At 73.0% G+C, this 115343-nt stretch carries 78 protein-coding genes and 2 pseudogenes (2 of these 80 cut by a window edge); 34 read left to right on the forward strand and 46 right to left on the reverse strand.

The features are described 5' to 3' along the window. Positions 1 to 235, forward strand: partial view of a carbohydrate ABC transporter permease gene (locus ACZ4EF_RS08695; protein WP_467503496.1) — the final stretch only. It extends 686 nt beyond the left edge of the window; the window shows 235 of its 921 coding nt (coding positions 687–921); its start codon lies off the left edge, out of view; the stop codon is at positions 233 to 235. Positions 236 to 328: 93 nt separating this feature from the next. On the opposite strand, the gene ACZ4EF_RS08700 is transcribed toward ACZ4EF_RS08695, so the two are convergent. Continuing rightward, positions 329 to 1951 carry a serine/threonine-protein kinase gene (locus ACZ4EF_RS08700; protein WP_467503498.1) on the reverse strand — a complete coding sequence of 541 codons (1623 nt, stop codon included), beginning with the start codon at positions 1949 to 1951 and terminating at the stop codon, positions 329 to 331. Between the two features lie 264 nt (positions 1952 to 2215). On the opposite strand from ACZ4EF_RS08700, the gene ACZ4EF_RS08705 reads away from it, so the two are divergent. The 4 genes from ACZ4EF_RS08705 (at position 2216) to ACZ4EF_RS08720 (ending at position 9144) form a co-directional block, all read left to right on the forward strand. Beyond that, positions 2216 to 3451: a hypothetical protein gene (locus tag ACZ4EF_RS08705; protein ID WP_391045830.1), complete on the forward strand. Its 1236-nt coding sequence runs from the start codon at positions 2216 to 2218 to the stop codon at positions 3449 to 3451. A gap of 108 nt (positions 3452 to 3559) precedes the next feature. Continuing rightward, the gene (locus ACZ4EF_RS08710; RefSeq protein WP_467503500.1) at positions 3560 to 4459 is read left to right on the forward strand and encodes an acyl-ACP desaturase; all 900 of its coding nucleotides are present in this window, start codon (positions 3560 to 3562) and stop codon (positions 4457 to 4459) included. After that, positions 4456 to 5307, forward strand: a complete 852-nt coding sequence (locus ACZ4EF_RS08715) for an alpha/beta fold hydrolase (protein ID WP_401856528.1) — start codon at positions 4456 to 4458, stop codon at positions 5305 to 5307. The genes ACZ4EF_RS08710 and ACZ4EF_RS08715 overlap by 4 nt, the downstream gene beginning before the upstream one ends. 279 nt (positions 5308 to 5586) lie before the next feature. Further along, positions 5587 to 9144 (forward strand): discoidin domain-containing protein, encoded by a 3558-nt coding sequence (locus ACZ4EF_RS08720; protein ID WP_467503502.1) that lies wholly within the window; start codon positions 5587 to 5589, stop codon positions 9142 to 9144. Between the two features lie 65 nt (positions 9145 to 9209). Here the strand turns inward: ACZ4EF_RS08720 and ACZ4EF_RS08725 are convergent, their stop codons facing one another. Then, positions 9210 to 10664, reverse strand: a complete 1455-nt coding sequence (locus ACZ4EF_RS08725; RefSeq protein WP_401308339.1) for an ATP-binding SpoIIE family protein phosphatase — start codon at positions 10662 to 10664, stop codon at positions 9210 to 9212. A gap of 281 nt (positions 10665 to 10945) precedes the next feature. Here ACZ4EF_RS08725 and ACZ4EF_RS08730 point away from each other — a divergent pair, with 281 nt between their 5' ends. Next, positions 10946 to 12145 carry a cytochrome P450 family protein gene (locus tag ACZ4EF_RS08730; RefSeq protein ID WP_467503504.1) on the forward strand — a complete coding sequence of 400 codons (1200 nt, stop codon included), beginning with the start codon at positions 10946 to 10948 and terminating at the stop codon, positions 12143 to 12145. A gap of 34 nt (positions 12146 to 12179) precedes the next feature. Here the strand turns inward: ACZ4EF_RS08730 and ACZ4EF_RS08735 are convergent, their stop codons facing one another. The 4 genes from ACZ4EF_RS08735 to ACZ4EF_RS08750 all read right to left on the reverse strand — a co-directional run bounded on the left by ACZ4EF_RS08735 (position 12180) and on the right by ACZ4EF_RS08750 (position 17505). Continuing rightward, positions 12180 to 14063 (reverse strand): ABC transporter ATP-binding protein, encoded by a 1884-nt coding sequence (locus tag ACZ4EF_RS08735; RefSeq protein ID WP_467503506.1) that lies wholly within the window; start codon positions 14061 to 14063, stop codon positions 12180 to 12182. Further along, the gene (locus tag ACZ4EF_RS08740; protein ID WP_391163166.1) at positions 14060 to 15775 is read right to left on the reverse strand and encodes an ABC transporter transmembrane domain-containing protein; all 1716 of its coding nucleotides are present in this window, start codon (positions 15773 to 15775) and stop codon (positions 14060 to 14062) included. Before ACZ4EF_RS08740 ends, ACZ4EF_RS08735 begins: the two co-directional genes overlap by 4 nt. Positions 15776 to 15815: 40 nt before the next feature. Continuing rightward, positions 15816 to 16715, reverse strand: coding sequence for a response regulator (locus ACZ4EF_RS08745; RefSeq protein ID WP_355341680.1), 900 nt, complete (start codon positions 16713 to 16715; stop codon positions 15816 to 15818). 130 nt (positions 16716 to 16845) lie between these two features. Further along, a complete protein-coding gene (locus tag ACZ4EF_RS08750; protein ID WP_391045843.1) occupies positions 16846 to 17505 on the reverse strand; it encodes a TOPRIM nucleotidyl transferase/hydrolase domain-containing protein in 660 nt (219 codons plus the stop codon). 328 nt (positions 17506 to 17833) lie between these two features. Between ACZ4EF_RS08750 and ACZ4EF_RS08755 the strand changes: the two genes are divergently transcribed. Next, the gene (locus ACZ4EF_RS08755) at positions 17834 to 18781 is read left to right on the forward strand and encodes a glycosylasparaginase (protein WP_391045845.1); all 948 of its coding nucleotides are present in this window, start codon (positions 17834 to 17836) and stop codon (positions 18779 to 18781) included. Next, positions 18778 to 19608 carry a M55 family metallopeptidase gene (locus tag ACZ4EF_RS08760; protein ID WP_467503509.1) on the forward strand — a complete coding sequence of 277 codons (831 nt, stop codon included), beginning with the start codon at positions 18778 to 18780 and terminating at the stop codon, positions 19606 to 19608. Before ACZ4EF_RS08755 ends, ACZ4EF_RS08760 begins: the two co-directional genes overlap by 4 nt. A 169-nt stretch (positions 19609 to 19777) precedes the next feature. Here ACZ4EF_RS08760 and ACZ4EF_RS08765 read toward each other — a convergent pair whose 3' ends face one another. From ACZ4EF_RS08765 to ACZ4EF_RS08785, 5 genes and pseudogenes are all read right to left on the reverse strand, one after another. Beyond that, a complete protein-coding gene (locus tag ACZ4EF_RS08765; RefSeq protein WP_467503511.1) occupies positions 19778 to 21595 on the reverse strand; it encodes a hypothetical protein in 1818 nt (605 codons plus the stop codon). 270 nt (positions 21596 to 21865) lie between these two features. Further along, positions 21866 to 22156 carry a hypothetical protein gene (locus ACZ4EF_RS08770; protein ID WP_467503513.1) on the reverse strand — a complete coding sequence of 97 codons (291 nt, stop codon included), beginning with the start codon at positions 22154 to 22156 and terminating at the stop codon, positions 21866 to 21868. A gap of 115 nt (positions 22157 to 22271) precedes the next feature. Further along, positions 22272 to 23807, reverse strand: coding sequence for a carotenoid oxygenase family protein (locus ACZ4EF_RS08775; protein WP_467503515.1), 1536 nt, complete (start codon positions 23805 to 23807; stop codon positions 22272 to 22274). A gap of 238 nt (positions 23808 to 24045) precedes the next feature. Beyond that, positions 24046 to 27957 carry a GH92 family glycosyl hydrolase gene (locus ACZ4EF_RS08780; protein WP_467346088.1) on the reverse strand — a complete coding sequence of 1304 codons (3912 nt, stop codon included), beginning with the start codon at positions 27955 to 27957 and terminating at the stop codon, positions 24046 to 24048. Between the two features lie 1091 nt (positions 27958 to 29048). Then, a pseudogene (locus ACZ4EF_RS08785) lies at positions 29049 to 31382 on the reverse strand (GH92 family glycosyl hydrolase); the annotation flags it as partial. 485 nt (positions 31383 to 31867) lie between these two features. Between ACZ4EF_RS08785 and ACZ4EF_RS08790 the strand changes: the two are divergent. Continuing rightward, the gene (locus tag ACZ4EF_RS08790; protein WP_391045855.1) at positions 31868 to 32416 is read left to right on the forward strand and encodes a DUF1062 domain-containing protein; all 549 of its coding nucleotides are present in this window, start codon (positions 31868 to 31870) and stop codon (positions 32414 to 32416) included. Between the two features lie 95 nt (positions 32417 to 32511). Here ACZ4EF_RS08790 and ACZ4EF_RS08795 read toward each other — a convergent pair whose 3' ends face one another. Beyond that, the gene (locus ACZ4EF_RS08795) at positions 32512 to 33426 is read right to left on the reverse strand and encodes an EamA family transporter (protein ID WP_467503690.1); all 915 of its coding nucleotides are present in this window, start codon (positions 33424 to 33426) and stop codon (positions 32512 to 32514) included. Positions 33427 to 33523: 97 nt separating this feature from the next. Here ACZ4EF_RS08795 and ACZ4EF_RS08800 point away from each other — a divergent pair, with 97 nt between their 5' ends. From ACZ4EF_RS08800 to ACZ4EF_RS08810, 3 genes are all read left to right on the forward strand, one after another. Beyond that, on the forward strand, positions 33524 to 33712 hold the full coding sequence (locus ACZ4EF_RS08800; protein ID WP_355341781.1) for a ribbon-helix-helix protein, CopG family: 189 nt from the start codon (positions 33524 to 33526) through the stop codon (positions 33710 to 33712). A gap of 1 nt (position 33713) precedes the next feature. Continuing rightward, positions 33714 to 34061, forward strand: coding sequence for a VOC family protein (locus ACZ4EF_RS08805; RefSeq protein WP_402711432.1), 348 nt, complete (start codon positions 33714 to 33716; stop codon positions 34059 to 34061). Positions 34062 to 34123: 62 nt separating this feature from the next. Then, complete coding sequence (locus ACZ4EF_RS08810; protein ID WP_467503518.1) at positions 34124 to 35026, forward strand: class I SAM-dependent methyltransferase; 903 nt, start codon at positions 34124 to 34126, stop codon at positions 35024 to 35026. A gap of 9 nt (positions 35027 to 35035) precedes the next feature. Here the strand turns inward: ACZ4EF_RS08810 and ACZ4EF_RS08815 are convergent, their stop codons facing one another. Further along, positions 35036 to 35200 (reverse strand): hypothetical protein, encoded by a 165-nt coding sequence (locus ACZ4EF_RS08815; protein ID WP_467503520.1) that lies wholly within the window; start codon positions 35198 to 35200, stop codon positions 35036 to 35038. Between the two features lie 257 nt (positions 35201 to 35457). Here ACZ4EF_RS08815 and ACZ4EF_RS08820 point away from each other — a divergent pair, with 257 nt between their 5' ends. After that, positions 35458 to 37665 (forward strand): alpha-L-rhamnosidase-related protein, encoded by a 2208-nt coding sequence (locus tag ACZ4EF_RS08820; protein WP_467503522.1) that lies wholly within the window; start codon positions 35458 to 35460, stop codon positions 37663 to 37665. Positions 37666 to 37745: 80 nt separating this feature from the next. Next, positions 37746 to 40001 carry an alpha-L-rhamnosidase C-terminal domain-containing protein gene (locus ACZ4EF_RS08825; protein ID WP_467503524.1) on the forward strand — a complete coding sequence of 752 codons (2256 nt, stop codon included), beginning with the start codon at positions 37746 to 37748 and terminating at the stop codon, positions 39999 to 40001. Positions 40002 to 40109: 108 nt separating this feature from the next. Here ACZ4EF_RS08825 and acs read toward each other — a convergent pair whose 3' ends face one another. The 6 genes from acs to ACZ4EF_RS08855 all read right to left on the reverse strand — a co-directional run bounded on the left by acs (position 40110) and on the right by ACZ4EF_RS08855 (position 47269). Next, positions 40110 to 42101 (reverse strand): acetate--CoA ligase, encoded by a 1992-nt coding sequence (gene acs, locus ACZ4EF_RS08830; RefSeq protein WP_467503525.1) that lies wholly within the window; start codon positions 42099 to 42101, stop codon positions 40110 to 40112. After that, positions 42098 to 42745, reverse strand: coding sequence for an acetate uptake transporter (locus ACZ4EF_RS08835; RefSeq protein ID WP_401718792.1), 648 nt, complete (start codon positions 42743 to 42745; stop codon positions 42098 to 42100). The genes acs and ACZ4EF_RS08835 overlap by 4 nt, the downstream gene beginning before the upstream one ends. Before the next feature lie 183 nt (positions 42746 to 42928). Further along, positions 42929 to 44776, reverse strand: coding sequence for a sodium/solute symporter (locus ACZ4EF_RS08840; RefSeq protein ID WP_391163147.1), 1848 nt, complete (start codon positions 44774 to 44776; stop codon positions 42929 to 42931). Further along, the gene (locus ACZ4EF_RS08845) at positions 44773 to 45330 is read right to left on the reverse strand and encodes a DUF485 domain-containing protein (protein WP_467503528.1); all 558 of its coding nucleotides are present in this window, start codon (positions 45328 to 45330) and stop codon (positions 44773 to 44775) included. Before ACZ4EF_RS08845 ends, ACZ4EF_RS08840 begins: the two co-directional genes overlap by 4 nt. After that, complete coding sequence (locus ACZ4EF_RS08850) at positions 45327 to 46082, reverse strand: LytR/AlgR family response regulator transcription factor (RefSeq protein ID WP_355341632.1); 756 nt, start codon at positions 46080 to 46082, stop codon at positions 45327 to 45329. Before ACZ4EF_RS08850 ends, ACZ4EF_RS08845 begins: the two co-directional genes overlap by 4 nt. Then, complete coding sequence (locus ACZ4EF_RS08855; RefSeq protein WP_223187657.1) at positions 46079 to 47269, reverse strand: sensor histidine kinase; 1191 nt, start codon at positions 47267 to 47269, stop codon at positions 46079 to 46081. The genes ACZ4EF_RS08850 and ACZ4EF_RS08855 overlap by 4 nt, the downstream gene beginning before the upstream one ends. 123 nt (positions 47270 to 47392) lie before the next feature. Here ACZ4EF_RS08855 and ACZ4EF_RS08860 point away from each other — a divergent pair, with 123 nt between their 5' ends. Together ACZ4EF_RS08860 and ACZ4EF_RS08865 are read left to right on the forward strand one after the other, a co-directional pair. Beyond that, positions 47393 to 47770, forward strand: coding sequence for a VOC family protein (locus ACZ4EF_RS08860; protein WP_188284292.1), 378 nt, complete (start codon positions 47393 to 47395; stop codon positions 47768 to 47770). 357 nt (positions 47771 to 48127) lie between these two features. After that, on the forward strand, positions 48128 to 49117 hold the full coding sequence (locus ACZ4EF_RS08865) for a L,D-transpeptidase (protein ID WP_355341629.1): 990 nt from the start codon (positions 48128 to 48130) through the stop codon (positions 49115 to 49117). A 115-nt stretch (positions 49118 to 49232) separates the two neighbouring features. Here ACZ4EF_RS08865 and ACZ4EF_RS08870 read toward each other — a convergent pair whose 3' ends face one another. Then, positions 49233 to 49970: an SDR family oxidoreductase gene (locus tag ACZ4EF_RS08870; protein ID WP_467503531.1), complete on the reverse strand. Its 738-nt coding sequence runs from the start codon at positions 49968 to 49970 to the stop codon at positions 49233 to 49235. A 130-nt stretch (positions 49971 to 50100) separates the two neighbouring features. Between ACZ4EF_RS08870 and ACZ4EF_RS08875 the strand changes: the two genes are divergently transcribed. Further along, positions 50101 to 50769 (forward strand): TetR/AcrR family transcriptional regulator, encoded by a 669-nt coding sequence (locus ACZ4EF_RS08875; protein ID WP_401308396.1) that lies wholly within the window; start codon positions 50101 to 50103, stop codon positions 50767 to 50769. 335 nt (positions 50770 to 51104) lie between these two features. Then, positions 51105 to 51248, forward strand: coding sequence for a hypothetical protein (locus tag ACZ4EF_RS08880; RefSeq protein WP_391045879.1), 144 nt, complete (start codon positions 51105 to 51107; stop codon positions 51246 to 51248). A 74-nt stretch (positions 51249 to 51322) separates the two neighbouring features. Here the strand turns inward: ACZ4EF_RS08880 and ACZ4EF_RS08885 are convergent, their stop codons facing one another. Both ACZ4EF_RS08885 and ACZ4EF_RS08890 read right to left on the reverse strand, forming a co-directional pair. After that, positions 51323 to 51610 carry a hypothetical protein gene (locus ACZ4EF_RS08885; protein WP_467503534.1) on the reverse strand — a complete coding sequence of 96 codons (288 nt, stop codon included), beginning with the start codon at positions 51608 to 51610 and terminating at the stop codon, positions 51323 to 51325. Positions 51611 to 52169: 559 nt separating this feature from the next. Further along, positions 52170 to 55316 carry a glycoside hydrolase family 2 TIM barrel-domain containing protein gene (locus ACZ4EF_RS08890; RefSeq protein ID WP_467503535.1) on the reverse strand — a complete coding sequence of 1049 codons (3147 nt, stop codon included), beginning with the start codon at positions 55314 to 55316 and terminating at the stop codon, positions 52170 to 52172. A 267-nt stretch (positions 55317 to 55583) separates the two neighbouring features. Here ACZ4EF_RS08890 and ACZ4EF_RS08895 point away from each other — a divergent pair, with 267 nt between their 5' ends. Both ACZ4EF_RS08895 and ACZ4EF_RS08900 read left to right on the forward strand, forming a co-directional pair. After that, positions 55584 to 59594: a family 78 glycoside hydrolase catalytic domain gene (locus ACZ4EF_RS08895; RefSeq protein WP_467503536.1), complete on the forward strand. Its 4011-nt coding sequence runs from the start codon at positions 55584 to 55586 to the stop codon at positions 59592 to 59594. Positions 59595 to 59754: 160 nt separating this feature from the next. Continuing rightward, positions 59755 to 60639 carry an LLM class F420-dependent oxidoreductase gene (locus tag ACZ4EF_RS08900; RefSeq protein WP_467503538.1) on the forward strand — a complete coding sequence of 295 codons (885 nt, stop codon included), beginning with the start codon at positions 59755 to 59757 and terminating at the stop codon, positions 60637 to 60639. Between the two features lie 73 nt (positions 60640 to 60712). On the opposite strand, the gene ACZ4EF_RS08905 is transcribed toward ACZ4EF_RS08900, so the two are convergent. From ACZ4EF_RS08905 to ACZ4EF_RS08915, 3 genes are all read right to left on the reverse strand, one after another. After that, entirely contained in the window at positions 60713 to 61780 is a 1068-nt protein-coding gene (locus ACZ4EF_RS08905) for a chitinase (RefSeq protein ID WP_355341605.1), read from the reverse strand. Between the two features lie 135 nt (positions 61781 to 61915). Then, positions 61916 to 62761, reverse strand: a complete 846-nt coding sequence (locus ACZ4EF_RS08910) for a hypothetical protein (protein ID WP_467503540.1) — start codon at positions 62759 to 62761, stop codon at positions 61916 to 61918. Positions 62762 to 62984: 223 nt separating this feature from the next. Then, positions 62985 to 66302, reverse strand: a complete 3318-nt coding sequence (locus ACZ4EF_RS08915) for a GH92 family glycosyl hydrolase (RefSeq protein WP_467503541.1) — start codon at positions 66300 to 66302, stop codon at positions 62985 to 62987. A 469-nt stretch (positions 66303 to 66771) separates the two neighbouring features. On the opposite strand from ACZ4EF_RS08915, the gene ACZ4EF_RS08920 reads away from it, so the two are divergent. Further along, on the forward strand, positions 66772 to 67944 hold the full coding sequence (locus ACZ4EF_RS08920; protein ID WP_355341596.1) for an ROK family transcriptional regulator: 1173 nt from the start codon (positions 66772 to 66774) through the stop codon (positions 67942 to 67944). A gap of 33 nt (positions 67945 to 67977) precedes the next feature. Here the strand turns inward: ACZ4EF_RS08920 and ACZ4EF_RS08925 are convergent, their stop codons facing one another. After that, complete coding sequence (locus ACZ4EF_RS08925; RefSeq protein ID WP_355341593.1) at positions 67978 to 68871, reverse strand: NADP-dependent oxidoreductase; 894 nt, start codon at positions 68869 to 68871, stop codon at positions 67978 to 67980. A gap of 70 nt (positions 68872 to 68941) precedes the next feature. On the opposite strand from ACZ4EF_RS08925, the gene ACZ4EF_RS08930 reads away from it, so the two are divergent. After that, on the forward strand, positions 68942 to 69529 hold the full coding sequence (locus ACZ4EF_RS08930) for a TetR/AcrR family transcriptional regulator (RefSeq protein ID WP_391045894.1): 588 nt from the start codon (positions 68942 to 68944) through the stop codon (positions 69527 to 69529). A 106-nt stretch (positions 69530 to 69635) separates the two neighbouring features. Here the strand turns inward: ACZ4EF_RS08930 and ACZ4EF_RS08935 are convergent, their stop codons facing one another. The 3 genes from ACZ4EF_RS08935 to ACZ4EF_RS08945 form a co-directional block, all read right to left on the reverse strand. Continuing rightward, a complete protein-coding gene (locus tag ACZ4EF_RS08935; RefSeq protein WP_467503543.1) occupies positions 69636 to 70223 on the reverse strand; it encodes a short chain dehydrogenase in 588 nt (195 codons plus the stop codon). Positions 70224 to 70278: 55 nt separating this feature from the next. Continuing rightward, positions 70279 to 71748 (reverse strand): aldehyde dehydrogenase family protein, encoded by a 1470-nt coding sequence (locus ACZ4EF_RS08940; protein WP_467503544.1) that lies wholly within the window; start codon positions 71746 to 71748, stop codon positions 70279 to 70281. A gap of 251 nt (positions 71749 to 71999) precedes the next feature. Further along, entirely contained in the window at positions 72000 to 73214 is a 1215-nt protein-coding gene (locus ACZ4EF_RS08945; protein ID WP_391045897.1) for an MFS transporter, read from the reverse strand. Between the two features lie 99 nt (positions 73215 to 73313). On the opposite strand from ACZ4EF_RS08945, the gene ACZ4EF_RS08950 reads away from it, so the two are divergent. Beyond that, the gene (locus tag ACZ4EF_RS08950; protein WP_391119019.1) at positions 73314 to 74399 is read left to right on the forward strand and encodes a DUF5937 family protein; all 1086 of its coding nucleotides are present in this window, start codon (positions 73314 to 73316) and stop codon (positions 74397 to 74399) included. A gap of 91 nt (positions 74400 to 74490) precedes the next feature. Here the strand turns inward: ACZ4EF_RS08950 and ACZ4EF_RS08955 are convergent, their stop codons facing one another. Then, positions 74491 to 75540, reverse strand: coding sequence for a threonine/serine dehydratase (locus ACZ4EF_RS08955; RefSeq protein WP_467503547.1), 1050 nt, complete (start codon positions 75538 to 75540; stop codon positions 74491 to 74493). 236 nt (positions 75541 to 75776) lie between these two features. Between ACZ4EF_RS08955 and ACZ4EF_RS08960 the strand changes: the two genes are divergently transcribed. Further along, the gene (locus ACZ4EF_RS08960) at positions 75777 to 76259 is read left to right on the forward strand and encodes an NUDIX hydrolase (protein ID WP_467503549.1); all 483 of its coding nucleotides are present in this window, start codon (positions 75777 to 75779) and stop codon (positions 76257 to 76259) included. 31 nt (positions 76260 to 76290) lie between these two features. Here the strand turns inward: ACZ4EF_RS08960 and ACZ4EF_RS08965 are convergent, their stop codons facing one another. After that, positions 76291 to 77592: an RNA polymerase sigma factor gene (locus tag ACZ4EF_RS08965; RefSeq protein ID WP_467503551.1), complete on the reverse strand. Its 1302-nt coding sequence runs from the start codon at positions 77590 to 77592 to the stop codon at positions 76291 to 76293. Positions 77593 to 77599: 7 nt separating this feature from the next. Then, the gene (locus tag ACZ4EF_RS08970) at positions 77600 to 77956 is read right to left on the reverse strand and encodes a YciI family protein (protein WP_391045906.1); all 357 of its coding nucleotides are present in this window, start codon (positions 77954 to 77956) and stop codon (positions 77600 to 77602) included. A 203-nt stretch (positions 77957 to 78159) separates the two neighbouring features. Between ACZ4EF_RS08970 and ACZ4EF_RS08975 the strand changes: the two genes are divergently transcribed. Beyond that, positions 78160 to 79461, forward strand: coding sequence for an MFS transporter (locus ACZ4EF_RS08975; protein ID WP_467503553.1), 1302 nt, complete (start codon positions 78160 to 78162; stop codon positions 79459 to 79461). Positions 79462 to 79519: 58 nt separating this feature from the next. Here the strand turns inward: ACZ4EF_RS08975 and ACZ4EF_RS08980 are convergent, their stop codons facing one another. The 4 genes from ACZ4EF_RS08980 to ACZ4EF_RS08995 form a co-directional block, all read right to left on the reverse strand. Continuing rightward, positions 79520 to 80281 carry an SDR family oxidoreductase gene (locus ACZ4EF_RS08980; protein ID WP_467503555.1) on the reverse strand — a complete coding sequence of 254 codons (762 nt, stop codon included), beginning with the start codon at positions 80279 to 80281 and terminating at the stop codon, positions 79520 to 79522. Positions 80282 to 80397: 116 nt separating this feature from the next. Continuing rightward, positions 80398 to 81141 carry an SDR family NAD(P)-dependent oxidoreductase gene (locus ACZ4EF_RS08985; protein WP_401856555.1) on the reverse strand — a complete coding sequence of 248 codons (744 nt, stop codon included), beginning with the start codon at positions 81139 to 81141 and terminating at the stop codon, positions 80398 to 80400. A 105-nt stretch (positions 81142 to 81246) separates the two neighbouring features. Next, on the reverse strand, positions 81247 to 82335 hold the full coding sequence (locus tag ACZ4EF_RS08990) for a M56 family metallopeptidase (protein ID WP_467503558.1): 1089 nt from the start codon (positions 82333 to 82335) through the stop codon (positions 81247 to 81249). 280 nt (positions 82336 to 82615) lie between these two features. Next, positions 82616 to 83053: a BlaI/MecI/CopY family transcriptional regulator gene (locus ACZ4EF_RS08995; RefSeq protein ID WP_467503560.1), complete on the reverse strand. Its 438-nt coding sequence runs from the start codon at positions 83051 to 83053 to the stop codon at positions 82616 to 82618. 168 nt (positions 83054 to 83221) lie between these two features. Here ACZ4EF_RS08995 and ACZ4EF_RS09000 point away from each other — a divergent pair, with 168 nt between their 5' ends. The 3 genes and pseudogenes from ACZ4EF_RS09000 to ACZ4EF_RS09010 all read left to right on the forward strand — a co-directional run. Next, positions 83222 to 84835: a glycosyltransferase family 2 protein gene (locus ACZ4EF_RS09000; protein WP_467503562.1), complete on the forward strand. Its 1614-nt coding sequence runs from the start codon at positions 83222 to 83224 to the stop codon at positions 84833 to 84835. A gap of 115 nt (positions 84836 to 84950) precedes the next feature. Next, a complete protein-coding gene (locus tag ACZ4EF_RS09005) occupies positions 84951 to 87647 on the forward strand; it encodes a YfhO family protein (RefSeq protein WP_467503564.1) in 2697 nt (898 codons plus the stop codon). A 113-nt stretch (positions 87648 to 87760) separates the two neighbouring features. Further along, positions 87761 to 88009: pseudogene (locus ACZ4EF_RS09010) on the forward strand (hypothetical protein); the annotation flags it as partial. A 90-nt stretch (positions 88010 to 88099) separates the two neighbouring features. Here the strand turns inward: ACZ4EF_RS09010 and ACZ4EF_RS09015 are convergent. The 3 genes from ACZ4EF_RS09015 to ACZ4EF_RS09025 all read right to left on the reverse strand — a co-directional run bounded on the left by ACZ4EF_RS09015 (position 88100) and on the right by ACZ4EF_RS09025 (position 99653). Continuing rightward, positions 88100 to 89032, reverse strand: coding sequence for an RICIN domain-containing protein (locus ACZ4EF_RS09015; RefSeq protein WP_467503566.1), 933 nt, complete (start codon positions 89030 to 89032; stop codon positions 88100 to 88102). An 89-nt stretch (positions 89033 to 89121) separates the two neighbouring features. Beyond that, a complete protein-coding gene (locus ACZ4EF_RS09020; protein ID WP_467503568.1) occupies positions 89122 to 91812 on the reverse strand; it encodes a right-handed parallel beta-helix repeat-containing protein in 2691 nt (896 codons plus the stop codon). Continuing rightward, positions 91809 to 99653, reverse strand: a complete 7845-nt coding sequence (locus ACZ4EF_RS09025; protein ID WP_467503570.1) for a putative T7SS-secreted protein — start codon at positions 99651 to 99653, stop codon at positions 91809 to 91811. The genes ACZ4EF_RS09020 and ACZ4EF_RS09025 overlap by 4 nt, the downstream gene beginning before the upstream one ends. Positions 99654 to 99862: 209 nt before the next feature. On the opposite strand from ACZ4EF_RS09025, the gene ACZ4EF_RS09030 reads away from it, so the two are divergent. Beyond that, complete coding sequence (locus ACZ4EF_RS09030) at positions 99863 to 100765, forward strand: hypothetical protein (protein ID WP_391045924.1); 903 nt, start codon at positions 99863 to 99865, stop codon at positions 100763 to 100765. 68 nt (positions 100766 to 100833) lie between these two features. Continuing rightward, entirely contained in the window at positions 100834 to 101142 is a 309-nt protein-coding gene (locus tag ACZ4EF_RS09035; RefSeq protein ID WP_188282265.1) for a WXG100 family type VII secretion target, read from the forward strand. Between the two features lie 61 nt (positions 101143 to 101203). Here ACZ4EF_RS09035 and ACZ4EF_RS09040 read toward each other — a convergent pair whose 3' ends face one another. The 4 genes from ACZ4EF_RS09040 to ACZ4EF_RS09055 form a co-directional block, all read right to left on the reverse strand. After that, a complete protein-coding gene (locus ACZ4EF_RS09040; RefSeq protein ID WP_467503573.1) occupies positions 101204 to 105991 on the reverse strand; it encodes an FtsK/SpoIIIE domain-containing protein in 4788 nt (1595 codons plus the stop codon). 58 nt (positions 105992 to 106049) lie between these two features. Then, complete coding sequence (locus tag ACZ4EF_RS09045; protein WP_467503575.1) at positions 106050 to 107474, reverse strand: hypothetical protein; 1425 nt, start codon at positions 107472 to 107474, stop codon at positions 106050 to 106052. Continuing rightward, positions 107471 to 108070, reverse strand: coding sequence for a sigma-70 family RNA polymerase sigma factor (locus tag ACZ4EF_RS09050; RefSeq protein WP_401308476.1), 600 nt, complete (start codon positions 108068 to 108070; stop codon positions 107471 to 107473). The genes ACZ4EF_RS09045 and ACZ4EF_RS09050 overlap by 4 nt, the downstream gene beginning before the upstream one ends. Before the next feature lie 302 nt (positions 108071 to 108372). Continuing rightward, on the reverse strand, positions 108373 to 109218 hold the full coding sequence (locus ACZ4EF_RS09055) for a helix-turn-helix transcriptional regulator (protein ID WP_355341518.1): 846 nt from the start codon (positions 109216 to 109218) through the stop codon (positions 108373 to 108375). Positions 109219 to 109411: 193 nt separating this feature from the next. Here ACZ4EF_RS09055 and ACZ4EF_RS09060 point away from each other — a divergent pair, with 193 nt between their 5' ends. After that, complete coding sequence (locus tag ACZ4EF_RS09060; RefSeq protein WP_467503578.1) at positions 109412 to 110167, forward strand: SDR family oxidoreductase; 756 nt, start codon at positions 109412 to 109414, stop codon at positions 110165 to 110167. 115 nt (positions 110168 to 110282) lie between these two features. Here ACZ4EF_RS09060 and ACZ4EF_RS09065 read toward each other — a convergent pair whose 3' ends face one another. Both ACZ4EF_RS09065 and ACZ4EF_RS09070 read right to left on the reverse strand, forming a co-directional pair. Further along, complete coding sequence (locus ACZ4EF_RS09065; protein WP_467503693.1) at positions 110283 to 110444, reverse strand: hypothetical protein; 162 nt, start codon at positions 110442 to 110444, stop codon at positions 110283 to 110285. Positions 110445 to 110670: 226 nt separating this feature from the next. Then, the gene (locus ACZ4EF_RS09070; protein ID WP_467503580.1) at positions 110671 to 112236 is read right to left on the reverse strand and encodes a PP2C family protein-serine/threonine phosphatase; all 1566 of its coding nucleotides are present in this window, start codon (positions 112234 to 112236) and stop codon (positions 110671 to 110673) included. Between the two features lie 159 nt (positions 112237 to 112395). Here ACZ4EF_RS09070 and ACZ4EF_RS09075 point away from each other — a divergent pair, with 159 nt between their 5' ends. The 3 genes from ACZ4EF_RS09075 to ACZ4EF_RS09085 all read left to right on the forward strand — a co-directional run bounded on the left by ACZ4EF_RS09075 (position 112396) and on the right by ACZ4EF_RS09085 (position 114273). Next, entirely contained in the window at positions 112396 to 113136 is a 741-nt protein-coding gene (locus ACZ4EF_RS09075; RefSeq protein ID WP_467503695.1) for an SAM-dependent methyltransferase, read from the forward strand. A 121-nt stretch (positions 113137 to 113257) separates the two neighbouring features. Beyond that, positions 113258 to 113785 carry an NUDIX hydrolase family protein gene (locus ACZ4EF_RS09080; RefSeq protein ID WP_355341772.1) on the forward strand — a complete coding sequence of 176 codons (528 nt, stop codon included), beginning with the start codon at positions 113258 to 113260 and terminating at the stop codon, positions 113783 to 113785. 116 nt (positions 113786 to 113901) lie between these two features. Next, positions 113902 to 114273: a hypothetical protein gene (locus tag ACZ4EF_RS09085; RefSeq protein ID WP_366823789.1), complete on the forward strand. Its 372-nt coding sequence runs from the start codon at positions 113902 to 113904 to the stop codon at positions 114271 to 114273. Positions 114274 to 114679: 406 nt separating this feature from the next. Here the strand turns inward: ACZ4EF_RS09085 and ACZ4EF_RS09090 are convergent, their stop codons facing one another. Next, positions 114680 to 115343: the 3' portion of an aminoglycoside adenylyltransferase domain-containing protein gene (locus ACZ4EF_RS09090; RefSeq protein WP_467503583.1), read on the reverse strand. 197 nt of this gene lie beyond the right edge of the window; 664 of the gene's 861 nt are visible here — the last part of the coding sequence; its start codon lies off the right edge, out of view; its stop codon occupies positions 114680 to 114682.

The raw sequence follows: 115343 nt of genomic DNA on the forward strand, positions 1-115343 counted from the left end.
GACGCTGCTGACGACCTGGATCTACAACGACTTCTTCTGGGCCATCACCTTGATGTCGTCGGGCGACAAACGCCCGGTCACCTCGGCACTGGCCAATCTCCAGGGGCAGTTCGTCTCCAACCAGAATCTCATCGCCGCCGCCGCGATGATCGCGGCGGTGCCGACGCTGGTGGTCTACATCCTGCTCCAGAAGCAGTTCATCGCCGGTCTGTCGCTGGGCTCCAGCAAGGGCTGAGCACACGGGCAGGGGCCACGCTTCCGCTCCCGTCCCCCAACGGCCGCCTCCGGGAACCCCGTTCCCGGCGGCGGCCGTCCGTCGCGGCGGCGGTCACGCCCGCTTCGCGGCGCCGCCGGCCCTGACCCGCGACGGCAGCCGCAGCCACCAGGACGCCGCGGCGCGGGTCTTGGAGGGGATGCGCAGGTCGCCGGAGACCCGCCGCAGGAGATCGGTCTCGCCGCTGATGCCGAGCCCGTAGACGGCGGCGGAGGCCGCGCGCCCACCGGCCGGGCGGGAGGCGCCGCCGGCGGCGGGGGTCAGCGCCAGCGCGTTCTCCCAGAAGGACCGCGGGCTGACCCCGCCCATGTGCGCGAGCGCCGACGTGGCGGCCCTGACCACCGCCTCCGGCAGGGTGGGAGCGAGCGCCAGCCGCTGGACCAGCGGCCGTTCCGCCGTACCCCCGACGATCCGCAGGGCTTCGAGCAGCCGCCCGGCGAGCGTGACATCGCGAGCGACGGCCAGCCGGGACAGCTCGTACGACATCGCGGCGGCCACCGGCGCCCGGTAGGGGGTGGCCGCGACCATCATGGCCGCGTACAGGCGCATGTCGAAGACCGGGTGCAGCAGCATCTCGCGGACCAGCAGGGGCAGCAGCGGGTCCGTGAAGCGCGGGATCTCGCGGGAGACGGCCGACAGGGCGGAGGCGGTGACGCGGGCGGCGATGTCGGAGCCGTACCGCTCCCCGGCACCGGTACGGGTACGGGCCGGGAGCGACGGCGGCGCGCCGTCCAGCATGCGCGACACGACCGCGGCGAGCGCGCGTTCCTCCGCCTGGCGCCCGTCGGCGTCGTACGCCACCTGCTTGACCAGCCGGGCGAGCACGGCCGACTGCGGCCGGTCGAAGTGCTGGAGCCGGACCTTGCGGACGCAGGCCAGCAGCGCGCCGAGGAAGGCGCTGTCGTTGGTGGGCCTGGCCAGTTGGGCGAGCACGCCAGAGGCCGCGTCCGGGTGCGCGCTGGAGTCCAGGAGGCAGACCGGTTCGAGGAAGACCTGGTTGTGGGCGTCCGCCGCCCAGGCGATGCACGCCGAGACCGCCGCCACCTGACCCGAGGGGTGGCCGAGCACCCGGTTCAGCGCCTCGTGCCGCTGCTGCCAGGCCAGGCCGTCGGAGACCAGCGACTCGGTGAGCAGGCGTTCGGCCAGGGCCGTCCAGTCCCGTGAGCGCAGCCGCAGTTGGGGGTGGAGGACGAGCAGCACGGTCAACTCGTCCCAATCGGCGCCGGTGACCGGCGCGTCGTCCAGGGCGCGGTCCAGGAGGGTGTCGACCCGCCGTTCCGCCGCGCCGAGATCGCCCGGCGCGCGGGCCAGCAGCGGTACGGCTCCGGCGGACGGGGCCGCGTACCGGTGGAGGATGTCGGTGGTGGCGGTCAACTGGCCCGGCGGCAGGCCGAGTAACTGCTCGTAGCGGCGGACCGCGGAATGGCCGACCCTCGTCACGCCGGTCTCCCAGCGGGAGATGGAGCTGACGCTCACCTGCGCGGGCCAGGAGCCGCCGTGGAAGGAGCGGGCGAAGGAGTCGCCCTTCGCCCAGCGCGGTTCGCGGCCGTAGAGCCGGTTGACCCGCAGCAGCCACGCGGCGCGGTCCTGGGTCGTCGGCAGCGGGGCACGCGCGGGGACGGCCGACCGCCGCCGTCCGACCGATCCGTACGGCCGCCCACGCGTGCTGTTCGCCATCGCCACCCCGGTGATCCCTACGCGTCGCGTATTTATTGCAGTGCCCCCCGGCCCGCGCAACGCGCAGTCACATTAGACCCGGCCGACCGTACTGTCGCCATAATCCGGCCAGTCGCGGGAGGGCGAGCCGGATCGCCGGGGCGCACAAAGGGGGCGCGCGCCCGGAACACGCTGTGCGCACAGCGCCTCACCCGACAATTCGGCACGGAATTTCGCACAGGAACACGCAACAAGCGCCACGCACCACCCGAGACAGGGACGCCCATGGCTACCAGCCTGGCTCTTGCCGGAAAGACATTCGACATCTTCACCGCGGAACCCATTCTGCTGTCACGGATCAACGCGAGCCCTCGCCGATGGCTCTGGCTCTGCGGAATTCCCGTCGTGACCATCGTCCTGCTCTTCGAGTTCTCCGGTCTGTACGGCGCGGTGACCATGCCGCACCTGGGCGGGCAGCTCTGTTCCGACCTGGCCCAATTCCTCAGGTTCGACCGGCCGGACTGCCGACGGCACGCGTCGGCGGGAAATCGGTTTCCGCTCCTGCGCGACCTGCTCTCGCTGAGCGCGATCGTCATCCTGCTGATCACCCCGGCCCTCGTCCAGCGGCAGTGGTCCGCCTTTGAGAACCTGCTGCCGGGAATGGAACGCGACGGATCGCTCACCGTCCCGGCGAACGCCGCCGCGCGGGCGCGGATCCACGCCGAGATCGACCGGACCAATCTGCGATTTCGCCGAATAAGGAATCTGGCGCCGATCATGATCGTCGGTTCGTTCGTCTGCGTCTTCGTCATCTCGCTCAGCGAGAAACGCCTGGGCATCTACTACGCGCTGGCGCCCGCCGGACAGGCGCACGCCTGGGGCAGGGCCGCGTACGCCAACTGGTGGGCGAGCTGGCAGACCTCGCCGGTCGGCGCCATCGTCTACCTCACGGTGGGCACCGCGGGCGTCTACTGGATCGCGGTCATGAACTGCGCGGGCAGCCGCGTACTGCTGTGCCTGTGGCGGCTCCGCGGCGACCTGCACTACGGCGTCGACCCGGCCAACGCCGACGGCAGTTTCGGCTGGGGCCGCGCCCGCGCCGTCCTGGTGCCGACCTACACCTCGATGGCCCTGCACGGCTTCGCCCTGATCGCGGTGGGCATCTCGCTGCCGTTCCCGTGCAGCGTCGTGGTGCTGATCCCGGTGGTCGGCCAGTGGCTGCTCGCGCTGCCCGTCTACACCGGGCTGCCGCTGCTGCTCACCCGGCGCTGGGTCCGGGGATTCAAGCGGCGCGAGGAGGCCCGGCTGCGGATCGCGCTGCGGCGGCTGGAGGCCGACCGCGCCGCTCTGCTGGCGGCGGGCCGCTACTTCACCGAGTGCGAGGCGCTGAGCGGGCGCCTGGCCCGCGTCCGCGACATCCGGTCCTTTCCCTTCAACCGGCCGCGCGACATCGTGCTGGCCGCCGCGAATCTCCTCGCCACCGCCGGTGGCGTCTACTCCCTTTTCCTCGTCTGGTACTGACCAGCCGTCACTTCTCGTCGGCCCGCCATCACTTGGCGCCGGCCCGACGTCACTTCGCACGGACTCGGTCGCACCGAACAGCCCGCTCCACATCCGTCTGGGGGATTCATGCGCAAAGACCAGGAAAACCAGCTCCAGGAAGTCTTCGACGCCTACGCGCTCACCTGGGGACCGGTGCAATGGCGCTCGCGAGTCGCGGCCGTCCGCCGTACCGGGAACGACACCTTCGCCTCGATGCTGTACGCGCTCGCGGCCGTCGAGACCGATTCCGCGCTGATGCGCAGAAAGGTGCACGCGATCCGGGGCGACCGGGCGAACGCGCTCGCGCAGTTCAACATCCTGTGGCTGGCGGAGGAGGCCGAGCACGGTTACGCGCTGCGCGCCGCCGCTTCGGCGCTCGGCACTCCGAGGAAACCGTCGGCGGTGCGTCGCAACACCCGTCACATCCGCGCACTGGTGACCTGGCCGACGCTGTACGCGGCCGGTCTGCTCATGCCGCACATCCAGGCGATGTACTGCGTTCTGGGCGCGATGCAGGAGTACATCGCGCTGACGACCTACCGGCGGATCGGCGAATTGGTGGGAGATCCGGCACTCGACGATCTGCTGAAGGCGATCGCGCGCCAGGAGTCGCACCACATGAAGTTCTACCGCAAGTGTGCGCTGATCCTGCTGGAGGAGCCGGGCGCGCGCGGGACCGCGCGGCTGACGATGCCCACGCTGTGGCGTCCGCCGGGCATCGACCTGCTCGGCCTCGGCCAGTGGCTCGACGTGTTCGGCCCGCTGCTGCGCGACCCGGTGTACGCCGACCGGCTCGCGCGGGCCGACGCCGTGCTCGGGGACCTGATCGAGGACAACTCGGTGACGCCGATGACCTCCTTCCTCGCCAAGGCCGGACCCCGGCTGCACGCGGCGGCGGACACCGCCCCTGCGCCCGCCGGGAGCACCGCGGTCCGCCTGCCCCTCGTCGGGGCCGCCGACCGGTCCGTCGGCGGGCGGCGCCGATGAGGTCGTTCCGCTCCGGCGGCTGGGAGTTCCCGGTCGGCGACGCGGGGCCGCGCGACGGCGAGCCCGTGGTGCTGCTGCACGGCTTCCCCGCGGGCCCGGCGTGCTGGACGCGGGTCGCGCGGGCGCTGGGCGCGGCGGGTGTACGGACGCTCGCCCCGCTCCAGCGCGGGTACGCCCCCGGCGCCCGCCCGCGCCGGGCGCGCGACTACCGGCTGCCGCTGCTGGTCGAGGACGTCCTCGGCCTGCTGGACGCGGCGGGCCTGGAGCGCGCGCATGTCGTCGGGCACGACTGGGGAGGCAGTGTGGCCTGGGCGCTCGCCGAGCGGGCGCCGGACCGGGTCGCGTCACTGACCGCCGTGTCGATGCCGCACCCGGCCGCCCTGGGCCGGTCGCTGCTGACCAGCCGTCAGGCCCTGCTCTCCTGGTATCTGCTCTTCTTCCAACTCCCCTGGCTGCCCGAGGCGGTGATCACCCACGACCGCGGGCACACCGGGGCGCGCTGGCTGCGCCGGCTCGGCCTGGAGGAGGCGACGGCCCTCGGGTACGCGCGGCGGTTCGTGACCGACCGGGCCGCGCTGACCGGCGCGCTCGGCTGGTACCGGGCGCTCCCCCGCGAGGCGGCCCGCGGGCTGCGGGCCGCGCCGGTGTCGGTTCCCACGCTGTTCGTGTGGGGAACGGCGGACGCCGTGATCAGCGCGCGGTCGGCGTGGCTGACCGAACGCTGGGCGGCGGGACCTTACGCCTTCCACCCGCTCGTCGGCGGCACGCACTGGCTGCCGGAGCAACGTCCCGACCTGCTGGCCGAGTTGATCCTCGGACAGCTCGCGAACCACCCCGCCGTCCGCTGAACCGGACCCGCCGCGATCCGGAAAACAGGCCGACTCCGACCCCAAAAACCGTTATCCATACGGGCGTTGGCTCCGGCGCTGTCACGGGGATTGACACTGTTCAGGCGTTGCAAGAGACTCCCACGGAGAGCGCTCTCCGCCGTCATCTCCGGCCATTGTGCGACGAGTCCGGAGCAATTCGCAGCCGCCACCGTGGATGCCGCCGCCTGCCGCCCGTCGCCCGTCCGGCGACGGCCTCCACGGTGATCAGAGTCATCACACCCCCACGTGGAGATGCACATGAGCCTCCTGTCCACATTCCTGAGGTCCGTCAGACGGCGCAGACCGCTGGTGGCCGTCGCCCTCGCGGCGGCCCTGGCGACCGGCGGTGCCATCGGCACCACGACCGGTACCGCGCACGCGGCCGACACCCTGCTGTCCCAGGGCAAGACCGCCACCGCCTCCTCGACCGAGAACGCGGGCACCCCCGCCTCGGCCGCCGTCGACGGCGACGTCGGCACCCGCTGGTCCAGCGCGGCCGGTGACCCGCAGTGGCTCCAGGTCGACCTCGGCGCGTCGGCGACCATCAGCTCGGTCAGCCTCAACTGGGAGACCGCGTACGCCACCGCCTTCAAGATCCAGGTCTCCGACACCGGCACGACCTGGACCGACGCCTACTCGACCATGACGGGACCCGGCGGAAAGCAGACCCTTTCCGTAAACGCTTCCGGGCGCTATGTCCGGATGTACGGCACCGCGCGCGCCACCGGATACGGCTACTCCCTCTGGGAGTTCCAGGTCTACGGCTCGACCGGAGCCGCGGGCGGCACCTGCGGCACCACCAACGCCGCGCTCAACCGCCCGGCCACGGCGTCCTCCACGGAGAACGCGGGCACCCCCGCCTCCGCGGCCGTCGACGGCAACGCGGGCACCCGCTGGTCCAGCGCGGCCGGTGACCCGCAGTGGCTCCAGGTCGACCTCGGCTCCTCGCAGGCGGTCTGCAAGGTCGGTCTCACCTGGGAGGCGGCCTACGCGACCGCCTTCAAGATCCAGGTCTCGGACAACGGCACCACCTGGACCGACGTCTACTCCACCACCACCGGCACCGGCGGCACCCAGAACCTCACGGTCAGCGGCACCGGGCGCTACGTCCGGATGAACGGCACCGCGCGCGCCACCGGATACGGCTACTCCCTCTGGGAGTTCCAGGTGTACACCACCGGGAGCGGCGGGACCGGCGGCGGCACCGGGGGCACCGGGGGCACCACCACCCCGCCCACCAACGGCGGCGGCGGTGACTTCTCCGGCACGGTGATCTCCGCCTACAAGCAGGTGTCGGCCTCGTCGTACGAGGGCGGCAACGCCCCGGCCGCCGCTCTCGACGGCCGTACCACCACCCGCTGGTCCAGCCTCTCCACGGACAACGAGTGGATCCAGGTCGACCTCGGCAACATCGGCAAGATCAGCGGCATCGTGCTCAACTGGGAGTCGGCGTACGGCAAGGGCTACCACATCGACGTCTCGGACAACGGCACGGCGTGGACGCCGATCTACACCACGGCCAACGGCCCCGGCGGCATCGAGCGGCTGCCCGTCACCGGCCAGGGCCGCTACGTCCGGCTGACCGGCACGGTCCGCGCCACCGGATACGGCTACTCGCTCTGGGAGTTCCAGGTCTACGGCACGGTGGACAACTCCACCGCGACCCCGCCGCTGCTCTCGGCGCCCACCAAGGCCCCGGCCACGCTCAACCAGTTCGCGCTGTCCGCACCGGCCGACAAGGCCATGGTCACCAACACCCGGCGTCCCGCGCTGAGCTGGGCGGCCGTCGGCGGCGCCGCGCACTACGAGGTGTGGCTCAACATCAGCCGCACCGACTACGACTTCACCGCGTCGGGCAATCTGCTCGACCTCTACACCAAGGTGGCCGAGCCCACCGGCACCACCTACACGCCGAGTTGGGACATCACCGACCGCTGGACGTACAAGTGGTTCGTCGTCTCGGTCAGCGGTTCGGGCGCGAAGACGACATCCAACATCCGCACGTTCAGCGTCTATCTGCCGGACGTCAAGCAGGCGGCCGACGGCATCAGCATCATCAACGGCGCGCGGGACCTCAACAAGGACGGCTCCATCGAGCCGTACGAGGACTGGCGGCTGCCGGTCGACACGCGGGTCGGTGATCTCCTCGGGCGGATGACGCTGGAGGAGAAGGCGTTCCAGATGTTCTACAACGTCCAGTCGTACCCGATGTCCGGCTGGCACTTCGGACCGGCGCAACCCGCCGACCTGGACAACGTCCTGAAGTCCACGGCGGCCACCCGGCTGGGCATCCCGCCGGTCTCGGCCGGTGACACCACCGCCGGTTACCAGACCACGTATCCGTTGCAGAGCACCCTGGCGGCGGGCAAGGACTATCCGCTCGACTACAAGCTCGGCGACATGCAGCGCAAGGAGGAGCTGGAGGTCGGCGCGCGCGGCACGCTGTCCCCGCTGGCCGAGGTCGGCACGAAGGTGCTGTACCCGCGGATCCAGGAGGGCGGCGGCGAGAACGCCGACGTGGCGGCGGCCCAACTGCGGGCGCTGGTGGCCGGTTTGCAGGGCGGCCCGGAGCTGAACCCCGGCTCGGTGCTCGCCACCGTCAAGCACTGGCCCGGTGAGGGCGCGGGCGGCGAGGCCGGCATCGTCTACGACGGGGTCACGATCAAGTACCACATGATCCCGTTCAAGGCCGCGATGGAGGCGGGCGCGGTCAACATCATGCCCGGCTACGCGGGCAGTTCGTATCTCGACCCGGGCGGTCCCGGCGCGGGCGACAGCGCGAAGATCCTCACCTACCTGCGGCAGAATCTCGGCTACACCGGTCTGATCACCACGGACTGGCTGCCGTCGACGGCCTGGATCAACGCGGCCAACGCGGGCTCCGACGTGATGGGCGGCGCCGACCCGGGCGCTGCCGACTTCACCATGGCGAGCTTCGAGAACAGCGTGCCGCTGGCCCGGATCAACGACGCGGTCACGCGCATCCTGAAGCTCAAGTTCGAGCTGGGCATCTTCGACCACCCGTACGGCGACCCGGTCAACGGCCCGTACCGCTTCCACCAGCCGAGCTACACGGCGCTGGCCAACCAGGCGTCGCGGGAGTCCAACACGCTGCTGAAGAACAACGGTGTGCTGCCGATCAGGCTCAACTCCGGTGACAACATCGTGGTCGCGGGTCCGCGGGCGACCGACGGCGCCGCGTGCTGCATCTGGTCCAGCTACTTCCACCCGGACTACGGCTCGCTGACCGTGCTCGACGCGATCAAGGCGAGAGCGGCGACGGCCGGTGTCAACGTCTACCAGGACACCGGACCGGCCCCGAAGCTCGCGGTCGTGGCGGTCGGCGAACCGTCGTACACCCACGCCACCTCGTGGCCCGACACCCAGCCGTATCTCCCGGCGGACCAGCTCGCCCTCATCCAGAATTTCAAGAACCAGGGAATTCCGGTGGTGGTCGTGCTGACCCTGCCCCGACCCATCGTCATGAGCGACTGGAACAACCTGGCCGACGCCATCGTGGTGACCTACCGCGGCGGTGAGGAGGTCGGACCGGCGACGGCCAGCCTGCTCTTCGGCGACTACACCCCGCGCGGCAAGCTGCCCTGGCAGCTGCCCAGAAGCCTCGACCAGGTGCTCAAGCCCGGTGGCGGCGACAATCAGGCGGACGCCAACGAGGCGTGGGACCTGCCCTACGACCTCGGTGCCACCGCGGCCGAGCGGGCCGACATCCGGGCGAAGATCGACGCCGGTCAGACGGTGCCGACGACGTACGGGAATCCGCTCTACCCCTACGGTGCCGGTCTGACGAGCTGGTAGACCGCACCGGTTCGTGAGATCGCAGCGCCCCTCGTCGGCTCCGGCCGACGGGGGGCGCTGCCCGTTCAGGCCCGGGCCGGGACGTGCTGCTCGACCCAGATCGTCTTGCCGTCCTCGCTGTAGCGCGTCCCCCAGCGGTCGGCGAGCTGCCCGATGAGGTAGAGGCCGCGCCCGCCCTCGTCCAGGAGTTGGGCGTGCCGCATGTGCGGCGAGGTGTCGCTGCCGTCGGAGACCTCGCAGATGAGCCCCGCGTCCCTGATCAGCCGGAGCGAGACCGGGCCGCGGGCGTGGGTGACGGCGTTGGTGAGCAGTTCGCTGACCACCAGTTCGGTGGCGAAGGCGTGGTCGGACAGGCCCCACTCCTCCAGCCGGGCCATGACAGCGGCGCGGGCGGCCGGGACGCTCTCCGGGAGCGCGGGGTACTCCCAGCTCGCGACGTTCGCGCCGTCCAGGGTCCTGGTGCGGGCCAGCAGCAGCGCCACGTCGTCGTCGTGTTCGGCGGGCAGCCCCGACCAGACGCGGTCGCACAGCGCGTCGAGGCTGTCGGTGGCGGGCAGCAGGGCCCGCGCGAGGGCGGCGACGGCCGCGTCGGTGCCCTGGTGGCGAAGGTCGAGCAGGCCGTCGGTGTAGAGCGCCACGACCGTGCCCTCGTCGAGGGTGAGGGTGCTGCTCTCGAAGGGCGTGCCGCCGACGCCGAGCGGCGGATTCTCCGCGAGCCGCTGGAATTCCACCCGGCCGTCCGGGTGGACGAACGCGGGCGGGGTGTGGCCCGCGCTGGCCACCGTGCACTGCCGCGAGATGGGGTCGTAGACCATGTACAGGCAGGTGGCGCCCAGCTCGCGGTCCGCGTCGTCGTCGGCGAGGCGTACCGCCAGGTCGTCCATGCGGGAGAGCAGTTCGTCGGGCGCGAGGTCGAGGTCGGCGAGGGTGTGCACGGCGGTACGCAGCCGCCCCATCATCGCCGCGGCGTGGATGCCGTGGCCCACCACGTCCCCCATGACGAGCGCGACCCGTGTGCCGGACAGCGGGATCACGTCGAACCAGTCGCCGCCGACGCCCGCCGCGGTGTCGGCGGGCACGTAGCGGTAGCTGGCGTCCACGGCGCTGTTGCGCGGCACCTTGTGCGGCAGCAGACCCTGCTGGAGCCCCAGGGCGATGTCGCGGCTGCGGGTGAGCTGCTGCGCCCTGACCCTGGCCTGGCTGATCAGGACGGCGACCACGGCGGAGGCGGCGAGGAACGCCAGCTTGACCAGCCACAGGTCGGTGCCCTCGGTCAGCCAGTGCCGCAGCGAGGCGTACATCGCGACGGTGAGGGCGCCGAGGACGGCGGTGACGGTGACCGAGTGCACCGCGGCGGCCAGAAAGGGCACGACCGCCAGGGCCAGCCCGAAGTGACCGTCGGGGGCGGTGCCGACGATGGCGGAGCCCGCTCCGACCAGCACGGCGGAGGGCACGACACGCGCGACGCGAGCGAGCAGGCGGCCGGATACGTTCGGCCCCCCTGCGTACACGACGTCCATTCCGGCCCACTTTCGGTTCGGCACGGCGCTGTCCCGCAGCCCGAGCCCATGACAAAAGCCTACGTCACAGACGTATCCGGTGATCCTGGACAGCGGTGGGGCGGGAGAACACGCGGGATACGGATGAGGCGCGCGCCGGGGCCAGGGGCGGGATCGCGCCGATCTCCCGGCGGGAAGCCCCGAACACGCGGTGCGACGGCCCGTGACGCCGTAACGTCCCCTCGGCACGCTGCCCAGCCTCCGGCCGGACTCCCGGCCGCTGTCCCCCGGGGAGGACACGTATGACCACGGACGCCGTCGTCGATCTCGGCGCGCTCGGCGAGGAGTTCAGACGCGACCCGTATCCGGTCTACGCGGAGCTGCGCGCGCGGGGGCCGGTCCACCGGGTGGTGATCCCCGAGGGCCACGAGGCGTGGCTGGTCGTCGGGTACGAGGCGGGCCGCGCGCTCCTCAACGACGCCCGGCTGTCGAAGGTGTGGTCCAACGCGGCGCCCGAACTGGGCGTGCGGACGGTGGCGTCCGGCCTGTCCATGCTGAGTACCGATCCGCCGGTGCACAGCAGGCTGCGCAAGCTGGTGGCGCGGGAGTTCACCCCCCGCCGGGTGGACGCGATGGCGCCGCGGGTCCAGGCGCTCGCGGACGGCATGCTGGACGCGATGGCGAAGGAGCCCTCGCGCCGCGGCGACCTGGTGGAGTCGCTGGCCTTCCCGCTGCCGATCTCGGTCATCTGCGATCTGCTCGGCGTGCCCTTCATGGACCGCGAGCAGTTCAGGACCTGGTCGAACATCGCGCTGTCCACCTCGTCGGCGCGGGCCAGGGCGGACGCGGCGGACGCGATGAACGACTTCCTCGTCCGCCTGGTCGCCGACAAGCGCGAGCGGCCGGGCGACGATCTGATGAGCGCCCTGATCCACACCGCGGACGAGGACGGCGACCGGCTCAACGCCGAGGAGCTGCTGGGCATGGCCTGGGTGCTGCTGGTCGCGGGCCACGAGACCACGGTCAACCTGATCTCCAACGGGGTCCTGGCCCTGCTCACCCACCCCGAGCAGCTCGCCGCGCTGCGCGCCGACCCGGAGGGTCTGATGGAGGGCGCGGTCGAGGAGATCCTGCGCTACGACGGCCCGGTGGAGACGCCCACCTACCGCTTCTCGACCGCTCCGGTCGAGGTGGGCGACACGGTGATCCCCGGTGACGGGCGCTTGGTGCTGGTCGCGCTCGCCGACGCCGACCGCGACCCCGCGCGCTTCCCCGACCCCGACCGCTTCGACATCCGCCGCGACGCCCGGGGCCACATCGCCTTCGGGCACGGCATCCACTACTGCCTGGGCGCGCCGCTGGCCCGCCTGGAGGCCAGGATCGCGCTGCGCGGCCTGCTGGACCGCTTCCCCGCCCTGGCGCTCGACGCGGACCCGGCCGGGCTCGAATGGCGCGGCGGCCTGCTCATCCGGGGTCCCGAGCGGCTGCCGGTGCGCTGGTGACACCGCCCCCGAGTGGCCCGCCGGTGACGGCGGGCTACTCGCCGTGCCAGGAGTGCCACAGCGCCGCGTAGCCGCCGCCGGCCGTGACCAGCTCGTCGTGGGTGCCCAGCTCGGTGACGACCCCGGCCTCCATGACGGCGACGCGGTCCGCGTCGTGGGCGGTCTGGAGCCGGTGGGCGATGGCGATGACGGTGCGGCCCTCCAGCACGGTCGCCAGCGCGCGTTCCGTGCTGCGGGCGGTGGCCGGGTCCAGCAGGGCGGTGGCCTCGTCCAGGATCACCGTGTGCGGGTCGGCGAGGATCACCCGGGCCAGCGAGAGCTGCTGCGCCCTGGCGCCGTCCAGGTGGCGGCCGTCGCCGCCCAGGCGGGTGTCGAGGCCGTCGGGCAGGTCGTCGGCCCAGCCGGTGTCGACCGCGTCCAGCGCGGCGCGCAGCTCCTGGTCGGTGGCGGCGGGCCGGGCGATCAGCAGATTGTCGCGCAGCGTGTCGCGGAAGACGTGGTGGTCCTGGGTGACCAGCACGATCTGGCGGCGCAGGCGGTCCGGCGGCAGGTCGGCGACCGGCACACCGCCCACGGTGACCGAGCCCGCCCGCGGCCGGTCGATCCCGGCCAGCAGCCTGCCGAGCGTCGACTTCCCCGCGCCCGAGGGACCGACGACGGCCAGCCGCTCCCCCGGCCGCACGTCGAGGTCCACGCCGTGCAGGATGTCGCCGACGAGGTCGTAGGAGTAGCGGACGCCGCTGACCTCGATCCGGTCGTCGGCCGGTACCGCGTCGGCGTCGGTGCGCGTACGCGGCAGCATGTCCAGGCCCTCGACCCGCGCGTACGAGGCGCCGCTGCTCTGCAACAGCTCGACCCGCATCAAGATCGTGTCCAGCGGCCCGACGAGCTGCCGCAGGTAGACCGCGGAGGCGACGACCGTGCCGAGCGAGACACCGCCGTGGTCGTACAGCGCGCCGCCGACGAGCAGCACGCCGAGGACGGGCAGCGCGTACGAGATGTCGACGCTCGGGAAGTACACGGAGCGCAGCCACAGGGTGCCGAGGCGGGCGCGTCCGGCGCCGGCGATGGCCGCCTCCGCCGTGGCGATCCGCCGCTCCTGGAGGCCGAGGGCCTCGACGGTACGGGCGCCGCCCGCGGTCGCGGCGAGGACTTCGGCGAGTACGGAGTTGGCCGCGCCCTCGGCGAGGTACGCGGTCCGCGCGCGGCGCAGGTACCAGCGGGTGGCGACCGCGATCACCAGCAGGCAGGACAGCCCGCACAGGCCGAGCAGCGGGTCGAGCACGAGCACGGCGACGATGATGAACAGCGCCTGCATGGTGGCGATCAGCACGGTCGGCACGTCGCTGCGCAGCGTCGTCGCCACGACGTCGATGTCTGTGGTGCCGCGCGCCGCGAGGTCGCCGGTCGGCGCGTGTTCCACGACGGCGGCGGGCAGCGCGAGCGTACGGTCCACGAAGCGCTCGCGGATCCGCGCGGCGGCGCGCTCGCCGAACTGGGCCGCGAGGTTGAGCGCGTAGCGCGACAGCACCGTCTGGACGACCGTGGCGACCACGATGGCCACCGCCAGCCGGTCCACGGTGGACACCGCGGCGTGGCCGGTCGAGCCCCTGACCGTGTCCACGATCCGGCCCAGCAGCCACGGGCTGACGAGGCCGGCCGCGGCGGCCAGCGCGTTGAGGCCGAGGACCGCGGAGAACGCGCGCTTGTCGGCGGCGAGCTCGCCGACGGCGGCGCGCCGCACCCGCTCCCGGTCGGCGACGGGGAGCGCGGCGGACAGGGCGGCGGGCGCCTGCCCGGCGGGCGGCTCCCCCGGCGCGGTCAGGACTTTGGTACCGGCGGCCGGGCGCGGGACGGGGACGCCGTCCCGCCGGGACGGCTCGGTGTCCGCCGCGGGCGGGTCGCTCGGCGCGGTCATCGGATCGCCTCTTCCTGTGCGCCGCGCGAGACCAGCGCGCGGTAGCCGGGCTCGGTGTGCAGGAGTTCGTGGTGCGGGCCGACCGCGACCGCGCGCCCTTCGACGAGGTAGACGACCTCGTCGGCCCGGTCGAGCACCAGCGGCGAGGTGGTGGTGACCACCGTCGTCCGGCCGGTGCGCGCGGCGCGCAGCCCGGTGGCCATCGCGGCCTCGGTGTGGGTGTCCACCGCGGAGGTGGGTTCGACGGCCAGCAGCACTTCGGGGTCGGCGCAGACCGCGCGGGCCAGCCGGAGCCGCTGGCGCTGGCCGCCGGAGAGGTTGCGGCCGCCCGCGCTGAGGGAGGAGTCGAGGCCCGCGGGCAGCGCGTCCACGATGTCGGTGGCCGCGGCCGTGCGGATCGCGGCGCGCACGGTGGCGTCGTCCGGGTCGGCGCGGCCCGAGACGGCCTCGCGGACGGTGCCGCTGAAGAGCGCGGCATCGTTGTCGGCGACCAGGACGCGCTCGCGTGTCTCGCGCAGCGCGACGGTGTCGAGCCGCAGGGCGCCCCACTCGGCGTCGGAGGCGGCGAAGCGGCCGAGGCGTTCCACGACGGCGGCGGTGTCGGCGGGGCGGGCGGAGGCGAGTGCGGTGAGGACGCCGGGGCGGACGACGACGCCGGAGAGCGGGTCGCGCAGCGCGGCGGGCGACGGCGGGGCGGCCACCGGGTGCGCGCCGTCGGACTGTTCCGGCGTCAGGGCGAGGAAGCCGGTCACGCGGCGGGCGGCGACCAGCGCGCGGGCCACGTCGTTGCCGCCCTCGATGAAGAAGAAGACCGGGACGACGAGCATGGCCGCGTAGCCGTACACCGCGACCAGTTCGCCGATGGCGAGCGAGCCGTCGGCCGCCATGCGCGCGGCGAGCCAGGTGACCAGGGCGAGGAAGAGGGCGGGCAGCCCGACGGCGAGCGCGCCGACCCAGCTGGTGACGGAGCCGACCCGGTAGCCCTGGTCGCGCAGCGCCTGCGAGCGGCGGCGGTAGCGGGCCGCGTAGACGTCCTTGCCGCCGAGGCCGTTGAGCACGGGCAGCCCGGTCGCCACGTCGACCAGCAGCGCGGTCAGTTCGCCCTGCTCGTCGCGGTAGCCGGTGCCGACCCGCTGGAGGCGGCGTTGCAGCGGGCCGACGGTGACGGCGACCATCGGCACACCGGCCAGCACCACGAGGGCGAGCAGCGGCGAGATGGACAGCAGCACGGCGGCGACCGCCAGATACGAGACGGCCGCGCCGATTCCGGGCCCGGTGACGGTCAACGACTGGGCGATCACCATGACATCGGCCATCCCGATCGCCACCACCTCGCCCGCGCTCATCCGGTGCGGCAGCGTGGCGCCCAGTTCGGTGGCCCGCCGGACGGTGGCGCGTACGACGCGGAAGGAGGCGTCCATCCGCACCTTGGTCATGGTGCGGTGCCGGGCGATGCCGATGAACGCGTTGAGCACCCCGACGCCGAACATCGCCGCGGCCCAGCCGAACAGCGCGGTGTGGTCGCGCGGTCGGAGACCGTCGTCGACGGCGCGGGAGAGCAGATAGGGCGGTACGGCCAGGCCGAGCATCCACACGGTGCCGAGGGTCGCCCCGGCCGCGACCCGGCCGGGCTGGTTTCTGACCAGCCACAGCAGGAAGCGGACAGGGCTTCGGATGTCCCCCGGGGTGGGTGGGGAGAAAGTGTCGGCCATTCCCGCACCCTATGCGGGGGTGCGGGACGGGTCCGAGCGGTTATTCGCCGGGCGCGGGCAGCGTGGCGGAGGTCTCCAGGAAGAAGGCGTCGATGCGCTGCACGGCCTCAAGGAAATCGTCCAGATTGACCGGCTTCGTCACATACGCGTTGGCGTGCTTCTGGTAGGCGTCGGCGATGTCGTCCGGCGCCGCCGAGGTGGTCAGCACGACCAGCGGAATGGAGCCCAATTCGTCGTCGTCCCGCAGGACGGCGAGGAATTCGCGGCCGTTCATGCGCGGCATGTTGAGGTCGAGCACGATCAGGTCGGGGCGCTCGTGCTCCGGGTCGCGCAGGTACTCCAGCGCCTCGATGCCGTCGCCGACGTGCGAGAGCTGCCGGGTCATGCCGCCCTCGGACAGCGCGTCCTCGATGAGCAGGGCGTCCGCGGGGTCGTCCTCGACCAGCAGGACGCTGTATGTGCGGCGCGGGGTGAGGGCGTTCATCGGGTCGCTCCTGATCATGAGGGGCCTCGAGGGGGGATTCGAGGTGAAGACGAGTCCTGGCCAGCGCCGCCGGGCGCCCTGCCGGGTGATGCCCCACGCCTGGCCGAGCCGCGGGTAGTTCGCGCCGAGCCGGACCGCGGCTGCGGCCTCCTGCGCCGCGCACCGGTCGACGGCACGCATGAGATGGGCCAGCACGCGCAGCCGGTTCAGCGGCGCGGCGGCGGGCTCGGGGTGCTGCCCCCACGACGTGTCGCCCGGCGCCAACTCGTCGAATCGCGCGGCCAGTTCACCGACGAGGTCGCGTACGGCGGCGTCGGTCAGGCCGGTCATGGCCCGCTCGACGGAAGCGGTGGGCTCAGCGGCTCGACCGGGTCCCGCGGCCTCGGCGGGAGGGGCGGGGACGGCCGCGGACTGCTCCCGGCCGCCTGGTTCGGTGGCCGTCACGGGGATCGGCATGCTCCGCATCCTAGGGAGGAGATCGACATCATGACAACATTGGTTGTCCAGGGGCGCGGGCACGGAGGGCGTGCGGACGCGACGAATCCGTCACCGTATGCGTGGCTCTGTCCGCAGGAGCGGTGCGCGGTCAGATGTGCGCGAGCAGCCTGTCCAGCGGGCGCGGGACCTGGTGCGGCTCCAGCGCGTCGACCAGCGCGTGCGCGTACTGCGACTTGCGTCCGCTGTGGGTGCCGATGAAGCGCCGGAGCTGGCGGTCGACCGGGCGCTCACGCTGCGCGGGCTGCTTCTGGAAGATCCGGAAGGAGCGCGCCTCGCCCAGTTCGGCCGCGACCTCCCGTACCGCGTCGGTGCCCAGGGACCGGATCAGTTCCTCCTCCAGGTCCGCGACGCAGACGTGGAAGCCGAGCGCCTCCATCTGCGGACGGTCGCGGGGCGAGCCGACGCCCGCGCGGTCCAGGGCGCGCAGGAAGTAACCCTCCTCCGCCTCGTCGCACAGGCCCGCCAGCGCCAGGTCGAGCCCTTCGGGGCCGACCAGGCTCAGGAAGCGTCCGATGCTCATGGCGCCGCCGAGCGGCACGACGACCGTTCCCTCGGCGGCCAGGTCCCGGCCGCGCCGGACCGCGAGCGCCTCGACCGCCGCCTGGTCGCTGGTCCCCTCGACCAGCACCGCGGTCCTCACGTGCGTGGCCGCGGCCAGCTCGCGCGCCGCCGCCTCGGCCGCCGCGGCTCCCGTACCGCCCGCGGCCCACTCCACCACCGCCAGGCCGAAGCGCGTCATCGTGTCCACGCGGCCCAGTCTCCCCCCGGTGCGCGGCGGCCCCCGCATGGTTTTTCGCGGCGGACGGCGGCCCCGGAGGGGTCCCGGCGCGGTCCTGGTCGGAGCGACCGGCGGGGTCCCGGTCGGAGCGCGGTCGGAGCGCGGGACCGGGCCCGCCCAAGGTCCCTTCCCCGGTCCCGGCGAGGCCGGGTACCGCGGCGCGGGCGGCTGGTGCCAGACTGCGCAGACATCCGGCGCTGCGTAGACGCGGGCGCGTATACGCAGGTCGGACGGGCGAAGCGGCGGGAACCCCCATACGACGGGGGCTCCGGCCGGTCAGGCACCGGACAGGAGGAACATGCCCGAAGCGGTGATCATCGGCAGTGAGCGCAGCGAGGTAGGACTGCCGACCGGGATGGACGTGCTGCGGCGCGGCGGCTCGGCGCTGGACGCGGTCGAGGCCGCGATGCGCCGCTGCGAGGACAATCCGGCGGACCATTACGTGGGCACCGCGGGACTGCCCAACGCGCAGGGCGTGGTGGAGCTGGACGCCTCCCTGATGCTGGGCTCCGGGCGGCAGTTCGGCGCGGTGGGCGCGCTCAAGGGGTACCCGAACCCGATCTCGGTGGCCCGCGCGGTGCTGGAGAGACTGCCGCAGCACAGCCTGCTGGTCGGCGAGGGCGCCGCGCTGTTCGCGCGGGAGTGCGGCTTCGACACCGCGGACCTGCTGACGGACGCCTCGCGCGAGCAGTGGCGCAAGCAGGTCGCCGACTCCCAGGAGTCGGTGGAGGGCGAGAACACCGCGGCGACCGACGGCGACGCCCGCTACCGGGAGAGCGCGCTCGCGCTGATCCGCCGGCTGGCCCCGCACGACGGCCCCTGGGGCACGATCAACATCATCGCGCTGGACGCGTCGGGCGAGATGTGCGTCGGGGTCTCGACCTCCGGCTATCCGTACAAGTACCCCGGCAGGGTCGGCGACTCCGCGCTGCCCGGCGCGGGCAACTGGTGCGATCTGCGCTCCGGTGGCGCCGCCTGCACCGGCCGCGGCGAGCTGAGCATGCGCGGCGGCACGGCCCGTACGATCGTCGACCTGCTGGCGGCGGGGCTCGATCCGTCCGACGCGTGCCGGGACGCGCTCGCCGACGCGGCCACCCTGCCCGACGAGTTCCGCTCCGAGCTGCGCGCGCTGGCCCTGACCCCCGACGGCAGGCACGGCGGCGCGGCCGGACAGGAGGGCAGCGTCTACGCGTTGATGACCGACGCGTCGACCGAGCCCGAATTCCGCCCCCGGACCGTGCTGTGAAGATCTTCGTCTCCTCCGACATGGAGGGCACGGCGGGCGTCGTCGACTGGTCGCAGTGCCGTCCTGGGCAGCCCGAGTACGCGTACTACCGCACGCTGCTCCAGGCGGAGGTCAACGCCTCGATCGAGGGCGCGGAAGCGGGCGGCGCGAACGCGTTCCTGGTCAACGACTCGCACTCCACGATGGCCAATCTGCGCCCGGACGAGCTGGCCGGGCGGGCCCGCTATCTGTCCGGCCGCCACAAGCCGCTGTACATGATGCAGGGCCTGGACTCCTCGTACGACGGGGTCTTCTTCGTCTCGTACCACGGCTCGATGTCGGGCGAGCGGGCCGCGCTGTCGCACACGTACAACCCGGCGGCGATCAGCGAGGTGCGGCTCAACGGGGTCGTCGCGGGCGAGAGCGGGATCAACGCGCTGGTCGCGCTCGGGCACGGGGTGCCGGTGCTGCTGGTCACCGGGGACGCGACGACGGCCGCCGAGCTGGAGCCGTTCTGTCCCGGCGCGGTGGGCGCGGTCGTCAAGTCGTCGGTGTCGCGGTTCGCGGCCGACAGCCTGCACCCGGAGGAGGCGCGCGAGGTGATCCGGGACGCCGCCCGCAGGGCGGTCGAGGGGCTGCCGTCGGCGGCCCTGCCGGACATCGCGCTGCCCGCGACGCTGACGGTGCGGATGCGCAATCCGGACCTGGCGGAGATGGCGACCTGGATCACGGGCGTCGAGCGGGATCCGGCGGACGCGGTGACGGTACGGATGACCGACGAGGATCCGGTGCGGCTCTACCGCACCTTCGTGACCGTCGTGCTGCTGACGCGCGGCATCGCGGAGTGACGACGGCGGGGCCCGGTCGTCCGGGCCCCGCCGTGTCCGCGCGGGTCGCGGGCCGTCAACCGCCCACGGCCTACTGGTTCGGAAACCCGCGCCTCGGAAGCTCAGGTCTCGGAAGCTCGCGCCTCGGAAGCCCGCGCCTCGGAAGCTCGCGCCTCGGAAACCGGGCGCCTCAGAAACTCAGCGCCGAATCGCGCACCACATAGGCGCACTCCGTGTAGATGTAGCCGCTGCGGAGCTTGACCGTGTCGCTGCCGGGCGTCGCGGAGTCGCCGGAACTGGTCGACTTGTGCAGGAAGTACGTGGTGCCGACCGGCAGATTCAGCGTCTTCTTCGGGTAGTTCCTGCCGCTGTTGTTGCACGCCGAGGTCTGCGCCGACGCCTGGCTGGAGTACGTCTTGCAGGCGCCGCAGCCCTTGAGCGTGAAGCTGCCGGTCACCGGTCCGGTGAACAGCACCTCGACCTGGTCGGGGCTGTCGTTGCTGACCGTCACGGAGATGCTGCCGCCGGAGTCCTTGGTCGGCATGCGCTTGCCCGCGGCGGGCACCGTCACGGCGACCTCGGCGGCGATGGCGAGCTTCTTGGCGTACGCGGTGTTCTTGTCGCGCGGGTACTTCTTCACGAAGTCGCGGATCTTGTCCAGCGCGCTGCTGAAGTCGCCGCCTTTGTACTCGTGGACGGCGCAGGTGTAACTGCCCGACTGCACATAGGTGTCGGCCCGGCGGGCGTCCTTGTCGAAGGCCGCGGCCACGCCCGCGTCCCCGCCCTTGAGGTTGCCCGCGCGCACGCCGAGGGCGCGCACCTTGTCGGTGGCCGCGCACGGGTCGCCGCCGTTCAGGTCCCTGGCCGCCGCGTCGATGGTCGACTTGAAGGCGGGCTCGACCTTCGCCGCCTGCGGCGACTTGGGGTACGTGGAGAGCAGGTCGCTCAGATACCCGTCCTTCGCCTCCGCGCCGCTCGCGTCGGCCAAGTCGGCCGTACCGCACGCGTACAGCGAGGTCGCGAGGCGGTCGTCCGGCCATCCGGTCAGCGTGCCGAGGGCCTTCTTGTCGAAGTGCTCGGGCACGGTCCGCAGGTACTTCAGCGGCTCGATGGCGTCGCAGTACCTCTTCTGCTCGTAGGGCGTGCCGACCGCCGTGTAGTACGTGGTCAGCCGGTCGGGTACGCGCTTGGCGGCGCGGGAGCCGCCGTGGTGGTCGCTGAGGTCGCGGTACGCGGCCAGCGCCGTGGTGTAGTCGGTGCGCGCCTCGTCGAACGGCTTGCTCTTGGCCGCCTGGACGAGCTGGTCGGCGGTGTCGAGCCGGTCGAGCAGCATCTTCTGGGTGGCCTCGTCGCGCGCGCCGTCGTAGTAGACGACGCCGCCGACGGGCGCGGCGAGCAGCACGAGGCCGAGCACGATCGCGACGGGCGTCCGCGGCGGCCAGGACAGCGGGGTGCGCAGGCCGCGATAGGCGCCGTGCGCGGCCGCGAGGACGAGGAAGACGGCGTAGGCGACGACGACGCCGCCGGACACGCCGTCCGCCGTCGCGGGCAGCGCGACGAAGAGCAGGACGCCGGTCGCGACCAGGCAGGCCGCCGTGGCCAACCAGCGGCGGGTCAGCGCGTAACCGATGCCGAGGCCGCTGAGATTGAGCAGGCCGACGGCGACGGCCCGCAGCGCGTTCGCCGGGGCGGGCGGCGGCGCCGGTGGTGCGGGCGGGCCGGCCGGGAACCCGGGCGCGTAGCCGGACGGATATCCGGACGGGATGCCGGGCGGCGCGGCGGGCTGCCGCGGCAGCCAGGCCGGTGGCGCGGGCGGCGGCGGGGGCCCGAAGCCCTCCGGTGTGCCGCCGCTGCCCGGTGTGCCGCTGCCGCTCGGTGCGTCGCCGGCGCTCGGCGTACTGCCCGCGCCTGGTGTGCCGTCAACGCCCGGCGCGTCGGCGCCGTCCGGTCTCCCGCCGCCGCCCGGCGTACCGCTGGCGTCCGCTCCGTCCCGCTGGTCCCAGGTCATGGCGAATTCCCCCCTGCTCCTGCGCGGACGGGATCACCGCCCGTCGCGCTTCCCCACCCACCGCGGGCTCGCCCGCGCGTCCGGCCGCTGGAGGACAAGACGCGGGTGCCGACGCGGCAGTTCCCGCTCGGCGCGGGACACGCGCGTACCCGCCCGTGCGGTATGCGTGCTCTTCTGCGCGTGCGCGCACAGCTCCGCGTGCTGCTGTACGTGCCGCTCCGTGTACGGCCAGTATCGGGGGCCGGGGGCATACGCCACAAGCGAGTTGGATCACACCCCGTGCGGGGTCCCGAGGCCGACGCGGCGCAGCGTCGTGGACGCGAGGGCGACGACCGCGGCCAGAAGACAGACGGCGGCGAAGGCCGCGAAGAGAACCCCGGGGCCCCAGGCGGCGACGGTGAGGCCGACCGCCGGGAAGAGGACGGGGGCGAGCCCGAGTGCGCACAGGGTGGTGACGGCGGTGACGCGGCCGAGGTAGCGGGGTTCGGTGACCGTCTGGACGAGGGCGCCGGTGAGCGTCGAGGTGAGGCCGCTGCCGACGCCGACGACCGCGCCGAGCACGACGGCGGACGCCAGCGTGGGGGCATAGCCGAGAGCGGCGGTGCGGACCGCGCGCCGCCCTCTCCCGTCAGACCGTCGCCGCCCTCCCCCGTCAGACCGTCGCCGCTCTCCCCCGTCAGACCGTCGGCACCCAACTCCCGTGCAGGCCGAGCGGAATGGTGGCCGGGAGATGGATCCTGGCCAGCGGGGCGGCCGTGAAGTCCTGGGCGGACAGGATGACGAGGTCGGCCGCGCCCCGGTCGGGGTTGTGGACGTAGGACAGGACGTAACCGTCGTCCTCGGCCTTGGCGTGCTCGTGCGCGGGAACGAAGACCGGCTCGCTGACGGCCGCGTCCTTCGGGAAGCGGTGCGTCTGGGTGGTGCCGCGCAGCAGGTCGTGCTTGATGAGCGCGTTGCCGAAGTGGGTGTCGGGCGGCACGCCGTCCAGCGTCTCGTACGCCGTCCACATCGCGGCGGCCGTGGCGGCGTAGCCGTAGCGGTGGCGGCGCGAGACCAGGCTCTCGCGGATGCGGGGGAACTCCTGCGGGCGGTCGTCGATCCGCCGCGGGCGGGCCCGGCCGCGCTCCAGGTCGATCGTCAGCCGGTCGAGCCGGGGGGTGCCCAGCGCCGAGGGGCCGTCGCCGAGAGTGCCTCGGCCCGCCGCGAAGAACGGCGCGGGGAAGGTGATGAAGTCGACGACCACCGAGTGCCCGTCGTCGTAGGCGTTGAGCGTGTGCGAGTAGTACGAGCCGGGGTCGGCCTCGAACCAGCGGACCCGGCCGCCCCGGCGCGGCATCACCCCGACCCGCGCCGGGTGCTTGTCGTTCCAGACGTACGGCACGATCGCGCCCGCCTCGGCCGCCGCCGCGTCGAAGGTCACCGGGGTGTCGAAGATGATCACATACCGCTCGGTGAGCGCGAAGTCGTGCATCATCGGGCTGTCCGCGACCAGAATCCTCGTGGTCCGTACGACCCTCCCCGTGTGGTCGATCACCAGATGCCGCACATGGTCCCAGGTCGGGTAGTACGTGATCGCGTGCAGTTCGTCCGCCCGCTCGTCGTACTTGGTGTGCGCGGTGAACGCCCCACTGAGCGTGCCGCCGAAGTCGTACGGGCGGACGGTGTTCAGCTCCTCGTCGAGTTCGTACGGCGTCGGGCCGCTCTCCTGGACCGCGAGGACCTTGCCCTTGTACGGGATCACGTGGGTGTTGTTGGCGAAGTCGTCGTCGGGCACGGGGCCGTGGTAGGGCTCCCCCAGTTGCGCGGCGACGCCCGCCGACCTCACCCACCGGTTGCGGTACCACTCGGCGCGGCCGTCCCTGAGGCGTACGCCGTGCACCATGCCCTGGCCGAGCATCCAGTGGTGGGTCCGCGGGTCCTCCAGGCCCAGCACATTGGGGCCGTTGCGCAGATAGCGGCCGTCGAGTGCGGCCGGGACGCGGCCGGTCACCGGCAGGTCGAAGGCGGTGACCTCCTCGGTGGCAGGTGCGAACGCGCCCTTGAGGAAGGGGTAGGGCACGGTGCCGCGGCGCGCGGCGCCGGTCCCGGTCCGCCGCCCGTCCGAGCGGGCCTCGGCGACGCCCGCGCCGCTCAGGGCGACCGCCCCGCCGATCGCCGCCGCCGCGCCCCCGCGCAACATCGTCCGTCGTGTGCACCGCGTGAAATCCGTCATCGGTCCGACTCCCCGTCTCCCGCTCTCCGGTCAGGTCGCCGCGACCGCGGCGCCTTCAACGACCCTCCCGCGCCGCGGGGTTCCGGGTCACTGCGGCCCGCGCCCGAACGGGGGTGGGGGCAGCCCCACCGGGACATCCCTGATGCGGGCGCCGAAGAACCGGGGCCGGGAACGCGGCCGGGGGCCGCGACATGGTGTCGCGGCCCCCGGTCTCACACGGGTCGTACGGACCTGCGGGTCAGTGCCCGTGGCCTCCCTGCCCCTGCTGTGCCAGCAGTTCCACCTCGGTCAGCGTCGTGGACGCGGCACCGTTGTTGGCGGTCACCACCAGGCGGTACGTGGAGTACGCGCCGGGGTGGGCTATCTGGAACGGCCGGGTCTGGAGGCGGCTGTCGAAGCTCTCGCCACTCCTGGAGTCCAGCGTGCTCCAGTGCTTGCCGTCGGTGGTGCCCTGAAGCTGCCAGCTCTTCGGGTCCTGTGCCGCGGTGCTGCCGGAGGTCAGGGTGTAGAAACCGGCCTGCTTCTTCGCCGAGCCCCCGGTGAAGGCGTACTGCACCGTCGGGTCGGCGGCGGGGAAGGTCACCCCGGTCTTCGAGGTGTTGTCGAAGAGCGCGGCGACATCAGTGCCGTCAGCGGACGTCGCGGTGCCGAGGTCGGGCCCTGTCAGGTCCGCCAGCGGCTGCGGCGCCTTGCCCGCCGGGGTCAGCGACGCGGGCAGCGCGTTCTTGCCCGTGCCCCACTTGGACGGCTTGGAGCCCATGGTGAAGTCCAGGCGCGCACCGGACGAGAGCTGGCTCTGCGTCAGGTACACCTTGTTCCACGCCTTGCCGTTGACCTTCAGCGACTGCACGTAGATGTTGCTGCTGCTGTTGTTCGGCGCGTTGACGACGATGCTCTTGCCGTTGTCCAGGTGGACCGTCGCCTTGGTGAACAGCGGGGAGCCGATCACGTAGTTGTCGCTGCCGACCTGGAGCGGGTAGAAGCCCAGCGCGCTGAAGATCTGCCAGGTGGCGGTGGCGCCGTTGTCCTCGTCACCGGGGAAGCCCTGGCCGATCGAGCTGCCCGTGAACAGCCGCCGGGTGGCCTCGCGCACGACGGCCTGGGTCTTGGCCGGGTCGCCCGCGTAGTCGTACATGTAGGGGATGGCGAACGACGGCTGGTTGCTCAGGCCGAGTTCCCCCATCCGGACGTCGCGGGCCTCCAGCATCTCGTGGATGGTGCCGCCGTAGCCGCCCGCGTCACCGTCGGCGGTCTCCTGGGTGTTGAAGAACGCGTCGAGCTTCTTCTCCAGGCCCTTCTGGCCGCCGTAGAGCGCGGCGAGGCCGTTCGGGTCCTGCGGCACCGTGAAGGCGTAGTTCCAGGCGTTGGTCTCGGTGTACTCGTTGCCCCACTGCTGCGGGTCGTACTGGGCGTCCGGGACGCGCCACGAGCCGTCGGCCTTGCGGCCCTCGAAGAAGCCGACACCGGTGTTGAACAGGTTGGTGTAGTTCTGCGCGCGGCCCAGGAAGTACGCGGACTCCTCCTGGTAGCGCTGCCGGTCGGCCTTGGAGGTGTGCGGGTCCTTGGCGAGCTTGGCGGCCATGGTGGCGATGCCGTAGTCGTTGATGTAGCCGTCCAGCGACCACGAGACGCTGCCGTCGACCGAGGTGTCGGTGTACCCGGTGAACACCGAGGTGTCCAGGCCCTTGCGGCCGACACCGCCCGCGGTCGGGAACACGGTGGCGTTCTTGACCGCGGCCTCGTAGGCGGCCTTGGCGTCGAAGTTCTCCACGCCCTTGGCGAAGGCGTCCGCGAAGGCGACGTCGGAGCTGGTGCCGGTCATCAGGTCGGCGTAGCCCGGCGAGGACCAGCGCGAGATCCAGCCGCCGTCCTTGTACTGCTGCACGAAGCCGTCGGCGAGTTCACCCGCGGTCTTCGACTCCAGCAGCGAGTAGGCGGGCCACTCGGTGCGATAGGTGTCCCAGAAGCCGTTGTTGACGTAGACCTTGCCGTCCACGATCTTCGCGCCGGTCTCGGTGGGCGTGTTGCTGCCGGTGGCCTTGGAGAACGGGCTGGCGTACTTGTACACCGGCTTCTTGGCCGTACCGGTGTTCTCGGAACCGGAGTTGGGGTACAGGTTCATCCGGTACAGGTTCGAGTAGAGCGTGGTGAGCTGGTCGTCGCTGGCGCCCTGGACCTCGACCTTGCCCAGCTTGGCGTTCCACAGCCGCTCGGCGCTCTTCTTGACGCTGTCGAAGGACGTGCCCTGCGGGATCTCCAGGTCCAGGTTCTTCTTCGCCTGGTCGGCGCTGATGAACGAGGTGGCCAGGCGCATCGTCACGGTCTTGCTCTTGGACGTGTCGAACTGCGCGTAGCCGGTGACGTTGTCGCGGCCCTGTCCGGTGACCTTGGTGGCCGTGCCGGGGGTCCGGTCGAACTCGGCGTGCACGAACATCCGCGTCGCGGCCTCGCCGCCGCCGATGTTGACGTCCGAGAAGCCGTCCAGGGTGCCCTTGGCGGCGTCGAAGGTCAGGCCGCCGTTGTTGTTCACGTTGTCGAAGAGCAGGTCGCCGTTGTCACCGGGGAAGGTGAAGCGGTAGACGGCGGAGTGGTCGGTCGGTGCTATCTCGGCCTTCACGCCGTTCTTGAACGTGACGCCGTAGTAGTGCGGCTGCGCGACCTCGTCCTTGTGGTCGAAGGCCAGCGCCCGCTTGCTCCGGTTCAGGTCCGGGGTGCCGGACACCGCGGACGGCATCACCTGGAAGGTGTCGCGGTCGCCCATCCACGGGCTGGGCTCGTGGCTGATGCCGAGCGCCTGGAGCGTCGGCAGGTTGTCGGCGTTGTTCTGGGCCGCGTAGCTGTACTCCCAGCTCGTCGAACCCGCGTCGGTGACCGGCGTGAAGAAGTTGAAGCCGTTCGGGACCGCGGTCAGCGGCAGGTTGTTGCCGCGCGAGAAGGAGCCGGAGGCGTTGGTGCCGCGCCGGGTGTCGACGTGCTCGGCGTAGCTCTTGGCGGTGGGCGCCGGGGCGGCGCCGATCGTCAGGTCGTCGATCCACCCCTTGAACTGGGTGGACGCGCCCGCCTCGGAGCTGCCGGCCGGGTCGTCGTAGCCGAGCAGGACCCGGTCGATCGTCTTGCCCGCGGCGACCTTGCCGATCGCGGAGACCACGGCGTTCCACTGCGAGGCGTAGAGGATCTTGCCCGCGCCCTGGCCCTGCGGGCTGAGCGGGGTGCCGTACTCGTCGAGCGCCGGGGTCCGCAGCTTGCTCAGGTACGTGCCGTCGGTGAAGTGCAGGTCTATGGAGGCGTACGTGCTCGGGTACTTCAGGTCGCCGCCGGTCAGCTCGGGGAATATGTCGTACGAGAGCTGGGTGTTGCGGCTGACCGGGATGCGCACGTCGTAGAGCTTGTTATAGGCGTGCACGGCACCGGACTTCGTGTGGGTGCCCGAGTACTGGAGCGCCTTCAGGCCGCTGAAGCCGACGCTCGGCTTCACATTGGGCCCGGAGGCGGGGCCCTTGCCGATCTCGGTGGTCATGCCCGCGACGGGCGTCGGCGCCGGGGAGCCGTCGGACAGGATGAGGTCCGCGAGCTGCACGATGTCGCCGCTGTTGTTGGCCGAGACGTTCAGCCGGTAGTAGCGGTGCGGTGCGGGGTCGGCGACGTCGTAGATGTTGGACTTGTACCGGCCGCTGAACTTCACGCCGCTACGGGTGTCCACCGTCGTCCAGGTGCTGCCGTCGTCGGAGCCCTGGAGGGTGAAGTCCTTCGGGTCGCGCTCGGGCGAGTCGTTCGCGGACGTCAGCGCGTACTTCTTGACCGTCACGTCCTCGGACAGCTTGTACTGGAGCCAGCCGGTGTTCGCGAAGGTGAGCCACTTGGTGTTGGCGTCCTCGTCGGCCGCGTTCTTCGCGACCTCGTTCGGCGGATTGTCCGAACTGGCCGTGACCTCGGCGATCTTGTCCTTGACGCTGCCGGCCAGCACCGGGAGGGTGCCCGCGGTCACGCCGGAGACCAGGGGGTTTCCCTTGGCGTCGGTCTCGGCGGTGCTGCTCCACGTGGGCTGCGTGTCGCCGGACTCGAAGGAGGTGGTGAAGGCGGGGGCGCCGCCCGACTTGGCCGCGTCCGCGTCCGCGTGCGCCACGGCGGACGCGGGCACGGTCAGGGTCATCGATACCGCACCTGCCAGCAATGTTCTGGTGAGGGTGCGGCGAAGTGGGCCACGTCTCATGGGTGTTGCCTCTCTGCTTGCGGCTCCGGGTCGTGCTCCGGGACGTTCTGTTACAGGTGCGGGTGCCGCTGTGGGTACGGGTGCAGGTTCGGATACGGGTTCGGGGGCGTCGCTCGTCACGCGTCACGTCCGCTGATCGCGTACAGCGCCAGCCGGGCGTCGTCGGGCAGGGTGAGGGAGACGGCGGTCTTCGCGCTGTCCAGCGGGACCGCGATGTGCCAGATGTCGACCCCGACACCGTCGGGCGCGCCCTGCTTGTCGTAGCGGGAGTCGGCGTGGATCGCGGCGTCCTCGCCGAGCCGGGGGGCGCCGGCCGCCCAGTCGGTCGCGGTCAGGGTGACGGGCGCGGACGTGCCGTCCGAGTAGTGCACGGTGGCGGCGCCGGTGACGTCGCCGTGGTGCGCGGTGAGCAGCACGTCGAGCGCGGAGTAGGAGCGCCGCACGAGAGCGACGCTCTGGCCGTGCGCGGTGGCGAAGTTGGCCGCGGCGCCGGTGGTGTCGGGGAAGGTGTAGGCCCGCCCGCCGAGCACGCCGGGGCCCGGCGCCGGGAGCTGTTCCGCGGGGAAGCTGGTCCCGGTGCCGTCGAAGTCGGCGCCGGTCGCGCCCGCCGTGCCGACGCCGTCCACGTCGTACTGCGCGGACAGGTCCTGCGGGCAGTACCCGCTGCCGCCCTGGCAGGTCGAGGTGGCGACCGAGACCGGGACGGTCCTGGTCACCGAGGGGCCGCCGGACTGCGTGACCTTGACGGTGACCTGGTAGGTGCCGTCGGGGGTGCCCGCCGGGGCGGAGATCCGTACCGGCACCACCTTGGTGGTGGGCAGCGTCCCCGAGTCCACGCGGAAGCCGCTCGTGCGCGGGCTCGCGGTGAGCCCTTGCGGCGCGCTGACCGTGACGGTGCCCGAGACCTTGCCGGGCGCGGTGAGGACGGCGGAGACGTCCACGTCCGTCCCGGGACCGCCCGCGAGCACGCCGGGCGCGGCCGGGGAGAGCGACGCGGCGGTGTGCCGTACGGGCGCCGCCACGTGGGCGGGCGCGGGCGGCCCGTCGTTCTTGCCGGTGCCCCAGCTCGACGGCTTGGCGCCGACGGTGAGCGAGAGGTCCTTGCCCGCCTTGATGTCCCGGGTGCTGATGTACGTGGTCCGCAGATTCTTGCCGCCGAGCCGCGCGGACTGGATGTACCGGTTGGTGTCGGTGCTGCCCGGAGCGGTGATCGTCATCTTGCCGCTCGGGTAGTAGTGCCGGTCGAGGGCCAGGTCGACCCGGTCGAAGACCGGCGTGGACAGGCCCCACAGGTCGGTGCCCGGCGTCATCGGGTAGATGCCGATCGCCGAGAGCACCTGCCACGACGACATGGTGCCGAGGTCGTCGTTGCCGGTGACGCCGTTCGGCGCGTCCGTGAAGAGGGTCAGCCCGGCGTGCACCACGTCGGTGGTCTTCCACGGCTGCCCGGTGGACAGGTACGTGTACGGGGAGCTGAGGTCGGGCTCGTTCTGCGGGTTGTACTTGTCCTGGTTGTAGTACGAGTACGGGCCGTTGACCCAGACATCGCGCGCGGTGCCCGCCGGGTCCTTCACCAACTGGTCGTAGGCGAAGAAGGAGTCGAGCCGGGCGTTGGCGGTCGCGTTGCCGCCGATCAGATCCACTATCCCCGGCACGTCCTGCGGGACGAGCCACATGTACTGCCAGGACGTGCCCTCGTGGAAGCCGACGCTGGAGGCGGGGTCCGCCGGGCCGACGAAGGCGCCGTCGGTGTTCCTGGCCCGGAAGAAGCCGGTGCTCGGGTCGAGGATGTTCCGGTAGTTCTGACCTCGCGTCAGATAGCGCCGGGCGTCCGCGGTGTGGCCGAGCGACCGCGCCATCCCGCCCAGGGCGGCGTCGGCGAGCGCGTATTCGAGCGTCGCGGACGGGCCGTGCTGGAAGTCGTTGTCACCGGGCTTGCCGGGCCGCGCCGGGTCGTACGGCACATAGCCGTTCGCCAGGTACTCGACGTCGGCCTGCCGGCCCGCGGACGGCGAAGAGGCGGGCGGCACGGTGTCCGCGTGCTTCTTCAGCGCGCGGTACGCCTCCTCCTCATGGCCCTTGAGCAGGCCCTGCCGGTAGGCGTCCACCAGGAACGGGGTCACCGGGTCGCCGGTCATGATGTTCGTCTCGGCGGTGGCGTACCCCCAGCGCGGGAGCTGTCCGCCCTCGTCCGCGACGCGCAGCAGCGACAGCGCCATGTCGCGGGACTCGCTCGGCGCGAGCAGCGACAGCAGTTGCTGCTGGGTGCGGTAGGTGTCCCACAGCGACCAGTTCTGGTAGTACGTGATGCCGCCCGCCGGGTGCACCTTGTCGTCCCAGCCGGTGTAGCGGCCGTCGACGTCGCTGCCGACGTTCGGCGCGAGGAAGGAGCGGTAGAGCGAGGAGTAGAAGGTCCGCTGCTGCTCCTGGCTGCCGCCCCGCACCCGGATCCGGCCGAGCCGGTCCTGCCAGGACTGCCGCGCGGCGGCGGCCGTCGTGTCGAAGGTGCCGCGCCCCTCGGCCGCGAGGTTCTTCGCGGCGCCGTCCTGGCTCACCCACGACAGCGAGGTGACCGCGGTGACCTGCTGGTCCTTCGTGGTGTCGAAGCGCGCGTAGGCGCCGCCGAGCCCGGTGGAGGTCGAGGTACGGCTGCCCGCCGTCACGGTCTTGCCGCTCCACGTCCCGTACGACTGGAAGGGCCGGTCGAAGCGGGTCTCGGTGTAGACCGTGTACGGCTGGGTGTCCTGGCAGAAGCCGCGGCCGGTGATGGCGGTCAGCACTGTACGGTCGTCGAGCACGGTCACCGTGCTGCTGGTCACCTTGTGCAGCGCCTGGCCGCTGTTGAGCAGCACGTTGGCCTGGTCGGTCGCCGGGAAGGTGTAGCGCTGCCAGCCGGTGCGGGTGGTGGCGCTCAGTTCGGCGGTGATGCCGGTGTCGAGCTCGACCTTGTAGTAGCCGGGGGAAGCGGTCTCATCGGCGTGGCTGAACTTCGCGGCGTAGGCGGCGTCGTCGGTGGCGGTGATCGCACCGGTCGTCGGCAGTACGGGCAGGTCGCCGCCGAGCCCGCAGCCCACGCCTGACAGGTGCACGGAGCTGAAGCCGCGGATGTGGTCCTGGTTGTAGTCGTAACCCGTGTTGTGGCCGGTGTCGGGCGAGAGCTGCACCATTCCGAACGGCACGGCGGCGCCGGGGTAGGTGTTCCCGTCGTCCTGCGAGCCGATGAAAGGGTTGACCAGGTGCGTGAGATCGCCGCCGGCGGCGGCGGAACCGCCGTCGGCCGACGCGGTCTGCGCGGGCAGCGTCGCCGCTCCGGCGGCGAGCAGCGCGGTGAGCGCGGCCAGCGCCGCGGAGCGCAGACGCGGCATCCGTGGAGTCATTTTGTCCTCTACTCGTTTGACAACGTTGTCAGAGCACACCTGGGATACAGGTGGTGGGAGGCACGGGGACATGCCAATGAGACGTCAGGAATCTTTGCCCGAAGAGCCCCTGGCGTCAATGGCGCAGCGCAGGATGATCAAAGGACGGGGTGCATACCCCCACAATGGCGGGTATTTGTCTGTCAAATCCCTTGAATCGGCACCGACTCGGCAGAGGACGCGGTCGCCTTGCGGGCATTTTGTACCGAGTTGGGCGAATTCGCGGTGTGGCTGGATGCCTCGGGAGCCGGGCCGCGAAAACCCGTGGAACCGTGCCGCCACGCACGGTTATCGTGCTGCCGCACCTGTCGCCGTGGCAAAGGAACCCCGTTGTACACCTGTTGAGACACCCCTGGCGCTGATCTGTCGCACGTCGCCCCCGGGCGCCGTGCCCCTTTTCGCTGCGGTTTTTCTCACCGAACAGGTGTTCATCCGTGTCACAAACCTGGGTGGTCGCTCCCACCTGCCCGCCTCTTGTCGTGCGCCGTTGCCACTCGTGCCCGTCCGATCGCTTCCGGGCGAGCGGCAGATTCCGGGTCAACGCGCACCACAAGTCCCTCGACGTCTGGCTCCTCGTCCTGTGCGCAGGATGCGGGGAGACCGCGAAGCTCACGGTCTTCGAGCGGGTCAACGTGCGCTCCCTGCGCCCCGACCTGCTGGACCGGCTCCACACCAACGACCCCGGACTGACGGCCGAACTGCTCCGGCACCCGGCCGTCCGGCACCGCAACGGCGTCGCCCTCGACTGGACCGACGCCTGGCGCCTCGACATCACCGGCCCCGGTCACGCGGACGACGAGGCCCTGGAGGTGTCCGTGCGCTTCGCGGCGCACATCCCGCTCCGGCCCGTCCGGCTGATCGCCGACGGGCTCGGCGTCTCACGCGCCGAGGTCAAGCGGCTGATCGACGAAGGGAAGATCGTCTCGGCGCACCGCCTGAGCGGAAAGGCGGGTGGCGACTTCACCTTCCTGCTCAAGCTCTGAGCCCTGCCGGGGGCCTGTTCGGCGCGGTCCGCCGGGCAGGCCCTACGGGGCGCCAGGGGCCGCCGGACAAGCCTTACGGATCCGCCGGGCAGGCCCTACGGGGCGTCCGTGACGTCGAGGCGGGCACCGCGCGCGGCGCCCGCCGACGCCGCGACCACGCACAGCACCGCGATCCACTGCGTCCAGCGCAGCGCCTCCTGGAGCACGATCAGGCCGATGAGGGCGGCCATCGCCGGTTCGAGGCTCATGAGGATGCCGAAGACCCGCGGCGGGATTCTGCGCAGCGCCTCCAGTTCCAGCGAGAACGGGACCACCGACGACAGCAGTGCGACGCCGAATCCGGCGGCCAGCACCCACGGGTGGACCAGCGCCGTACTGCCGCCGGCCACACCGAACGGGACGGCCACCAGGGCCGCGACGACCATGCCCAGCGCGAGACCGTTGCCGTGGGCGGTGTGCCGGCCCAGCGCCGCGCCGACCGGGATGTACGCGGCCCAGCACGCGGCGGCGGCGAGCGCGAACAGGAAACCGACGAGGTCGATGTCGCCGCGTCCCCCGACCAGCAGGAGCACACCGGCCGCCGCGAGCAGTGCCCAGAAAGCGTCCAGCCACCGCCGCGACCCGGCCAGGGCCACCGTCAGCGGTCCGAGGAATTCGGTGGTCACCGCGATCCCGAGCGGGAGCCGGGTCAGCGCCTGGTAGAAGCAGAGGTTCATCACGCCGATCGTGACGCCGTAGCCGATCACCACGGTCCACGCCCGGCGGTCCATCCGCAGCGACGGCCGCCACAGCGCCGTCAGCACGACCGCGGCGAAGAACAGCCGCAGCGCGACCGTACCGAGGCTGCCCACCGCGCTGAACAGGTGCGTGGCCACCGCCGAGCCCAGTTGGACGCTGAGGGTGCCGAGCAGCACCAGCGCCGTCGGCGGGATCGCGCCGAAGCCGCGTCGGGCCCGCGCGGCCGGCGAGAAGCGGAGGTACGGGGCGCGTTCGGTCCTGCCGATGTTCATGGTGGCCACGCGCGGAGTATCGACGATCGGGCGCCGCGCGTCGCGTGGTTTTTCCCGGAAGCTTGACCTAGGGAACTAGATTGCTAGCATGGGCGATGTGGGCGACGACGACGTCAAGCAGTTCAACGTGTATCTGCCGATAGGGCTGATCAAGCAGGTCAAGCACCACGCCATCGAGTCGGAGAAGTCGCTGTCGGCGCTGGTCGCCGAGGCGCTGCGCGCGTATCTCGACGAGGCGGCGGAGCCCCGCGACCAGCGGCGGCGGGCGAGTGACAAGGAGAGTTGAGATGACGACGCGGGGCATCGAGGCCGTGTTCCTGGAAACGCATAATTGGGGCAAGGCGGCCAAGTTCTTCCAGGGGCTCGGCTACGAGCTGGAGTTCTCGACCGATCACAATTCGGGGCAGTTGCGCAACGGCGAAGGACCGTATCTCTTCATCGCCGAGATCCCGGAGAGCCAGGAGCCGCGGGCACCGCGGATGGTGCTGACCGTGGCCGACGCGGACGCCTTCGAAGCCGCGCCGGGCGTCGAGGTCGTCACGGCGTTCGAGGAGACCCACTTCGGGACGCGGGAGATGACCGTACGGGACCCGGACGGCCGGCTGTGGAGCCTCCAGGCCCCGGCGAAGAGCTGACCGTCCGCGCGGCGGGCCGTGCACCACACCAGGCGACAGGCAGCACCGACAGGGAGCGCGACATGAGCGAGCGGCACGAGCGATCGACGGCGGGCCGAGCCGTCCCGGAGGCCGACGGCGCGGCGGCCGAGCCCGACAGCACCGCCGTACGGGTGGCGCTGTGGCGGGCGGTCCATGTGCTGCACGACCCGCCGCCGCATGTGCTGGCGGACGAGATCGGATTGCGGCTGGCCGACCCCGAGGGGGGCTGGCGGGAGCGCGGGGACATGCACCCGGAGGGCACCAGCCGTTTCCGGGCGGGTGTCGTGGCCCGCGCGCGCTTCGTGGAGGACCTGGTCGTCGAGCGGCTGGACGAGGGCGTCGGGCAGTACGTGCTGCTGGGCGCGGGGCTCGACACCTTCGCGCAGCGCAGGCCGGATCTCGCCGACCGGCTGCGGATCTTCGAGGTCGACCGGCCGGAGCCGCAGGAGTGGAAGCGGCGGCGGCTGACCGAACTCGGCTACGGCGTCGGCGACGGGCTGCGCCTGGTGCCGGTCGACTTCGAGACGGCCGGTTCCTGGTGGGATCGGCTGAGGAGGGCCGGATTCGACGCCGGACGGCCCGCGGTGGTGGCCTCCGCCGGGGTCAGCATGTACCTCACGCAGGAGGCCAACGCCGCCACCCTGCGTACCCTCGCCTCGCTCGCACCCGGCTCCACCGTCGTCATGACGTTCATGCCGCCGCTGGACCTGATGGAACCCGACGAGCGCGCCGTCCGCCAGGCCGCGGAGAACGGCGCCCGCGGCTCCGGCACCCCGTTCATCAGCTTCTACGCCCCCGCCGAGATCCTGGCCCTGGCCCGCGCCGCCGGATTCACCGACGCCCGCCACGTCTCGGCCGCCGCCCTCAACGAGCGCTACTTCGCCGGCCGCCCGGACGGCCTGCGCACCTCCAACGGCGAGGAGCTGCTGGTCGCGACGGTCTGACCGGCTCCCTCAGATCCCTCGCGAGTCCCGCCGGGCCGCGCCGATGACGCGAAGGGCGTCGGCGCCGTACACGGCGGATTCCCGCAGGATGCGCCAGGTGCGCGGGTACGTCTCTACGCTCACCGCGTCGTCGATCCGCAGCACCGCGTGCCAGGGTCTGGCTGGACGAGCCACGGCACTCGATCCCGCCCGATCCGCTGAGAGGGCACTTCTCCCTCCCGGGCGGGACGCCTCCCCCGCCCCCACCGCCTCCCTGGTCACAGCCCCCATGGCCGCTCCGCGGCCCGGATCCGCCGCGATCGGCCGGGGCAACAACTCCCCGCACGGGTATGGACGGGCCGCGAAACACCGACGTAGTGTGCTCGGCGGCCCAGGAAGATCAGTGAGGGTTTCCGCGTCCGCGATCTTGAAACGATTCATCCGGGAGAGACATGCCGCACAGTGAAGTGCAGGGACCGACACGGCGCGTACTCGTCACGACGGGGCTGGCCGCCGCGTTCGTCGCGGCGACGGAGGCGGGCGGGGGCCGGGCCGTCGCCGCGGAACCGGCCGCGGGAGCCGCGCCGCAGGGCGCGTCGGCGGTGCCCGCGGGCGCCTCGGTCCCCGCCTCGCGGCCCGGCGGCAAGGCGCCCTCGGGCAAGTGGGACGCCTTCAACCTCTCCCCCGCCGGCCGTACGGTGCGCCCGGTCGCCGTCTACACGCTCACCGGTGTCGTGCGGCGGCCCGAGGCGCTGGTGACCGAGGGGCGCGGCGCCAAGGCCGTCACCCGGATCACCGGCAAGGGCTCCTCCGTGACCTTCGACTTCGGCAAGGAGGTCGGCGGATTCGTCACTCTCAGCTTCGGGCCGGGCGGTGAAACGAATCAGACGGTCGGGCTGACGTACTCCGAGCTGTCCAACTTCGTCAGCACGTCGTCCAGCGACGGGTCCAACGGCGGCAGCAACAACGAGCCCGCCGTGCGCTACGCGGTGACGCCCGGCGGGCGGATCAGCACCGACAAGGACACCCCGGTCGCGGGCGCGGGTCCCGCCGCGACCGCGCACCCGGCGTCCCAACTGCGCGGCGGTTTCCGCTACTTGACGGTGGTCAACGAGACCTCGGGCTCCGTGGACCTGACCGATGTCTCGGTACGGATCACCTTCGCGCCGAACGCCGCCGACCTGTCGGCGTACCCCAACTACTTCTACTGCGACGACGACATGCTCAACCGGGTCTGGTACGCGGGCGCCTACACCGTGCAGACCAACATCATCGCCGCCGACCAGGGCCGGGTCTGGGGCCCGCCGGACCTCGGCTGGGACAACAGCGCGAAGGTCGGCGAGGCGGGCGGCACGGTGCTGGTCGACGGCGCCAAGCGCGACCGCACGGTGTGGCCGGGCGACCTCGGCATCTCCGTCCTGACCGACTATGTGTCGCTGGGCGACCTGGTGACCGTGCGCGACTCGCTCCAGACGCTCTACAACCACCAGGACGCCGGCGGCGCGCTCCCGTACGCGGGGCCGGCCGTGAACTTCATCGGCAACTCCGACGCCTACCACCTGTGGACGCTCATCGGCACGGCGAGTTACGTCCAGCTCAGCGGCGACACCGCGTGGGCGCGTACGGCGTACGACGCGTACAAGAAGGCCGTGACGTACATCGTCGCGAAGATCGACGGTGACGGGCTGCTGAACGTCACCAGCGCGGCGGACTGGGCGCGTTCGGACGCCGACGGCAAGAACCTCGAAGCCAACGCCATCATGTACCGGGCGCTGGTGACCGCGAGCGCGCTCGCCACGACGCTCGGCGACCCGGCCTCGGCGGGCGCGTGGAAGGCGAAGGCCGCCGCGCTCAAGTCGGCGGTGGAGAGCGGCGGTTACTGGGACGAGGCCGTGGGCCTGTACCGCGACAAGCCGACCGGCGGCGGCGCCTCGCTGTATCCGCAGGACGGCAACGCGCTGGCCGTGTGGTTCGGCCTGGTGGACTCCGCGGACCGCGCGCGGACCATCAGCGCCTCGCTGGCGTGGCGTTGGACGGCGGTCGGCGCGCTGTCGCCGGAGAAGAGCGGTTCCTCCGTGCACCCGTTCCCCGGCGGCATGGAGGTGCACGCGCACTTCGCCGCGGGGCAGGACGCGACCGCGCTCGACCTGATCCGCCGCGAGTGGGGCTTCATGCTCGACAGCCCCACGGGGACGGCCAGTACGTTCTGGGAGGGCTACCGCTCCGACGGCACGTCGGACTACTCCGGTTCGTACATGAGCGCCGCGCACGGCTGGTCGACGGGCCCGACCTCGGCGCTGACCTACCGCTTCCTGGGCATCTCCCCCACCGGCGACGCGGGCGCGGGGCACCGCGTGGAGCCGCACCCCGGCGAACAGCGTTTCGCACAGGGCCAGTTGACCACCGCGAAGGGTGTGATCGGCGCGTCGTGGCAGCAGCGCGGCGGCGGTGAGTTCGACCTGACGGTGAACGCGCCGGGCGGCGCCGTGGACGAGATCGCGGTCCCGGTGACCGACGCGCGCACCTGCGTCGTACGCCTCGACGGCCGCACGGTCTGGCAGGGGTCGGCGCGGCGCACCGGGGTGACCTTCTCCGGCGGCTATGTGCGGATCGCGGGCGTGGCGGCGGGCACCCGCAAGGTGACCGTGCGCCGCCGCTGACCGGCCGCCCGCCCGCGCCCCACAGGGATCGCGCGGGAACGCACCCGCTTCCGCAGAGGGACACAGAGAGGGAACGACGTATGCCCATTCATGTCCGCAGGAGCCGCGCGGCTGCCGCTGCCGTCGCGGCCGGGACCGTCATGCTGGGCCTGCTGCCCGGCTCGGCTATCGGCGCCGACGCGCCGACGACGACCGCGGCGGCGAAGGCGCACGACCCCTGGACGCAGGACGGCTACACCCCGCGCCCCGGCGACTGGCGCCCGTACGTCCTGGCGCCGGCCGGGCACACGGTCACCCCGGTCCGCGTGCTGTCGGCGACCGCGAGAGGCGGCGCGATCCAGGGCGACCCGAAGGCGGTGCTGGGCAACGGTCGCAGGGCCGTTCGGCTGGTCAGCACCGGCGACCGCACCCAATCCCCGCTGCTGGCACTGGACTTCGGCAGGGACGTCGGCGGCCGGATCAGCGTCAAGGTGGCGGGCGCGTCCAGGACACCGCCTCGACTGCACGTGTGCTTCAGCGAGTCGGTGCAGTACGCGGCCACCGCTCCGGGCGACAACAACGGTGAGGCGGCCCAGGCGCCGGGCTGCGACACCGCGAACATCTGGAACGGCTATCCCGGCCAGCCGTACACCTACGACGCCGACAGCCACACCATCACCCTGGACACGGCGAAGCTGCCCGCGACCTTGACGGACACTCAGCTGCGCGGCGGTTTCCGCTACGCGACGCTGTTCCTCGACGGGCCCGGCTGGGTGGACCTCGGCGCGGTGTCCGTGGAGTTCGACGCGGCGCCGCGGCAGAAGTCGCCCGCCGCGTACCAGGGCTGGTTCCTGTCCAGCGACGACGAGTTGAACAAGATCTGGTACGCGGGCGCGTACACCGTGCAGCTCGACACCTGGATGTCGGACACGGCCAAGAGCTGGCCGTACGCGACGGATGAGGGCGATCACGCGGACAGCCAGGTGCCGAACGCCGATCCCGCCAAGGAGGTCATCTTCGACGGCGCCAAGCGGGACCGCATCGTGTGGCAGGGCGACCTGGCGGTGCAGGTCCCGGTCACGTATCTGAGCACCAACGACACGGACGCGGTGGACAATTCGCTGTCCTCGCTGGCCGCGCAGCAGTTGCCGGACGGGTACATGCCCGGCGAGAGCCTGGTCGGGCCGCACAATCAGGACGAGATCCGCACGTACGGCGAGTACGTGACCTGGTTCGTCTACAACCAGTACCAGCACTGGCTCTACACCGGTGACCGCGCCTATCTCGACAGGTGGTGGCCCGCGCTGCCGAAGGCCACCGCGTGGCTGGAGTCGGTGCGCGCCCAGGACCCGCAGGGGCTGATCGCCTTCGGCGCGGTCAACTCCTGCGGCCACTACGGCTACCGCGACTGCGGGCACGAGACGTATGTGAACGCGCTGTATGTGCGCAATCTCCAGGAGATGGCGGAGCTGGCCACCGCCCGGCACGACAAGGCCGCGTCCGGGGTGTACGCGGACCGCGCGACCGTGGTGAAGAAGGCGGTCAACGACCAGCTCTGGGACCCGGCCGTCGGTGCGTACCGGCTCTCGCGGGAGATCCCCGGCGCCTATCCGCAGGACGCCAACGCGGCGGCGGCGCTCACCGGGGTCGCCGACCAGCGGCAGGCGAGCAGCGCGATGGACTATCTGCGGCGGACGAGTTGGGGTCCCTACGGCGCGCTGACGATGGCGCCGAGCACGCCCAACGCGTCGATCGGGCCGATCTACGAGCCGCTGCCCAGCGGTTTCGAGGCGAGCGCGCGGCTGGGTCTGGCCGACGCGAGCGGCGCGCAGCAGACCGGCGGCCTGGATCTGATCCGTACCTTCTGGGGCTACCAGCTCTCGAAGGACCCGGGCGGCACCTTCTGGGAGAAGGCCGACCTGGCGGGACAGCCCGCCCTTTCGCAGTTCACCAGCCTCGCGCACGGCTGGGCTTCGGGGCCGACGGTCAGCCTCACCAACCAGGTGCTGGGCATCCGGCCGACCGGCGCGGGCTTCGCCTCGTACGCTGTCGTGCCCACGCCCGGCGACCTCACGTGGGCGCAGGGCAAGGTGCCCACGCCGCACGGCGCGATCAGCGCGTCCTGGCGCGCGAGCGGCGGCGGCTTCACGCTGGCCACCGACGCGCCGCGCGGCACCACCGGCAGGCTCGCGGTGCCGACCGGCGGCGCGAGGGTGCGGGTCACGCTGGACGGGCGGACCGTCTGGGACGGCACGCGGGCGGTCGGCGGCGCGCGCGTGAGCGGTGACGGCGTGAACGTGTACGTGGACGCGGTCGGCGCCGGGCACCACACGCTGGTCTCACACAAGGCGCGCTAGCGGCACGGGAGTTGAGTGACGACGGCCCGCGGGCGGTGGGGAGACCGCCTCGCGGGCCGTCGGCGCGTACCGGCCGGGACCGGATCCGGGGCGGTACGCCGCTCCCCGCTACTCCTCGTCCGCCGGGGCGCCGGAGGACGAGCCGCCGGGCAGCCGTTCACGAATGGTGTCCATCACCGTGGAGTCGGTCAGCGTCGTCACGTCGCCGAGGTCGCGGTGTTCGGCGATGTCGCGCAGCAGTCGGCGCATGATCTTGCCCGAGCGGGTCTTGGGCAGTTCGGCGACGACGAGGATCTGCCGGGGCCGGGCGATCGGCCCGATCTCCTTGCTGACGTGCGCCCGCAATCGCCTGGCCACGTCGTCGCCGCCCGCCTCCCGCGCGGCCTTCTCGCTGTCGGCGCGCAGGATCACGAAGGCGACGATGCCCTGCCCGGTCGTGGCGTCGGTGGCGCCGACGACGGCCGCCTCGGCGACCAGCGGATGGGACACCAGCGCGGACTCCACCTCGGTGGTGGAGATCCGGTGCCCCGACACGTTCATCACGTCGTCGACCCGGCCGAGCAGCCAGATGTCGCCGTCCTCGTCCTTCTTCGCGCCGTCGCCCGCGAAGTACCAGCCGGGGAAGCGCGACCAGTACGTGTCGATGTACCGCTGCTCGTCGCCCCAGATGGTGCGCAGCATGCCGGGCCACGGCTCGGTCAGCACGAGGTAGCCGCCGGAGCCGTTCGGCACCGGACGGCCCGTGTCGTCCACGACCTCCGCCGAGATGCCGGGCAGCGGCCTGAGCGCCGAGCCGGGTTTGCAGACGCTGACGCCCGGCAGCGGGCTGATCATCTGCGCGCCGGTCTCGGTCTGCCACCAGGTGTCGACCACCGGGCAGCGGTCGCCGCCGATGGCGCGCCGGTACCACATCCACGCCTCGGGGTTGATCGGTTCGCCGACCGAGCCGAGCAGTCGCAGCGACGTCAGGTCGTACTGGCCCGGGATCGTGTCGCCCCACTTCATGAAGGTGCGGATCGCGGTGGGCGCGCAGTACAGGATCGTCACCTTGTACTTCTCGACGATCTCCCACCACCGGCCCTGGTGCGGGGAGTCGGGCGTGCCCTCGTAGAGCACCGAGGTCACGCCGTTGGCGAGGGGGCCGTAGACGATGTAGGAGTGGCCGGTGACCCAGCCGATGTCGGCGGCCGTCCAGTACACGTCCCGCTCCGGCTTGACGTCGAAGACCGCCCAGTGCGTCCAGGCGGCCTGGGTGAGGTAGCCGCCGGTGGTGTGCAGGATGCCCTTGGGGCGGGCCGTCGTGCCCGAGGTGTACATGATGTAGAGCGGGTGCTCGCTGTCGAACGCCTCGGCCTCGTGCTCGGCCGACTGCGCGTCCACCAGGTCGTGCCACCACACGTCCCGGCCCGAGGTCCACGCCACGTCCTGGCCCGTACGGCGCACGACCAGGACGCTGCGGACGTCGGGGCAGCCTTCCACGGCCTCGTCCACGGCGGGCTTCAGGGCCGAGGCGGCGCCCTTGCGGTAGCCGCCGTCCGCGGTGATCACCACCCGCGCGTCGCAGTCGAGGATCCGGCCGCGCAGCGCGTCGGCGGAGAAGCCGCCGAAGACGACGGTGTGCGGTGCGCCGATACGGGCGCAGGCCAGCATCGCCACGACCGTCTCGGGGATCATCGGCATGTAGAGCGCGACCCGGTCGCCGGCCCGCACGCCCAGCGAGAGCAGGGCGTTGGCGGCGCGGCAGACCTGTTCGTGGAGGCCGGCGTAGGTGAGCGTGCGGGTGTCGCCGGGCTCGCCCTCCCAGTGGAAGGCGACCCGGTCGCCGAGCCCGGCGCGCACGTGCCGGTCGACGCAGTTGTCGGCGACGTTGAGCTTCCCGCCGACGAACCAGCGGGCGAAGGGCGCCCGGCTCCAGTCGCGTACCCGGGTCCAGGGTTCGGCCCAGTCCAGCCGGGCCGCGGCGGCGGCCCAGAACGCCTCGACGTCGGCCGCGGCTTCCTCGTACGCGGCCGCGGTGACATTGGCCCGCGCGGCCAGTTCGGGCGGCGGGGGGAAGCGCCGGTCTTCTCTGAGCAGGTTGGAGAGGGTCTCCTCGGTCATGAGTGGGGCTCCTCCACCGGTCCGCCGCGGCGGCCGACGGAGAGTCCTGACAGCGGGAGCACGGGGACGACGGCGCGCTTCCAGGTGCTGTTGGTGACGACGGCGAAGGAGGCGTACCAGGCGAACACGGCGGTGACCAGCCCGATCCAGCCGCCGACCTTGGTGATGGTGACGGACTTGTCGAATTCCGCGACGGTCAGCACGATGAAGGTCGCCGACAGGGCCACGAAGACCGCGAACAGCGCGGCGTTGGTCCGCAGGGCCGCGACCGTCATGTAGACGGTGAAGATCGCCCAGATCAGCAGATAGAGGCCGGTGGCCTGGTTGGCCGTGTCCGGGGGCAGGTCGCCGACGACGAACTTCACATAGGCCGCGTAGGAGAGCCAGAAGGCGCCGTAGGAACCGAAGGCGGTGGCGCCGAAGGTGTTGCCCTTCTTGAACTCCCACATTCCGGCGAGCAGTTGCATGAGTCCGCCGTAGAACAGCGCGAGCGGCAGGACCACCGTGAGCAGATTCTGGTCGATGAGGTGGGCGTTGAAGGAACTCAGGACGAAGGTGGTGGCGGCGAACGCGGCGAGGCCGAGCGGTCCGGGGTCGGCGATGCCGTCCACGGGCGGCCGTTCGGTCGTGACGGGGGTGCTCATCTGCGGTTCCCTCCTCGGTGAGGAATGGCGGCGCGAAGCGCGGTACGTACGCCGCCGCGGGCCGTGCTGGGCCCGCTCCCACGCTAGGAACGCCGACGTCGGGGGGCCACAGCCCCACAGCGGGCGTCGCCCAGCGGTCGGGTCCGGGCGACGGACGGTCCGTCAGATACGGTGAGCGGTCGGTCAGATACGGCGAACGGTCGGTGACCGCTCACCGCCGGGTCCCGGCGCGCCGGGCGTCTCCCGCGGCGCGGGGACGCCGAGTCGACCGGGCTGACCGGGTTCCGGCTGCGCGCCGACCTCCTCGGGCAGGTGCATGCGCAGCATCACCCGGTCGACGTCCGCGCGCGAGATCCGGCCGCGGGTCAGCAGCGACCCGACGACCATGACGGCGAAGGCCACGGGGACGGTCCAGGCCGCGGGTTCTTCGAGCAGCGCGGCGCTCCAGCCGCCGCCGGGTCCGCGCACGCTGGTCAGCACGACCGCGACGGCGGCGAGTCCGCCCCCGGCCACCAGGCCGAACAGCGCGCCCAGGTCGGTCAGTCCGCGCCACCAGATGCCCAGCACCAGCAACGGGCAGAAGGACGAGGCGGCGACGGCGAAGGCCAGGCCGATCGCGTCGGCCACCGGCAGGCCGGGGGTCGCGACCGTCATCGCCAGCGGCGGTACGGCCGCCGCGAGCGAGGCCCAGCGGAAGCCGTGGGTCGAGCCGCGCAGCAGATCCTGCGAGACCACGCCCGCCACCGACACCGTGAGTCCCGACGCGGTCGACACGAAGGCGGCGAAGGCTCCCGCGGTCGCCAGCGCCGCCAGCAGCCGCCCCGCCTCACCGGCCTGGGTGATCTGCGGCAGCACCAGTACCGCGGTGTCGGTCTGCCCGGTGAGCAGCAGTTGCGGTGCGAAGATCCGGCCGAGCGCCCCGTAGACCGGCGGCAGCAGGTAGAAGCCGCTCAGCAGGATCAGGACGAGCAGCGTCGTCCGGCGGGCGGCCCGCCCGTCGGGGTTGGTGTAGAAGCGGACGAGGACGTGCGGCAGGCCCATCGTGCCGAGGAAGGTGGCCAGCAGGATCGAGTAGACGGCGTACAGCGGGTGCGATCTGCCGCCCGCGCCGGACAGCGGGCTCGCCCACCTGGCGCCGGTCGCCGGTGCGAGGCCGACCTTGTGCGGTACGGGGACGCCTTCGGGGAAGGTCAGGCCGGTGCCGCCTTCCGCCGTGTGCTCGCCGCGCACCAGCCGTACGGGCACGCCGTGTCGCTCCGCGCGCGAGGCCCCCTTGGCGCCGTAGGCCGTGCCGTCGAGGGTGCCGCTGACCGTCACCGTCACGGGTGTCGCCACGTCGAAGCGGACCTGGCTGTCGAGCCGTACGACCGTGGTGTGCGGGAAGCGCGGCACGTCGGGCGCGGTCAGCGAGGGGGTGCCCGCCGACCGCCAGGCCAGGACGAGGAAGACGGCGGGCACCGCGATGGCGGTGAGCTTCAGCCAGAAGTGGAAGCCCTGCACGAGGGTGACGCTGCGCATGCCGCCCGCCGCCGAGACGCCGACGACGGCCACCGCCACGACCACCGCGCCGACCCAGCGCGGCGCGCCCGTCACCGTCTGGAGGGTCAGGCCCGCGCCCTGCAACTGCGGTACGAGGTAGAGCCAGGCGATGACGGCGACGAAGACGCTCGCCACCCGGCGCACGGCGGTGGACCCGAGGCGTTCCTCGGCGAAGTCCGGCAGCGTGTACGCGCCCGAGCGGCGCAGGGGCGCCGCGACCAGCAGCAACAGCACCAGATATCCGGCCGTGTAACCCACCGGGTAGGCCAGCATGTCGACGCCGTAGGCCATCAACAGGCCCGCGACGCCCAGGAAGGAGGCGGCCGACAGATACTCGCCGCCGATCGCCGAGGCGTTCCACAGCGGTGAGATCTCGCGGGAGGCGACGTAGAAGTCCGAGGTGGCGCGGGACAGTCGCAGGCCGTAGAAGCCGACCACGACGGTCGCCACGAGGACGACGACGAGGGCGGTGAAGCCGAGCGCCGGATTCATCCGGCCTCCGGGCCGGGGGCGCTGGGAGCGGGTCCCGTCGCCGGGTCAGGGGCGGTGGGCGTCGGGGCCGCGGGTGCCGGGTCAGAGGCGCTGGGCGCGGCCTGCGCCGCCGAGTCAGGGGCGGTGTCCGTCGGGGCCGCGGGTGCCGGGGCCGAACCCGGCGGCGCGTCAGGGGCGTTGAGCAGATCCGTGAAGTCCCGCTCGACGCGCTCCGCGTGCCGTACGTGGAACCAGGCCGCGCCCACCAGCAGCGGGTAGGCGACGACGCCGAGCAGCAGCCAGGCGAGCCGGACCCCGAGGACGTCCACGGTGCGCAGCCCGGGCGCGAGCGCGAAGGCGGCGGGCAGACCGCCGATGACGACCGCGAGGACGGCCAGCACGCCGAGCGAGAGCCGCAGTTGGTCCCTGACCAGGGAGCGGACATAGACCTGGCCGAGGCGCGGCTGTGCGTGCAGGTCCTCGGCGACGGCTCGCGCGGACCAGCCGCCGGTACGGTCGCGGCGCGGCGCGGTCACCGCGACCCGGCGCGGCGGTGGCGGTTGCGTACCGCTCATGACGGCCCCTCGCCGGGCGCGGGCGACCACTGCATCAGCAGGTCCCGCAGTTCCCTGGAGTGGCGTCGGCTGACCGGGAGTTCACCGCCCGCCACGCGTACCGTCCAGTGCCCGGCGTCCGAGCGCAGCTCCTCGACGTGGCGGAGCGAGACCAGGTAGCCGCGGTGGATGCGGACGAAGCCGTGCTGCGCCCAGCGCTCCTCCAGGACGGCGAGCGCTATCCGGACCAGTGGCGCGTGGCCGCCCGCGTGCAGGCGTACGTAGTCCCCCTGCGCCTCGACGTACGCGACGTCCTCGCGGCGGATGAAGCGGGTGACTCCGCCGAGGTCGACCGGGATGCGCTCGTCGGAGCGGCCGGCGGGCGCGGCTCCCGGTGTGTTGCCCTCGATGACGGCGGCGACGCGGCGGACCGCCTCGGCCAGCCGTTCCCTGCCGACCGGTTTGAGCAGGTAGTCGCAGGCCTTGAGGGCGAAGGCGTCGACGGCGAAGTCCTCGTAGGCGGTGACGAAGACGACCGCGGGCGGCCGGGCGAAGCGGCCGAGGACGCGGACCAGGTCGAGGCCGTCGAGGCCCGGCATCCGGATGTCGAGGAAGACGGCCTCGACCGACTCGTCCTCCAGCAGCCGCAGGGCCTCGTCGCTGCTGCCCGCGCTGAGCACCCGGCCGACCCGCCGGTCGCCGCGCAGCAGATACGTCAGGTCCTCCAGGGCGGGCGGTTCGTCGTCGACGGCCAGGACCTGCAACGGTTTCACGATGCGCGTACTCCGTTCCGGTACTTGGGCACCCGGACGTTGACCTTCGTCCCGGCGCCGGGGGCGGTCTCCACCACCAGGCCGTACTCGTCGCCGAAGACCGTACGCAGCCGCTCGTCGACATTGCCCAGGCCGAGCGAGTCGCCGTCGTCCTCCCCGGCGAGCCGCATCCTGACCTCCTCGGGGTCCATGCCCACGCCGTCGTCCTCCACACTGATGCGGCACTCCGCGCCCGCGTCCTCGGCCCTGATGGTGATGCGCCCCGGCGTCGACTTGGGTCCGAGTCCGTGGCGTACGGCGTTCTCAACGATCGGCTGGAGGCAGAGGAACGGTACGGCCACCGGCAGCACTTCGGGCGCGATGAGCAGATCGACGCGGAGCCGGGAGCCGAACCGGGCGCGTTCCAGGCGCAGATAGCGGTCGACGGACCGCAACTCCTCGGCGAGGGTGGAGAACTGGCCGTGCCTGCGCAGGCTGTAGCGCGTCAGCTCGGCGAATTCGAGGAGCAGTTCACGGGCCTGGTCGGGGTCGGTGCGGACGAAGGAGGCTATGGCGGTCAGCGAGTTGTAGACGAAGTGCGGGGAGATCTGCGCCCGTAGCGCGCGCAGTTCGGCTTCGATCATCCGGGTGCGCGAGCGGTCCAGCTCGGCGAGTTCCAACTGCGAGATGACCCAGTGCGCGACCTCGCCCGCGGCTCTGACCAGGCCCGCCGACACCTGGCGCGCGTACACCGACAGCGCGCCGACGACCAGGCCGTCCACCACCAGCGGTACGACGACGGCGCTGCGGATCGGGCACCGGTCGTCGCCGCAGTGGATCTCCTCGGCCGGGACCACCCACGGCCGCCCGGCGTCCATCGCCTCCCGCGCGTGTTCCACGGCCTGCGCCGCGTGTCTGCGGCCCGGACCTTCCCAGGCCAGCAGTTCGCCGTCGCCGATGACGGCCAGCGCGGGTGTGCCGAGCAGTGCCCGCAGATGGCGGGCGGCGCTGCGGGCCGACTCGGGGTCGAGGCCGTTGCGCAGCGGGGGCGCGGCCAGTGACGCCGAGTGCAGGGTGGCGAAGGCGGCCCGGTCGGCGGGCGTACCGAATCCCCTGCGCCCGCGAACCAGCCAGAACAGGGCCGCCGCGGCGCCCGCGACCACCAGCGCGACCGACACCACGGTGATCACTGACCCCATGCCCCGCATTATCGCCAGGTGTGACGGCGTGAGACAGGTTCCGTTCGCAAGATTCCGTCGTGCGGGGGCCGTACCGCCGGTTTCGGCCCCGCCGTCGCGCGCCGGAGCCGCCGTGCCCCCTACGCTCTGTTCATGATTGCCGAATTGCAGTGCGTGGTGCTCGACTGTTCCGATCCGGCGGAACTCGCCAGGTTCTACAAGTCGTTGCTCGGCGGTACGGTCGACCGGCCCGATCCGCGCTGGTCGTTGAGCGACGGCTGGGCGACACTGCACACCGCGGCCGGGCTGGTGCTGGCCTTCCAGCGGGTCACCGAATACCGCAGGCCGCGCTGGCCGGAGCCCGCCTCCCCGCAGCAGTTCCATCTCGACTTCGGCGTGCCCGATCTGGCCGAGGCCGAGGAGAAGGTGCTGGCCAGGGGTGCGATCCTGCTCGACGACGGCGCCGGGACCCGGAGCTGGCGCGTCTACGCGGACCCCGCGGGGCACCCCTTCTGCCTGATCAAGCACTGAGTCCCGGCTGATCGGACACCGCGTCCGCGGGTCCGAGTACGGATTCCGCGTGTCCGGCCGCTGATTCCGCGTCTCGGCGCGGATTCCGCGTCTCCGGGCGGATTCCGCATGTCCGGGCGCCGATTCCGCGCGTCCGGGCGCCGGGCACACGCCCGGTGACACCGCATCACCCTGTGTGACAGACGCCACGCGGCGATCCGGCAGGCTTGGCCGTCGCTTTACGTGAGCCCTGCAACCGCCGTGATCGGGTAGGGGTCTGTAGTAGACGTACCGTGGTGATCAGGCGTAGCGGACGCGCCGGGACACGACCGTACGTACCGGACGTAAGTGACGCAGTGATACGAGTGGAGCACGGGCATGAGTCGGTTCAGGGGCAGCTTGGGTATCGCGCTGGTGGCCGGAGCGGTGCTCGCGGGCACGAGCGCGTGCGGCGGGAGCGGGCACGACGCCGCCTCGTCCGCTGCCGACGGGAAGGCGTCGGCGTCGGCGAAGCCGAGCGCCACGCCCTCGCCGACGAAGCCGACCCCGAAGGGGCCGCCGATGCTGCTCGACACGATCACCCCGCAGACCGGGACCACGGTCGGCGTCGCGATGCCGGTTTCGGTGCTCTTCACCAACCCGGTGGCGGCCTCGGCCCGCGCGAACATAGAGAAGCACCTCAAGATCACCACGTCCGTGCCGACCACCGGCGCCTGGCACTGGTTCAGCACCACCCGGGTCGACTTCCGGCCCCAGTCGTACTGGAAGCCGGGCACGAAGGTCACGGTCGACGCGAATCTGACCGATGTGCCCAACGGCAACGGGCGGTACGGGGTGCACGGCTACCACCACGCGTTCACCGTCGGCGACGACAACGAGGCGACCGTGTCGGTGCCGGGTCACACGATGAAGGTCACGCACAACGGACAGGTCGTGAAGACCCTGCCGATCGACGCGGGCAGCCCCACGTGGCCGTCCTGGGACGGGACGATGGCCGTCATCGACAAGGCGGAGAAGGTCCACATGACGTCCTGCAGCGTCCACATAACCTGCGACAAGAGCAATCCGGACTACTACGACCTGACCCTGCCGTGGGACGTGCACCTGACGAATTCGGGCACGTACATCCACTACTCGACCGGGGACCCGCAGCCGGGGCACAGCTTCGGTTCGCACGGCTGCGTCCACCTGTCGCTCACCGACGCCAAGTGGTTCTACAACTACGTCAAGCAGGGCGACCCGGTCACCATCACCGGCTCCCCGCGCGGCAAGGCCCCGGGTAACAACGGCTACGCCGACTTCAACCTGTCCTGGTCGCAGTGGCTCCAGGACAGCGGCACCGGCCAGATGACGACCACGACCGCCTGAGACCCGCCGCCTCCTGCCTGCTGCCTCCTGACCCCTGACCCCGGACCCCTGAACGTCCGACGCGCTGCGTTTCGCGTACCGGCGGCGCGGGACCGGCCGACCCGGTCCCGCGCCGTCAGCTCTGCGCGGTCGGGCGGACGACGATCTCGCCGACGTCGATGTCGGCGGGCTGCTCGATCGCGAAGGCGATGGCGCGGGCGACGGCGTCCGGCGGCATCGCGATCCCTTCCACCATCTCGGCCAGCTTGGCGCGCGCTTCGGGGCGCCGCATGCCGCCCGCGAATTCGGTCATCGTCATGCCGGGCGAGACGATCGTCACCCGCAGCTTGCCCCCCGCTTCCTGCCGCAGGCCCTCGGAGACGGCGCGCACGGCCATTTTCGTACCGGAATAGACCGACTGACTGGGCACAATTCGGTGGGCCGCCGTGGACGCGGTGTTCACGAAATGGCCGAAGCCCTGCGCGCGGAATACCGGAAGCGCGGCGGCGATGCCGTACAGCACGCCTTTGAGATTGACGTCGACCATCTCCTCCCAGTCCTCGACGCGCAGATCGTCGAGCGGGGAGATCGGCATCGCCCCCGCGTTGCTGACCAGCACGTCGAGCCGCCCGTAGCACTCGGTCGCCAGGCCCACGAGCCCGGCGACGTCGGCGCGGCTGCGCACGTCGGTGCACAGGTGGGCGACCTCGCCGCCCGCTTTCCCGATCCGTGCGGCGACCGCGGCGAGCCGGTCCGTCCCACGGGCGCCGAGCACCACTTTCGCGCCGCGTTCGGCGAGCAGCAGCGCGGTCGCCTCGCCGATTCCGCTGCTGGCTCCTGTGATCGCGACGACCTTGTCCTTGATTTCGGTCATGACTTTTCCGTCCCTGCGGGATTGAGGGGTCCGAGTGTGCGGGGGGAGTTCCGCGCCCGAGGAATGTAAGAGGGCTATCACTACGGTACGGTAAGAGGGCTATCACGTCCAGCGCGCGAGGAGGCGGCCCGTGTCGGGGAACGCGCAGGGCGGCCCCCAGCGGGGCCGCTACCACCACGGCGAGCTGCGCCCCGCGCTGATCGAGGCGAGCTTCGATCTGCTGGCGGAGGCGGGGCCCGCGGCCTTCTCGGTCGCGCGGGTCGCCCGCAGACTCGGGGTGAGCACGGCCGCGCCCTACCGGCACTTCGCCGACCGCGACCACCTCTTGGCCGCGGTCGCGACCCGCGCCGCCGAGGAACTGGCCGAGCGGTTCCGGCAGGCGGCCGACGGCGCGGGCCAGGACCCGGCCGAGCGCTTCGCGGCGACCGCGGGGGCGTACGTCCGCTACGTCGGCGCGCGCGGCGCCGGTTTCGACGTGATCTTCGCCAGGCCCCTGGTGGCGCTCCAGGACCGCGACCTCGCCGACGCGGGCCGCCGACTGGTGGACCTGCTCTTCGAACTGGCCCAGGACGCCCTCGGTCAGGGTCCCGCCGCCGCGCTGACGCTCCTGGAGCAGCACGTGACGGCCGCCCACGGCTACGCGACACTGCACCCCGGCGGCCTCTTCAGCCGCGTGAGCCCCCGGGAGGGGGTCGAGGGCACCGCGGACCTCGCGGTGGCCACGAGCCGCGCCCTGGTGCGCGGCGCGCCCGAAGCCGCCGCCCCCGGCCCGCCCTCCCCCGGACGCCCGCACGACTGACCGCGCGGGACCGGGACCGGGCCGCGACCGGGCCGCGTCGGGACCGCCGCAGCGCCGCGACAGGCCCGAGCCGGGCCGCACCGGGGCCGGCGCCGGGCCCGCTTCGACCCCGCTTCGACCCCGCTCCGGACCCCGCCGACCCGCCAGGGCCAACGCCACGTTCGGTCCTGCGGCCCGCAGGGCGTACCGTCATAGGCGGCGCGTACCGTCGTCCCAGCACGACCTGCCGTTTTCCCACGCACCAGGGCGGAGCCGTCACCAATGACGGCGACGACCGCCGCGGGCGGACCGAGGCAGCGGCGACCGCCGTCATCACCACTCACTGGGGGATCTTCATGGACTCTTCGCCTTCGCTCTTCTCCAATCCGGAGCAGACCGCCCCGCGCCCGGCCACCGTGCCCAACCCGGCGCCGGTCAACGACCCGTTCCTCGCGCCGCCGGAGGCCCCGCACGAGGAAGAGGACGAGGACGCCTCGTAACGACCGGCGCCCCCGTCCCGACCCGGTCACCCCGTCACCTGGTCACCCGGTCACCACGTCGTTCGGTCACCCCGTCATTCGGTCCGCAGCGCCACCGCCGTCCGCGTCCTGGCCGCCCAGCTCGCCGGGAGCAGCGCCCCGCCCGCGGCGATGGCTAGGCCCGCCACCGCGAGCAGGTCGATCTGCGGGGCGTGGTAGACCGCGAGGTCGGCGTGCGGAATACCCGTACCGGCCGCTCCGCCCATGATCGGCAGCACATGGCCGTGCAGGGCGATACCGAGCGGCACACCCGCGAGTCCCGCGACCGCGCCAACCGAGCCCGCCGAGGTGAGCACCATGGCGACGGTCTGCCGCGGCGCCATGCCGAGCGTTTGAACACGCCGAGGCCGAGCGGGCCGAGCGCGGTGTCGAGGGCCGCGAGGTAGCGGTCGCGGTCGGTGCCCGCCGTCAGGCGCACGGAGAACGTGTCCGGTCGGAAGACCAGTCCGACGCGGGTGAGCGTCCGTTCGTCCATCAGGACCCGCGTGCCCGAGTCGCCCGTGGAGAGCGCTTCGCCGACGATACGGACCGGCGTGCCGCGGCCGTCGTGCTCCAGGGTGACGGTGTCGCCGACCCGGACCCCGGCCGCCTTCAGGAACCGGTCGGCGACGACCGCCTCGCCCGGCGCGGTGAACCAGCGCCCTGAGACCATCTGACAAGCACCCCAGGACGAGTCGCCCTGGTACGCCACCACCGTCGTCGCCCCGGCGACGCCCGTGAAATTCGCGGCGACCGACCCGGTGCCGAGGTAGGAGCGGGTGCCCGGCTGGGCGGCCAGAATCCGGCCGACCGCGGCGGGATCGGCCTTCCCGGTCTGCCCGGTCTGCCCCGAGCCCGGCGCGCCCGGTGGTCCGGGCGCGCCGAACGGTGACGGCGGCGCGGTCAGCTACCGCTGACGGTGAAGTCGGTGATGCGCTGGGCGCCGTCGGGTGTGCCGGGGGCGGCGCTGGTCAGGTCGAGGCGCAGCCGCGGGGTGCGGACGGCGGGGAAGGTGATGACGGTCGGCGCGCCGCTCGCCGTCGCCCAGGTGATCGCCGGGTTCGTGACGGGCACGTAGCGGTCGCCGTCCCAGTAGGAGAGCGTGACGGCGCCGGGCAGCGAGTGGGTGGCGTCGACGGTGAAGGTGACCGAGAGGGTGTCGATCCGCTGCGGCGCGGCCCAGGCGACCGAGACCCAGTCGGCGGGGCGGGCGCCGCGGAAGGCGGGCAGCAGGGCGGTGGCGCTCTTGTTGAAGGCGTTGGACCAGCCGGTCGCGGGGTTGCCGTCGAGCATCGCCGCGGGCAGTGCGTTGCCCGCGCCGGAGTAACTGGCGTCCGCCAGCGGGTAGCTGACGGGCCCTGGGCCCGGGTCGGGTGAGAAGCGGACCGGGGGTGTGGTGGCGACGGGTCCCGACGCGCGGCCGGTCCGTATCGAGGTGGTCGCGGAGTGCAGCCCCGGCGCGCTCGCGGTCAGGGTGAGGCGGCCCGCCTCGGTGCCCGAGCGGACGATGGCGAGTGCCTTGCCGTGGAAGGCGGTTCTGGTGGTGGCCTGGTAGCGCTCGGCGCTCTCCTGCTGTCCGTTGTCGACTCCGGCCAGGGAGCCGCCGGTGGTCTTGAAGGTGATCAGATGGCCGGCGCCGGGGACGACGGTGCCGTGCGCGTCGATCACCTCGGCGGTGACGAAGGCCAGGCGGTCGCCGTCGGCGGTCAGGGAGTCGCGGTCCGGCGTCAGGCGCAGGCCGCGCGGCTCGCCCGCGGTGCGCAGCACGTCGGTCGCGACCGTTCTGCCGTTCTTCCGGGCGACGGCCTTCAACTCACCGGGTGCGAAGGGGACTTTCCAGGTCAGGTGGAGCTTGCCCGCGCTGCCGTTGGGGCTGGTGTAGCTGCCGGGGTACGGGCCGCCGGTGACCGTCTTGTCGTCGCCGGTCGCCTCGGTGGTCTCCAGATACGTCCGCCCGTCGACGGTCTTCTTGGTGTCGAAGCGCCGCACCCCGAGCGAGCGGCCGTTGAGATACAGCTCGACGGTGTCCACGTTGGCGTACGCCCAGACCTCGACGGTCTCGCCCGGCGTGTGGTCGGTCCAGTCCATGGGCACCAGGTGGACCATCGGCTCGCTCGTCCACTGGCTGCGGAAGAGGTGGTACATGTCCTTGGGGAAGCCCGCGGTGTCGACGGCGCCGAAGAAGGACGCCTTCACCGGGAAGACGCCGTAGGGCGTGGGTTCGCCGATGTAGTCGGTGCCCGACCAGAGGAATTCGCCGGCGAAGAAGGCGCGGTCGCGGTCCTTCTTCAGGCCGTACTCGCCGCTCATCGTCCAGGACGCGAGGTTGTTGTCGTAGCTGGAGGTGGCGCGCTTGCCCGGGGTGTGGTTCTCGCCGGTGTTGAGGTGTTCCGGCTCCTGGTAGGCGCCGCGGGTCGAGGTCTCGGACGACGACTCGGACTCGAAGAGGAACAGGTGCGGGTAGCGGGCGTGCAGGGCGTCCACGGAGGCCGCGGTGTTGTAGTTGAGACCGAGGCCGTCGAGTTTGGCGAGCATGAGGTCGGCGGCGGAGCCGACCGCGGGCAGGCCGCGGTATTTGTCGGAGCCGATGACGACCGGACGGCTGGTGTCGCGCGCGCGGACCGCGGTGATCAGCCCGTCGGCCATGCCGAGGCCCGCGGTGCTGGTGGAGTCGGGGATCTCGTTGCCGATCGACCACAGGATGACGGCGGGCGAGTTGCGGGCCGCGTCGACCATCTCGGTGATGTCGGCGGCGCTGTGGGCGTCGAAGAACCGGCCGTAGTCGTAGGTGTTCTTGCCGCTGCGCCAGCAGTCGAACGCCTCGACCATCATGACGATGCCCAGTTCCTCGCAGACCTGGACGATCTCCGGCGACGGCGGATTGTGCGAGGTCCTGAAGGCGTTGACGCCCATCGACCGCATGATCGTCATCTGGCGGCGCACCGCGTCGATGTGGACGGCGGCGCCGAGCGCGCCCTGGTCGTGGTGCAGGTCGACGCCCTTGAGCTTGGCGTACCGCCCGTTGACGAACAGCCCGCGGTCGGGGTCGATCGTGACGTGGCGGATGCCGAAGCCGGTGGTGTACGTGTCCACCGTCCGTCCGTTGACGCGGACTTCGGTCAGCAGGGAGTACCGGTGTTCCGGGGTGTCGAACGACCAGAGGTCGGGGCGGTCCACGCGCAGTTCGGCGGTGACGTCCCGCGCTCCGCCCGCGCCGGGCAGCGTCAGCGGTGAACTGGCCTTCGCCACCTGGCGGCCGCGCCGGTCGAGGACGGTGTTGACGACGGTGGCGGAGGGCGCCGCGCCCGACTCGTTGACGACCGAGACCTGCGCGCGGACGGTGGCGTAGCCCTTGCCGTGCGAGGCGGCGAGGGTGTCGGCGAGTCCCGGCGTCGTCACATGGGTGCCCCAGCGCGCGACATGCACGGGGTCGGTGATGACCAGGCGGGCGTTGCGGTAGATGCCGCTGCCGGAGTACCAGCGGCTGCTGGGGAGTTGGTTGCGGACCTCGACGGCGATGACGTTGGGGGTGCGGCCGTCGGTGTGCAGCAGGTCGGTGAGGTCGAGGGCGAACCCCGTGTAGCCGTAGGGGTGGTTGCCGACGAGTGTGCCGTTGCAGTAGACGTTGCTGTCCATGTAGACGCCGTCGAACTCGACCGAGACACGGCGTCCCGCGACCGAGGGCGGCAGGGTGAACGCCTTGCGGTACCAGCCGAGTCCGCCGGGCAGATAGCCGGTGCCGCCCGAGGTGCCGTTGGCGGTGGTCGGGGTCTGCTCGATGCTCCAGTCGTGCGGGACGCGGACGGTGCGCCAGCGGTAGTCGTCGTAGCCGGGCTGTGCGGCGTCGGCGTAGGCGCCGGTCGGGTCGGTGATGCCGCCCGGGTTGACGAGGGCGAAACGCCACCCGTCGGCGAGGTCGACCGTCCGCGGAATGGTGGTTCCTGTTGATCCGGAACGGGCGCTCGCGACTGCGGTGAGACCGGGGAGCGAGGGTACGGCGACGGCCCCCGCCACCCCCGCGATCAGGAACGACCTGCGATCGACCGGCATGGTGGATCCCTCCTCATTGAGGTACGCGCATTCCGGCGCCCTCGACCGAGCGTCGGCAACTCACGGGCGAACAACCGGCATTGAACAGAATCAACCAATCGCACACGGATTCTTGCAGGGCCGCACCGCCGGGGGTCAAGGGTCGCGTCACCGCCGGTTCGGCCGGCACAGAAATCGCTGTCGCACACCTTGTCGTGGCACCGCCACACGCCGTATGAATCTATCCATGCATCTTGAAACGTTTCGATCGCATACCAGGAGAACACCGTGAAGCGGCCGGTCCGGACGACCGCCGCTCGCGTCGCCCCCCGGCGCCGCTCGGCGCTCCTCGCGGTGACCGCGGCCGTCGCGGCCCTGCTTCCCGCCGTCGGCTCGGTGACGCCCGCCCAGGCGTCGTCCGGGCACCTCGGCGCACTCGCGCCGACGTCCTTGCAGGTGGACGGGGAGTCCTCGGACGCGGTCGTCGGCGGTCAGCGCCCCACGTTGTCGTGGGTGGTGAACGACTCGCGGCGGGCAGAGGCGCAGACGGCGTATCAGGTCGTGGTCGAGGCGGCGGCCGTCGGGAAGGGCGGCCACGCGCATCAGGTGTGGGATTCGGGCCGCGTTCGTTCGGCCGATTCGGTGAATCGTTCTTATGGTGGTCCCGCGCTGGCGAGCAACACCACCTACACCTGGTCGGTGCGCACCTGGGACCGGGCGGGCGACCGCTCCCCCTGGTCGGCCCCCGCGCACTTCGACACCGCGCTGTTCTCCGCGTCCGACTGGTCCGCGTCCTGGCTGCGGGTCGCCGACGGCGCGCTGGTGCGCGGCGGCGTCGACCTCCCCAAGTCCGTCGCCCGCGCCCGGCTGTACTTCGGCGCGCAGGGCATCGTGGAACCGCACGTCAACGGCGCCGTGGCCGAACCCGACCAGGTGCTCAACTCGACGGTGACCGACTACACCAAGCGCGTGCTCTACCGCGACTTCGACGTCACCCGGCAACTGGTGCGCGGACACAACGCGTTGGCCTTCATGGCGGGCAAGGGACAGTTCTCCGGGCAGCCGACCTTCGTCGCGCAGCTCAACGTCACCTACACCGACGGCACCTCGGCGGCCTTCGGCACCGGACCGGCCTGGCGCACCACCGCGGGGCCGGTGACCGGCGACGACTTCTACCTCGGCGAGACGTACGACGCCCGTCGGGCCGTGACCGGCTGGGACACCGCGGGCTTCGACGACAGCGCGTGGAAGCCCGTCGTGGCGGTCGCCGCCGCGACGCACCCGCAGAGCCTCGCGCAGGGCAGGCCGGTGACCTCGCGGGACACGACCTCCTGCTGCGGCTGGTCGCCCGCCGCCCTCACCGACGGCGTCGACGGCTCGACGGACACCTCCCAGGGCTACCACTCGGCCGTCGCGACGACCGCGGACGACGCCAAGTGGGTGCAGGTCGACCTCGGTTCCGCGCAGCCGCTCTCGGGCGTCAGACTCTTCCCCGCCCGGCCGACCAACGACCCGGCGGGCGACCTGCCCGGCGCCGGATTCCCGGTCCGCTACCGCGTCGAGGCCGGTGACGACCCGACCTTCGCCACCGCGACGACCCTCGTGGACCGTACCGGCACCGACCAGCCCAACCCCGGTACGGCGTCGGTTTCGATACCGGCCGAGGTGACGGCCCGTTATGTGCGCGTCACGGCCACCAAGCTGTACTGCAACGGCTCCGGGTGCAATCTCCGGCTCGCCGAACTCGGCGTGTACGGCGCCCGCCCGGCCACCGTCTTCAGCGCGCTGACCCGGCTCCAGGCCGACACGACGCCTCCGACACGTATCGTCAAAACCCTCAAGCCGGTGGCCGTCACGCACCCGGTGGCCGGGTCGCAGGTGTACGACTTCGGGCAGAACGTCGTCGGCTGGGTGACGATCAGGGCAAGCGCCCCGTCCGGCACCACCGTTGACATCAAGAAGGGCGAGATCCTCGCCTCGGACGGCCAGGTCACCACGTCCAACATCAGCTTCGGCGACGGCGATCCGGTCCGGCAGACCGAGCATTACACCTTCGCGGGCAAGGGCGCCGAGACCTACGCCCCGCACTTCAACTACTCCGGCTTCCGGTACGCCCAGCTCACCGGCGTGCCCGCGGGCACCGCCGTCACCGTCACCGCGCAAGAAGTGCACTCCGACGTCGCCACGATCGGACAGTTCGACACGTCGAACAAGGTGCTGAACAGCATTCAGACCGCCCTCGTGCAGACCCAGTTGAACAACCTCCAGTCGATTCCGCTGGACTGCCCGACGCGTGAGAAGCACGGCTGGCTCGGCGACGCGGGCGACACCGACGTCGAGGCGATGAGCAACTTCGACATGCGGGCGTTCTACGACCAGTGGGCGCAGACCGTCGTCACCAGCGCCCACCCCGACGGCAGCCTGCCCTCGGTCGCGCCCACCCAGGGCGCCACCGACTGGTTCACCGACCCCGCGTGGGGCTCGGCCTACCCGCAGATCATCTGGGACTCCTACACGCAGTACGGCGACGCGGGCCTGGTGCGCGCCAATTACGCGCAGGTGAAGAGCTGGGTCGACTACCTCGGCACGATCAGCGACAGCGACCACGTCGTCACCGCCGCGCCCGGCTCCTGGGGCGACGACTGGGTGGCGACGGTCAGCACCCCGCACGTCTTCTTCCAGACCGGCTACTACTACCTGGACGCCACACTGCTGGCGAAGATGGCCGCGGTCGTCGGCGACACCGCGGACGCCAGGCGCTACACCGACCTGGCGCGGCAGATCGGGGCAGGCTTCACCAAGCGGTTCCTCGACGCCGACACCGGTGTGTGGAGCACCGGCACCCAACTGGCCTACGCCATGCCCCTGGTGCTCGGTCTGGTCCCGGCCGCTCAGCAGAAGGCGACCGTCGACCGGCTCGTCCAGGACATCGCCAAGCACGGAAATCACGTGACGACCGGCTTCGTCGGCACGTCCTTCGTCTACCAGGCGCTCGGCATGTCCGGCCGCAACGACGTGGCGCTGGCCGTCGCGGAGCGCACCGACTTCCCGAGCTTCGGCTACATGGTGGCCAACGGTCCCGGCACGATCTGGGAGAAGTGGCCGAACTCCTCGGCGGCGGACGGCACCTCGTCCAAGGACCACATCGGTCTCGCCGGTTCGATCGGCCAGTGGTACTACCAGCAGCTCGGCGGCATCCAGCCGGACACGGGACCGGCGGGCGCCGCGTACCGCGCCTTCACCCTCGCGCCCAGCGTGGTCGGCGACCTCACCCGGGTCTCCGCGCGGCAGCGGACCGCGCGCGGCACGGTCGTCAGCGCCTGGCAGCGCGACGGGTCCACGCTGACCTACCACGCGGTGGTGCCGGTCGGCTCGACCGCGACCATCAAGGTGCCGCTGCTCGGCGGCGCCCGGTCGGCGGTGACCGAGAGCGGCCGGACGATCTTCGCGGACGGCCGCCGCGGCCGGAGCGACCCCGGCCTGAGCGTGGGCACGGCGGACGGCACGACGCTCACCGTGACCGCCGGGTCCGGTGACTACACCTTCACCGTCCGCCCGCCGCGGACCCCGTACACCCAGGTGTCGGTCTCCGCGGGCGCGCCCGCGCCCGCACTGGTCAAGGGGGACGGCGGTACGACGATCGGCGCGGTGGTCGAGGGCCACTCGACCGCGCCCGGCGCCACGGCCACGGTCGGCGCCGACGTCCCCCCGGGCTGGACCGTGACGTCCACACCCGCCCGCGTCCCGCTGACCCCGGCGTCCACCGCGACCTTGGCGAACGTCAAGGTCACACCGCCGAGCGGGACGAGGAGCGGTACGTATCCGGTCACCGTGACCGTACGGTCGTCCGACGGTACGACGGCCAAGGCCGCCCTCGAGGTGCTGGTCCTCGGCGGTTGGCCGCAGGGCACCACGGCCGCCGCCTCCAGCGAACACGCGCCGAACGTCGTGGACGGCGCGACCCGTACGTACACCGCGGGCAATGCCGTCGACGGTGATCTGAGCACCTTCTGGAACGACGACACCGACTCCCGGTACCCCGACACCCTGACCGTCACCGCGCCCGCCCCGACCACGCTGAACGGCGTGGGCTTCGCCTCGCACAGCGACGGCGTCCCGACCGCCTTCACCGTCCAGACCTGGGACGGCGCGGCGTGGGTGACACAGGCCGACCTCACCGGCAACACCGACCAGTACCGCTGGATCCCCTTCGCGGGCTCCGTCACCACCACGCGGGTCCACGTCGTGGTGACAGCGGCGCAGAACAGCTTCACCCGGATCGTGGAGCTGACCCCCTAGGACCGCCGTCCCAGGGCGCCTCACACGGGCGGCCCGGCTGTTCGTACCCGTTCGGCTCACCGGGTGCGGAACAGACGGGCCGCCCGTTCCGCTTGCATGGGTGACGGACCGCGCCCGGCCGACCGGGCGGGCGCGCGGCGCGCATCGAGGAAGGGCTCACATGGGACAGCACGACCGGCTGGGCAGGATCGGGATCTGGAGCGGCGCCTGGACGGCGGCGGTGAACGGCGCCGGAGTGACGTACACCGGCGCGTACGACGAGGCCGCCGCCGAGGTCGAGGCGCTGGGGTACGGCGCCGTCTGGCTCGGCGGGAGTCCCGGCGTCGCCGTCGCGGAGCCGCTGCTGAAGGCCACCACCCGGCTGACCGTGGCGACCGGCATCCTCAACATCTGGAACGACGAGGCCGCGGACGTCGCCTCGCAGTGGGCGGCGGTGGAGCGTACGCATCCGGGCCGGTTCCTGCTCGGGCTCGGCGTCAGCCACGGCCCGCTGGTCAAGCGCTACGCGCGGCCGTACTCCGCCATGGTCGACTACCTGGCGGCGCTGGACGCGGCGCCGGAGCCGGTGCCCGCCGGGCGGCGGGTGCTGGCGGCGCTCGGCCCGAAGATGCTGGAGTTGTCCCGTGACCGTGCGGGCGGCGCGCACCCGTATCTGGTCACCCCCGAGCACACCGCGAAGGCGCGCGCGGTCCTCGGTGCGGGGCCGCTGCTCGCGCCCGAGGTCAAGGTCGTGCTGGACACGGATCTGGAGTCGGGGCGTGCCAAGGCCAGGGATCATCTGAAGCTGTACCTGGCGCTGCCCAACTACACGAGCAATCTGCTGCGTTCGGGCTTCACCGAGGAGGACCTGGCGGGCGGTGGCAGCGACCGGCTGGTGGACGCGGTCTTCGCCGTGGGCGACGAGAGGGTCATCGCGGCGCGGGCGGCGGAATTCCTCGCCGCGGGCGCCGACCACCTCGCGGTCCAGGTGGTCACCGGCGATCCGGCGCGGCCGTTGCCGCTGGCGGAGTGGCGCAGGCTGGCTCCGGTGCTGATCGAGGGCTGAGTCTCCGCTTCTTCGCGCGGAGTTGACCGGGACGCCCGCCCGCCGCGGACGGGCGCCCCGGATTCCCGCGGGATCAACGGCCTTGCAGCGCCTTGACGTTGTTGCCGAAGGTCCAGTTCTTCGAGCCGTCCCAGTTGAGCGACCAGGTCATCAGGCCCTTGAGTGCGCCGCTGTAGCTGTTCCACGCCTGGGAGACCAGACCGGTCGTCATGTAGCCGCCGCCCGCGCCGGGTTGGGCGGGAAGGCCGGGGACCTGCTTGTCGTACGGGACGCGGATGGTGGCGCCCTGGACGACGAGCCCCTTGTTGAGGCAGGTGGTCTGCGCGGTGAAGCCGGCCACCGTACCGGCCTGGTAGGAGTCGCCGGAGCAGCCGTACATGCTGCCGTTGTAGTACTGCATGTTGAGCCACCAGAGCTTGCCGTTGTCGGCGTACTTCTTCACGATCGGCAGGTAGGCGCCCCAGATCGAGCCGTAGGTGATGCTGCCGCCGGTGACGTACGCCGTCTCGGGGGCCATCGTCAGGCCGAAGCCCGCGGGCATCCGGGACAGGACGCCGTCGATGATGCGCTCCAGGTTGGCCTGCGAGGCGGAGAGGGTGTTGATGTTGCCGCTGCCGACCAGGCCGGTCTCGATGTCGATGTCGATGCCGTCGAAGTTGTACTTCTGGAGGATCGGCACGACGGTGGCGACGAAGCGGTCGGCGACCGCGCTCGAGCTGAGGTCGATGCCGGCCGCGGCCCCGCCGATGGACATCAGGATCGTGGCGCCCGCCGCCTTGGCCTGGCACATCTCGGCCGGGGTGGCGACCTTGACGCCGGTGTCCATGCCGTCCTGCCACAGCACGGTGCCGTCGGACTGGATGACGGGGAAGGCCGCGTTGATCACGTTGTAGCCGTGGGCGGCGATCCGGCTGTCGGTGATGGGGATCCAACCGAGGCCGGGGTGCACGCCGTTGGCGGCGCCGTCCCAGTTCTCCCAGTACCCCTGGAGCACCTTGCCCGAGGGCCGTGCCTTGGTCGCGCAGGTGTCGGCCGCGGCCGACGCCGGTTGTGCCGCGTGGGTCGCCGCGGCGACCGGAATCTGCGCCAGGAAGGCCATGGCGAGGCCGACTCCCAGCAGACGCACCCTCCGACCGATCATGTCGTACTCCTCGTGGTGTCGTCGCGCACTCACAGGCCGTAGTGGACCGGATCGTAAAGTGGTCTGAACCACTCGTCAATAGGTCTGGACCAAGCCCGTGGTGCGGCGACGACAGTGACGGGGGATACGGAAGGGTCAGCCGGTGGTCGGACGGAAGGCGTAGGCGGTGGTGGAGACCGCGCACACGCTCGGCGAAATGATCTCGACCCGTAGCACCTTCGCGTTCGCGTCGTAGTCGACGCCCTCGGTCTCGAAGCCGCCCGAGCAGACGCTGACGCGCGGCACCTGGAAGAGGGTGGCGACCCGGCCGGTGACGGGCGTGCCGTCGAGCGCGTGCGGCAGGTCGACCTGGAAGACGTCCTTGGCGTCGTTGTCGGAAACGCAGACCAGCCGGGTCGCGGAGACGAAGTCGCAGCCCTGGACGTCCGTGACGGCCTTGTCGAGGCTGATCTGTCCGGCCTGCGCGAGGGTGCCGCCGGTGGCCGGGGTGGCCGGGTTGGTCAGCGGGGCGGGGAAGACCTGGAGCCGGTTGACCGTGCCCCACTCCCCCTCGACCAGCCACCGCGCGTCCGGCGAGACGGTCGCGAAGGAGTTGTTGAGCAACTCGCCCTGGTCCAGCGGGTGCACGTAGTCGTAACTGTGCCCGTCGGGCGTGGTGACCTCGAACATCTTCGAGGTGGCGCTGTCGCCACCCTGGTAGGCGTCGAAGACGTAGCCGTTGACGATGTCCGGGTCTCCGACGTGGTTCCAGCCCGCGATGCGCAGCCGCAGCGGGATCGAGCCGAGGCCGCGGGTGAGGACCGAGCCGTCGGCGCGGGTGGCGACGCCCTCGCCCGCGGTGAGCGTGCTGTACACCGTGTTGCCTGCGGCCACCCACCCGCCGGGCGAGTCGGCGTGCGCGGTGGAGGTGCCCACGGCGGTCAGGGCCGCGGTGGCGAGCAGCAGGGCGGCGGCGCGGCTACGGAGTGCGCGTGCGGTCAACGGAACCCCCGGTGTGGACGTGGGGGGCCGCCCGCGGCACGGGGCAGCCCTGTGACAGCAGTGACCCTAGGGCCTGACGGGCCGACGCCACCACAGCGCGTGGGCCAACTCGGCCTGAACGGGCGGCGATCGGTTCGTTCGCGCCGGACATGGGTGCGGGGCGGGCGGGGCCGGTCGTGCCGGTCCTCGCCCGCCCCGCGCTCTCCGCGGTGGGCTGCCGGGGTCAGGCGGTCGCCACGGAGAAGATGTGCATGTCACCGCCGTTCGTGCTGGACGGCAGCGTCACACTGGCCAGTTGCTTGCCCGCCTGGAGCGCGATCGGCGCGGTGGAGAAGATCTCGGTGCCCACCGGGTCCTTTCCGCCGCCCTGGACGTCGCGGTACGCGGTGTGCACCGCCACGACGTTGCCGTACGAGGGCTGCTGGGAGCCGCCGCCGAGCGTCCAGTCGCTGAAGCCGATGTCGGCCTTCTGAGTCGTGCCGTCGGTGTACGTCAGCGTCACCGTGCCGGTGGTCTGGCCCTCGCTGGCGCTGCCGAGCAGGCTCAACTTGGTAGCACCGGCTGCGGACTTGGAGACGTCGAGCACTTGGTCGCCGCCGCCCACCACGATGTTGTCGGGCGCGCCGGGCGCCACCTGGGGCCAGGTGAAGTCGAAGCCCCCGGAGGACACCGTGCCGCCGGGCGCGGCACCGGCCGCGGCGAGCGCCGCCGCCGAGTAACTCCAGCCCTCGCCGTCGAAGTTGGCGGACGGATTCGTGTCGTCGGCGGAGATGCCGTTGTTGTTGACGTACCAGGTGAGGGTGCCGCGTACGCCGACCGTCACCGACAGCGAGGCCGCCGGGGCGGTGCCGCCGTGCGCGGAGCCGAGCGTGATCGGGACCGTGTAGACCCCGGCCTTGGTGTCGGCGGCCACCGACACGGAGAACTTCGCGCTGGTGGCGCCGCCCTTCGGGACGGTCACCGTGCCGGACGCGGGCTTGAGCGTGATCCCCGCGGGCGGCTTCGCGGTCCAGCGGACGTCGACCTTCTTGTCCTGGATCGTGGACAGCTTGACGGCGGCGTCCGCGGAGCCGCCGGGCTCGATCTTCACCTGGCCGGGGTCGGTTGAGGCGAAGAACGGGGCCTCACCGTCGCGGAAGGACGGCGGCGCGTTCTTGGCCGCGCTCCCCCACGTGGTGTTCGCGGTGCCGCCCAGGGTGTAGTCCAGGGTGCCGCCGCGGGTGACGAACGAGGCGGGGACCCACGGCTGGTCGGACTTCTTGCCGTTGACGCGCAGGCCCTGGATGTAGATGTTCTCGGCCGACGCCCGCGGGGCGTTGACCGTGATCGTCTTCCCGAGCCCGGTGTGGATCACCGCGCGCGGGAAGACCGGGCTGGAGAGCACCAGGTCGGCGCGGCTGGGCACCTGCGGGTACATGCCGAGCGCGGAGAAGACGTACCAGGACGACATCGTGCCCGCGTCGTCGTTGCCGGGGATGCCGCCGGGCGCGTTGGTCCACAGGCCGTCGGTCTCGGCGCGCACGGTCTCCTGGGTCTTGTACGGGGCGCCCAGGTAGTCGTACACGTACGGCGCGTTGATGTCGGGCTCGTTGGTGGCGTCGTAGCGCGTGTCGTCCTTCGCGGAGAAGTCGAAGGTGCCGTCCGGGTTGCGGAAGAAGGCGTCGAGGCGGGAGATCGCGGTGGCGTTGCCGCCCATGGCCTTGGCCAGTCCGGCGATGTCGGAGTAGACCATCCACGTGTAGCGGGCGCTGCTGCCCTCGACGAAGCCGCTGCCGGTGGCGGGGTTGAAGGTGGCTCCCACCCACGACCCGTCGGACTTGCGGTCGCGCATGTAGCCGCCCTGCGCGGTCGCGTTCGGATCGAAGACGTTGGTCCAGTTGCCGCTGCGGTCGAGGAACTTCCGCTGGTTCTTTCGGTCGCCGACCTGTCCCGCCAGCTCCGCGAGACCGAAGTCCGCGGCGGCGTCCTCCAGGGTCTCGGCGGCGCCGCCCCAGCAGTGGCAGTTGTCGGACGGCACGTAACCGAGCGTCAGGTACTTGTCCAACGCCGGTCGCTGGCCGACGCATTCGACGTTGCAGCCGGAGCTGTCGGAGTCGTTGGCGGTCGGCACGGTGGCCGCCTTCACCAGCGAGGCGAGGGCGCCCCTGACGTCGAAGTCCCGGCCGCCGAAGGCGTAGATGCCCGCGAGCGCCGCGTCGGACGGGTCGCCGGACATGATGCTGGTCTTGCCGTTCTCCAGCAGCCAGCGGTCCCATTCGCCGTCGCGCTGCTGGGCATAGTTGAACAGCGACTGCGCGTAGTCACTGCCGACTCTCGGCTGAAGCAGCGTCAGCAACTGCACCTGCGCCCGGTACTGGTCCCAGCCGGAGAAGGTGCCGTACTGCTCGTGCTGTCCCCTGGCCAGCGAGTGGGTCTTGCGGTCGCCGCCCAGATACTGGCCGTTGACGTCACTGGTGAGGGTCGGCTCCAGCATCGAGTGGTAGAGCGCGGTGTAGAAGGTGGTGTTCTGGTCGGCGGAGCCGCCGGACACCTGGATCTTGCGCAGCGCGGTGTTCCACGCGGCGGTGGCCTTCGACCTGATCGAGTCGAAGCCGGCGCGCTGCGGGTTCTCCGCCGTCAGGTTGGCCTCGGCGTTGCGCGCGCTCACGTACGAGATCGCGACCTTGGCCTGCACCTGCTTGGTGCCGGACGCGAAGGTCACATACGCGCCCGAGCCCTTGCCCGCGGTCGCGTTGCCGCTGGAGTTGTAGCCGGTGCCGCCGCTGGCCGATGTGGAGCCGGGCGTCAGGGTGCCGTCGGTCCAGGTGCCGACCTTGGCGAAGGGCTGGTCGAAGTGGGCCGTGAAGTAGAGGGTGTAGACGTCGTGCCGGTTGTTCGCGCTCTGCGGTCCGCAGAAGTTGCCCGCGCTGACCGAGCCGGTCACGGTACGGGCCGCCGCGTTCACGGTGACGTCCGCCGCGGCGCTGCCGCTCTCGGAGTTGGACGTACGGAACAGCACGCTGGCGGGCTTGTCGGCCGGGAAGCCGAACTGGCCGGTGCCGGTGCGCTCGGTGGTGGTCAGCCGCACGCTGGCCCCGCTGTCCAGGCCGACCTGGTAATAGCCCGCCTGCGCCGTCTCGTTGGCGTGCGAGAAGGTCGAGGCGTACTTCGCGTCCTTGGTGTCGGCGCTCGGCGAGGAGTCGACGTCGCCCACGTACGGCATGATCGGTATGTCGCCGTTGGCGCCGGAACAGCCCACGCCGTTGAGGTGGGTCAGGCTGAAGCCGCGGATCTTCGTCGCGTCGTACCGGTATCCGCCGGGGGCGGGTGTCGAGAACTGGTTGCCCGTCGAATTCTGCGGGCTCCACGCCAGCATGCCGAACGGCAGCACGGCGCCGGGGTAGGTGTTGCCGGCGTTCGAGGAGCCGATCAGGGGGTTGACGTACGAGGCCGGGTCGGCGTCATGCCCCCCGGAGGCGCCCGGACTCGCGGTGGCGGGTCCGGCGCCGAGGCCCAGGCCGATGCCGAGGACCGCCGTCGCCACCGCGGCCACGGCGCGCACGCCGCGACCCTTCCACCGCCTTCTGTCCACGGGTCGCACTGATCTGTCCGACACGGTTCCCGCCCTTCGTGTGTATCGCCTACGACAACGTTGTCAAACGATCAACTGTAGATGTTCCTCCCGGGGTTGGAGGGTGTCAAGAGTTGTCAGGTACCCGCGGGCTGGGTGGGGTGGCGGCTCGGAGCGGGGTGGGGCGGCGGCCCGGCGGGGGGGGTGGAGTGCCGGCTCGGCGGGAGGCGGAGTCGCGGCGTCGGGGGGTGTCGCGTACGGCTCGCGGCGGGCGCGCGGGCGGCGGTGTTTGGGCAAGCGGGTGAACACAGCGGGGTGCCGTGACGTCGATCGGGTAACTTTGCCCTGCGCGCCTGCCGCGTGGGCCGCGGGCTGGGATCGGGAGCCGCCCTCCCACAGGCCGGGCGACTTTCGCCGGGGCCTGGTCGGCACGCTCCGGCACCGTCCGAGAAGGGACTTGATGGACACCACCGCCGCCGTCGACCGCTTCGAACTGCCCGCCAGCGCCCGCGCCGTGCTGCGCGCGCTGGCCACCGACGGCCCGGCGACCCGGCCGCAGCTCAGCACCGCGCTCGCGCTGTCCCGGCCCACCATGTCGGTGGCCATGGCGGAGTTGTCACGGCTCGGGCTGGTCGAGGGGCAGGGCAGTTCACGCGGTGCCACCGGGCGCAGCGCCGTCCTCTACTCGCTCGCGCCGACCGCCGGGCACGTCCTCGGCGTCGAGATCGGCGCCACCGTGGTCCGGGCGGCGGCGTACACCCTCGACGGGCAGGAGATCTGCACCGCCGAGGTGCGGCTGCCCTCCGACCAGCCGACGGTCACACCGGAGGCGGCGGACGCGGCGGCGGGGGTGGTGCGTACGGTGCGCGAGGAGGTCGGGGCGCGGTACGGGCCGCTGCGCGAGGTGGTGGTCGCGGCGCCGACGCTGCCGAATGTGGGGGCTTCCGGTGCGGGACGCGGAGGCGGTGGCCTTCAGCCGGACGGCACGGTACGGATCACCGACGCGCTCGCCGTGCCCGACGGCGTGCCGGTCACCGTCGAGAACAACGTCAACTGCGCCGCCGTCGCCGAGCACCGCTTCGGTGTCGCCCGCCACCAGCAGATGTTCGCCTACATCCAGGTCGGCGTGAAGATCGGCGTCGGCATCGTGCTCGACGGACGCCTGATGCAGGGTGCGAACGGCGCCGCCGGTGAGGCCGCCATGCTGCCCTTCCCCTGGTCGGAGTCCCAACAGCCCCGGCGCGCCGGGCTCGAGCACTTCCTCGGCTCCGACGCCCTGATGGAACGCTGCCGCGCCGCCTGGCCCGCCTCCGGCGGCGGGCCCGTGCCGCTGGACGCCAAGGCCCTCTTCGCGTCCGCCGCCTCCGGCCACGCCGCCGCCCGCCGCGTCGTCGACGAACACGCCGCCGCCATCGGCCGCCTCGTCGCCGCCGTCGTCGCCCTGCTCGACCCCGGCCTCGTCGTCCTCGGCGGCGGCGTGGGCCAGAACCAGCTGGTCCTCCTGGAAGTCCGCCGCACCGTCCACGAACTGACCTGGCCCACCGACATCACCATCGGCGGCCTCGCCGACCGCGCCACCCTCCTCGGCGCCGTCCACGTCGCCCTGACCCGCGCCCTGGACTCGATGACCTAGGGCCTGTCCGCAAGGTCTCGTCCGGCTGGCGGGTCAGACGATCAGGACTCTGCGGCCGCGGGTGTGGCCGGCCTGGCTGTCGGCGTGGGCCGCGGCGGCCTCGGCGAGGGGGTAGGAGGTGTCGACGGGGATGCGGAGCGCGCGGCGGGTGATGAGGGCGGCGGCCTCGGCGAGGGCGGCGGGGACGCTGCCCGCGGTGCCGGAGAAGCGGACGCCGTGGTCGGGGGCGGTGAGGTCGGCGATGGAGACGACCTTGCGGGGGTCGCCGGTGAGGGCGACGAGTTCGGGGACGACCCCGGAGCCCGCGAGGTCGAGCGCGGCGTGGACGGGGCCGAGGGCGCGGACCCGGTCGGTCCAGCCGTCGCCGTAGGTCGTGGCGAGGGCGCCGAGTTCGCGGAGGTAGTCCTGGTTGGCGGGCCCCGCGGTGCCGATGACGGTGACGCCGCGGTCGCGGGCGATCTGGAGGACGGCTGATCCGACGCCCCCGGAGGCGCCGCTGACCAGCAGGGTCTGTCCCGGCTCGACGCCGACCTCGCGGAGGATCCGCAGCGCGGTCTCGACCACGGAGGGGTATCCGGCCGCCTCTTCGAAGGTCAGCCCTTCGGGCATCCGGGCCCAAGCCGAGAGGACCGCGAACTCGGCGTAGGTGCTGGTCCCTTCGCCGAATACGTGGTCGCCGATCTCGACACCGTCGACGCCCTCGCCGATCTCGTCCACCACCCCGGCGGCGTCCAGCCCGACGCCCGCGGGCAGTTGGACCGGATGGGCCTTGAGGATCTGGCCCTCGCGGACCCGCCAGTCGGCGGGGTTCACACCGGCCGCCCGTACGGCGACGCGTATCAGGCCGGGGCCCGCGTGGGGCTCCTCGGCGTCGATGAGGCGCAGGACATCGGGGCCGCCGAACTCGGCGAAGCTCACTTTCTTCATGCGACGGACCGTAACACTAACGGTTAGTGTTTTGAAACCGTTCCTTTTTCGTAGCTGATAGTGTGCGGTCATGACCGTGCCGACCGGACGCCGTGAGCGCAAGAAGGCCGCGACCCGCCGGAAGATCGCCGACACCGCCCTGCGGCTCTTCCTGGAGCGCGGCTACGACGCGGTGGGAATCCGTGACGTGGCCGCCGAGGCCGACGTGGCCGTCACCACGCTCTTCTCGCACTTCGCCGCCAAAGAGGCGCTCGTGTTCGAGCAGGACGAGGACTTCGAGGAACGCCTCACGCGGGCGGTCACCGACCGGGCGCCGGACGAGCCGGTCGTGCCCGCGCTGCGCCGCGAGATACACGCCCTGGTACGGCACTGCACGGCGGACGGCGCCGCGCCGGTCTGGCGGATGATCGACGGGTCGCCCGCGCTGCGGAAGTACGAGGAGTCGATGCGGCTGCGGCACGCGGAGTCGGTGGCCGCGGCCCTCGTCGCCGATCCCGGACTGCCGCAGAGCGCGACGGCCTGCCGGACGCTCGCGAGGTTCGTGATCGACGCCTTCTCGCTGGCCCGCGAGTCGGCCGATCCGCAGGCCGCGGTGGACGAGGTCTTCGCGATGATCGAGGCGGCCTGGGAGGCCGCCCGCCCCTCACGGCAGGCGTGAGGAACGCGAAGAACGCGGGGAACGCGGGGAACGCGACGGAGCGCCGGGAACGCCGGGAACGGGACGCAGCGACCCGCGGCTCAGGCAGAGAAAGCCCGCCCGCAGCTCACGGGCGGAAGGTGCGGCCCCGCACCGTCCCCTCCGCGATCCCGACGTAGACCTCCGCGACCTCGCGGACGGGGGTGCCCGCGGCGGGATCGGCGGACATGGCCCGGAGGGTCTCACTGATCCAGCCGGGGCTGACGAGGTTGAGGCGCAGCCCGCGCGGGAGTTCGCTCGCGGCGTTGCGGACGAAGCCCTCGAGGCCGCTGTTGATGAGCGCGCCCAGCGAGCCGCCCGCCATGGGCGCGGCGAAGGTGCCGCCGGTCAGGGTGATGGAGCCCCCGTCGCGCAGATGGCGGGCCGCGCGCTGGACCAGGGCGACCTGGCCCCAGAGTTTGGCCCGCACTCCGGTCGCGAAGTCCTCGTCCGTGGCCGACGCCAGCTCCAGCAGCGGGCCGTTGGCGGCGCAGCACACGACCGCGTCCAGACCGTCGACCTCACCGAAGAGCGTGTCCATCGTGGACGGGACTTCGAGGTCCACCTTCAGCGGACCCCGGCGCGAGGCCGCGACCACCTCGTGCCGTGCCGCTGTCAGCGCGGCGGCCACCGCGCTCCCGACGGTTCCGGAAGCTCCGATCACCAGTGCCCTCATGCCCCTGATCATCCCCCACCGGCCCCCTCCCCCTCAACGGCCCCACCCGACCCGGTCAGTACGGGTAGTGGACCGGCGTGGACTGCACGGTGAGCCACCGCAGTTGGGTGAATTCGTGGAGGTTGGACTCACCGCCGGAACGGCCGCCGAGGCCGGACGCGGCGAGGCCGCCGAAGGGCGCCTGGGGCTCGTCGAGGCAGGTCGAGTCGTTGACGTGGACCATGGCGGAGCCGAGCCCCGCGGCGAGGCGGCGACCGCGCGCGAGGTCGGAGGTGAGGACGGCGTCGACCAGGCCGTACGGGGTGTCGTTGGCGACGGCGAGAGCCTCGGCGTCGGTGTCGACGGCCAGCACTGGGGCGATGGGGGCGAAGATCTCCTCGGTCCACAGGGCCATGTCGCGGGTGACATCGGTGACGACGGTGGGCCGGTGGAAGAGGCCGTCGCCGTCGCCGCCCTCGACGACCGTGGCACCCGCGGCGACGGCCTCGGCGAGCAGTTCGCGGGCCCGTTCGCGCTGTTCGGCGCTGATCATCGGGCCGAGGCCGACGCCGTCCCTGGTCGGGTCGCCGACGGTGATCCGGGCGGCACGCGCGGCGAGATCGGCGACGTAGGCGTCGAAGACGGGCCGCTGGACGATGTGCCGGCCCGCGGTGATGCAGGTCTGGCCCTGGTAGTGGAAGGCGGACCAGGCGCCGATCTGTCCGGCCTGGTCGAGGTCGGCGTCGTCCAGGACGATCAGGGCGTTGTTGCCGCCGAGTTCGAGGGAGACCTTCTTCAGGCGCTCGCCCGCCTCCCGCGCGATGGTGCGGCCGACGGCGCTGGATCCGGTGAAGTGGACCATGGCGATGTCGGGGTGCGCGGTCAGCGCCTCGCCGGTGTCCTGCCCGCCGGGCACGACCTGGAGTACGCCCGCGGGCAGTCCGGCCTCGGCGAAGACATCGGCGATCAGCAGTCCGCCGCTGAGCGGGGTGTGCGGTGAGGGCTTGAGGACGACGGCGTTGCCGACGGCGAGGGCGGGCGCGAGGACGCGCATGGCCAGCACCAGCGGGAAGTTCCACGGGGTGATCACACCGACGACGCCCAACGGGACGCGCTGCGCGACGCTTTCCCGTCCCGGTGCGCGCGTGGGCAGCGTCTCGGCCCGTATGTGACCGGCGAGCGCGGCGGCCAGGTGGAGTTCTTCGACCGCTCCGGCGATCTCGTACTCGGCCTTGCCGCGGATCGAGCCGGTCTCGCGGACGATGAGGTCGGCGAACTCCCCCGCGCGGGCGCGCAGTCGGGCGGCGGCCTCGCGCAGCACGTCGGCGCGGACGCCGAAATCCGCGGCGGCCCAGGCCCGTCCGGCGACGGCGGCCTCCCGCGCGGCGCGGTCCAGGTCGGCGGGCGAGGCCCAGCCCGCCCGGCCGAGCGGTTCCTGGCGCGCCTTGTCGAGGACCGTCGACGTACGCCCGTTCTCGGCCGGGACGAAGGCCCCGCCGACGAAGAGAGCGCCGTCCCGGGCGCGCGGCGTGGATGGGGTCGGCATAACGGGCCTCCGTGTCGAAGCACTGGTCGAAGTACGGGTGTTGCGGTGCGGGTCCCGGTGGCGCCGCGCGTCGGGTACGGGCGCGCGGCGGTACGGCGGCCCGCGCGGCGGTGTCCTCGCGGTCCGCGCGCGCCCGGGCAGCACGACAGCGCCGGTCCGGCCGTCTGAGTTTGTTAACCTTCCGAACTCTCACCGTAGCAGCGAAGACCGGCTTTGAGGAGGGCCGTCCGGCAGGAGGCGTTCCGTCCGCGTCAACCGCTGAGCCGTGCCCCCTGGTCCTTCTCCGTGGCGACCGCGGCGGAGGACAGGAGCGTCGCGGCGGCGAGGCTGCCCCACAGAGCGGTCGAGCCGTACGGGGCGAGGGCGGTGATGGCCGCGGGAGAGACGGCGAGGCCGAAGCCGGTGGAGAGTTGGAAGCGGGCGAGGGTGCGCCCCAGGACGTGGGCCGGCGCGAGGGCGGTGACCAGCGCGGTGGCGCTTCCGGCGTAGATGATCTCGCCGAGCGTGCAGACCACGGACACGGTGGCCACGGCCGGGGCGCCCCAGCCGTGCCGCAGTTCGGTGGCCGCGAGGAAGCCGAGGTAGGACGCGGTGAGGACGACCCCGGCGAGGGCGAGCACGGACCGCCGGGAGAAGCGGGACATCAGGACGGTGACCGGGACCTGGAGGGTGACCACCAGCACGGTGTTGGCCACGAAGACGGCCGCCGACCACACCGGGGACGCGTGCAGTTGGGTCACCAGGACCAAAGGGAGCGCGATCTCGGGGACGTTGAGGCAGAAGACGTAGACCACGTTGGCGGCCAGCAGCGCGCGCATCCGGGGCGCGGGACCGCTGTCGCCGCCCTCGGCGGGGGCGGCGGCCGGGTCCGCGCGCAGCCGGACCGACCACGCCAGGGCCGCGGCGGTGAGATACGCGAGCCCGGTGACGCCCGCCAGGACCTGCAACGCGGCGGCGCCGCCCGCCAGGCACGCGGTGGCGAGCAGCGCGCCCGCGCCCATACCGGCGTTGCGCAGGGCGCGGCCCGCCGCGAGCGCGGTGTCGCGGTCCCTGCCGTGGGCGACGGTGGCCACCACGGCGGCGTGGGCGGCGGGCCACGCCTGGTTGCCGATGCCGAGGAAGAGCGCCGCCGCCGCGAACATCCAGCCGTTGCCCGCCGGAGTGGCCAGCAGCAGCGCCACGCCCAGCACGCGCACCAGCATCGACGCCGCCACGGCCGTACTGCGCGCGCCCCGGTCCAGCCACAGCCCCACGGCGGGCACGCACACCAGCCCCACGACGACACCGGCCGTCATGGCGATGCCGGTGGCGGGCGCGGACAGGCTCAGCACCGTCACCCCGTAGAGCAGCAGGAACGGCCGGAGCAGGCCGGTGCCGAGCGCGTCCACGGTCATGGCGACGGCGTAGCGGGGGCCTCCGAAGGCGCGGACGAGGGCGCGGGGCCGGATCTGGGTGGTGGTTGCCATGGCGACAACGGTGCGTTCGGCCGCCGCGCCCGCCGCGTCGGTTGACGCAGACCGTCAACCGACGCGGCCAGGGGCTTTTGCGCTGCTCATAATGGGTGGGTGACCTTGCGGATCGACATCGGCGGCCTGCCGCCCGAGCGGCTGCGGTTCGCCGCCTCCCCGCTGGCGGAGCTGACGGCGATGCTGCACGTCCTGGCGGAACCCGGACACCATCCGCGGCTCGCCGGGTGGGCCGCGGACGTGTGGGCCGCGCTGCGGCCCGAGCTGGCCGAGCGGCTGCGGGAGGCGGAGTTCCTGTGGCGGTCCTCGCGCGCCGACTTCCTGGTGCCCGCCCGGCCCCGGCCGACCCTCGCCGAGGAACTGGACGACGTGGACCGGATCGACGACGCCCGGTACGTGACCGCCGCGCTGGTCACCACCTGCGGCAGCAACCGGATCCACTTCGGCTCCCCGTCGCCGCTCACCGACGCGACCGCGCGCGAACGGGCCCTGGACCTCGCCCAGGCGCGCGGCGCGTTGCAGGAGGCGTTCGCGGAACGGCTGCTCGCGGACCCGGCCGCCGTGCGGGCGCGGGTGCGCGACACCCTCGAACAGTGCGCCGGGGCGTTCTTCGACGCCGCCTGGTCGGGGGCCGCCGTACGCATCGCCTCCGACCTGCGCCTGAAGCACGACCTGCTCAAGCGGCAGGGTCTCGGTGCGGCGCTCGCCTCGGTCTCCGGCGCGGTCGCCCTGGCGCCGGGCGGTGACCGGATCGTCGTGGACAAGCTCCAGGACAGCGCGACCGCCGCCCGCGACGACGGGGTCACCTTCATCCCGAGCGTCTTCGGCCGCCCGCACCTGGTGGCGGTGCACGCGCCCGGGTGGCGGCCGGTGGTGCAGTACCCGGTGGCCGAGCCGGGCCCGTCCGAGCAGGTGCCGATGGAGACGGTCACCCTCCGGCTGGAGGCGCTCGCGCATCCGGTACGGCTGCGGCTGCTGCGCACCCTCGCGCGCGGCCCGCACACCACCGTCGAGCTGGCCCACGCCTGGGAGCTGTCGCCCCCCGAGGTCTCCCGCCACCTCGCGGTCCTGCGCCGCGCGGGCCTGCTCACGAGCCAACGCCACGGCCGTTACGTCCGGTACACCCTCAACGCGCCCGATCTGACGTCGCTCGGCTCCGATCTGCTGGCGGCCGTCCTGCGCTGAGCGGTGCCGCTCGGCGCTTGCGGCCGTCCTGCGCTGAGCGGCGCCGCTCGGAACGCCCCGCCCCAGCGGGACGCCCTCGAACGGCCGCGGCTCAGCCTTCCGCGCGGGCCACCAGATCGCCGGGGTCGGTGTTGGCCCCGCACAGCAGGACCGCCACCTTTTCGCCGGGGCGCGGCTCGTACGGCCGCCCCCCGCCGTCCTCTCCCCCGGTCGGCAGCAGCGGCGCGAAGGCGGTGGCCCCGCCCACCTCGGTGACGATCCTCAGCTCGTCCCAGAGCGTCTGGCGGGCGGCGATGATGGCCCGGTCGGGCACCAGGACGGACCGCGCGTTGTCCTGACGGCCCGCGTGGACCGCCATCTCGGTGGCGCGGCGCGCGCCGAGCGAGTCGCCCGCGACGGAGTCCACGGTCACGTCGACCGGGTGGCCGGCCTCGACGGCCGCGTGCAGCGTACGGGCGTTCTCCGGCTCCACGGCGACGGCGCGGATGCCGTGCTCGCGCGCGGCGGTGGCGACCCCGGCGAACAGTCCGCCGCCGCCGACCGCCACAAGGACGGTGTCCAGGCCGGGAATCGCGGTACGGATCTCGTCCAGTACGGTGCCCGCCCCCGCGGCGATGTACGGGTGGTCGTAGGCGTGGCTGCCCAGCGCGCCCGCGGTGGCGGTGAACTCCTCACAGGCGGCGAGCGCTTCGGCGTACTCCTTGCCCACCAGGCGTACGTCCGCGCCGTACGCCCGCAGGCGCGCGACCTTCACCGCGGGGGCCGTCTCGGGCACGAAGACGGTGGCGGGGACGCCGAGCGCCTTGGCCGCCCACGCGCAGGCGAGCCCGGCGTTGCCGCCGGACGCGATGGTGACGCCCGCGGCCGGGAGGGTGCCGGCGGCGCTGTGCGCGAGCAGGAAATTCCGCGCGCCGCGCGCCTTGAAGGAGCCCGTGAACTGGAGGTATTCCAGGGCGAACCACAGCTCGTAGGGCTCGCCGTCCCGGCCGCCGCCGACGAGGCCGGGGTCGGCCCTGGTGACGGCCACCGGCCTGATGTGGCCGTCGATGCGGTCGGCCGCCTGCCGGATGTCGTCATAGTCGAGGTGGCGCACGCGCTGCTCCGGGGGTTCGGGGGTTTCGGGGGTTCGCGGTCCGATCATCGTGCCACGCGCCCGATCGGCGCCCCGCGCCGCCCAGGACGCCTGGTGGCACCCGGTCGACGTCGCCATGGAGATCCCCCCGCCGCACGGACGGCGACGGCTGCGGCCAAAGCGGCGCCGTGCGAGGGTGCCGACCGGGGCGCGGGGGGACGCGGCCTTGCGCGGGCCCGGTCCGGCAGGCGTCTGTCTGGTGCGCCTCTCCCGTAAACCTCGGCCGGGAGGCCAGACTTGGCGGTGTGGTGAACAAGCGCAGCGCCGGGGTCCTGCTCTTCCGCGAGGTCGGCGGCGCGGACCGGGACGCCGGGATCGAGGTCCTTCTCGGGCACATGGGCGGGCCCTTCTGGGCCCGGCGCGACGCGGGCGCGTGGTCGATCGTCAAGGGCGAGTACGGGCCGGACGAAGCCGCGGTGGACGCAGCCCGGCGCGAGTTCCGGGAGGAGGTCGGCCTGCCGCTGCCCGACGGCGAACTCCTCCCGCTCGGCGAGACCGAGCAGTCCGGCGGCAAGGTCGTCACGGCCTGGGCGCTGCACGCCGACTTCGACCCGGCCCTCGCCGTGCCCGGCACCTTCACGATGGAGTGGCCGAAGGGGTCGGGCCGCCTCCAGGAGTTCCCGGAGATCGACCGGGTGGCCTGGCTCGGTCTGCCGCAGGCCCACGAGAAGATCGTGGAGGGGCAGCGCGTCTTCCTCGACCGCCTGGCCGCGCTGCGCGCCGGTTGATGAAGGGCATACGGGGCCGCCCCCACCGGCCCTACGGCGTCGGCCCGTCGAGCGACCGCCGCCTGCCGCGCAGAAAGGCCCGCTCGGCCGCGTTGTCGGTCCGCCCGAGCGCCGCGTCGTAGGCCGCCGCGGCCTCCCGCGTACGGCCCAGGCGGCGCAACAGGTCGGCGCGGACGGCGTGCAGGACGTGGTAGCCGTCCAGGTCGAGGCGGTCGACGAGGGCGAGCGCCGCCGCCGGTCCCTGGACCTCGGCCACCGCGACCGCGCGGTTGAGGGCGACGACCGGGCCGGGGGCGACCGCGAGCAACTGGTCGTACAGCGTCACGATCTGCGGCCAGTCCGTGGCCGCCGCCGTCGGCGCGTCGCTGTGCACGGCGTTGATCGCCGCCTGGATCTGGTACGGACCCGGCTGCCCCCGCCGCAGGCACTGCCGTACGAGATCCTGGCCCTCCGCGATCAGGGCGCGGTCCCAGCGGCTCCGGTCCTGGTCGGCGAGGAGGACGAGGCCGCCGTCCCCGGCGGTGCGCGCCGCCTCCCGCGACCGGGTGAGCAGCATCAGCGCCAGCAGGCCGGGCACTTCGGGCTCGTCGGGCATCAGCGCGTGCAGCAGGCGGCCGAGCCGTACCGCCTCGGCGCACAGGTCGGCGCGGACCAGCCGGTCGCCCGAACCGGCTGTGTGGCCCTCGTTGAAGATCAGATAGACGACGGCGAGCACCGCGCGGAGCCGGTCGGGCAGGTCGGCGTCGGACGGGACGCGGTACGGGATGCGCGCGTCGCGGATCTTGCCCTTGGCCCGCACCAGCCGCTGCGCCATGGTCGGCTCGGGCACCAGGAAGGCCCGCGCGATCTCGGCCGTGGTCAGCCCGCCGAGCAGCCGCAGCGTCAGGGCGGTCCTGGCCGCCGGGGAGAGGGCCGGGTGGCAGCAGGTGAAGATCAGCCGCAGCCGGTCGTCGTGCACGGGGCCCTCCTCTCGCGCCGGTTCCCGGTCGGCCCGCAGCAGCGCAGCCTGGTCGTGGTGGTCCGCGCGGGAGGACTCGCGGCGCAGCCGGTCGATCGCGCGGTTCCGCGCCGTGGTGATGATCCAGCCCGCCGGGCTCGGCGGCACCCCGTCGGCCGGCCAGCGCCGTACCGCCGTGGTGAACGCGTCCTGGACCGCCTCCTCGGCGATGTCGATGTCGCCGAAGGAGCGGACGAGGACGGCGACGGCGCGGCCGTACTGCTCGCGGAAGACGCGGGCGACCTCCGGCTCGGGCGCCGCCCCCTTTCGCGGCCCGTACGCCGCCCGTGGCTCCGGCCCCTCGTACGGTGGCCGTCGCTCCGGCTCGCGCGTCATGCCGACGTCACTCGGACGGCCCGTACCGGAGGGGCCTGACCTCGATCGGGAGGGTCGTCGCGCGGGCGAGCGCGCGGCCCCACGCGAGGGCGGCGTCCAGGTCGGGCGCCTCGACGATCGTGAAGCCGCCGAGGTGCTCCTTGCCCTCGACGTACGGGCCGTCCGTGGTCAGGATGTCGTCGCCCTTGTGCCGCAGCACGGTGGCCGTGCCCGCGGGGAACAGGCCCGCGGCGAAGACCCAGGCCCCGGCGGCCTTCATCTCGGCGTTGAGCGTGTCGAGGTCGCGCCGGATCGGGGCGAGGAATTCGGCGGACGGCGGCTCGTCGGTGTCGGGCTGGTAGACGCTGAGCAGATACTGCGGCATGGGGTGCCTCCCGGGTCCGTACCGGGCTCCTGCCCGGTTCCTGCGGCCGGTGCGCCGACCGGCTCTCACTGTCCATACGAACGGGTCGGGCCCGGATCGACATCTCGGCTGTTGTTGAATGGTGGACGGCCCGCCGCCGACCGAGGGCGTGCCCGGTGAGGTCCGGCCCGAGGTGAGGCAATCAACAGGTGAGTGCGCGTCCCGTGTCCCTGAGGAGTCTGATACCGGCGGTCTTCCTGCCGGTCCTGATCTTCGAGACGGGCGTGGGCGCCCTCGCTCCGGTGCTCGCGCTCAGCGGCAGAGCGCTGGGCGCGAGCGTCGGCAGCGCCGGGCTGGTATTGGCGCTGCTCGGCGTCGGGCAGATCCTCGGCGACGTGCCGGCCGGCGCGCTGGCGGCCCGGCTCGGCGACCGCAAGGCGATGCTGGTCGCCTCCGGGGTCACGGCGGTGACGCTGTCCGGCTGCGCGCTGGCCCGCAGCGTGTGGCAGCTCGCGGCGGCCGTGACCGTCACCGGCGCCTCCAACGCCGTCTTCATCCTGGCCAGACAGTCGTATCTCACCGAGGTCGTGCCCACCGGGCTGCGCGCGCGGGCGATGTCCACACTCGGCGGCATGTCGCGCGTCGGCGCCTTCGTCGGGCCGTTCCTCGGCGCGGCCGTGCTCACCAGGTTCCCGGTGCACGACATCTACTGGCTGGCGCTGCTGTGCACGGCGGTGACGGTCGTGGTGCTGCTGACCGTGCGCGATGTCGCGGACCCGGCGGCGGGGGCCGTACGGGAGACCGCCTCGGTACGGTCGGTGCTGCGCGGCCACCGCCGGGTCTTCCTGACGCTGGGCCTGGCCGTCCTGCTGGTGGCCTCGGTCCGCGCGACCCGGCAGACGGTGCTGCCGCTGTGGGCCGACCATCTGGGTCTGAGCCCTTCGTCCACCAGTGTGGTCTTCGGGATCGCGGGGCTGGTCGACACCCTGACCTTCTACCCGTCGGGGCAGGTGATGGACCGGGCGGGCCGCCTGTGGATCGCCGTGCCGTCCATGGTGGTGCTGGGCTGCGCGCAGGCCGCGCTGCCGCTGACCCACAGCCTGGCGTCGCTGACCGTCGTCGCCATGCTGATGGGCTTCGGCAACGGGATCGGCAGCGGCATCCTCATGACCCTCGGCGCCGATGTCGCGCCGCCGCGCGCCCGCTCGCAGTTCCTCGGTGTGTGGCGGCTGTGCGCGGACTCCGGCGCGGCGGGCGGCCCGCTGGTCGTCTCGGCCGCCGCCGCCCTCGGCAGCCTCGCGGCCGGGATCGCCCTCATGGGCGCGGTCGGCCTCGCGGCGGCGGGCGCGCTGCTGCGCTGGGTGCCGCGCTATTCGGCCTACGCGACAACCGGTACCCGCCGGTTGAGCACACGGGTCGCGGGCGGCGCGGCCCCCGCCCCCGTACCCGAGCCGCGCCCGCCGGGGGACGCGTCCGGGCAGCCGGAGCATCCGGTCCGGGGCAGGGGCGAACCTCCGCGTACGTGAGGGCCGCCCCCTCGTACGCGGAGCGGACGGCGGCCCGCGGCGTGCCCACGTACCCTGGTCAGACCGCCCGTTCGGCCAGGAACGCCTCCCAGGTGCGCTCGCCGACGGTGGCGCCCTCGGTGGTCAGATTCTCCCCGTCCCGGTACACGCGCCCGGCCTTGCCCGGCATCGGGACCGGCATGATCGGGCGGCGCTTGCCGACCGCCTGGAGGTAGCCGCGGGCCGCCTCGGCCAGCGTGTAGACGGTGGGTCCCACCATGTCGGGGACCCGCCCCGCGGGCTCGGCGAGGGCCAACTCCACCATGCGGGCGGCGACTTCGCGTGAGTCGACCGGCTGGAGCCGCATCACGCCGGGGATCGGCAGCACCGGCAGCTTGGCCATCTTCCCGATGACGGTGAAGGCGAACTCGTGGAACTGCGCGGCGCGCAGCGTCGTCCACGGCAGCCCGGACTCGGCCACCATCCGCTCGGCGGCCAGTTTCACCTTGAAGTAGCCGAGCGGGACCTTGTCCGCCGCGACGACCGAGATGTAGACGAAGTGCCGTACGCCCGCGGCCGACGCGGCGGTCAGCAGGGCGCGGGTGGACTTGTCGTCGCTCTTCGCGTCGCCCGCGAGGTGCAGGACGGTCTCGATCCCGTCCACCGCCGCGTCGATTCCCTCGCCCGTGAGCAGGTCGCCGGTGACGTACTCGACGCCGCCGTCGGACGCGTGGGCCGTACGGCTCAGCACCCGGGGTTTGGTGCCCGCCTCCGGCAGGAGCGGGATCACGTGCCGCCCGAGGGTGCCCGTACCGCCGGTGACCAGGATGGATGCTGTCATGACGTCTTCTCCGTGTTCGTCTGGCGAGTCGTCCGGCGGTCTCGTTCGGAGCCGGAATCCGATGGTCTGTCGCGGGGCCACCGTGGGGAACACGGCGGGGAGACCGCAGGTCCCCACTAGCTGAGGCCGCCGTCCGCGCGGAGATTCTGGCCGGTGAGCCAGCGGGCGGCGGGGCCGGCGAGGAAGGCGACGACGTCCGCGATGTCGGCGGGGCGGCCCAGGCGGCCGAGCGGGGTGAGGTCGATGAGCGGCTGGAAGTCCGCACCCGGGTTGGCCTCGCGCAGGAGGTCGGTGTCGGTGGCGCCGGGCGAGACCGTGTTGACGGTGATGCCGCGCGCGCCGAGCTCGCGGGAGGCCACGCGGGTCAGTTGCTCGATCGCGCCCTTGCTGGCCGCGTAGGGCGCGTTCCCGGGCGCCGGGCGGAGCGTGTTGAGGGTGGAGATGTTGACGACACGGCCGTCGTCGCGCAGGTGCCTGGCCGCGTAACGCATGGTCAGGAAGGTGGACTTGGCGTTGCCCGCCATCACGCGGTCGTACATCTCCTCGTCGGTGTCGGCCAGGGGCGCGGGGGTGATGCTCAGCGCGGCGTTGTTGACCAGGATGTCCAGGCCGCCGAGGTGGCGGTCGGCGGTGGCCATCAGCCGCTCGGCGGCGCCGGGTTCCACGAGGTCGGCCCGGAGCGCCCGCGCGGTCCCGCCCGCCTCCTCGACGGTGCGTACGACATCGGCCGCGGCCTCGGCGTCGCGCGCGTAGCCGAACACCACGTCCGCGCCGTCGCGTGCGAGCCGTTCCACGATCGCCCGGCCGATGCCCCGCGAACCGCCGGTGACCACAGCGGTCTTGCCCTTGAGCACGGTCATGCAGCCCTCCCCCGGCGGCCGTTGCGGCCGCGGTCTCCGCCCCAGAACCTACGCCGGTCCGTACCGGCGCGGAACAGGGCGCGCCAAGGGCGGTGCGAGCCGCGCTCACCCCGGGAGGCGGTCGCCGCCCGTGTCGCGGTCGGCCCGGTCCCGTGCGAGGGCGGGCACCAGCGACGAGTGGAGGTGGCGGGTGACCCGGCCCGGTGCGGGGGTGCGCGCTTGGTCGGGCGCGGGGACGCGCGCGTGCCCATGGACGTGGTCGCGCACGGTGGCGGGCGGCGGCTGGGCCGCGCGGTCGAAGAGGTGCTCGCCGGTGCGTTCGACGGCGGCGGTGGCGACCGTACTGGCGACCAGCAGCGCGGCCAGTGTCGTGAGGGCCAGCGGGCGGCGGCGCGGCGGGCGGCCGAGCAGGGCGTGCACCCGCGCGGGGACGTCGCTGCCGGTGGCCGCCGCGACGGGCGCGGCTCCGGCGGCCGGGTGCGGCGCGTCGTGCTGGAGCAGCGCCGCGCGGGCGATGGTCCTGGCGACGAGCTGCCGGTCGCCGACGCTGCGGGCGGCGTCCTCGTCCGCCCAGCGCTCGACGGCCTGACCGGCCGCCTTGGCGGTACGGCGCAGCAACGGGTTGACGCCCGCGGCCAGTTCGGCGGCGAGGATCCACCAGACGTGCCGGTGGTTGAGGTGGGAGTGCTCGTGGGCGAGGACGACCTGCCGCTCCTGCGGGGTGAGCGCCCTGAGCAGGCCGGTGGTGATGACGATGCGCGCGGCGGGGGCGGGGGTGGTGAAGGCGTCGGGCCACGCGTTGTCGACGACGAGCACGGGGTCGGCGAGGCGGGGGCCGCGGGCGATCCGGTAGACGGCGGCCAGCGCGCGCAGTCGGCGGACGACGGTGAGCGAGGCGTGCGCGACGGCCGCGGCCAGCAGGACGAGGCTGGCCGCCGCCAGCGGGTCGGGCACGGGGTCGAGGGCGTCGAGGCGCTTGGGCGACCACGGTCCGAGCGCGGCGATCGCGGGCACCTGTCCGAGCCAGGTGAAGCCCAGCTCGCCGAGGACGAACAGGGTCGAGGCGGCCACCGCGAGCGCGGCGGGCACGAGCAGCCGGGTGGCCGTGGCGGGCGGCAGCAGCTTCCCGAGCCGGGGCGCGGTGAGCGCGAACAGCAGGCAGACGAGGGTGGTCGCACAGACGGCTCCGGTCACGCCGCCTCCCCGGTGTCGGCCGCCCGCCGCCGGTCCGGGGGTGCCGGACGGCGTGACGCGGTCGAGCAGGTCGGGTCCTGAGGCGCCGATCCGCGCGACGCGGTCGAGTCGGTCGGAGCCTGAAGCGTCGATCCGCGCGACGCGGTCGAGTCGGACGGGGCCTGGGGCGTCGGCCCGCGCGACGCGGTCGAGTCGGACGGGGCCTGGGGCGTCGGCCCGCGCACGGCGGTCGCGCCCGTCGCGTGCCGCCCGTTCGTCGCGTCCACCGCTGTCAGCACCTTCACCGCTTTCCGTCCGGCTCCGGTCCGTCAGACGGATCGGCCGCGCCGTCGGTTGCCTCGCCGTTCCGGCGACTTTCGGGGCCCGGAGGGTCGAGGAGGCTGCGCAGGAGGTGTTCGTCGGCGGCCTTGAGCGTGCCGACGAAGCGGACCAGCACACCGGCGCGGTCGTCGTCGGCGTCGAGCAGTCGCTGCATGCGCTGCGCGGTGACCTCGGCCGGGTGCGCGGGCGCGGTGTACGCGTAGCCGCGGCCCTCCTGCCGCCGGGTGACCTCGCCCTTGGCGTGCAGCCGGGTGAGCACCGTCATCACCGTCGTGTAGGCCAGCTCCCCGCCGAGCGCGTCGCGGACCTGCGCCGGGGTCATCGGTCCTGCGCCCGCGGCAAGCACGGCCTGGATGTCGCGTGCCAGACTGCCGCGGCTCCGGCGCTGAGGGGCCATCGGTGATCTCGTCTCCCCTTATTACGCTACTACAAGGTCTGTAGTAGCTTCCGGTTCCGGGTGGTTACTACAAGGAGTGTAGTAACCACCGGCATCACGGCGTCCCGGAGCACCGGGCCGCCGACCGGGAGAGGGCCGACAGGGAGTGGCCGCCATGGACCGTTCGCCATGCGGATGACAGGGCCGGGCGTGTGCGTCGTCGTCATCGCCCGCGACGACGCGGAAACCGTCGGCGCCGCCGTACGGTCCGCGCTCGCGCAGGGCGCGGCCGTCACCGAGGTCGTCGCGGTGGACGACGCCTCCCGCGACCGGACGCCCGACGTCCTGGACGCGCTGGCCGCCCGCGAGCCCCGGCTGCGCGTCGTGCACCGCGCCGAGAACAGCGGCGGTCGCGGCACGCCCCGCAACGACGGCGTCGCGGTCGCCACCGCCGAGTACGTGATGTTCCTCGACAGCGACGGCGTGCTGCCGGACGGCGCCGTACGCGCGCTGCTGACCGCCGCGGAGACCCACGGCACGCCGGTCACCGTCGGCGTCGCCGTCCGCCGCGAACTGCCCGGCGGCCGTGAGGTGCGCTGGCAGCCCGCGCTCTACCGCGAGGCCGCCGTCCTCGCGTCCCCCGAGGACCATCCGGAGCTCCTGCGCGACACCCTGTGCGTCAACAAGCTCTACCGGCGCGCCTTCCTCGACCGGCACCGGCTCCGCTGCCCCGAAGGCACCTTCGCCTACGAGGACTTCGTCTTCACCGCCCGCGTCCTGACGGCGGGACCGCCGATCGCCGTCGTGCCCGACACCGTCTGCGTCCGGCGGGCGCGCCGCGAGGCCGGGGAGCCGGTCGCGCCCGCCCGCCGGGACATCGGCGACTGGGCCGCCCGCGTCGCCGCCCACCGCCAGGCCGTCGACGTCTTCACCGCCGCCCGCCGCCCCCTGCTCGCCGCCGCCTGCCGCACCAAATTCCTCGACGACGACCTGTGCCTGTACGTCCGCGAACTGCCCGGCCGCGACCCCGCGTACCAGCGCGCGTGGTGGAGACTGGCCCGCGCCTACCTGGCCTCCTTCACCGACGCCGAGCGGGCCGCGGCGGCGGCCCCCGCCCGCTGGATCGCCGCGGTGGTGCTGGCCGGTGACGCCCCGCGCGACCTGGCCCGGCTCGCGCAGCTCGCGGCGGACCCGGCCAGACTGGCCCCGCCGTACGCGCGGACGTCGGCCGGTCCCGTCTGGTCGGACGGCCTGCGCGACGTCAGGCTCGACGGGCTCGGCCAACTCCCGCTCGACGCACTGCCGTTGACGGTGGACGGCACGCTGTTCACCGGCCGCCACGGGCGCCTGCGGCTGCGAATCCGCGATCTGTACGGCCGCCTCGCCGCGGTCGGCGGCCCGGTCTCCGTGGAGGTCGACGTCATCGCGCGGGACGGCGCGGAACCCGCCGTCACCACCACGGCCACGGCGTACGACGAGTGCGGTCGCTGGCGCGCCAGCGTCCCGCTCGACGTGGGCCGGCTCGCCGCCGCGGGCTGTCGCGGCACCCAGACCTGGGACGTACGGGTGCGGCTGCGGTACGCCGACGGCACGGTGACGGCCCCGCTCGCGCCGCGCGCCCAGGACTCGGGGCTGCGGCGCACGGTCACCCCCTGCGGGCGGTACGGCGTCGCGCTGATCCAGGCGTACCGGACGGCGGGCGGTTCGCTGGCGCTGCGCCTGGCACCCGGCGCGCGCGGGGCCTTCGACGTGGCCCTGAGACGGCTGCGGAGCCGGTCGCGTACGACGGCGTCCGCGGTATGAACCCCGGCGGTCGGCGCCGGAGGACGACGAAGCGACGAGATGCCGAAAACTACTACAAAGAACGTAGTAGGATGCGCCGGGAGACGATCCGAGGCATACGAGCAAGCGGGACACGGTGCTGACCTCCTCCTCCGCGGCCATCGACACACCCGCAGCGGCGCCGCCCGCCGGTCCGCCGCGCCGCCCGGCGCTCCGGGCCGCCGCGACACCGCTGGCGGCGCTGCTCGCGGCGGCCGTCTCCATGGGTGCCTACTGCCTGGCGCTGGCCGTGCACGGGACGTATCCGTTCGGACCGAGATCGCGGGCCGTCAACGACCTCGGCAACCAATTCGTGCCGTACCACGCCCACTTGTGGGACCTGATGCACGGCCGCGCCACCGGCGACCTGATCGTCAACTGGGGCAGCGGATACGGCGTCCCCTTCCTCGCCGACTTCTTCACGTATCTGATGAACCCGTTCTCCTGGCTGGTCGGGCTCTTCCCGCGCGACGCCGTCAACGCGGCCGTCTTCACGGCCACGGTGCTGAGCATCGGACTCGGCGCGGCCCTGATGACGGTCTGCCTCGGCAGGCTGCGGCCGGGCTCGCCGTGGCTGCGCGCGCTGCTCGCGGTCGGCTACGCGGTGAGCACCTGGACGGTCTCGGACGGCTTCGGCGACCCCATGTGGATGTGGGGCCTGTCGTCCTTCCCGCTGCTCGGCATCGCCTACGACTGGTGTCTGCACGGCCGCCGTTGGGTGCCCGCGACGCTGGTGATCACCCTGTGCTGGGCGGCGAACTTCTACACCGCGGCCATGGCGACCCTCGGCATGGGTCTGGTCCTCGGCGCCCGCCTGCTGCTCGACTCCCGTCCGGTGCGGGACCGTTGGCGCGCACTGCTGCGCGCCGCGGCGGCGACCGCGACCGGCCTGCTGCTGGCCGCGCCCGTGCTGACGGTGAGTTACACCGCCAGCAAGGCGTCCCAGCCCGCCGAGCCCCAGGACTACACGCCGCCCGCCGCCCTCGACTACCTCGCGCACCTGCTGCCCGGCGGCCTCTACCCGTCCGCCCCGCGGATCTCCGTCGGGCTGCTGCCGCTGCTGCTCGTGCTCGCCTTCCCCTTCATGCGGCGGGTGCCGGGCAGGGAACGCGCGGTCTGGACCGGGCTGCTGGTCCTGGTGGCCCTGTCGTACGTCTGGAAGCCGACGGTCCTGCTGTGGCACGGCCTGGCCATGCCCAACGGCAGCCCCTACCGCGCCGCCATCGCGCTGACGTCCATGCTGGTGGCGGTCGCCTGGCTGGCGCTCTCCCGCAGGCCACGCCCACGTGAACTGCTCGCGGGCGGGGCCGCGTTGGCGGTCCTGCTCGCCGCGGTGAGCGGCGGCCACTACTTCACGCGCGGCGAGTGGATCCTGATCCTCGCCGACAGCGCCCTCGTCCTCGGCCTTCTGCTGCTGCTCGCCCGCCACCGGACCGACCGCCGGGTACGTATCGGCGTGTTCGCCGCGCTGACCTGCTCGGTCTTCCTCGCCACCGCCTACAGCGTCTTCTCCGTCAGCGTGATCAGGGACGACAACCCCCGGTGGACGCCGAGGGAGACGATCAGCGCCGCGTCGCTGACCGCGCACGCGGCGGTCGGCGCGCGGGACGACTGGCCCGCGACCCGCACCGACCCCGGTCCGCACCAGTACACCGCCAACGACCCGCTGCTGCTCGGCGGCGAGGGCGGCTCGTACTACAGCAGCTATCTGCCCGCGCGGACCGCGGCCACCCTCCAGGCCCTCGGCTCCGCCTGGACCATGAGGGGCCGTCACATCTACGGCCTCGACGACCCGGTGGGCCGGGCGATCATGGGAGTGAGCAGTTCCCTCGGCATTGTGCCCGGCGCGCCGAGCGCCGTCGCCCAGCACACCGCGCCCGCTCCCCCGATCGTCACCCTCAGGCCCGGCGCGGCCTTCGACGGCGCCGTCCGCGACACCTCGGTCTTCGCCCGGCAGCAGCGCGTGCTCGGCGCCCGGGTCTACCGCGTGCCGCTGCTCTCCCCCGCCTCCGGGCCCCGGCCCGTCCCCGAGCCGAACGGCACCTGGCGGCTGCCGGGCAACGCCAAGGGCGCGGCCTGGACGTCGTTCACCGCGACCTGCGCGCCGGGCACCCTCGCGTATCTGTACGCGCCCTGGTTCTCCGGCCCGGTCCGCGCGAACGGCGCCGAGTACCGGGCGGTCGGCGTCCACGACCTGGCCGCCAACGGGATCATGCCGCTCGGCGCCGTGCCCGCGAGCGGCCGGATCCGGCTGGCGCTGGGCACCACCACCGCGCAGGACATCCCCCGGTTCCCGGTCGGCTGCCTCGACCAGGGCGCGCTGCGGCGCGCGGTCACGAAGCTGCGGGCCACCGGCCCGGCCGAGGTCACGGCGGGCGGCCACACGATCACGGCCGCCTTCCGCCGGGGCGGCCACGGCACCGCGGTCCTCGCCGTGCCCGCCGTGACCGGCTGGCGCTGTTCGGTCGACGGCGGCGCGTCGACGGCCCCCCGCACCCTCGGCGGCCTCATCGCCGTGGATCTGGGCGGCGGTTCGCGGGTCTCCTGCTCGTTCCGCACACCCGGTCTGAACGCCGGGCTCCCGGCCTCCGGCCTCGCCCTGGCCGTGCTGCTCGCGGTCGGCGTCGGCGGCCGGTTCCGCGACCGCTCGGGGCGCGACGGCTCCTCGGGTACCGCCGGACGCACCCTCGCACGACGGCTCTTCCCCCAACGCCCCACGCGAGACGGGCTCTTGGACGGGTCCGCGCTCCGCGGAACCGCCCTCGGTCTCCGTCGCCCCGGGAGGCGCGCATGACGAAGCTCTCGGTCGTCGTGCCCTGTGACGACGAGGAGGCGGTCATCGACCGCTTCGACGCGCGGACCCGTGCCGTGCTCGGCGTGCTCTCCGCGGCCGGGGTCACGGTGGACGCGCTGGTCACCGGGGTCGACGCGCCCGGTTGTGTCACCCTGGTCGCCATCGTCGTGGGCCTGGGCGGCGTCCAGATGGTGATGCCCGGCCTGATCGGCGAGTACATCGGCCGGATCTCCTACGAGACCAAGCGGCACCCGCACTTCCTGGTCAAGGAGGCCCGCCATCCGTCGTCGCTGGCGCCGGAACGGCTGGACGCCCTCCGGCACCGGCGGCAGCGGGAGTTCCGGCACGGCAGGGTGATCTGACGGTGTATCACCCTGTCGCGCCGCGGCCCCCGCTGCCGCCGCGCCGACACCGCACGCCCGCACGGGCCCGTAGTTCGGGGCCGTCGACCGTCAACTTTTGCGTTTCCACGCCTGGTTGCTGCCGCCGTTGCACGGGTGGAGCTTGATCGGAGTGCCGTCGGAGGTCGCGGCCATCCATACGTCGACGCACAGGCCCGACTGGTCGCCGCGGATCACGCCGCCGCTCAGCGTGAACTGCTGCGCCGGATTGCCGCTGCAATAGGCGATCTGGACGATCGTCCCGTCGTCCGTGCTGCCCCAAGCGGCGTCCATGCACAGGCCCTTGCTGCGGATCGTGCCGTCGGAGGCGAAGGTCCACTGCTCGTTGACGTTGCCGTTGCAGGTCCACAGTTGCAGGTGGGTGCCGTCCGAACCGGCCGAGGCGTTCAGGCACTTGCCCGACCCGCCGCTGACCAGGAAGTCGCCGACCCTGGCCGGAGCGGGCGGCGCGGCGGCCTTGGTCGCCTTCGCCGGCGGCTTGGCGGTCTGCCTGGTCGCCGGGCTCGTGGCCTTCTTCGTGGCCCGGGTGCGCGGGGCTCCGCCCCCTGATCCGGCCGAGCCCCCCGAACCGCCGGAACCGCTGGAGTTCCCGGCGGGCGGGGCGGCGGCGTGCTTGGCCGCGGGCGGCCTGGTCGTCGGCGGCGGGCTCGTCGTGGTCACCGCCGCCTCGGGGGTGGTGGCGGTGCTCGACGGCGTCGCGCTCGGCGACTGGGTCCGCGCGGCGGCGACCACCGTGTCCGACGTACGGCCGCCGTCCCCGCCGTTGTCGCCGCCGAGAGCGCCGAGCAGCGGGACGACGAGCACGCAGACGGCCGTCACCGCCGCCGCGCCGCCGATCGTGCCCCACACGCGCACGCCGGGCACCAGGCCGCGGCGGGGCACGGAGGCGTGCTCGGCGAAGGTGGCGGAGAAGTCCGAGGCGGCGGGCGGCGGCGCGGACGCGGGCTTGTCCAGGGCGGGCGGCGGGAGGTCGGGCGTCGGCACGGGGGGTCTCCGGGGGGATGTCGGGCGCGGGGGCGGGGTGTTCGCTCGGGGCCGGGGTGTTCGCTCGGGGCCGGGGCCTCGGCGTCTCCTCAGAGTCTGAGGACGGGGCGGGCGACGGCGGGTGCCGCGGACAGGGCCACGGACTGCGGCGGCAAGTCGTCGGCTTCGAGGGCGACCAGGTCCTCGGCGCGCGGATCGGCCAGTTCCGCGACGCGTTGCGCCTGACGTTCCGTCATCTCCTGGAACACCTGGCGCGCGGAGCGGCCGTTGCCGAAGCCCTCGCCGCGCGGCATCCGGTCGAAGAAGCCGCTCAGTTCCGCGCGGGCCTTCTCGGTGAGTTCGTAGCGGTGCTCGGCCGCCTGGTGCTCCACGATCGAGACGAGTTCCGCCGCGTCGTAGTCCACGAAGTGCAGGGTGCGGCTGAAGCGGGAGGACAGGCCCGGGTTGGAGGAGACGAAGCGGTCCATCTCGGTGGGGTAGCCCGCGGCGATCACCACGATGTCGTCGCGGTGGTCCTCCATGAGCTTGACGAGCGTCGAGACGGCCTCGGTGCCGAAGTCGTTGCCGCTGTGCAGCGGCGACAGCGCGTACGCCTCGTCGATGAACAGCACGCCGCCCAGGGCCTGTTGGAAGGCTGCGGTGGTACGCGGCCCGGTGTGGCCGACGTACTCGCCGACCAGCGCGCTGCGGTCGACCTCGATCAGGTGGCCGCGGCGCAGCAGGCCGAGCGCCTTGAGCAGACGGCCGTAGAGCCGGGCGACGGTGGTCTTGCCGGTGCCGGGGTTGCCCGCGAAGACCAGGTGGCGGCTGAGCGGCGGCGCGGGCAGCCCGGCCTCCTGCCGTCGCCGTACCGTCCGCATCAGCTTGACCAGCGAGCCGACATCGCCCTTGACGCCGTCGAGGCCGACCAGCGAGTGGAGTTCGGCGAGCAGGTCGTCCAGATCCTCCTCCGGCGCGTCCGGGTCCGGTCCGTCGTCACCGGGTGCGCCGGGCGGGGCCGTCCCGGACGGCGACGCGGGCAGGCCCGCGGCCCGGCCCGCCGCTCCCCCGCCGAGCTGCGGAATCGTCGGCCGCCGTACGTCGTAGGAGACGCAGTCCTCGAAGGCGGGCCGCGCTCCCTCGTCCTGGCCCAGATCCTCGGCGCAGTCGCGGACCCGGCAGCGGCGGAAGACCGGGGCGGCGCCGCGTGCCACGTGGAGGGCGGGGAAGCCCGCGCCCGCGACCTCGCAGGAGGTGAAGGTGCCGCCCGCGTCCTCGGCGAGGTAGATGCCGTTCTTCGCGGGCGCGTCGATGAAGACCCCGCTGACCTCGGGGAACGCGCCGGTCCACACGACGATCGCGGAGCCGGCGCTGCTTTCGACGGAGCCGCCGTCGACCCGCGCGGTGCCGCCGGAGTCGACCACGATCCCGGCCGCTCCCGCGGCGACGACCCGCACGTGGGAGAGCCGTACGCCGCCGCCCGCGCCGACCTCGACACCGGTCTTCGCGGCGCGCAGCACTGTGCAGTGCTCCAACTCGGTGCCCGCGGCGGAGACGGCGTGCACTCCGGTCGCGGTGTCGGTGAGGCGGCAGCCGCGGGCGGTGAGGGTCGCGGTCTGCGCGGTGTGCAGGCCGGTCATGGCGATACGGGACAGGCCGCATTCGGTGAGGTCGGCGTGCGCGGTGCCGACGGCGTGCAGGCCGTGCTCGGCGCTGTCGCGTATCCGGCAGTCGAGCAGGGCGGCTTGGGCGGCGTCGGCGAGGTGGACGGCGCTGTAGCCGGTGCCGGAGATCGCGCAGTCGGCGAGGCGGGCCGTGGCGGCGCCGAGGACCAGCAGGCCGTTGGCGCGGGAGTCGGTGACCGCGCAGCCGGTGGCGGCCAGCCGCGCGGCGTCCTGGGCGACGAGACCGCTGGTGACGGAGCCGGTGATCCGGCAGTCGGCGATCTCGGCGGTGGCGGAGCCGGTGAGGCGGATGCCGACCGCGCCCGCGCCGGTGACGCGGGTGTCGCCCGCGACGAGCGCCGCCTCGTCCTCGACGAGCAGTCCGCTGCCGCCGGTCCCTTCCAGCGCGCAGTCCACCAGTGCGGCGGCGGCCCGGCCCCGGATCCGCAGGCCCGTGCCGGTGCAGTCGCGTACGCGCAGCCGCTCGGCGGAGAGCCGGGCGGTGCCGGACAGGACGACCGCGGTGCCGTCGACGGCCTCGATCCGCAGGTCGTCGGCGCGGGCGCGGGCGGTGCCCGACAGGTGCAGACCCGCGCCGCCCGCGCCCGCGATCCGGCAGCGCAGCAGGAGCAGCGCGGGTCCCCGTTCGCGGGTCGGGGCCGGATCGGGGTCGGGGTCGGCGTCGAAGTCCAGGCCGTCGGGGTCGGGGACAGCCAACTCCCCTGTTCCGTGCATCCCTTGGGAGCCGTCGTCGGCGTCCGTGCCCGTCACCTCGACCCGGCCGCCGAGGACCACGCAGTCGTGCAGCGCCAGCGTCGAACCGTCGGTCACCCGGACCGCCGCCTCTCCGGGGCCGGCGCCGCGCAGGGTGAATCCGTGCACCGCGCAGTGCGCGTCGGCCACGGTCAGCGCGGGCGTTCCCTCGGCCGCCGGGTACAGCGTGACGCTGCCCGCGCCGTGTTCGGCGCGCAGCACCACCGGCCGGTCCACGGTCAGCGACTCCCGGTACTCGCCGGGCTCCACCAGGACGGTCGCGCCGGGCCGGGCGGCGCGTACGGCGGCGGCGATCGTACGGTGGGCGCCGCGTCCCTTGGCGGCGACGTGGACGGTGTGGGCGGTCGTACGCTCGGTGGTCACGGTTGCGGCTCCCCGCTGGTGTCGGAGGTGCCGGTGCCGGTCTCGGCGGTGCCGGTGTCGCCGTAACCGCCCTGGTACCACCAGGGGTTGATGGCGGCGCGGTACCAGTTGGTGAGCTGGGAGGTGAAGACCTTCTCGGGGAGCTTCCAGCCGAACTGGAGGAAGAACTCGGCGAAGCCCTGCCGATGGAAGAGCCGGCTGCCGCCGCCCATGATGAACAGGTTCTTCATGGCGCCGACGCTGACCGCGCCGGTCATGCCGGAGACGGCGTTGATCAGACCGTCCAGGGCCGCGGCTCCGCCGCTGAGGTAGACGGTGTCGCCATTGGCGTCGGTGATGCCGAACACCGAGGCGTTCATGCTGCCGTTGACCCACGCGGCGAGCGTGGAGGTGCCCGCGTTGTAGCCGAAGTCGTACATGCCGCCGCGCCAGCGGGTGGGCGCCTCGTTGCCCGCCCACTCGTTGGACCAGTGCTTGTCGTGGTTCATCGGCTTGCGGTACCAGGGCTTTCCGCTGTCGGTGTTGGCCAGGCCGTTGCGCCAGTCGCCGGTGCGCTGCAACCCGCTGATCTTGTTGTCGTGGACGAGGCTGCCGACGGCGGTCTTGATGCCCGCGCTGACGCTCGCGTTCGCGAACGCCTTGAGCGCGTCCTTCCCGGAGAACGGCCTGTTCTGGATGTCCGCGACGATCGCGTTGACGGCGAGATTCGCGGTGAACTCCAGGACGAATTCCTGGAAGAGTTCGATGGCGGCCTTCTCCATGACCAGCTTCCACTGCGGCTGGTAGAGGCCGTCGCCGATCCGGGAGATGTCCAGGCCGCTGAGGTCGGTCTTCCACTGCATGCGGTTGGGCTCGCGCAGCCGCCGTCCCCAGCCGCGCAATTCGGCCGCCGGGCCGCGGAAGTCGACGCCGCGTCCGGTGAGTTGGAGGCGTCCGAAGGTGTCCGCCTCGAAGATGTAGCCGCTGTCGGAGCCCTGGGCGTGGATGACGCCGTTGCCGTCGTGCCGTACCCACTGGCCGCGCCAGGCGTCGGTGGTCAGGATCTGGTTGGTGCCGACGACCTTGCTCTCCACGACGGCCGCGTTGTGGTCGAACTCCTTCCAGACGTTCAGGTTCACGGGGTTGGGGGCGCCGGGGCCGAGGCGGGCGCCGTCGGGCAGGTACTCGCGCACGCGTCCCGTGGTGCTGGTGGTGGGCACCTCGCGGACGGTGATCGGCGCGGCGCCGCCGCCGAGGTCGACCCGGTCGCGGAAGAACCGGGCGCCGGTGAACCAGTCGTCCACGTACGCGCCGGCCCCGCCGCCCGCGCGCGGATTCCACCACTGGCGGGTGCCGACGCCGTGGAAGTCCACGGCGTTGCCGAACGCGTCGTACTTCGCCCAGCGCCACTGGTGGCTGCCGTCGGGGTTGGTGACGCGCCAGGAGTCCACGTGCTCGCCGCCGCCGAGCATGTCCCGGCCGCGGATCGCCACCGGGCCGTTGTCGGTGCGGAGATACGCGCGGAAGGAGTCGTCGAACGGTGTGGCGCCGTTGAAGCCGCGGCCGAACTCGGTGAATCCGGTGGTGCGGTTGCCCGCGCCGTCGAGTCCGTCCCAGGCCCAATGGCGGGTGTCGGTCCGGCCGTTGTAGCCCGACCAGTCCCAGTGCCGGGAGCGCGGCGCGGTGGTGGTGACGGTCGTCGGGCCGTGTCCGTGGCCGGGCCGCAGGTCGGCGCCGGGCCAGGTCCGTACGTCGCCGATGGGCGCGCCGTGCACGTTCTTGGTCAGGGCCGGGCCGCCGTTGCCCTCGAAGGCGCCCGCCCGCACGCCCGGGCCGCCGTCCAGGACGGTCCCGGCGGCCGGGACCGGCTGGAACTCCACGACGGTGCCGTCCGCGTAGCCCGCGCGCGCCACCCGGGTCGGGGCGGCGTCCGCGCCGTACCAGTCGCCGCCGGTGAAGGCCCCGTTGTGGTCGACCTTGAAGTGGTCCTCCCAGATCCGGCCGCCGGGCGCGCCGGGCGTCTCGATCCGGTAGCCGGAGAGCTTCCCCGCCCCCTCGGTCCACGGCATCCGGTGGGCGACGGGGGCGACGCCCGCGGGCAGCGTGACGGAGTCGCCGACGGTGAGGGTGTTGCCGTGGTCCAGCTTGAACGTGCCGCGCGTCAAGGTGCCGTCCGCCGCGATGTCCAGCACGTTGTCGTTCATGGCGGTGAAGCGGAAGCCGTGGGTCTCGGCGCCGGTCGCCAGATCCGTCCTGGTCCACTTCGACATCTGGAAGCGGGTGTCGCCCTTGAGGAAGCCGTGCGTGTCCCACACGGCGTCGCCGATGCCGATGAGATGCTTGCGAACCCACTGCGGCGGGCGCTGCTCGGACCAGCGCCGGACTTCCAGGAGTTGGTTGTCCGGCAGCTTCTCCAGGGCTCCGGCCGGCTTGCCGTGCTCCGACTGCTCCTTCCACAACTGCCTCGTGGCATTCGCCCCGTTGGGGTCGATGGTGACCGTCTTGGGCAGGTGCCCGTTGGCCGGGTCGAGCACGGCCTCGCGGTAGTGGTTGGCGTGGGACTGCGGCAGGTGCGCGGGGCCCCACTGGCGCTGCACGACGATGTCGTCGCCGCCGAGCCGCAGATGGTCGGTCCAGCCGCCGTCGGCGTCCATCGTGCGCCTGCCGCCGAGCACCGGCCGGTGGTGGGCGTCGTAGCGCACCCACGACCAGTCGCCCGCGCCGTCGCGGACGCCGAGGACGCCGCCGCCGTCGATGCCGGTGCGGAACTCGTGGACCAGGGTGCCGTGGTGGTCGATGCCCCGCCACGCCTTGCCGTCCAGCGTCCCGACGTTGCGCAGGCCCCAGTTGGTGACGTTGCCCGCGTTATCGGTGTGCGTCCAGCGGGTGTTCTGGCCGGAGAGCCTGCCGAAGCCGCTCGCGTCGGTACGGCGGAGGGAGTCGAGGAAGCCGCCGGTCGCCAGCGGCCGGCGTTCGAAGACCTCCACGGCGCTCTTGCCGGGCTTGGCGACCAGCTTGACGTGGCCCGCGTCGGTGGCCACGTCGACCGTCCCGGAGTGCAGCAGGCCGCGCCCGGCGCCCGTGAAGGGGGCGTCCGCGACGGTGTCCATGAGCTGCCAGGTCTTCGCGTTCGGCGTGAAGGTGAGGACGAACCGCTGTCCCGGCACGCGGACGCCGTCGCGCGTGACGTTGATCGCCTGCTGGTGGATGCCGCCGTCCGCGCCGAACTGCCGGTACTCGCCGCCGCGTACGCCCGCCGTGCGGTCCGTGACGCGCCAGCCGTCGCCGTGCGGCGCGAAGTGCGGCAGCGGTACGCCGTTGGCGTCGATCGCGAGCCGCTGGGCGGCGCCCATGGTGCCGGGCGCCGGATGGCGGGTGACGCCGAATTCGTGCAGGGGCGCGCCGCCGGGGCCGTGCAGCATCACGGCGTGATCGCCGAGGTGGCCGCCCGCGTGGTCGTGCGTCCAGTAGTCGCCGCGGCCGGTGTCGGTGACGCGGATCGTGGCGGGGTTGCCGGTGGCCGGGTCGAGGTCGACGCGTACCGCGTGGTGCGGCACCGGCTGCCACGCGCCGTCCAGGTGCCCGGCCGCGCCGCCGCCGACGGGGAAGTCCACGGCGCCGCTCGGTCGGCCGTCCGCGCCCAGGAGTTGGCGGCCGTCCCCGGCCAGCACGTGGTCGGGGCCGAAGCGCTGGTACGTCATGGCCTGTCCCGCGGCACCGGGCCGTTCGACGCGCAGGCCGCCTCCCGCGTGGTCGAAGACCTGGACGCCGCCGGGCCTGACGCCGCCCGCCAGTTCGATGTGCGGGGCGCCGCCGCCCACCGGGCGCACCACGAGCCGCCCGTCCGCCGCGCCGCCGGGCAGCCGCAGCGGCGTACCGGTCTCCACGGCCTGCCCGCCGGTGATGTCGTGGCGGACGAAGGCGCCGTCCGCGCCGTTGCGGTCGATCCGCACGGCGACGGTGGCGCCGGTCGCGTCGGTCTCGCGGACCGGCGTGAAGCCGTGCACGGGCGCGCCGTTGGCGTCGAGGAGCTGTGCGCCGCCGCCCCGGCCGGGCGCGGGGAATTCCACGAAGTGCGGGGCTCCGGTGCCGGTGTGGAGCCCGTGGCCGTCCGCGAGGTGCAGGCCGCCGGAGTCGAAGAGCTGGTACGTGGCGGACGTGCCGGGTGTCGCGGCGCGGTCGACGCGGAAGCCGTCGCCGGGTACGGGCAGCCGGGTGACGGTGGCGCCCGCGTCCACGGCGCCGCCGGTGACCAGGTGGTGGGTGGCCGCGCCCGTCCGGTCGAAGGTGACGGAGACGCCGGTGCCGAGCGGCGCCTGCGGGCCGCGCAGCGGGACGGTCTCGGCGCGCAGCGATCCGTGCGAGTCGAAGGTCTGCCGGATGCCGGTGTTCACGTCGTGGACGGACAGTCCGCCGCCGTTGACCTGGACGACCTGGTGGGTGGTGGCGGTGAGGTCGTTGCCCGCGCCGTCGAGGAGCCTGATGTCCACGCCGTTGACGTGGTAGCCGATGCTGACACTGAGGCCGTGCGGCAGGCCGGTCGGGCCGCTCAGCGGCACCGACTCCTCGATGAGACGCCCGCCTTCGGCGCCCTCGACCCGGATGACGGGCGGCGGCACCGCGCCGCCGAGGAGCCGGGGCCGCTCGCGCAGCGACTGGAGGTTGAGGTCGGTGATGTGCTGGTCCATCGCGGCCGGGTTGATGCCGTGCTCGCGCAGGCCGCGTACCGCGACGTTGAACTGCTGCTGGGCGGCGGCCAGTTGGGTCCTGATCTCGGTGACGGCGCGGGATTCGCCGCTGGAGGGCCCGCCGGGCATCGCGCGCAGGTCGTCCAGGTGCTGTTCGAGGCGGCCGAGGTCGTGGCGTGCCAGGACGAAGTCGCCCCAGGCGTCGAAGCGCAGCGGCCGTGACGGGTCGGTCGCCGGGCCGAACAGCGCGCCGATCCGCTCGCTGTCGGCCGACCACGCCCGGTCCAGTTCCTTGGCGGTCAGCCGCGGCGGCGGTCCGCCGAGCCGTACGTCACCGGTCGTGTGCGGGGGCGCGGCGGGCACGGGCGCCGGTTCGGGAGCGGGGGCCGGTTCGGGGACGTGGGCCGGTTCTGGGAAACGCGCAGGGGCGCCCGCGAACGCCTTGTCGCCGAGTCCCGGCACGGCGGTGCCGGCGAAGGCCGGGCCGTCCGCGCCGTGGCCCGAAACCCCGTGGCCCGAAGCGCCGTGGCCAGCTGTGCCGTGGCCGGACGCGGGGTGCGGCAGCGGCGAGGGGCGGCCGAGTGAGCCGTTGTCGAGCAGGTCCATCGCGGCGTCGAAGCGGTGCGCGGGCGGGAGGTCCACGCCCGCCGCGCCGCTTCCGCTGCCGTTGGCCGTGAGGACTTCGGGCCCCTTGCCCTTGCCCGCCCCCGCGCCCGTACCGCCGAGGTCGAAGGTGGTCACCGCGGGCGTACCCGGCATGTGGGTGACGGCCACGGGCGGCGGCATGTGCGTGACCGCGGCGGACGGCGGGACCGCGGCGACGGCGGCGGGCGGCGGCATGTGGGTGACGCTCGCGGGCGGCGGGGCGGAGACGACCGACGCGGGCGGCGGGGTCGCGGTCAGCGCGGTGGTCGGCGGCGGGGTGAGGTCGCTCGCGCTGTGCCCGACGGTGTGGACCGGGCCGAGGTCCACCGAGATGTGCTGGGCGAGCGTCGCCATCGTGTGGCTGTTGGCGATGTTCGCGGCGGTGCCGGTGATGAGCGCGTTGGGGGTCGGCGCCAAGGCGTGCACGGCGACCGGGTTCGGGGTGTGCAGCAGGTCGAGCGCGTTGAAGGAGCCGCCGGTGTGGATGTCGGTGACCACGTGGGTGACGCCGCCGGTGAAGGTCGCGGGGACGTGCCCGGTGACCGGCACGGTCGCCGCGTGGAAGTTCACCGCGCCGTTGGTGGCCAGGTGCGGCAGGGCGGGCGCGGGCACCGTGGGGGCGAAACCGGCGGTGGCGGCGGGCGGCGGCATCGAGACCGCGCCCGCCACGCTCACATTGACGTTGACGGCCGAGGCGGGCGGCGGGGTGGCGATCGCCGCGGCCGGGTTCGTCAGATGGGCACTGGTCACCGGGGTGGTCGGGGTGAAGGCGTGCACGGTCCCGGCGGGCGGGGTGGTCACGACGGCCGCCGGGGTGATGTGCGGGACCCCGATCGAGGAGACCACGGTCTGCGGCGGCACGACCAGGTCGGTGGCCTGCGTGACGATGTGGCTGGGGACGGCGTTGGCGCCGATGCCCGGCACGTGGAAGGAGGGCGCGCCGACCTGGGCGTGCACGCCGGTCGCGCCGATGCCCGCGGTGTTGATGCCGGTGGTGGAGATGTGGATCGGCGGCGGCGGAGCCAGGATCGCGGCGGCGGGCGGCGGCAGCGCGTGCACCCCTGCGCCGACGTCGAAGGTGATCCCGGTCGGGGTGTGCGTGACGTTCGCCCACTCGCCCAGGTGCATCGAGGACAGTTCGGTGATCGGGGTGTCAAGCAGCGCGTCCTTGCCCATGATCGCCTGGAAGCTGAAGGTGATCGAGTCGCTGAATTTGGGCCCGAGGTCGAGGCTGAGCTTGGGCGGGTCGGGGATGAACAGGCCGGGCGCCGAGTGGCCCGCGCCGCCGAACTCCGGCGTCGGCAGGTGGCTGACGCCGCTGCCGACGGCCTGCACGCCGGGCCGTACGATGTCCGCCGCGCCGTACTTGAACTTGCCGAACACACCGCGGTCGACGAGCGCGATCTTCATGGCGCCGAAGACGCCGAACTTCCCGATCTCGTCGCCCTCGGCGGGCAGGAACACCCGCAGCCACTTCGCGCCGCCGAACTCGTTCTTGAAGAACGTCGCACTGCCCTTGCCGAAGTTGGTGACGAATTCCGGAACTCCCTTGAAGAAGGCGGGAATTCCCTTGATGCCGGTGAGGACGGTGAGCGAGCCGACCTTGAAGGCGTTGGCGCCGAGTTGGCCGAGGCCCTTGCCGACGCCCGACAGCCACAGCCCGCCCGCCTTGGTCCAGCTCCCGGTCAGGTGGGCGAGTTCACTGAACGAGGGCAGCGCGACGAACGGCTTGGCGATGCCGGTCATCATGTCCTTGAGGAAGGTCAGGGTAGCGATGCCGCCCGCCTTGATGGCCTGCCAGCCGAGTTTGAAGCCCTTCGCGATCAGCGAGAAGATCGGCACGGCGCGGGTGGTGGGCGCGATCATGCCGAGCGCGGACAGGAACAGGTCGAGCGCGCCGACCTTGCCCTGCGCGAAGTCCACCGCGGTCTTGATGAAGATGGTGAGGTTGACCGCCATCGCGACCAGCGCGATCGGACCGCCGAAGATCAGCGCGGGCAGGATCAGCGCGATGGCGATCCACTGGAAGATCTCCCAGAACTCCGCGCAGCCGGACACCGGCGACTTGATGTTGCCCGACGCCTTGCGCAGCGTGGTGGTGGCGGCGCTCGCCGCGTCCTTCTGCGTCTGACCCGCGTCGCGCGCGGTGCTCGCCAGCGTCTCCAGATTCGGGTCGTCCTTGGCCAGCCCGCGCCCCTGGTCGAGCGCCGCGTCCGCCTTGCTCTGCGCGGTCGACATGGCGTCCGCGTACGTGGTCAGGGCGGTGCTCGACCACTCGAACGCCTCGGCGATGCTCTGTACGAAGCCGCGCAGCCGCCCGCTGATCTGGTCCCGCAGCGCCTCGGCGGTCTCGCCCGAGAACGCCTCAGGCCCGGTCTTGTTGAGGACCGTCTCCATCGCGGTGTCGATCTCCCGGGCGGTCCTGCCCAGGTCGCCGATCGAGGTCGCCACGGTGTGGATCCGCACCGGGTCGCCGGGCGTGGGGTCGCCGCTCACACCGAGCGCGTCCCAGTCCGTGGGGCGTGGCATTCCGGGTCCTCTCCTGCCGTACCGCCGTGTGCCGCGAAGTTCTGCCGCATGTCTCACGTACAAGGAGCCCCGGCGGTTCACTGCGGGAAGTCCCGGACCCACGTCCCGGACCTGGGTGAACCGCGGGGACCGCTGGTACGTGAACATGTCGGACCGGCTGGTTCCGGTGACCCCGGCGGCCCCCGGCGCCCGGCGCCCGTAAGGAGGAGATGGCATTGGTCGACTTCGCGCTCGACTACACCGTTCTGCACACCGCCCGCAACGACCTGCACGAGCTGGCCGACAAGATCGGGCCGACGCTCAAGAACAGCGACTACGCCACGCTCGGCAACGACGACTCGGGCGACGCGCAGGACGTTTTCGGCGACGCCCAGCTCACCGCCGCCTTCAGCACGCTGTACTACCGCTCCAAGCACCCGATGGAGAAGGCCGAGGACGACCTGCGGCAACTCGGGGACACCTTCGGGGCGGTGGCCGACGGCTTCTTCAACATGGACGCGCAGATCGCCGAGGGCGCGGGCATCATGAGCGCCGACATGGGCCTGAGCGACTGGGTCGCCAAGCACAAGGCGTGGCTGGGCCACGACCAGTGGGTCAAGGACCACGACCTGTGGGAGCAGTACCAGGCGAATCCGGACTCCTGCGAGGTCGCGCCGGGCGAGACCGCCCCGGCGTACTGCTCGGCGTCCGACCCGGGGCCCGAGCCCACCGACCCCGGCGCGCCGCCCACCGACAAGACGCTGACCACCGCGGACGGCGGCACCGTACACACCCAACTGACCCTGGACGACGACTACAACGTCGTCACGGAGAAGACCACCGTCACCACCGGCGCGGGTCAGACGTACACCTCGACCACCACGTACCAGGACGACCACCGGTCGTACATCACGGACACCGTCTACGCCGACGGCAGCAAGGCGCACTCCGACGTCCACATCAACGAGGACGGCAGCGGCACCATGGCCGTCACCGACGGTGACGGCAAGGAGAGCGACTACACGCGCACCGGGGCGGGCGCGGAGTGGAAGCTCGTCGGCGACGAGGACGGCGACGGCGTGGTGGACAGCGAGGAAGAACCCGACCCCAGTTACGACTACATCGGCTACTAGCGCCGTCAACCTGCCCGTCAACCCGGCCCGTCAACCCGGCCCGTCAACCCGCGAGGAGCACACCCGCGATGCCCAACATCTCCCTCGACTACGAGAAGATCGAGACCACTTCGTCCAAGCTGGACACCGCCAACGAGAACATCGTCCCGATGCTCAACCAGCTCCGCACCGACGTGAACAACCTGCTGGACGACGGCATGGTCTTCGAGCAGTCCAGCGCGGCGCTGAAGGAGTCGTATGAGAAGTTCAACTCCAGCCTGCTGCTCGCGGTGAAGGGCATCAAGGACTTCGCGGAGCAGTTCCGCGGCATCAAGCAGTCGATGGCGGACAACGACGCCGACCTGGCGAAGAAGATCCGCGACGCCGCCAACGGCTGACGGCCCGTCACGCACCCGCGCCGGGCTTCCCGTTGGTACGGGAGCCCGGCGCTTGTGCGTTTCAGGACGTCTTGAGCGTGGTGACCGGGACCTGCACGGTGAGCGCCGTGACGCCGGGGCCCGAGGTCCAGGCGCGGCCCGCGCGGGCGTGCGACCGTACGGCGCTGATGGACAGCCGGGCGCCGATCAGGTCGCCGTCGGACATGTTGCGCGGGGCGAGGACCAGGCCGCGCCGGGACCGCTTGGCCGCGGTGAGCCAACTGCCCAGGCCCAGCGAGAGGGAGTCGGCGGGACCGGCGGCGAGCAGGCCGATGCCGCGTTCCCTTCCGGAGACCACGATGTCCTTGAGGATCTTCTCCGCGCCGCCCATCGCGACCAGGTCGGCGTCGTCCACGATGACCACGCGCGGTCCCGCCATCGCGTCCAGCGCTTCGCGCACGGTGTCGGCGGACGGGTCGGGCTCGGTCAGCAGCCGGACCTGCGGGTGCCGGGCGAGCGCCCGCAGCGGCGACTCGCGCGGGGTCAGCACCACCAGCGAGGTGCCGCCCGCGAGCAGCGAAACGGCCAGGCAGGCAAGGGTGTTGCTGCGCCCGGAGCCGGGCGGCCCGGCGACGAGGAAGGACGGCGCGCCCTGCGCGAAGTCCACGCCGACCGCGCCCGCGCCGTCGCCGCCGACGCCCAGCAGGCCCCACATCGGGCGGCGCAGATTGGCGGGCACCTTCTCGTAGACCTCGGAGAAGTCGGCCACCGCGGGCAGCGGTGCGACCGGGAACGGGCGCCGGTCGTCGGGGACGTTCACCGCGCGCCGGGTGGCCGCGGCGCCGATCCCGCGCAGCGCCTCGACCTGGCCCTGGCCGCTGTCGTCGGCGTCGAGGAGCGCGATCTGCGTCTCGGTGCGGCTGACGATGTGCCAGCCGCGGCCGTCGGGGACGGACGCGGGGACCTGGCTGGGCAGCATGCCGATGAGGTTGTAGTCGCTGCGGTCGGCCTGCCGCAGCAGCAGCTTGTGGTCGTTGTGGGCGGCGATCCGGCCCGCGATTAGGGAGCGTTCCGAGGTGGCGACGACGTGGATGCCCGCGGCCGCGCCCTCGCGCAGCAGGCGGGTGATGTCGCCGAGCAGCCGCCCGTTGTCGTAGTCGTCGATCAGCGGGGACAGCGCGTCCCAGCCGTCCACGAGCAGCAGGATGTGCGCGGGCCGTTCCGCCTCCGGCAGCAGGTCGCGCAGTTCGTTGAGCCCGGAGCAGCTCCGCGCCGAGCACGCCTCCTGACGTTCGGTCAACTCCCTTACCAGGCGGCCGAGGAGGCGTTCCAGGTGCTCGAAGTCGTGCCGGGACACCACGGCTCCGCAGTGCGGCAGCGCGGCCACGGCGGCCAGTCCGCCGCCCGCCGCGTCGATCCCGTAGATGTGCAGGTCGCTGAGGCGGGCGGTGCGCGCGGCGGAGCCCGCGATGGTGCGCAGCGCCTGGGTGCGGCCCGAGCGCGGGGCGCCGATCACGTAGAGGTGCCCGAAGGTGGCCAGGTCCACGGTGGCGACCCGGCGTTCCTGGAGCTGCGGGATGTCCTCCAGGGCGTACGGGAACGGCGGCGGGAGCGTCTTCAGGCCGGTGGCGCCGGGGCGTTCGACCGCGGGCAGCTCCTCCAGCAGCACCTTCGGCTCCAGGGCGGGCAGCCACGGGCTGGGCTGCGGCTCGTAGTCGTCGAGCAGGTCGGCGGCCTCGCGCAGCGCCGCCACCAGGACCTGGAGGTCGGTGGGCGCGAGCGGCCCCTGCTCCTGCGGGGTGTCGTCGTCGCCCGCGGGCGGGGCGGCGGGGCGGCCGAGCCGGGTCCAGGACAGTTCCGCGGCGTGGACCTTGGGGCGGGCGAGCGCGGGGCGCGGCCGGCCGTCCGGGTCCTCGCTCTCTTCGGCGGGGCGTTCCGCGCCGACCCACGCGGACTGGAATGGGACGGCCGAGCGGTGTCCGTAGCGGACCAGCGCGCGTCCCGGGGTGCTCGGCGAGATGTGTACGGCGTCGCCGGTGTCGATGATGTCCTGGCTCTCGACCATGTCGGTGACGCGCAGCGCGATCCGCAGGTTGGTGTTGGCCTTGATGTCCGCGGTGACCGCGCCCGCCGGGCGCTGCGTGGCGAGGATGAGGTGGATGCCGAGCGACCGGCCGCGCTGGGCGATGCTGATCAGCCCGGTGACGAAGTCCGGCACCTCGCGCACCAGCGTGGCGAATTCGTCGATGACCAGCAGCAGCCTCGGCAGCGGCGGGAGTTGCGGGCCAATGGCGGAGGCAGCGGCGGCGGCGCGCTTGGCCCGGTACTCGGGGTGGTCCTTGGCGTCGTGCTCGGCCAGGATCCGTTCCCTGCGCCGCAGTTCGGCGGCGAGCGAGTCCAGGGCGCGCTGGACGAGGTGCGCGTCGAGGTCGGTGACCATGCCGAGGGTGTGCGGCAGGTTGGCGCACTCGCGGAAGGCGCTGCCGCCCTTGTAGTCAACCAGTACGAAGGTGAGTTCGTCGGGGCGGTTGCCCGCGGCGAGGGAGGCGACGAAGGACTGGAGGAGTTCGGACTTGCCGGATCCGGTGGTCCCGGCGACCAGGCCGTGCGGCCCGTCGCGTACCAGGTCCAGCGACATCGGCCCGTCGTATCCGGTGCCCAGTACGAAGGTGGTGGTCGCCGGGCGCCTGGTCCAGCGGTCCACCAGCGCCCGCGCGTCCGGGGGTTCCTGGCCGAGCAGGTCCAGCAGCCGTACCTCGTCGGGCAGTCCGCTGTCGTTGTCCGGGCTGACGTCGCGCAGCGGCGCGAGCGCCCTGGCCACCCGCTCGCACCAGGCGGAGGCGACCAGGTCGGGCCGTACGCCGGTGACTTCGGGCAGTCCGGTCCTGCGGACCGTCAGACCGGTGCCGGAGACGGTGACGACCGCGCCGCACTCCTCGGGCAGCAGCCGTTCCTGCTCGTCGAGGCAGAGGCTGAAGACACGGACCGGCGGACCCTCGGTGAGGATCTGCACCATGCCCGGCACGTCGCGCAACTGCCGTGCGCTGTCGGCGATCACGAGGATGTCGGGCGCGGTGAACATCGCGCGTCCGATGGACGAGCCGAGCGCCCGCTGCCGTGCCTGGATCTGCGAGACCAGTTCCGAGACGCGGTTGGCGACGCTCTCCGGGTCGTTGCCGATGGCCACGACCGGTCCGTTGGGCGAGTACGGCCGCAGGTGCGGCAGCCATCGCACCCAGCCCCACTCCTGCGCACGGGACGGCTCGGTGAGCACGACGATCCGCAGGTCGCGCGGACTGTGCAGGACCGCGGACTGGGCCACGCACCAGCGGGCCAGCGCCTGGACGGGCGCGGCGGTGCCCGCGACGCCGACGACGCCGAGTTCGGTGATCTCCACGCCGATCGGGATGTCGGGCAGATTCCAGCGCACGGTGCGGTGGTTCTCGTCCTGCGCCGGGTCCTCGATCGCCTTCACCGACGGCATGTCGACGGTGCCGACCCGCAGCACGAGGTGGTCGGGGTCGCGGCGGCGGCGTTCCCACAGCCGGCTGCCGGGTCCGGTGGCGATCAGGCCGAGGGCCGCCGGGTCGGGTCCGGTGTCGCAGCGCACCCGGCGCTCGCGTACGACGGCCGCGCGGATCTCCCGCTCCACCACGCGGCGGCGGGCCCGGTAGCGGCGGCGCGACTCCACGTGCGTCTTGTGGTTGTTGCGGCGGCCCATCACCCAGTTGGAGATCGCCATCAGCGGCGTGAAGAGGATGAACACCAGGTAGAAGTACGAGTGGAAGATGCCGACCATGACCAGGCCGAGCACGACCGGCGCGAACATCATCAGCAGCGGGAACGGCACGCGGACGCGCTGTCCCGGCGGGGACGGCAGGCGCAGCGACTCGGCGTCCAGGTACGGCGCGATGCGCGGCGGCCGGTTGAAGTCGACGCCGATGCCGTCGGCGGAGTCGGCGACCGCGGCGTCCGCCTCCACGGGGGCGACCATGCGCAGCAGCGTCGTGCCGACGGCGAGGTCGACGTCCACCGGCCACGCGGTGCGGTGGTCGGCCTCACGGGGGGCGGTGGTGTCGGCCTGCGCGGGCGTACGGGCCGCGACGGTACGGGGGTCGGCGGCCGGTCCGCGCGCCGCCTTCCTGGCCGCCTTCCGCGCGGCCCGCGCCGCCTTCTCCGCCTCGTCCACGGCGCGCGCCGCGTCCATCCGCTCCTCGGGTGTGGTCCGGTCGGGCGCGGTGCCGGTCAGCGGGTCGACGTCGGAGGGCGGGACGGGGACGCAGAGCCGTACGGAGCCGCCGTCGATCCGGTCCTCGGCGCGCTCGCGGTGCCAGTACGCGCTGCCGTCCGCGGCGATCGTCACCCACAGTCCGTACTCGGGCGCGTCGGCGCCGCGGACCCGGATCGCGCAGCGGGCGTCCGTGCCGATCTCGTAACTGCCCTGCGCGAGCTGCCAACTGCGGCCCGCGCCGGGGCCCGAGACACTGTGCACCTCGGCGAGCACGGGTTCGCCGGGCGCGGGCTGGACGCGGCCCGCGAGCGGGTCGGGGTCGGGCGGGGTGCCGCCGACGCCGAGCACGCTGCCCTCGCGGATGCCGCTGTCGCGGATCGGGGCCTCGGGGGCGAGCGGTGCGGCGCCGAGGTGGAGGGCGGGGCCCGCGTCGGGGTCCGCCGGGCCGTCGGGGCGTGCCGGGTCCGCCACGGGCGCGCCGGGGCGGCCCGCGGTGGCGGGTGTGCCGTCGGCCCGGACGCCCAGCGCCTCGGCCAGGTCGCCCACGGTGCAGCCGTCGGGGAGTTCCAGCAGGTGGTCGCGGTGCACGGCGCCCGCGGTGGTGCCGACGGCGTCGACGGTGGTGAGAGTCAGCTTCACGATGTCCAACCGGGGTGGTGGGGGCGGCCGGGGGCGGCGGTCAACGGTCGGTCGGCGGTCAGTCGCCGCGCGGGGCGGGCGCGGTGGTCACGGCTCCCGAGCCCACGGACTCGGCGTCGGGTGTCCCGGCTCCGCCCGCGGACTCACCGGCGGCGGGTCCGGTGCGGGCGCGTCCCGCTGGCGGGGTCGCGACGGATCCGGGCCCGGCGGCGGCCGACGCCGAGACGCCGACCGGGCCCGACTCGGCTTCGCCACCGCTGCGTTGACGGGGCGTCACCTGGGCGTGGCCGACGCCCCGCGCGAATTCTGTGGACGGCGCGCTCGCGGCGGACACCGCGGAGACGCCCACCGTGCCCGGCTCCTCGGCCCGTTCGACGTGCGCGTGCGGTGCCGGGGCGCGGACGGGCGCGGCCAGCGGCGGCGGTTCGTACGGCGGCAACGACCGGATCGCGGCGGCCACCGCGCGCGGCACGGAGGTCGCCCGGACCCGCAGCGGTGTGCCGTGCACGGTGAGCAGTCCGTCGCGGTCCACGTCCAGCAGCCGGGCGCGGCCGTGCGTCCTGCCGTACGCCAGCACGCGCGGTCCCGCGGCGCCCGCGAGGTCGGCGGCGGCGTCGGGGAGCGGGCCCTGGCAGACCACGAAGGCGGGGCCTTCGTGGGTGTCGCTCCACCGGGCGGCGTCGCGCAGCGCCTGGGCGACGGGCGGCCCCGCGTGCCGGGGGTGCACGCCGTCGGCGACGGTGACGGCGCCGGGCGGCAGCCGCCGGTCGAGCTGGGCGGCGAGCGCGTGGACGAGCGGGCGCGCGACGCGTTCGTCACCGTCCAGCGCGGTGACCGGCGCGCCCGAGGCGAGGTCGAGGAAGACCGCGCGGTCCCCCTCGACGCCGACGGCCGCGATCAGTACGGGCGGTGCGACCGGCCCCTGCTCCCAGCCGGCGCCGTCCCCGAGGGCCAACCGGCCCGCGAGTCCGGCGGGTTGGAGGTCGTGCCACTCCTCGTACGCGCTCCACCACACGCGCGGGTCGCGGTCGTCGGCGACCCACGGCGGCGGCGGTTCGGGGACGTCCCGGCCCGCGACGAGGACCCCGACGAGACCGTCGTCGGTCCCGTCACCGACCAGCACGCCGTACGGGCGGCAGCGGTCGGGGACGGCGGCATGGGCGGCGCGCAGCGCGCGCTCCCCGGTCCGCCAGACGCCGGGGTCGTCCAACAGGCGTCCCAGCAGCCGGAGTTGTCGCCGGTAGCGGACCCACCCGCGCAGCGGCGCGGTGAAGGCGTTCGCGGTGAGGCGGCTCTCGCGGCGCGCCCAGCGGCGCACCACGCGCCATCCGCCGATCCGGCGGACCGACCGGTTGGTGAGGACCAGCACGGCGATGACCAGGCCGAGGACGCCCAGCACCGTGCAGATGGCGCCCCGGTGGTCGGTGAACACCTGGAGGGGCCCGCCCGCCAGCTCGACGACGGCCGGTTGCGGACGGGTCATGCGGCCGTCTCCTCGTTCTCCAGCACACCCAGCTCGCGGCGCAGCGAGCGGATCGCGTGGTGGGTACGGGACTTGACGGTCCCGCGGGGTATCCCGAGGACGTCGGCGACCTCTTCGCTGCCGCGTCCGTAGATGTGCACGTGCACCAGTACCTCGTGGTGCGCGTAGGGCAGTCGCCGCATGGCCTGTTGCAGCCACCGCCGGTCCACCACGCGGTCGGCGAGGTCGTCCCAGTCGGCGGTGTCGGGGCGGACGTCGGCCGCGCTGCCGACGGGTATCGCGCGGTCCTTGCGCCAGGTGTCGACGGCCAGATTGTGCGCGATCCTGAACAGCCAGGGCCTGATCGGTCTTTCCTGCCAGTCCAGTTGATCGGCCCTCAGCCACGCCCGCAGCAGGGTCTCCTGCACGACGTCCTCGGCGTGCCGCAGGTCGGGGGCGAGCAGCTTCGCCACGTACCGCAGTAGCGCCTCGCGTTCGCCGCGCAGCCGGGCGGCGGCCAGTTCACCGCCCGCGACGGAAGGGCCGGTTAAGCCGCCCGCCTCGCCGGAGACCTCACCGCCTGACAGTGCGTCAGGAAGATCCTGTGTCGGTTTCACCACAGTTCCCTTTCTGCCTGCCAGCTCTCCCGATCACAGTAGGCGGCCGGTCGTCACCGTCCGAGAACCCCCGATGAACACCGCGCAACAACCACATGACTCCCATGCGAATCAGCTGCCCCGGCGCTAGCGGCCCGCCGAACGCCCTCTGAGCTGGGAGGAGTTCGCGGGCAGCCGAGACCCGTGCGGTCCGTGCGAAGGGGACGCCGCCGCCGTGCCGAGGGCGTCCGCGCGCCCTGCCGCGCCCCACGTCCTGCCGCGCCCTGCCGTGCCTCGCACCCCGCGCTCTGCCGCGTCCCGCCCTACCGCGCCGTCATGTCCTGCGTGCCGATGACCGAGAGCAGCTCCAGTTGCTCCGCGCCCTCGGTGCCGGGGGCGGCGCTGAACCAGAGCAGCCGCTGCCGGCCGTCCTCGCTGAACAGGCAGTGGCAGTCCAACTCGATGACGCCCAGCGACGGATGGACGATCCGCTTGTGGTCGGTGCGGCGGAAGGCCACGTCGTGGGCGTCCCACAGAGCGGCGAATTCGGCGCTCTCGCGCCGCAGATGGGCGACCATCCGCGCGACCTCGGTGTCCCGGCCGCGCTGGCCCGCGACCGCCTGGAGGTCGGAGACGAAGACCCGCGAGTGGTGCGGGTGGTCCTCGGGCGGGTAGATGCCGCGCGCCCGCGGATCGGTGAACCAGCGGAAGACGAAGCTGCGGGCGGGGCCGCGTACGGCGGGTGGACGGCCGAGGAGCGCGGCGGCCGGCTCGTTCTGCGCCAGCGTCTCGTGCAGGTCTGAGATGACCTGGGCGGGGGTGGTGGTCAGCCGGTCGAGCAGGCCCAGCAGCGCGGGCTGTACGGGGGCGGCCGAGCCGTGCGCGGAGGGGGGCACGGGCCGCTCGGCGAGGTGGAACAGGTGGTCGCGCTCGTCCGTGGTCAGCCGCAGCGCCCTGGCCAGCGCGGCCAGCGTCTGGGCCGAGGGCTGGGCGCCGCGGCCCCGCTCCAGCTCGGTGTAGTAGTCCGCGGAGAGCCCGGCGAGCTGGGCGACCTCCTCGCGGCGCAGCCCCGGCACCCGCCGCCGCGGCCCGGCGGGCAGCCCCACGGCGTCCGGCCGTATCCGGTCGCGCCGGGTCTTCAGGAACGCCGCCAGCTCGGGAAGATTCACCCCTCCATCGTCACTCCCCGCGCCCGGCGGGGCCAGGCCGCAGCCAGGGGACGGCAACCCCTGGGTGGGCTCAGCCCTGGCTGAACGCGTGGAAGCGACCGACAGTGGGAAGCGGACCGGCCCCCGGCAGGACGTACGAACGCCGGAGCGGTCCGGCCGCCCGACCGCCCCCGTTTCCGTACAGGAGCCCCCCATGACGACCACCCCCGAAACCCCCGCCCGGCCGCGCGTCGCCGTCGTCACCGGCGGCTCACGCGGCCTCGGCCGCCAGGTGGTGACCCGGCTGGCCGCCGACGGCCACGCCGTGGTGATCGGCTACGCGGGCAACCGCGGCCTGGCCGAGGCCGCCGTCGAGGAGGTCACCGCCGCCGGCGGCCAGGCGCTCGCCGTCCAGGCCGACATCGCCGACGAGACGGCCGCCGCGGCGCTCTTCGACGCCGCCGAGTCCGCGTACGGCGGTGTCGACGTCGTCGTGCACGCCGCCGGGCGCATGGCGCTGTCGACCGTGGCCGAGCTGGACCTGGCCGAGCTGGACGCGATGCACCGCACGAACATCCGCGGCACCTTCGTCGTCGCCCAGCAGGCCGCCCGCAGGGTGCGCCCCGGCGGCGCCGTGGTCACCTTCTCCACGTCCGTGCTGGGCCTGTCCTTCCCCGGCTACGCCGGTTACGCCGCCAGCAAGGGCGCGGTCGAGGCGGTGACGCTGATCCTCGCCCGCGAGCTGCGCGGCCGGGACGTCACCGTCAACGCGGTGGCGCCAGGCCCCACCGCGACCGACCTGTTCCTCGACGGCAAGGACGAGGAGACCGTCGCCCGCCTGGCCGCCCAGCCCCCGCTGGAGCGGCTCGGCACCCCCGCCGACATCGCCGAGGTCGTCGCCTTCCTCGCCTCCCCGGCCGGTCACTGGGTCAACGGCCAGGTCGTCCGCGCCAACGGCGGCATCGTCTGACCGGCCCCTTCGAGCGGGCATCGCGCGCGGCCGTACGGCCTCGGGCCCCGGCGACCAGGCCCGTCGCGTACAGCCGCGCGTACACACACACGGCCGTACGGCCTCGGGCGCGCGGTCAGCCGTTGACCGGGCCCGAGGCGACGCGGCCGTCGCCGCCGCGGTTCAGCCACGCCGAGATCTCGCCGCCCGCGCCGATCAGGATGGAGTCGGTCTTCCCGTCGCCGTCGAAGTCGGCGCAGCGGACGTGGGTCGCGCCGGCCGTCCGTCCCGTGGCGATCCGGCCGAGCGGGGCCGTGGAGCCACCTGCCGGTGCGCGACGGCGCGCCGGGCGCCACCGGGCGCTTCGCGCAAAGCACGCGCCCGCGCGCCTTTCCCGGTGTCAGGCCGCCGTGTCAGCCCGCTGGTACGACCGTCAGCACGACCTCCGGAAGCGCCTCACGGAATCCGGCCGCGCGCCAGGCACCGTCAGACGGACGCCCCTTCACGACAAGCGCGCCCGTGGCCTATCCCGGTGTCAGCGCTGCCAGCAGGACCGTGCGGTCGTCCGTGGTGGCGTCGGCGGGCGGGTCGCGGAGGAGGGTGTCGCAGAGGGACTGCAACTGCTCCTGGCCGACGTCGACTTCGGCCAGTGCGGCGGCCTCGGCGGCGGCGCGGGCGGTGGCGCCGCCAACGGGACCCGTACCGGGGCCGGTTGGGGCGCGGTCCGCACCGTCGGCACCGATGACCGGGCCGCCCGGCGCCCGTTCGCCTATGCCGTGGTCGAGGGAGCGGGCGAGCCGGGCGATACCGGCGTCGATATCGGAGCGGCGGCTCTCGATCAGGCCGTCGCTGTAGAGCAGCAGGAGCGTGGGCTGGTGGATCTCCAGCACCGAGGGCTCGGCGCTCCAGGCGCTGAGCCCCAGCGGCAGTCCGGCGCCGAGCGGGACGGGGCGGGCGGCCTCGCCCGGTGCGCGGATCAGCGGCGGCGGGTGGCCCGCGCCGACGACGGTGCAGGTGTGCTGTTCCGCGTCCCACTCGGCGTACACACAGGTGGCGAAGGAGGCGTCGGGGGTGTCGGCGGCGAGGGCGTCGAGCCGGTGCAGCAGTTCACGCGGATCGGTGTCCAGCGCGGCCAACGTCCTTGCGGCGGTGCGCAGTTGGATCATCGCGACGGCGGCTTCCGGGCCGTGTCCCATGGCGTCGCCGACGATCAGGCCGACCCGGCCGCCGGGCCTGGGCAGGACGTCGAACCAGTCGCCGCCGATGATGTCGTGCGGGCCCGCGGGCCGGTAGTCGTGGGCGACGCGGCAGCCCTCGAAGGTCCGGTCGGTGTCGGGCAGCATGCTCCTGCGGATGGCCAGCGCGGTACGGCGCTCGTGCTCGTATCGGCGGGCGTTGTCCAGGGCGACCGCGGCCCGCGCGGCCAGCGACTCGACGCCCGCCATGTCCTCCAGGCCGAACGGCGGCAGGTGCGGGCCGCGGGTGCAGGCGATGAAGCCGATCACGGCGCTCTGGAGGCGTATGGGAACCACGAGGAAGGACGCGGTGCGTAACAGGTCGTGGATGCGGGCGTCGCCGCGTCCCGAGGCGGCGAGCCGGTCGAAGGTGTGGGTGTCGACCGCGTCGAGCAGTTGGGCGTGGCCGGTGGCGAGCGCGCGGGCGTACGGGGTCTGGCGCGGGAAGACCAGCACCTCGTCGATCGGCAGGACGCCTTCGGTGCTCTCGGCCGCCGCCGCGCCCATCCGCAGCGCGAGCCGCCTGGCCTCGATCTGCGGCGGATCGGCGGACGTCCCCGCGCTCTCGTCGACGAGCCAGCGCTCCAGCAGATAGACGGAGGCGGCGTCGCAGAATCCGGGCGCCATCGCGTGGACGACATGGTTTCCGGTCATATGCAGATCGAGCGCGGAACCGATGACATCGGCCGCTGGACCGACCGCCAGCCGCCCGCGGCGCGGGGGCGGCGGCTTCTCGCGGAACGCGGAAGCGGCCCCCGGCGCGTCCTCGAGGGCGCTGTCCTCGGGCTGTTCGTGCGCTTCGTGTCGCAGGGTCGTGCCTTCCGCCGAGCCGTTGCGGCGGGCGGCCGAAACCACCCGGTGGCGACGTACGCACCCCGCAGCGCCCCGTCACCAGGATTCTATGATGACCGTTCAAGACGCGGCCGTCGAAAGGGACTTGTGGTGACCGGACGCAAAGAAGTCCCGGAGGGCGTGGATCCGGCCAAGGCGAGCGTGGCGCGGATCTACGACGCGATGCTCGGCGGGGAGCACAATTTCGCCATAGACCGGGAGGCGTTGGCCGCTTTCACCGCCATCGACCCGCAGGTGCGGGCGCTGGCGCGGGCGAACCGGGCCTTCCTGGGCCGGGCGGTGCGCTATCTGGTCGACGCGGGCGTCCGGCAGTTCGTCGATCTGGGCTCCGGCATCCCCACGCAGGGCAACGTCCACGAGGTCGCGCAGTCGATCGCGCCGGGCACGCGGGTGATCTACGTGGACAACGATCCGGTGGCCGTCGCGCACAGCGCGTCGCTGCTCGCGGACAATCCGGACGCCGACATCGTGAGCGCGGACATCCGGCGGCCCGACGACGTACTGAACTCGCCGCAGCTACGGAAGCTGATCGACTTCAACCAGCCGGTCGCCGTCCTGATGATCACGATCCTGCACTTCATCACGCACGCGGAGGACCCCGAGGGGCTGGTCGCCGCCTACCGCGACGGGCTGCCCGAGGGGAGCTGGCTCGCGCTGAGCCACGCGACCGACCAGGACCGCCCCGGCACCGCCGCCGCCGTCGGCCAGCTCTACCGGTCGAAGGCCACCTCTCCGGTCACCGCCCGCTCCCACGACCAGATCGCCGCGCTCTTCGCCGGCTTCGACCTGGTCCCGCCGGGACTGGTCTACGTCCCGCTGTGGCGCCCCGATCCGGCCGACGAAATCCCGGACAATCCCTCGGAGTTCTGGGTCTACGCGGGCGTGGGCCGCAAGAGCGGCTAGGGGTGCGGATCGCGGCGGGGCCGGGAACCGCGCAGGTCCGGACAGCGGACCGCGCGGGTCCGGTTCGGCTCCCGGGCCTGTGCGCGGGCGGGTGGCGACGTACGATCAGCGGATGGCTGACATGACCGAAACCACGCCCGGCTGGCTGGCTCCCGACGAACTGGAGCTGACGCGCGCACGTATGCCGATCCTGTATGTCGACGCCGTGCCGGTGCGGGTGGACGACAGCGGGGAAGTCACCCACATCGGGCTGCTGCTGCGCATCGGGCCCGACGGGACGATCAGCCGCACGCTGGTGTCGGGCCGGGTGCTGCACCACGAGCGGGTCCGCGACGCGCTGCTGCGGCATCTGGAGAAGGACCTCGGCCCGGTGGCGCTGCCCCGGATCCCGGCCTCCCCGCAGCCGTTCACCGTCGCCGAGTACTTCCCGACCGAGGGGGTCACCGCGTACCACGACCCCCGGCAGCACGCGGTGTCCCTCGCCTACGTCGTACCGGTCGCGGGCGACTGCCGCCCGCGCCAGGACGCGCTCGACCTGGTGTGGTTCACCCCGCAGGAGGCGTCCTCGCCGCAGCTCCAGCAGGAGATGCCGGGCGGTCGCGGTGTCCTGCTCCGGCAGGCCCTGGCGAGCGTCGGCTGCCTGTCCTGACGGTCCGGTCCCGGCCCGCCGCCCTGTCATCTGTCAGGAGCGGCGGGCCGTTCCCCTTTCCTACGGTGCTGGTGGCGGCCTCGAAGGGCCGGTTCCGCGAGGAGAGGAAGAGCGACATGGGCAAGGTCATGCGGGGCGTGGCGGTGCTGGCACTTTCGGTGACGGCCGTCGGGACGGTCGGCGCGGTGCGGGCCGACGCGGCGGGCGGCACGGTCCACGGCTGCCCGTACGGCGCCGTCTGCGTCTACCCGAACGACACGGACTGGGGCAACGACCACCCCAGCTTCGTGTACTGGAGCTACGGCGCCCACAACCTGAGCAATCAGTACGGGTGGCACGACGTGCTCAACAACCAGTCCGGGGGCGCTCGGGCGAGGCTGTGGACGGGCTACAACGGCACCGGCCAGGTCGTCGACGACCTGGTGGCGGGCGGTGCCTGGCACTACGACCTCGGCCCGGTCAACTCCATCACCCTGGACCGCCCCTGACAGTCCGTCAATTTGCTGACCTGGCCGCCGGGCACGTTCAAAGTCCGCACCAGCCGGTCGAGGTCGGTGTACGTAGTCCGCGCACCGGAGGCCGTACCGGACGTCGCACCGGAGGCCGTACGGGACGTCGTATCGGCGGCTGTGCCCGTGGCGTAGGTGTCGGTGTACGGGTGCGACCGGCCGCTCGCCGCCGCTTGGCCGTGTGCTTGCGCCAGCGCCTGGGGGCCACGGCGCCGAGGTAGGAGCGGGCCCGCGCCTGCCGCTTCTGACAGGTGACAGGGGTCGCCTGTACGGCGGCAAGGCGCGGCACGGGCCAACGGCCGGTCGTGCCGGGATTCCGGGTCGTGACGGCCCCCCGGAGCGGGCGGGGGGCGACCGCTGGACGGCTGCTCGGCGGCGGCGGTCCTCAGAGCCGGTCGGCGTCCGCGATCACTTCCATGACGAACGCGCCGGTCAGCCGGAGCCGCCGCGCCCGGTCGGCGAGGTCCGGGTCGCGGGCGAGCGCGGCCGGAAGCGGCTCCGCGCGGCGGTGGGCGAGGGCCGTGCGGATCAGCGGGTGCCAGCGCGGCGCGAAGGTGTCCAGGGCGTACTCCCCCGCGCCCTCCTTGGAGACGATGTCCCCGGTGGCGACCGTGCGGTGCAGCCGGGACACCCCGAGCGCGCCCCAGGTGGTGAGCGAGCGTCCCGCCGAGCGCGCCGCGACCAGCGGCTTGCCGGGCGTCTTCCCGGCCAGCGCCTTCTCGGCCCAGGGGTGCCAGTAGCCGTGCAGATTCTCCAGATTCCACGCGCGCAGGCGTTCCGGTTCCGGGTCGAGCCCGAGGGTGCCGGGGGCCGGGCCGCGCAGCGGGATGCCGCGTTCGCGCAGCACCTTCCACACCACAGGGTTGACGTCGAAGGCACGGCCGCGCGCGAAGGAGTTCCCGGTGTGCGAGGCCAGCGGGCGGATGGCCGTCACCGGTCGGCGGAGGTCCGCGGCCGACACGTAGACCGCGTTCACCGTGCCGGGGACCGTCACCCGCGCCCGCAGCAGCGCCCGTACGACGGGGGTGGTGTTGCCGACCGGGTGCAGC

This window comes from Streptomyces sp. NPDC025721 (assembly GCF_055558595.1).

Bases quoted from the DNA above. Each gene is read 5' to 3' on its own strand.
- ACZ4EF_RS08945 (WP_391045897.1), bottom strand. From the start codon at position 73,214: ATGGCAACCACCACCCAGATCCGGCCCCGCGCCCTCGTCCGCGCCTTC.
- ACZ4EF_RS09000 (WP_467503562.1), top strand. From the start codon at position 83,222: ATGCGGATGACAGGGCCGGGCGTGTGCGTCGTCGTCATCGCCCGCGAC.
- ACZ4EF_RS08870 (WP_467503531.1), bottom strand. From the start codon at position 49,970: ATGACCGAAATCAAGGACAAGGTCGTCGCGATCACAGGAGCCAGCAGC.
- ACZ4EF_RS08810 (WP_467503518.1), top strand. From the start codon at position 34,124: ATGAGCGAGCGGCACGAGCGATCGACGGCGGGCCGAGCCGTCCCGGAG.
- ACZ4EF_RS08840 (WP_391163147.1), bottom strand. From the start codon at position 44,776: ATGAATCCGGCGCTCGGCTTCACCGCCCTCGTCGTCGTCCTCGTGGCG.
- ACZ4EF_RS08705 (WP_391045830.1), top strand. From the start codon at position 2,216: ATGGCTACCAGCCTGGCTCTTGCCGGAAAGACATTCGACATCTTCACC.
- ACZ4EF_RS09080 (WP_355341772.1), top strand. From the start codon at position 113,258: ATGACCGAAACCACGCCCGGCTGGCTGGCTCCCGACGAACTGGAGCTG.
- ACZ4EF_RS08765 (WP_467503511.1), bottom strand. From the start codon at position 21,595: ATGACCTGGGACCAGCGGGACGGAGCGGACGCCAGCGGTACGCCGGGC.
- ACZ4EF_RS09075 (WP_467503695.1), top strand. From the start codon at position 112,396: ATGCTCGGCGGGGAGCACAATTTCGCCATAGACCGGGAGGCGTTGGCC.
- ACZ4EF_RS08745 (WP_355341680.1), bottom strand. From the start codon at position 16,715: ATGCCGATCCCCGTGACGGCCACCGAACCAGGCGGCCGGGAGCAGTCC.
- ACZ4EF_RS08725 (WP_401308339.1), bottom strand. From the start codon at position 10,664: ATGGACGTCGTGTACGCAGGGGGGCCGAACGTATCCGGCCGCCTGCTC.
- ACZ4EF_RS08835 (WP_401718792.1), bottom strand. From the start codon at position 42,745: ATGAGCACCCCCGTCACGACCGAACGGCCGCCCGTGGACGGCATCGCC.
- ACZ4EF_RS08980 (WP_467503555.1), bottom strand. From the start codon at position 80,281: ATGACAGCATCCATCCTGGTCACCGGCGGTACGGGCACCCTCGGGCGG.
- ACZ4EF_RS08775 (WP_467503515.1), bottom strand. From the start codon at position 23,807: ATGACGGATTTCACGCGGTGCACACGACGGACGATGTTGCGCGGGGGC.
- ACZ4EF_RS09085 (WP_366823789.1), top strand. From the start codon at position 113,902: ATGGGCAAGGTCATGCGGGGCGTGGCGGTGCTGGCACTTTCGGTGACG.
- ACZ4EF_RS08820 (WP_467503522.1), top strand. From the start codon at position 35,458: ATGCCGCACAGTGAAGTGCAGGGACCGACACGGCGCGTACTCGTCACG.
- ACZ4EF_RS08955 (WP_467503547.1), bottom strand. From the start codon at position 75,540: ATGATCGGACCGCGAACCCCCGAAACCCCCGAACCCCCGGAGCAGCGC.
- ACZ4EF_RS09045 (WP_467503575.1), bottom strand. From the start codon at position 107,474: ATGACCCGTCCGCAACCGGCCGTCGTCGAGCTGGCGGGCGGGCCCCTC.
- ACZ4EF_RS08940 (WP_467503544.1), bottom strand. From the start codon at position 71,748: ATGCCGACCCCATCCACGCCGCGCGCCCGGGACGGCGCTCTCTTCGTC.
- ACZ4EF_RS09025 (WP_467503570.1), bottom strand. From the start codon at position 99,653: ATGCCACGCCCCACGGACTGGGACGCGCTCGGTGTGAGCGGCGACCCC.
- ACZ4EF_RS08845 (WP_467503528.1), bottom strand. From the start codon at position 45,330: ATGAGCGGTACGCAACCGCCACCGCCGCGCCGGGTCGCGGTGACCGCG.
- ACZ4EF_RS08730 (WP_467503504.1), top strand. From the start codon at position 10,946: ATGACCACGGACGCCGTCGTCGATCTCGGCGCGCTCGGCGAGGAGTTC.
- ACZ4EF_RS08855 (WP_223187657.1), bottom strand. From the start codon at position 47,269: ATGCGGGGCATGGGGTCAGTGATCACCGTGGTGTCGGTCGCGCTGGTG.
- ACZ4EF_RS08860 (WP_188284292.1), top strand. From the start codon at position 47,393: ATGATTGCCGAATTGCAGTGCGTGGTGCTCGACTGTTCCGATCCGGCG.
- ACZ4EF_RS09060 (WP_467503578.1), top strand. From the start codon at position 109,412: ATGACGACCACCCCCGAAACCCCCGCCCGGCCGCGCGTCGCCGTCGTC.
- ACZ4EF_RS08710 (WP_467503500.1), top strand. From the start codon at position 3,560: ATGCGCAAAGACCAGGAAAACCAGCTCCAGGAAGTCTTCGACGCCTAC.
- ACZ4EF_RS08740 (WP_391163166.1), bottom strand. From the start codon at position 15,775: ATGGCCGACACTTTCTCCCCACCCACCCCGGGGGACATCCGAAGCCCT.
- ACZ4EF_RS08885 (WP_467503534.1), bottom strand. From the start codon at position 51,610: ATGGCGCCGCGGCAGACCGTCGCCATGGTGCTCACCTCGGCGGGCTCG.
- ACZ4EF_RS08805 (WP_402711432.1), top strand. From the start codon at position 33,714: ATGACGACGCGGGGCATCGAGGCCGTGTTCCTGGAAACGCATAATTGG.
- ACZ4EF_RS08905 (WP_355341605.1), bottom strand. From the start codon at position 61,780: ATGATCGGTCGGAGGGTGCGTCTGCTGGGAGTCGGCCTCGCCATGGCC.
- ACZ4EF_RS08965 (WP_467503551.1), bottom strand. From the start codon at position 77,592: ATGACGCGCGAGCCGGAGCGACGGCCACCGTACGAGGGGCCGGAGCCA.
- ACZ4EF_RS08930 (WP_391045894.1), top strand. From the start codon at position 68,942: ATGACCGTGCCGACCGGACGCCGTGAGCGCAAGAAGGCCGCGACCCGC.
- ACZ4EF_RS08935 (WP_467503543.1), bottom strand. From the start codon at position 70,223: ATGAGGGCACTGGTGATCGGAGCTTCCGGAACCGTCGGGAGCGCGGTG.
- ACZ4EF_RS08795 (WP_467503690.1), bottom strand. From the start codon at position 33,426: ATGAACATCGGCAGGACCGAACGCGCCCCGTACCTCCGCTTCTCGCCG.
- ACZ4EF_RS09035 (WP_188282265.1), top strand. From the start codon at position 100,834: ATGCCCAACATCTCCCTCGACTACGAGAAGATCGAGACCACTTCGTCC.
- ACZ4EF_RS08780 (WP_467346088.1), bottom strand. From the start codon at position 27,957: ATGACCCTGACCGTGCCCGCGTCCGCCGTGGCGCACGCGGACGCGGAC.
- ACZ4EF_RS08880 (WP_391045879.1), top strand. From the start codon at position 51,105: ATGGACTCTTCGCCTTCGCTCTTCTCCAATCCGGAGCAGACCGCCCCG.
- ACZ4EF_RS08825 (WP_467503524.1), top strand. From the start codon at position 37,746: ATGCCCATTCATGTCCGCAGGAGCCGCGCGGCTGCCGCTGCCGTCGCG.
- ACZ4EF_RS08755 (WP_391045845.1), top strand. From the start codon at position 17,834: ATGCCCGAAGCGGTGATCATCGGCAGTGAGCGCAGCGAGGTAGGACTG.
- ACZ4EF_RS08985 (WP_401856555.1), bottom strand. From the start codon at position 81,141: ATGACCGTGCTCAAGGGCAAGACCGCTGTGGTCACCGGCGGTTCGCGG.
- ACZ4EF_RS08995 (WP_467503560.1), bottom strand. From the start codon at position 83,053: ATGGCCCCTCAGCGCCGGAGCCGCGGCAGTCTGGCACGCGACATCCAG.
- ACZ4EF_RS08925 (WP_355341593.1), bottom strand. From the start codon at position 68,871: ATGAAGAAAGTGAGCTTCGCCGAGTTCGGCGGCCCCGATGTCCTGCGC.
- ACZ4EF_RS08700 (WP_467503498.1), bottom strand. From the start codon at position 1,951: ATGGCGAACAGCACGCGTGGGCGGCCGTACGGATCGGTCGGACGGCGG.
- acs (WP_467503525.1), bottom strand. From the start codon at position 42,101: ATGACCGAGGAGACCCTCTCCAACCTGCTCAGAGAAGACCGGCGCTTC.
- ACZ4EF_RS08735 (WP_467503506.1), bottom strand. From the start codon at position 14,063: ATGACCGCGCCGAGCGACCCGCCCGCGGCGGACACCGAGCCGTCCCGG.
- ACZ4EF_RS08970 (WP_391045906.1), bottom strand. From the start codon at position 77,956: ATGCCGCAGTATCTGCTCAGCGTCTACCAGCCCGACACCGACGAGCCG.
- ACZ4EF_RS08865 (WP_355341629.1), top strand. From the start codon at position 48,128: ATGAGTCGGTTCAGGGGCAGCTTGGGTATCGCGCTGGTGGCCGGAGCG.
- ACZ4EF_RS09030 (WP_391045924.1), top strand. From the start codon at position 99,863: ATGGCATTGGTCGACTTCGCGCTCGACTACACCGTTCTGCACACCGCC.
- ACZ4EF_RS08900 (WP_467503538.1), top strand. From the start codon at position 59,755: ATGGGACAGCACGACCGGCTGGGCAGGATCGGGATCTGGAGCGGCGCC.
- ACZ4EF_RS08920 (WP_355341596.1), top strand. From the start codon at position 66,772: ATGGACACCACCGCCGCCGTCGACCGCTTCGAACTGCCCGCCAGCGCC.
- ACZ4EF_RS08890 (WP_467503535.1), bottom strand. From the start codon at position 55,316: ATGCCGGTCGATCGCAGGTCGTTCCTGATCGCGGGGGTGGCGGGGGCC.
- ACZ4EF_RS08720 (WP_467503502.1), top strand. From the start codon at position 5,587: ATGAGCCTCCTGTCCACATTCCTGAGGTCCGTCAGACGGCGCAGACCG.
- ACZ4EF_RS08715 (WP_401856528.1), top strand. From the start codon at position 4,456: ATGAGGTCGTTCCGCTCCGGCGGCTGGGAGTTCCCGGTCGGCGACGCG.